The 114043-nt window shown below is 64.8% G+C and carries 102 protein-coding genes and 1 pseudogene (1 of these 103 cut by a window edge); 52 read left to right on the top strand and 51 right to left on the bottom strand.

Annotated elements, in window-relative coordinates; genetic code table 11:
* The 4 genes in view from DN388_RS05855 to DN388_RS05840 are tightly spaced (at most 29 nt apart) and all read left to right on the top strand, a layout consistent with a single transcriptional unit that may run on beyond the window.
* A protein-coding gene (locus tag DN388_RS05855) for a lyase family protein (protein ID WP_254997582.1) crosses the window boundary here: on the top strand, positions 1 to 828 show its 3' portion. It extends 549 nt beyond the left edge of the window; 828 of the gene's 1377 nt are visible here — the last part of the coding sequence; its start codon lies beyond the left edge, outside the window; its stop codon occupies positions 826 to 828.
* A 29-nt stretch (positions 829 to 857) separates the two neighbouring features.
* Positions 858 to 1319: a hypothetical protein gene (locus DN388_RS05850; RefSeq protein ID WP_043862465.1), complete on the top strand. Its 462-nt coding sequence runs from the start codon at positions 858 to 860 to the stop codon at positions 1317 to 1319.
* Position 1320: 1 nt separating this feature from the next.
* On the top strand, positions 1321 to 1932 hold the full coding sequence (locus DN388_RS05845; RefSeq protein WP_043862464.1) for a superoxide dismutase: 612 nt from the start codon (positions 1321 to 1323) through the stop codon (positions 1930 to 1932).
* 11 nt (positions 1933 to 1943) lie between these two features.
* On the top strand, positions 1944 to 2837 hold the full coding sequence (locus tag DN388_RS05840) for a ZIP family metal transporter (RefSeq protein ID WP_058541430.1): 894 nt from the start codon (positions 1944 to 1946) through the stop codon (positions 2835 to 2837).
* A gap of 15 nt (positions 2838 to 2852) precedes the next feature.
* Here the strand turns inward: DN388_RS05840 and DN388_RS05835 are convergent, their stop codons facing one another.
* The 10 genes from DN388_RS05835 to DN388_RS05790 form a co-directional block, all read right to left on the bottom strand.
* Positions 2853 to 3125, bottom strand: coding sequence for an HPr family phosphocarrier protein (locus tag DN388_RS05835; protein ID WP_043862462.1), 273 nt, complete (start codon positions 3123 to 3125; stop codon positions 2853 to 2855).
* A gap of 20 nt (positions 3126 to 3145) precedes the next feature.
* Positions 3146 to 4000 (bottom strand): RNase adapter RapZ, encoded by an 855-nt coding sequence (gene rapZ, locus DN388_RS05830; RefSeq protein ID WP_043862461.1) that lies wholly within the window; start codon positions 3998 to 4000, stop codon positions 3146 to 3148.
* Between the two features lie 2 nt (positions 4001 to 4002).
* Positions 4003 to 4467: a PTS IIA-like nitrogen regulatory protein PtsN gene (gene ptsN / locus DN388_RS05825; protein ID WP_043862460.1), complete on the bottom strand. Its 465-nt coding sequence runs from the start codon at positions 4465 to 4467 to the stop codon at positions 4003 to 4005.
* 12 nt (positions 4468 to 4479) lie between these two features.
* Positions 4480 to 4788, bottom strand: a complete 309-nt coding sequence (gene raiA / locus DN388_RS05820; RefSeq protein ID WP_043862459.1) for a ribosome-associated translation inhibitor RaiA — start codon at positions 4786 to 4788, stop codon at positions 4480 to 4482.
* An 82-nt stretch (positions 4789 to 4870) separates the two neighbouring features.
* Complete coding sequence (locus DN388_RS05815; protein WP_043862458.1) at positions 4871 to 6364, bottom strand: RNA polymerase factor sigma-54; 1494 nt, start codon at positions 6362 to 6364, stop codon at positions 4871 to 4873.
* A 188-nt stretch (positions 6365 to 6552) separates the two neighbouring features.
* Positions 6553 to 7278, bottom strand: coding sequence for an LPS export ABC transporter ATP-binding protein (lptB, locus tag DN388_RS05810; protein WP_043862457.1), 726 nt, complete (start codon positions 7276 to 7278; stop codon positions 6553 to 6555).
* The gene (lptA, locus tag DN388_RS05805; protein ID WP_054916380.1) at positions 7279 to 7803 is read right to left on the bottom strand and encodes a lipopolysaccharide transport periplasmic protein LptA; all 525 of its coding nucleotides are present in this window, start codon (positions 7801 to 7803) and stop codon (positions 7279 to 7281) included. It abuts the gene before it with no gap.
* Positions 7790 to 8362 carry an LPS export ABC transporter periplasmic protein LptC gene (lptC, locus tag DN388_RS05800; protein WP_043862455.1) on the bottom strand — a complete coding sequence of 191 codons (573 nt, stop codon included), beginning with the start codon at positions 8360 to 8362 and terminating at the stop codon, positions 7790 to 7792. Before lptC ends, lptA begins: the two co-directional genes overlap by 14 nt.
* A gap of 8 nt (positions 8363 to 8370) precedes the next feature.
* Positions 8371 to 8895, bottom strand: a complete 525-nt coding sequence (locus tag DN388_RS05795) for an HAD family hydrolase (protein WP_043862454.1) — start codon at positions 8893 to 8895, stop codon at positions 8371 to 8373.
* Positions 8896 to 9870 carry a KpsF/GutQ family sugar-phosphate isomerase gene (locus DN388_RS05790; protein ID WP_043862453.1) on the bottom strand — a complete coding sequence of 325 codons (975 nt, stop codon included), beginning with the start codon at positions 9868 to 9870 and terminating at the stop codon, positions 8896 to 8898.
* Between the two features lie 256 nt (positions 9871 to 10126).
* On the opposite strand from DN388_RS05790, the gene DN388_RS05785 reads away from it, so the two are divergent.
* The 14 genes from DN388_RS05785 to DN388_RS05720 all read left to right on the top strand — a co-directional run bounded on the left by DN388_RS05785 (position 10127) and on the right by DN388_RS05720 (position 21055).
* The gene (locus DN388_RS05785; protein WP_043862452.1) at positions 10127 to 10936 is read left to right on the top strand and encodes an ATP-binding cassette domain-containing protein; all 810 of its coding nucleotides are present in this window, start codon (positions 10127 to 10129) and stop codon (positions 10934 to 10936) included.
* Positions 10936 to 11733, top strand: coding sequence for a lipid asymmetry maintenance ABC transporter permease subunit MlaE (gene mlaE / locus DN388_RS05780; RefSeq protein WP_043862451.1), 798 nt, complete (start codon positions 10936 to 10938; stop codon positions 11731 to 11733). The genes DN388_RS05785 and mlaE overlap by 1 nt, the downstream gene beginning before the upstream one ends.
* Entirely contained in the window at positions 11733 to 12200 is a 468-nt protein-coding gene (gene mlaD, locus DN388_RS05775) for an outer membrane lipid asymmetry maintenance protein MlaD (RefSeq protein ID WP_043862450.1), read from the top strand. The genes mlaE and mlaD overlap by 1 nt, the downstream gene beginning before the upstream one ends.
* 9 nt (positions 12201 to 12209) lie before the next feature.
* A complete protein-coding gene (locus tag DN388_RS05770) occupies positions 12210 to 12860 on the top strand; it encodes a phospholipid-binding protein MlaC (RefSeq protein ID WP_043862449.1) in 651 nt (216 codons plus the stop codon).
* Positions 12857 to 13159 carry a lipid asymmetry maintenance protein MlaB gene (locus tag DN388_RS05765; protein WP_254997564.1) on the top strand — a complete coding sequence of 101 codons (303 nt, stop codon included), beginning with the start codon at positions 12857 to 12859 and terminating at the stop codon, positions 13157 to 13159. The genes DN388_RS05770 and DN388_RS05765 overlap by 4 nt, the downstream gene beginning before the upstream one ends.
* A 115-nt stretch (positions 13160 to 13274) precedes the next feature.
* On the top strand, positions 13275 to 13514 hold the full coding sequence (locus DN388_RS05760; protein WP_010223373.1) for a BolA family protein: 240 nt from the start codon (positions 13275 to 13277) through the stop codon (positions 13512 to 13514).
* Between the two features lie 23 nt (positions 13515 to 13537).
* The gene (gene murA, locus DN388_RS05755) at positions 13538 to 14803 is read left to right on the top strand and encodes a UDP-N-acetylglucosamine 1-carboxyvinyltransferase (protein ID WP_043862447.1); all 1266 of its coding nucleotides are present in this window, start codon (positions 13538 to 13540) and stop codon (positions 14801 to 14803) included.
* Between the two features lie 97 nt (positions 14804 to 14900).
* Positions 14901 to 15536, top strand: a complete 636-nt coding sequence (hisG, locus tag DN388_RS05750) for an ATP phosphoribosyltransferase (protein WP_043862446.1) — start codon at positions 14901 to 14903, stop codon at positions 15534 to 15536.
* Between the two features lie 126 nt (positions 15537 to 15662).
* Positions 15663 to 17003: a histidinol dehydrogenase gene (hisD, locus tag DN388_RS05745; protein ID WP_043862445.1), complete on the top strand. Its 1341-nt coding sequence runs from the start codon at positions 15663 to 15665 to the stop codon at positions 17001 to 17003.
* A gap of 2 nt (positions 17004 to 17005) precedes the next feature.
* Positions 17006 to 18052 (top strand): histidinol-phosphate transaminase, encoded by a 1047-nt coding sequence (gene hisC, locus DN388_RS05740; RefSeq protein ID WP_043862444.1) that lies wholly within the window; start codon positions 17006 to 17008, stop codon positions 18050 to 18052.
* Positions 18053 to 18183: 131 nt separating this feature from the next.
* Positions 18184 to 18831: a FadR/GntR family transcriptional regulator gene (locus tag DN388_RS05735; RefSeq protein ID WP_043862443.1), complete on the top strand. Its 648-nt coding sequence runs from the start codon at positions 18184 to 18186 to the stop codon at positions 18829 to 18831.
* Positions 18832 to 18844: 13 nt separating this feature from the next.
* Positions 18845 to 20098 (top strand): MFS transporter, encoded by a 1254-nt coding sequence (locus tag DN388_RS05730; protein ID WP_229589546.1) that lies wholly within the window; start codon positions 18845 to 18847, stop codon positions 20096 to 20098.
* Positions 20099 to 20250: 152 nt separating this feature from the next.
* Positions 20251 to 20721 (top strand): nuclear transport factor 2 family protein, encoded by a 471-nt coding sequence (locus DN388_RS05725; protein ID WP_254997558.1) that lies wholly within the window; start codon positions 20251 to 20253, stop codon positions 20719 to 20721.
* Positions 20722 to 20761: 40 nt separating this feature from the next.
* Entirely contained in the window at positions 20762 to 21055 is a 294-nt protein-coding gene (locus DN388_RS05720; protein ID WP_229589547.1) for a GIY-YIG nuclease family protein, read from the top strand.
* Here the strand turns inward: DN388_RS05720 and yejK are convergent.
* Complete coding sequence (yejK, locus tag DN388_RS05715) at positions 21036 to 22043, bottom strand: nucleoid-associated protein YejK (RefSeq protein WP_043862439.1); 1008 nt, start codon at positions 22041 to 22043, stop codon at positions 21036 to 21038. The two genes, DN388_RS05720 and yejK, sit on opposite strands and share 20 nt — an antisense overlap.
* Before the next feature lie 408 nt (positions 22044 to 22451).
* Between yejK and DN388_RS05710 the strand changes: the two genes are divergently transcribed.
* Positions 22452 to 22733, top strand: coding sequence for an HU family DNA-binding protein (locus tag DN388_RS05710; RefSeq protein WP_009398256.1), 282 nt, complete (start codon positions 22452 to 22454; stop codon positions 22731 to 22733).
* 72 nt (positions 22734 to 22805) lie between these two features.
* Here the strand turns inward: DN388_RS05710 and rlmF are convergent, their stop codons facing one another.
* The 5 genes from rlmF to DN388_RS05685 form a co-directional block, all read right to left on the bottom strand.
* Positions 22806 to 23768, bottom strand: coding sequence for a 23S rRNA (adenine(1618)-N(6))-methyltransferase RlmF (gene rlmF / locus DN388_RS05705; RefSeq protein WP_100633031.1), 963 nt, complete (start codon positions 23766 to 23768; stop codon positions 22806 to 22808).
* Between the two features lie 113 nt (positions 23769 to 23881).
* Positions 23882 to 26728 (bottom strand): valine--tRNA ligase, encoded by a 2847-nt coding sequence (locus DN388_RS05700; RefSeq protein WP_254997543.1) that lies wholly within the window; start codon positions 26726 to 26728, stop codon positions 23882 to 23884.
* 170 nt (positions 26729 to 26898) lie between these two features.
* Positions 26899 to 27264, bottom strand: coding sequence for a hypothetical protein (locus tag DN388_RS05695; protein WP_043862436.1), 366 nt, complete (start codon positions 27262 to 27264; stop codon positions 26899 to 26901).
* A gap of 2 nt (positions 27265 to 27266) precedes the next feature.
* Positions 27267 to 27695, bottom strand: a complete 429-nt coding sequence (locus tag DN388_RS05690) for a DNA polymerase III subunit chi (protein WP_043862523.1) — start codon at positions 27693 to 27695, stop codon at positions 27267 to 27269.
* Positions 27696 to 27746: 51 nt separating this feature from the next.
* Complete coding sequence (locus DN388_RS05685; RefSeq protein WP_054916377.1) at positions 27747 to 29240, bottom strand: leucyl aminopeptidase; 1494 nt, start codon at positions 29238 to 29240, stop codon at positions 27747 to 27749.
* Between the two features lie 287 nt (positions 29241 to 29527).
* Between DN388_RS05685 and lptF the strand changes: the two genes are divergently transcribed.
* Positions 29528 to 30643 carry an LPS export ABC transporter permease LptF gene (gene lptF / locus DN388_RS05680; protein ID WP_043862434.1) on the top strand — a complete coding sequence of 372 codons (1116 nt, stop codon included), beginning with the start codon at positions 29528 to 29530 and terminating at the stop codon, positions 30641 to 30643.
* The gene (lptG, locus tag DN388_RS05675; protein WP_254997537.1) at positions 30636 to 31697 is read left to right on the top strand and encodes an LPS export ABC transporter permease LptG; all 1062 of its coding nucleotides are present in this window, start codon (positions 30636 to 30638) and stop codon (positions 31695 to 31697) included. Before lptF ends, lptG begins: the two co-directional genes overlap by 8 nt.
* A gap of 83 nt (positions 31698 to 31780) precedes the next feature.
* Here lptG and DN388_RS05670 read toward each other — a convergent pair whose 3' ends face one another.
* The 12 genes from DN388_RS05670 to arcD (DN388_RS05615) form a co-directional block, all read right to left on the bottom strand.
* A complete protein-coding gene (locus DN388_RS05670) occupies positions 31781 to 32269 on the bottom strand; it encodes an RDD family protein (RefSeq protein WP_043862432.1) in 489 nt (162 codons plus the stop codon).
* 97 nt (positions 32270 to 32366) lie between these two features.
* Entirely contained in the window at positions 32367 to 32579 is a 213-nt protein-coding gene (locus DN388_RS05665) for a cold-shock protein (protein ID WP_003175786.1), read from the bottom strand.
* Between the two features lie 340 nt (positions 32580 to 32919).
* Positions 32920 to 34044 carry a glycine cleavage system aminomethyltransferase GcvT gene (gcvT, locus tag DN388_RS05660; RefSeq protein ID WP_058541434.1) on the bottom strand — a complete coding sequence of 375 codons (1125 nt, stop codon included), beginning with the start codon at positions 34042 to 34044 and terminating at the stop codon, positions 32920 to 32922.
* Between the two features lie 29 nt (positions 34045 to 34073).
* Positions 34074 to 35450 carry an L-serine ammonia-lyase gene (locus tag DN388_RS05655; RefSeq protein WP_078479978.1) on the bottom strand — a complete coding sequence of 459 codons (1377 nt, stop codon included), beginning with the start codon at positions 35448 to 35450 and terminating at the stop codon, positions 34074 to 34076.
* A 100-nt stretch (positions 35451 to 35550) separates the two neighbouring features.
* Entirely contained in the window at positions 35551 to 38406 is a 2856-nt protein-coding gene (gene gcvP / locus DN388_RS05650; protein ID WP_254997449.1) for an aminomethyl-transferring glycine dehydrogenase, read from the bottom strand.
* A 10-nt stretch (positions 38407 to 38416) separates the two neighbouring features.
* Complete coding sequence (gene gcvH, locus DN388_RS05645; RefSeq protein ID WP_043862428.1) at positions 38417 to 38800, bottom strand: glycine cleavage system protein GcvH; 384 nt, start codon at positions 38798 to 38800, stop codon at positions 38417 to 38419.
* Between the two features lie 254 nt (positions 38801 to 39054).
* Complete coding sequence (locus DN388_RS05640; RefSeq protein WP_043862427.1) at positions 39055 to 40572, bottom strand: sigma-54-dependent transcriptional regulator; 1518 nt, start codon at positions 40570 to 40572, stop codon at positions 39055 to 39057.
* A gap of 139 nt (positions 40573 to 40711) precedes the next feature.
* Positions 40712 to 41071 (bottom strand): DUF5064 family protein, encoded by a 360-nt coding sequence (locus tag DN388_RS05635; RefSeq protein WP_043862426.1) that lies wholly within the window; start codon positions 41069 to 41071, stop codon positions 40712 to 40714.
* A 54-nt stretch (positions 41072 to 41125) separates the two neighbouring features.
* A complete protein-coding gene (gene arcC, locus DN388_RS05630; RefSeq protein ID WP_043862425.1) occupies positions 41126 to 42055 on the bottom strand; it encodes a carbamate kinase in 930 nt (309 codons plus the stop codon).
* A 52-nt stretch (positions 42056 to 42107) separates the two neighbouring features.
* Positions 42108 to 43118: an ornithine carbamoyltransferase gene (locus tag DN388_RS05625; RefSeq protein ID WP_043862424.1), complete on the bottom strand. Its 1011-nt coding sequence runs from the start codon at positions 43116 to 43118 to the stop codon at positions 42108 to 42110.
* 82 nt (positions 43119 to 43200) lie between these two features.
* Entirely contained in the window at positions 43201 to 44457 is a 1257-nt protein-coding gene (gene arcA / locus DN388_RS05620; protein WP_043862423.1) for an arginine deiminase, read from the bottom strand.
* A gap of 33 nt (positions 44458 to 44490) precedes the next feature.
* Positions 44491 to 45918 (bottom strand): arginine-ornithine antiporter, encoded by a 1428-nt coding sequence (gene arcD, locus DN388_RS05615; protein WP_054915088.1) that lies wholly within the window; start codon positions 45916 to 45918, stop codon positions 44491 to 44493.
* Between the two features lie 441 nt (positions 45919 to 46359).
* Here arcD (DN388_RS05615) and arcD (DN388_RS05610) point away from each other — a divergent pair, with 441 nt between their 5' ends.
* Entirely contained in the window at positions 46360 to 47787 is a 1428-nt protein-coding gene (gene arcD, locus DN388_RS05610) for an arginine-ornithine antiporter (RefSeq protein WP_054915087.1), read from the top strand.
* 94 nt (positions 47788 to 47881) lie between these two features.
* On the opposite strand, the gene DN388_RS05605 is transcribed toward arcD (DN388_RS05610), so the two are convergent.
* The 7 genes from DN388_RS05605 to gap form a co-directional block, all read right to left on the bottom strand.
* The gene (locus tag DN388_RS05605) at positions 47882 to 49240 is read right to left on the bottom strand and encodes a CoA transferase (RefSeq protein WP_254997435.1); all 1359 of its coding nucleotides are present in this window, start codon (positions 49238 to 49240) and stop codon (positions 47882 to 47884) included.
* Between the two features lie 35 nt (positions 49241 to 49275).
* On the bottom strand, positions 49276 to 49689 hold the full coding sequence (locus tag DN388_RS05600) for a YbaN family protein (RefSeq protein WP_254997433.1): 414 nt from the start codon (positions 49687 to 49689) through the stop codon (positions 49276 to 49278).
* A gap of 62 nt (positions 49690 to 49751) precedes the next feature.
* Entirely contained in the window at positions 49752 to 50360 is a 609-nt protein-coding gene (locus DN388_RS05595) for a biliverdin-producing heme oxygenase (protein WP_254997430.1), read from the bottom strand.
* Between the two features lie 141 nt (positions 50361 to 50501).
* Positions 50502 to 53096 (bottom strand): TonB-dependent receptor, encoded by a 2595-nt coding sequence (locus DN388_RS05590; RefSeq protein ID WP_254997427.1) that lies wholly within the window; start codon positions 53094 to 53096, stop codon positions 50502 to 50504.
* Positions 53097 to 53215: 119 nt separating this feature from the next.
* On the bottom strand, positions 53216 to 54175 hold the full coding sequence (locus tag DN388_RS05585) for a FecR domain-containing protein (protein ID WP_254997423.1): 960 nt from the start codon (positions 54173 to 54175) through the stop codon (positions 53216 to 53218).
* A gap of 67 nt (positions 54176 to 54242) precedes the next feature.
* Positions 54243 to 54761: an RNA polymerase sigma factor gene (locus tag DN388_RS05580; protein ID WP_043860382.1), complete on the bottom strand. Its 519-nt coding sequence runs from the start codon at positions 54759 to 54761 to the stop codon at positions 54243 to 54245.
* A 156-nt stretch (positions 54762 to 54917) separates the two neighbouring features.
* On the bottom strand, positions 54918 to 55919 hold the full coding sequence (gene gap, locus DN388_RS05575; protein ID WP_054915083.1) for a type I glyceraldehyde-3-phosphate dehydrogenase: 1002 nt from the start codon (positions 55917 to 55919) through the stop codon (positions 54918 to 54920).
* Positions 55920 to 56171: 252 nt separating this feature from the next.
* On the opposite strand from gap, the gene edd reads away from it, so the two are divergent.
* The 10 genes from edd (at position 56172) to DN388_RS05525 (ending at position 68043) form a co-directional block, all read left to right on the top strand.
* On the top strand, positions 56172 to 57998 hold the full coding sequence (gene edd, locus DN388_RS05570) for a phosphogluconate dehydratase (RefSeq protein ID WP_043860384.1): 1827 nt from the start codon (positions 56172 to 56174) through the stop codon (positions 57996 to 57998).
* Positions 57995 to 58960, top strand: coding sequence for a glucokinase (locus DN388_RS05565; protein WP_088514582.1), 966 nt, complete (start codon positions 57995 to 57997; stop codon positions 58958 to 58960). The genes edd and DN388_RS05565 overlap by 4 nt, the downstream gene beginning before the upstream one ends.
* Before the next feature lie 88 nt (positions 58961 to 59048).
* Positions 59049 to 59804 (top strand): response regulator, encoded by a 756-nt coding sequence (locus tag DN388_RS05560; protein WP_054915080.1) that lies wholly within the window; start codon positions 59049 to 59051, stop codon positions 59802 to 59804.
* Between the two features lie 43 nt (positions 59805 to 59847).
* Positions 59848 to 61266 (top strand): ATP-binding protein, encoded by a 1419-nt coding sequence (locus DN388_RS05555; RefSeq protein ID WP_078479989.1) that lies wholly within the window; start codon positions 59848 to 59850, stop codon positions 61264 to 61266.
* A gap of 110 nt (positions 61267 to 61376) precedes the next feature.
* On the top strand, positions 61377 to 62639 hold the full coding sequence (locus tag DN388_RS05550) for an ABC transporter substrate-binding protein (protein WP_054915078.1): 1263 nt from the start codon (positions 61377 to 61379) through the stop codon (positions 62637 to 62639).
* Positions 62640 to 62766: 127 nt separating this feature from the next.
* Entirely contained in the window at positions 62767 to 63675 is a 909-nt protein-coding gene (locus tag DN388_RS05545; RefSeq protein WP_043860389.1) for a carbohydrate ABC transporter permease, read from the top strand.
* On the top strand, positions 63668 to 64513 hold the full coding sequence (locus tag DN388_RS05540) for a carbohydrate ABC transporter permease (protein ID WP_054915077.1): 846 nt from the start codon (positions 63668 to 63670) through the stop codon (positions 64511 to 64513). Before DN388_RS05545 ends, DN388_RS05540 begins: the two co-directional genes overlap by 8 nt.
* A gap of 3 nt (positions 64514 to 64516) precedes the next feature.
* On the top strand, positions 64517 to 65677 hold the full coding sequence (locus DN388_RS05535; protein WP_100633044.1) for an ABC transporter ATP-binding protein: 1161 nt from the start codon (positions 64517 to 64519) through the stop codon (positions 65675 to 65677).
* A 53-nt stretch (positions 65678 to 65730) separates the two neighbouring features.
* Positions 65731 to 67077, top strand: coding sequence for a carbohydrate porin (locus DN388_RS05530; RefSeq protein ID WP_043860392.1), 1347 nt, complete (start codon positions 65731 to 65733; stop codon positions 67075 to 67077).
* A gap of 111 nt (positions 67078 to 67188) precedes the next feature.
* Positions 67189 to 68043, top strand: coding sequence for a D-hexose-6-phosphate mutarotase (locus DN388_RS05525; RefSeq protein WP_254997409.1), 855 nt, complete (start codon positions 67189 to 67191; stop codon positions 68041 to 68043).
* Here the strand turns inward: DN388_RS05525 and hexR are convergent.
* Positions 68036 to 68896, bottom strand: coding sequence for a DNA-binding transcriptional regulator HexR (gene hexR / locus DN388_RS05520; protein WP_173925072.1), 861 nt, complete (start codon positions 68894 to 68896; stop codon positions 68036 to 68038). The two genes, DN388_RS05525 and hexR, sit on opposite strands and share 8 nt — an antisense overlap.
* Before the next feature lie 214 nt (positions 68897 to 69110).
* Here hexR and zwf point away from each other — a divergent pair, with 214 nt between their 5' ends.
* The 5 genes from zwf (at position 69111) to DN388_RS05495 (ending at position 73625) form a co-directional block, all read left to right on the top strand.
* Complete coding sequence (zwf, locus tag DN388_RS05515) at positions 69111 to 70577, top strand: glucose-6-phosphate dehydrogenase (protein ID WP_043860395.1); 1467 nt, start codon at positions 69111 to 69113, stop codon at positions 70575 to 70577.
* Positions 70564 to 71277 carry a 6-phosphogluconolactonase gene (gene pgl / locus DN388_RS05510; RefSeq protein WP_254997405.1) on the top strand — a complete coding sequence of 238 codons (714 nt, stop codon included), beginning with the start codon at positions 70564 to 70566 and terminating at the stop codon, positions 71275 to 71277. The genes zwf and pgl overlap by 14 nt, the downstream gene beginning before the upstream one ends.
* 17 nt (positions 71278 to 71294) lie before the next feature.
* Positions 71295 to 71969, top strand: a complete 675-nt coding sequence (locus DN388_RS05505; protein WP_043860397.1) for a bifunctional 4-hydroxy-2-oxoglutarate aldolase/2-dehydro-3-deoxy-phosphogluconate aldolase — start codon at positions 71295 to 71297, stop codon at positions 71967 to 71969.
* 176 nt (positions 71970 to 72145) lie between these two features.
* Positions 72146 to 72880 carry a monalysin family beta-barrel pore-forming toxin gene (locus DN388_RS05500; RefSeq protein ID WP_157811420.1) on the top strand — a complete coding sequence of 245 codons (735 nt, stop codon included), beginning with the start codon at positions 72146 to 72148 and terminating at the stop codon, positions 72878 to 72880.
* Positions 72881 to 72890: 10 nt separating this feature from the next.
* Positions 72891 to 73625, top strand: a complete 735-nt coding sequence (locus tag DN388_RS05495; RefSeq protein ID WP_043860399.1) for a monalysin family beta-barrel pore-forming toxin — start codon at positions 72891 to 72893, stop codon at positions 73623 to 73625.
* 42 nt (positions 73626 to 73667) lie between these two features.
* On the opposite strand, the gene DN388_RS05490 is transcribed toward DN388_RS05495, so the two are convergent.
* The 7 genes from DN388_RS05490 to DN388_RS05460 all read right to left on the bottom strand — a co-directional run bounded on the left by DN388_RS05490 (position 73668) and on the right by DN388_RS05460 (position 82950).
* The gene (locus DN388_RS05490; RefSeq protein ID WP_254997399.1) at positions 73668 to 75038 is read right to left on the bottom strand and encodes a hypothetical protein; all 1371 of its coding nucleotides are present in this window, start codon (positions 75036 to 75038) and stop codon (positions 73668 to 73670) included.
* Between the two features lie 4 nt (positions 75039 to 75042).
* On the bottom strand, positions 75043 to 76479 hold the full coding sequence (locus DN388_RS05485) for a DUF6384 family protein (protein ID WP_052504209.1): 1437 nt from the start codon (positions 76477 to 76479) through the stop codon (positions 75043 to 75045).
* Positions 76479 to 77618: a hypothetical protein gene (locus DN388_RS05480; protein ID WP_043860401.1), complete on the bottom strand. Its 1140-nt coding sequence runs from the start codon at positions 77616 to 77618 to the stop codon at positions 76479 to 76481. The genes DN388_RS05485 and DN388_RS05480 overlap by 1 nt, the downstream gene beginning before the upstream one ends.
* A gap of 146 nt (positions 77619 to 77764) precedes the next feature.
* The gene (gene leuA / locus DN388_RS05475; RefSeq protein ID WP_043860402.1) at positions 77765 to 79438 is read right to left on the bottom strand and encodes a 2-isopropylmalate synthase; all 1674 of its coding nucleotides are present in this window, start codon (positions 79436 to 79438) and stop codon (positions 77765 to 77767) included.
* Positions 79439 to 79747: 309 nt separating this feature from the next.
* The gene (locus DN388_RS05470) at positions 79748 to 80572 is read right to left on the bottom strand and encodes a M23 family metallopeptidase (protein ID WP_104571854.1); all 825 of its coding nucleotides are present in this window, start codon (positions 80570 to 80572) and stop codon (positions 79748 to 79750) included.
* Between the two features lie 3 nt (positions 80573 to 80575).
* On the bottom strand, positions 80576 to 81955 hold the full coding sequence (gene xseA, locus DN388_RS05465) for an exodeoxyribonuclease VII large subunit (RefSeq protein WP_123753032.1): 1380 nt from the start codon (positions 81953 to 81955) through the stop codon (positions 80576 to 80578).
* A 113-nt stretch (positions 81956 to 82068) separates the two neighbouring features.
* Positions 82069 to 82950 carry a LysR family transcriptional regulator gene (locus DN388_RS05460; protein WP_058541449.1) on the bottom strand — a complete coding sequence of 294 codons (882 nt, stop codon included), beginning with the start codon at positions 82948 to 82950 and terminating at the stop codon, positions 82069 to 82071.
* Between the two features lie 124 nt (positions 82951 to 83074).
* On the opposite strand from DN388_RS05460, the gene DN388_RS05455 reads away from it, so the two are divergent.
* From DN388_RS05455 to DN388_RS05435, 5 genes are all read left to right on the top strand, one after another.
* Positions 83075 to 83845, top strand: a complete 771-nt coding sequence (locus DN388_RS05455; RefSeq protein ID WP_043860657.1) for a sulfite exporter TauE/SafE family protein — start codon at positions 83075 to 83077, stop codon at positions 83843 to 83845.
* 17 nt (positions 83846 to 83862) lie between these two features.
* Positions 83863 to 84420: a hypothetical protein gene (locus DN388_RS05450; protein ID WP_054915068.1), complete on the top strand. Its 558-nt coding sequence runs from the start codon at positions 83863 to 83865 to the stop codon at positions 84418 to 84420.
* Positions 84421 to 84504: 84 nt separating this feature from the next.
* Positions 84505 to 85974 carry an IMP dehydrogenase gene (guaB, locus tag DN388_RS05445; protein WP_043860652.1) on the top strand — a complete coding sequence of 490 codons (1470 nt, stop codon included), beginning with the start codon at positions 84505 to 84507 and terminating at the stop codon, positions 85972 to 85974.
* Between the two features lie 79 nt (positions 85975 to 86053).
* A complete protein-coding gene (gene guaA / locus DN388_RS05440; protein WP_043860651.1) occupies positions 86054 to 87631 on the top strand; it encodes a glutamine-hydrolyzing GMP synthase in 1578 nt (525 codons plus the stop codon).
* Between the two features lie 99 nt (positions 87632 to 87730).
* Positions 87731 to 88084 (top strand): helix-turn-helix domain-containing protein, encoded by a 354-nt coding sequence (locus DN388_RS05435; RefSeq protein WP_043860650.1) that lies wholly within the window; start codon positions 87731 to 87733, stop codon positions 88082 to 88084.
* Between the two features lie 2 nt (positions 88085 to 88086).
* Here the strand turns inward: DN388_RS05435 and DN388_RS05430 are convergent, their stop codons facing one another.
* Positions 88087 to 88635, bottom strand: coding sequence for an NAD(P)H-dependent oxidoreductase (locus DN388_RS05430; protein WP_104571851.1), 549 nt, complete (start codon positions 88633 to 88635; stop codon positions 88087 to 88089).
* Positions 88636 to 88833: 198 nt separating this feature from the next.
* Between DN388_RS05430 and DN388_RS05425 the strand changes: the two genes are divergently transcribed.
* The 5 genes from DN388_RS05425 to DN388_RS05405 all read left to right on the top strand — a co-directional run bounded on the left by DN388_RS05425 (position 88834) and on the right by DN388_RS05405 (position 95556).
* Positions 88834 to 89748 carry a LysR family transcriptional regulator gene (locus DN388_RS05425; RefSeq protein WP_058541552.1) on the top strand — a complete coding sequence of 305 codons (915 nt, stop codon included), beginning with the start codon at positions 88834 to 88836 and terminating at the stop codon, positions 89746 to 89748.
* Between the two features lie 34 nt (positions 89749 to 89782).
* Positions 89783 to 91240, top strand: coding sequence for a gamma-aminobutyraldehyde dehydrogenase (locus tag DN388_RS05420; protein ID WP_043860648.1), 1458 nt, complete (start codon positions 89783 to 89785; stop codon positions 91238 to 91240).
* 269 nt (positions 91241 to 91509) lie between these two features.
* Positions 91510 to 92667 (top strand): iron-containing alcohol dehydrogenase, encoded by a 1158-nt coding sequence (locus tag DN388_RS05415; RefSeq protein ID WP_043860647.1) that lies wholly within the window; start codon positions 91510 to 91512, stop codon positions 92665 to 92667.
* 10 nt (positions 92668 to 92677) lie between these two features.
* The gene (locus DN388_RS05410) at positions 92678 to 94009 is read left to right on the top strand and encodes an APC family permease (protein WP_043860646.1); all 1332 of its coding nucleotides are present in this window, start codon (positions 92678 to 92680) and stop codon (positions 94007 to 94009) included.
* Between the two features lie 122 nt (positions 94010 to 94131).
* Positions 94132 to 95556 (top strand): gamma-aminobutyraldehyde dehydrogenase, encoded by a 1425-nt coding sequence (locus tag DN388_RS05405; protein WP_054915058.1) that lies wholly within the window; start codon positions 94132 to 94134, stop codon positions 95554 to 95556.
* Positions 95557 to 95651: 95 nt separating this feature from the next.
* Here DN388_RS05405 and DN388_RS05400 read toward each other — a convergent pair whose 3' ends face one another.
* Positions 95652 to 98582, bottom strand: coding sequence for a membrane-targeted effector domain-containing toxin (locus tag DN388_RS05400; protein WP_254997380.1), 2931 nt, complete (start codon positions 98580 to 98582; stop codon positions 95652 to 95654).
* Between the two features lie 131 nt (positions 98583 to 98713).
* Positions 98714 to 101614, bottom strand: coding sequence for a membrane-targeted effector domain-containing toxin (locus DN388_RS05395; RefSeq protein WP_254997378.1), 2901 nt, complete (start codon positions 101612 to 101614; stop codon positions 98714 to 98716).
* A 215-nt stretch (positions 101615 to 101829) separates the two neighbouring features.
* Here DN388_RS05395 and DN388_RS05390 point away from each other — a divergent pair, with 215 nt between their 5' ends.
* Positions 101830 to 103212 (top strand): multicopper oxidase family protein, encoded by a 1383-nt coding sequence (locus DN388_RS05390; RefSeq protein WP_054915055.1) that lies wholly within the window; start codon positions 101830 to 101832, stop codon positions 103210 to 103212.
* Entirely contained in the window at positions 103212 to 103694 is a 483-nt protein-coding gene (gene tadA / locus DN388_RS05385; protein ID WP_054915054.1) for a tRNA adenosine(34) deaminase TadA, read from the top strand. The genes DN388_RS05390 and tadA overlap by 1 nt, the downstream gene beginning before the upstream one ends.
* A gap of 84 nt (positions 103695 to 103778) precedes the next feature.
* Here the strand turns inward: tadA and mltF are convergent, their stop codons facing one another.
* Positions 103779 to 105239, bottom strand: coding sequence for a membrane-bound lytic murein transglycosylase MltF (mltF, locus tag DN388_RS05380; protein WP_043860640.1), 1461 nt, complete (start codon positions 105237 to 105239; stop codon positions 103779 to 103781).
* Between the two features lie 236 nt (positions 105240 to 105475).
* Here mltF and purL point away from each other — a divergent pair.
* Positions 105476 to 109373 (top strand): annotated as a pseudogene (gene purL / locus DN388_RS05375) (phosphoribosylformylglycinamidine synthase).
* 2 nt (positions 109374 to 109375) lie between these two features.
* Positions 109376 to 109687, top strand: coding sequence for a YqfO family protein (locus DN388_RS05370; protein ID WP_054915053.1), 312 nt, complete (start codon positions 109376 to 109378; stop codon positions 109685 to 109687).
* Positions 109688 to 109786: 99 nt separating this feature from the next.
* Here DN388_RS05370 and tatC read toward each other — a convergent pair whose 3' ends face one another.
* Genes tatC through tatA form a run of 3 tightly spaced genes read right to left on the bottom strand, consistent with a single transcriptional unit; the run spans position 109787 to position 111029 of the window.
* Entirely contained in the window at positions 109787 to 110533 is a 747-nt protein-coding gene (tatC, locus tag DN388_RS05365) for a twin-arginine translocase subunit TatC (RefSeq protein ID WP_054915052.1), read from the bottom strand.
* The gene (gene tatB, locus DN388_RS05360) at positions 110530 to 110817 is read right to left on the bottom strand and encodes a Sec-independent protein translocase protein TatB (protein WP_054915051.1); all 288 of its coding nucleotides are present in this window, start codon (positions 110815 to 110817) and stop codon (positions 110530 to 110532) included. The genes tatC and tatB overlap by 4 nt, the downstream gene beginning before the upstream one ends.
* Positions 110817 to 111029, bottom strand: a complete 213-nt coding sequence (gene tatA, locus DN388_RS05355) for a twin-arginine translocase TatA/TatE family subunit (protein WP_043860635.1) — start codon at positions 111027 to 111029, stop codon at positions 110817 to 110819. The genes tatB and tatA overlap by 1 nt, the downstream gene beginning before the upstream one ends.
* 141 nt (positions 111030 to 111170) lie before the next feature.
* On the opposite strand from tatA, the gene gspK reads away from it, so the two are divergent.
* Complete coding sequence (gene gspK / locus DN388_RS05350) at positions 111171 to 112136, top strand: type II secretion system minor pseudopilin GspK (RefSeq protein WP_054915050.1); 966 nt, start codon at positions 111171 to 111173, stop codon at positions 112134 to 112136.
* 21 nt (positions 112137 to 112157) lie between these two features.
* Here gspK and DN388_RS05345 read toward each other — a convergent pair.
* Positions 112158 to 114043 (bottom strand): PhoX family phosphatase (locus tag DN388_RS05345; RefSeq protein WP_254997344.1); only part of this gene is annotated, 1886 nt, incomplete at its 5' end.

Below are 114043 nucleotides of genomic sequence, written 5' to 3'. Positions count from 1 at the left end.
ATGGACGCCATGCCCGTGCGCATGAGCCAGGTGCTGGGCGGCTGGGCGGCACAGGTCAAGGCGGGCATCGGTCACCTGAACGACACCCTGCCAAGCCTGCAGGCCCTGGCCCAGGGCGGCACTGCGGTGGGCACCGGGATCAACGCCCACCCCGCGTTCGCCGCGCGCTTCAGCCAGCAACTGAGCGGCCTGACCGGGGTGCAGTTCGTGCCGGGGGAAAACCTGTTTGCCCTGATCGGCTCGCAAGACACCGCCGTGGCTGTTTCCGGCCAGCTCAAGGCCACCGCCGTGGCCCTGATGAAGATCGCCAACGACCTGCGCTGGATGAACTCCGGCCCGCTTGCCGGGCTGGGCGAGATCGAGCTTGAAGGGCTGCAGCCCGGCTCCTCGATCATGCCGGGTAAGGTCAACCCGGTGATTCCGGAAGCCACCGCCATGGTGGCCGCGCAGGTCATCGGCAACGATGCGGCCATCGCCGTGGCGGGCCAGTCGGGCAACTTCGAACTGAACGTGATGCTGCCGATAATTGCGCAGAACCTGCTGGGCAGCATCGAGCTGATGGCCAATGTGAGCCGTCTGCTGGCCGACAAGGCCATCGCCACCTTCAAGGTCAACGAACCCAAGCTCAAGGAAGCCCTGGCGCGCAACCCGATCCTGGTGACCGCGCTGAACCCGATCATCGGCTACCAGAAGGCTGCCGAAATCGCCAAGACCGCCTACAAGCAGGGGCGCCCGATCATCGAGGTTGCGCTGGAACACACCGACCTGCCGCGCAGCCAGCTGGAAGTCCTGCTCGACCCTGAAAAACTCACGGCCGGCGGTATCTGACACCGCCCACCGCTTCGGAGGTTTCTGTCATGCAGCATTGGAAACGCACCACTGAAATAGCCAACCGCCTGTTCCAACAGGGCGATCTGGTGGATGCCCGCGAGTTGTACTTGCAGGCCCTGGCCTTGGCCCAGGTGTTGTTCGAGCGCTGGCAGGACGCCGACGAGGCGGTGGCCGCCTGTGTGATTTCGCACCACAACCTGGCCGACCTGCATTTGCGCCTCAAGCAGCCGCAGGAGAGCGCCGAGTACCTGTGCGCCATCCACCAGCGCCTGTTGCAGGCCAGCCAGGATCAGCGCCTTTCGCCGTTGCTGCGCGATGCGGCGCTGCGCCAGAGCAGCAAGACCTACACCGAACTGCTCAATTTCATCAGCGAGTATGGCCAGTACCCCCGTACCGAACGCCTGCTCTACCGCCAGGGGGCGCAGCCGGCGCTGTTTGCCGGCCAGGAACAACTACAGCCCCCAGCCCTTCATTATGGAACCCACTGATATGCCGCATACCTTGCCTGCATTGCCGTACGCCTACGATGCGCTGGAACCGCACATCGACACCCAGACCATGCAGATTCACCACAGCAAGCACCACCAGACCTACATCAACAACCTCAATGCCGCCATCGAGGGCACCGAATACGCCGAGTGGCCGATCGAGCAGCTGGTCGCCAGCGTCAAGAGCCTGCCGCAGAATCTGCAGGCCGCAGTGATCAACCAGGGTGGCGGGCACGCCAACCACAGTCTGTTCTGGACGGTGATGGCGCCCGGCGGCGGCGGTCAGCCCCACGGCGCGGTGGGCGAGGCGATCGATGACCAGCTGGGCGGTTTCGAGGCATTCAAGGATGCGTTCACCAAGGCTGCGCTGACCCGCTTCGGCAGTGGCTGGGCGTGGCTGAGCGTAACGCCGCAGAAAACCCTGGTGGTAGAGAGCAGCGGCAACCAGGACAGCCCGCTGATGAATGGCAATACGCCCATTCTTGGCCTGGACGTGTGGGAGCATGCCTACTACCTGCTGTACCAGAACCGTCGCCCCGAATACATCGGCGCCTTCTACAACGTGATCAACTGGTCCGAAGTAGAGCGTCGCTACGTTGCTGCCCTGGTGTGAGTCCTAGCGGCATGCGCTCGGAGGTGATGGCCATTGGCGGTGTGCGCCTGTTCAGGTTGGCGCTGGGCACACTGCTGCTGTTGGTGGGGACGGCGTTGCTGCTGGTACAGGGCTTCGCCTGGCTGGACCTGGAACCGCGGATGTTGCGTGCGCTTGAGGGTGGGGCCATGTGTGCGCTGGGCACTGCCCTGGGCGCAGTGCCGGTGTTGGTGATTCGCAGCATGCCGGTGGCCGTGGCCGATACCCTGATGGGGTTCGGCGCAGGCGTGATGCTGGCCGCCACGGCGTTCTCGTTGATCATCCCGGGGCTGGACGCCGCACAGGCGGTCGGCTTCGGCAAATGGGGGGCAGGTGGCCTGATCAGCTTCGGCCTGCTGTTCGGTGCGTTCTGCATCTACCTGGTGGACCGCAGGGTCTCGGGCGCAACACCGGACGACCTGGTCGCCGTGCCCGGCAGGCCGGTGATTCCGGCGCGCATCTGGGTGTTCGTGATTGCCATCATTGCCCACAACATCCCCGAAGGCATGGCCATCGGGGTGTCGGCCGGTGGCGGCATGCCGGATGCCGACAGCCTGGCCATGGGTATCGCCCTGCAGGATGTGCCAGAGGGGCTGGTGATCGCGCTGGTGCTGGCTGGAGCGGGGATGGGCCGTTTCAAGGCGTTTCTGATCGGCGCGGCATCCGGGCTGGTGGAGCCACTGGCGGCGGTGCTGTGCGCGTGGGTGGTGAGCGTCGCCGAACTGATGCTGCCGCTGGGCCTGGCTTTCGCTGCCGGGGCCATGTTGCTGGTGGTGACCCAGGAGATCATTCCCGAGTCACGCAGCAACGGCAATCATCGCCTGGCCAGCCTGGGGCTGTGCATCGGCTTCTGCCTGATGATGGTGATGGATACCGCGTTGTCCTGAAGCGAGAAGGCGAGGTTACTCGCCTTCGTCGAAATAGTTGTTGATCAGTTCGACCAGGCCTTGCAGCGCTTCGGCTTCCTGTTCGCCTTCGGTCTTGAGGTGGATGCTCGTGCCCTTGCCGGCGGCGAGCATCATCACGGCCATGATGCTCTTGCCATCGACCATCGACTCCGGGGTACGGCCTACACGCACCGAACACGGGTACTTGCCCGCCACGCCAACGAACTTGGCCGCTGCCCGGGCGTGCAGCCCCAGCTTGTTGATAATCTCGATTTCAATTGCGGGCATCGCGGGCGGGATCCTGAGGGCTAGAGGTCGCGGTGGCGAACCTGGACGTTCTTCAATGTTTGTTGCAGCACCTGGCCCAGGCGTTCGGTGATGTACACCGAGCGATGATGACCGCCGGTGCAGCCGATGGCGATGGTGACATAGGCCCGGTTGCTGGCGGCGAACCGTGGCAGCCACTTGAGCAGGTACGACGAAATGTCCTGGAACATCTCCTCGACGTCCGGTTGCGCGGCCAGGTAGTCGATGACCGGTTGCTCCAACCCCGAATGATCCCGCAGCTCGGGCTTCCAATAGGGGTTGGGCAGGCAGCGCACATCGAACACCAGGTCGGCGTCGACCGGCATGCCACGCTTGAAGCCGAACGACTCCACCAGAAACGCCGTGCCCGGCTCGGGCTGGTTGAGCAGGCGCAGCTTGATCGAGTCGCGCAGCTGGTACAGGTTGAGGTTGGTGGTGTCGATCTTGAGGTCGGCCAGGTCGGCGATCGGCCCCAGCAGGTCGCTCTCTACCCGGATGGCTTCGGCCAGGGAGCGTTGCGTGTTGGTCAGCGGGTGGCGTCGGCGCGTCTCCGAGAAGCGCTTGAGCAGGGTTTCCTCGTCGGCGTCCAGGTACACCACATCGCAATGGATGTGCTTGCTGCGGGCATCCTCCAGCAGCTCGGGGAAGCGGCTCAGGTGGCTGGGCAGGTTGCGCGCGTCGATGGAAACGGCCACCAGCGGCTGCAGCAGCTCGGTATTGATCAGTGCGTTTTCGGCCAGTTGCGGCAACAGCCCGGCAGGCAGGTTGTCGATGCAGTAGTAGCCGTTGTCCTCAAGTACCGCGAGCGCGGTGCTCTTGCCGGAGCCGGAGCGACCGCTGACGATGATCAAGCGCATGTTCAGTGCCCGTTTTGCACGTCCAGTACGACCTGGTACAGGGATTGGCTATCGGTGGCCGCGCGCAGTTTGTCGCGCACGTCCTTGCGGTCGAGCATGCTGGCGATCTGGCGCAGCAGCTCAAGGTGCGCATCGGTGGCGGCTTCCGGGACCAGCAGCAGAAACAGCAGGTCGACGGGGGCGCCATCGATGGCGTCGAAGTCGATGGGAGCGTCCAGGTGCAGCAGGGCGCTTACCGGTTTTTCACAACCTTTCAGGCGGCAGTGCGGGATGGCGATACCATTGCCGAAGCCGGTCGAACCCAGTTTTTCACGGGCGATCAGGCTCTCGAACACGGTTTGGGTGTCCAGCTCGGGTACTTCCTTGCCGATCAGATTGGCAATCTGTTCGAGCGCACGCTTTTTACTGCCGCCCGGCACGTTCACGAGGGAACGGCCGGGGGTCAGGATATCTTCTAGTCGGATCATGGGTGGGGGGGATCAGCGGGCCGCTGCACCTTGCAGGAGGCTTTGCTGTTTTTCCTTGTGTTTTTTCAGTTGGCGGTCGAGCTTGTCGGTAAGGGCGTCGATCGCTGCATACATGTCTTGATGTTCGGCGTTGGCAACCACTTCGCCGCCCGGGATCTGCAAGGTAGCCTCAATTTTCTGCTGAAGCTTTTCGACCTTCATGATCACCGTCACGTTGGTGATCTTGTCGAAGTGACCCTCCAGTCGTTTCAGCTTCTGCTCGACATACTCGCGCAGTGGCGGAGTGACTTCTACATGCTGTCCACTGATATTGACTTGCATACAGCTTCTCCTTTTGTTGCCGGTGCATAAGAGGCAGGTGTTGCGCCTGCCACTGAATTGCGGTGGCACATCTCAGGGGATGTCACATCAATCGCTTGCGTTCGCTCGACGGTGCAATGCCAAGGGACTCGCGGTACTTGGCGACGGTGCGACGGGCTACCTGGATGCCTTGTGCCTCCAGTAAACCAGCGATCTTGCTGTCACTCAATGGCTTTTTCTGATTTTCAGCCGCGACCAGTTTCTTGATGATCGCGCGGATCGCCGTGGACGAGCATTCGCCGCCCTCGGAGGTGCTCACGTGGCTCGAGAAAAAGTATTTCAGTTCGTAGATGCCGCGCGGGGTGTGCATGTATTTCTGCGTGGTCACCCGCGAAATGGTCGACTCGTGCATGCCCACCGCCTCGGCGATATCGTGCAGTACCAGCGGTTTCATCGCTTCGTCGCCGTGGTCGAGAAAGCCGCGCTGGTGCTCGACGATCTGCGTGGCCACCTTCATCAGCGTCTCGTTGCGGCTCTGCAGGCTCTTGATGAACCAGCGCGCCTCCTGCAACTGGTTGCGCATGAAGGTGTTGTCGGCGCTGGTGTCGGCGCGACGCACGAAACCGGCGTATTGCGGGTTGACCCGCAGGCGCGGCACGGCTTCCTGGTTCAGCTCGACCAGCCAGCGGTCGGAATCCTTGCGCACGATGACATCGGGCACCACGTATTCGGCTTCGCTGGACTCGATCTGCGAGCCGGGGCGCGGGTTGAGGCTCTGTACCAGTTCGATGACCTGGCGCAGTTCGTCTTCCTTGAGCTTCATGCGACGCATCAGCTGGCTGTAGTCGCGGCTGCCGAGCAGGTCGATGTAGTCGCTGACCAGGCGCTGCGCCTCGGCCATCCACGGCGTACGCGGTGGCAGCTGGCGCAGTTGCAGCAGCAGGCATTCGCTGAGGTTGCGGGCACCGATGCCGGCGGGCTCGAACTGCTGGATGCGGTGCAGCACGGCCTCGACTTCGTCGAGTTCGATGTCCAGTTCCGGGTCGAACGACTCGCACACCTCTTCGAGGGTTTCCTCGAGATAGCCCTGGTTGTTGATGCAGTCGATCAGCGTCACGGCAATCAGCCGGTCGGTGTCGGACATCGGTGCCAGGTTGAGCTGCCACAGCAGGTGGCTCTGCAGGCTTTCGCCGGCGGAGGTGCGGGTGGTGAAGTCCCACTCGTCATCGTCATTGCTGGGCAGGCTGCTGGCGCTGGTCTGGTAGATGTCTTCCCAGGCCGTGTCGACCGGCAGTTCGTTGGGGATGCGCTCGTTCCATTCGCCTTCTTCGAGGTTGTCCACCGTGGGGGCGGACTCCTGGAAGCTGCTCTCCTGAGGTTCGGCAACCGGCTTGGTCTCGGCGTTGTCGGCCATCGGGTCGCTGTTGTCGAAATCCTCGCCTTCTTCCTGGCGTTCGAGCATCGGGTTGGACTCCAGCGCCTCCTGGATTTCCTGTTGCAGGTCCAGGGTGGAGAGCTGGAGCAGTCGGATAGCCTGTTGCAACTGAGGAGTCATCGTCAGTTGCTGGCCCATTCTTAGGACGAGCGATGGTTTCATGGCTGGGGCTTAACACCTTATTCGCCGGCGCACAGGCGCCATCTACTACAAGGGCGCGAGAGGCGCCAACTTTAAGCAAATTATATGCCTGAAATCAAAGCGTTTGCCTAGAGCGCTGGAACAATTAACCCCGGGTGGAGCCATTTGCCAGCGCCCAGGCAGCGCCATGTTCAGCCATGTGCCGCAGCTTACAGGCGGAACTCGTGGCCGAGGTACACCTCTTTCACCAGGTCGTTGGCCAGGATGGTCTGTGCATCGCCTTCGGCGATCAACTGGCCATCGTTGACGATGTAGGCGGTTTCGCAGATATCCAGGGTTTCACGGACGTTGTGGTCGGTGATCAGCACGCCGATGCCCTTGGCCTTGAGGTGGTGGATGATCTGCTTGATGTCGCCCACGGAGATCGGGTCGACACCGGCGAAAGGTTCGTCGAGCAGGATGAACTTGGGCGCGGTGGCCAGTGCCCGGGCAATCTCCACCCTGCGCCGCTCACCACCGGACAGGCTCATGCCCAGGTTGTCGCGGATGTGGCTGATGTGAAATTCCTGCAGCAGGCTTTCAAGCTCCTTGCGGCGACCATCGCGGTCGAGCTCCTTGCGGGTCTCGAGGATCGCCATGATGTTGTCGGCCACCGACAGCTTGCGAAAGATCGAGGCTTCCTGCGGCAGGTAGCCGATGCCGGCACGTGCGCGACCATGCATGGGCTGGTGGCTGACGTCCAGGTCATCGATCAGCACGCGGCCCTGGTCGGCCTGTACCAGGCCGACGATCATGTAGAAGCAGGTGGTCTTGCCGGCGCCGTTGGGGCCGAGCAGGCCGACGATCTGGCCGCTGTCGATGGACAGGCTGACATCACGCACGACTTGCCGGCTTTTGTAGGCCTTGGCCAGGTGCTGGGCTTTGAGGGTTGCCATCTACTCGGCCTTCTTCTTCGGCTGGATCACCATGTCGATGCGCGGACGCGACTCGGTGACTTTGCCACCGCGACCAGCGGTAGCGATCTGCTTCACCGTGTCGTAGACGATTTTCTCGCCTTCGGTGGTGTTGCCTTCATTGATGACCTTGGCGCGGTCAATCAGCACGATGCGGTTCTGTGGCGCATTGTACTGAATGGTCTTGCCGTAGCCCTGCATCTTGTCCGGCTTGGCTGCGCTCTGCTGCTGCTCGAAGTAGGCCAGGTTGCCCACCGAGGTCACGACGTCGATATCGCCGGAGGCAGTGCGGGTGATGGTCACGGTGTTGCCTTTGATCATCATCGAGCCCTGGGTGATGATCACGTCACCGGTATAGGTGGCAACGCCTTTCTTGTCATCCAGTTGAGCCTGGTCAGCCTGGATACGGATAGGCTGATCACGGTCGTTCGGCAGGGCCCAGGCGCTCGCGCTTCCCAGTGCTGCGCTCAGGCTGAGCAAAAAGGGGAGGGTTTTAACGAGCCTCATACTGTCCTCTTACGTTGGACAGCAGGTTCATCCTGCCGTCTTTCAGATACGCTTTCATTCCCTTGCCCGTAGTTGTGCCACCGGCGCCGTCGATTCTAACGGCTTGCTCGGTCTGCGCATATTGCTTCTGCGGGAAGACTGTCATGCGGGTGGTGGTAATGATGGTTTCGCGGTTCTGGTCGTCGGTGCGGGCAACCCGCACGTTGTCGATCAGTTCCACTTCGGTGCCGTCCGGGTTGACCTCGCCGCGGGTGCTCTGCACGTGCCACGGGTAGGCGGTACCGCGGTACATGTTGAGGTCCGGCGTGGTCAGCAGCGTCACTTCGCTGGCCTTGAGGTGTTCGACCTTGTCGGCGGTCATCTCGTACTGCAGCTTGCCATCGGGCAGAAACTGCACGCTGTGGGCGTTGATGGCGTAGTAGTCGATGGCGCTTTCGTCGACCTGCGCTGCGGGCTCGTCGAGGAACGTCTCGGGGCTGATGTTCCAGTAGCCGACCGCTGCAAACAAGGCAGCGATCACACTGAACAGCGCGATATTGCGGATCTTTTTACTGAACATGGATCGCTCTACAGGTAGTTGGCATTCGCCGCGTCCAGGTTGCCCTGGGCTTGCAGGATCAGTTCGCAGAACTCGCGGGCTGCGCCTTCGCCACCGCGTGCAAGGGTCACGCCATGGGCGTGCTGGCGCACGAACGGAGCGGCACTGGCTACGGCCATGCCCAGGCCGACCCGGCGAATCACCGGCAGGTCTGGCAGGTCGTCGCCCAGGTAGGCAACCTGTTCATAGCTTAGGCCCAGTTGACCAAGAAGGTCGTCGAGCACCACCAGTTTATCTTCGCGGCCCTGGTACAGGTGCGGGATGCCGAGGTTTTTCGCACGACGTTCGACCACCGGCGTCTTGCGCCCGCTGATGATCGCGGTGGTCACGCCCGAGTTCATGAGCATCTTGATGCCCTGGCCGTCGAGGGTGTTGAAGGTCTTGAATTCGCTGCCGTCCTCGAGAAAGTACAGGCGACCGTCGGTCAGCACGCCGTCCACATCGAATACCGCCAGCTTGATGGCCTTGCCGCGTTGCAGCAGATCGTCGTTCATTTACATCACTCCGGCGCGCAGCAGGTCGTGCATGTTCAGGGCGCCGACCGGCTGGTCTAGCGTGTCCACCACCACCAGCGCGCTGATCTTGTGGTCTTCCATGATCTTCAGGGCCTCGGCCGCGAGCATCTCGGCGCGGGCGGTCTTGCCGTGTACGGTCATCACTTCGTCGATCAGCGTGGTGTGCACGTCGATGTTGCGATCCAGGCTGCGGCGCAGGTCGCCGTCGGTGAACACCCCGGCCAGGCGGCCGTCGCTTTCGCGCACCACGGTCATGCCCAAACCTTTGCGAGACATTTCAAGCAGGGCGTCCTTGAGCAGCGTGCCGCGCTGAACCTGGGGCAACTCGTCACCGCCGTGCATCACGTTCTCGACCTTGAGCAGCAGGCGTCGGCCCAAGGCACCGCCCGGGTGCGAGAAGGCGAAGTCTTCGGCAGTGAAGCCGCGTGCCTCGAGCAGGGCGATGGCCAGGGCGTCGCCGAGTACCAGCGCAGCGGTGGTGGAGGACGTCGGGGCCAGGTTCAGCGGGCAGGCCTCCTGGCCCACGCGGGCGTCCAGGTTGACCTCGGCGGCCTTGGCCAGCGGCGAGTCGGGGTTGCCGGTGAGGCTGATGAGCTTGATGCCCAGGCGCTTGATCAGTGGCAGCAGGGTCACGATTTCGTTGGTGGTGCCCGAGTTGGACAGTGCCAGGATGATGTCGTCCCGGGTGATCATGCCCATGTCGCCGTGGCTGGCCTCGGCGGGGTGAACGAAGAACGACGTGGTGCCGGTGCTGGCCAGGGTGGCGGCAATCTTGTTGCCGATGTGCCCGGATTTGCCCATGCCCACCACCACGACCCGGCCCTTGCTGGCCAGGATCAGCTCGCAGGCCTTGACGAAATCGGCGTCGATATGGGCCAGCAGGCCCTCTACCGCTTCGATCTCGAGACGGATGGTGCGCTGTGCGGATTGGATCAGGTCGGTGGATTGGCTCATGTCGTAGATCGGATTGCCTGATGAAAAGGCGGGGATTATAGCGGTAATGCGCCAAAGCCTCACCTGTGATTGCAAGGATGCTCTGCCAGAAACCTTAAGTGAGCCTTAACTTGAGCTGAACAGCCTCGGTGATGGCCTTGGGGTGGCTCTATCAGCGGTGCTATAGTTCGCCGCCTGTTCGGCCCGCTCGGAGCGTGCGTGCCTCCATGAAGGAGGTTGGCGTCTGAGTGAAAAGGCTGCATCGCAAGGAGTTTAGATGAGCGTTGATAACGCCTACGCGGTCGAATTGAAGGGCGTGACCTTCAAGCGCGGCGCGCGCAGCATCTTCAATAATGTCGACATACGCATTCCCCGCGGCAAGGTTACCGGCATCATGGGGCCTTCCGGGTGCGGCAAGACCACGCTGCTGCGTCTGATGGGCGCGCAACTGCGCCCTGCCAGCGGTGAGGTGTGGGTGGCCGGGCAAAACCTGCCGACCCTGTCGCGCAGCGACCTGTTCGACGCGCGCAAGCACATGGGCGTGCTGTTCCAGAGCGGTGCACTGTTCACCGACCTCGACGTGTTCGAGAACGTCGCCTTCCCGCTGCGGGTGCATACCCAGCTGCCCGAGGAAATGATCCGCGACATCGTGCTGATGAAGCTGCAGGCCGTGGGCTTGCGCGGTGCCATCGAGCTGATGCCCGACGAACTGTCCGGCGGCATGAAGCGCCGTGTGGCGCTGGCCCGGGCGATTGCCCTGGACCCGCAGATCCTCATGTACGACGAACCTTTCGTCGGCCAGGACCCGATCGCCATGGGCGTGCTGGTACGCCTGATCCGCCTGCTCAACGATGCGCTGGGCATCACCAGCATCGTGGTTTCGCACGATCTTGCAGAAACCGCGAGCATTGCCGACTACCTGTATGTGGTGGGGGACGGCCAGGTACTGGGCCAGGGTACGCCGCAGGAGCTGATGGAGTCGGACAACCCGCGTATCCGCCAATTCATGAAAGGCGATCCGGATGGCCCGGTGCCCTTTCATTTTCCTGCGCCTGATTACCGCGCCGATCTGTTGGGGAAGCGTTGATGCGCAGAAAGTCATTGCTCGAACGTATTCGTCTGTTTGGTCGCTCCGCGATCGACGTAGTGGCCGTGCTGGGGCGCTCCTGCCTGTTCCTGCTGCATGCCCTGGTGGGGCGCGGCGGGATTGGCGGCGGGTTCCAGTTGCTGGTCAAGCAGCTGTACTCGGTCGGCGTGATGTCGCTGGCCATCATCGTCGTGTCCGGCGTGTTCATCGGCATGGTGCTGGCCCTGCAGGGCTTCAGCATCCTCACCAAGTACGGTTCGGAACAGGCGGTGGGGCAGATGGTTGCCCTGACCCTGCTGCGTGAACTGGGCCCGGTGGTGACCGCGCTGCTGTTCGCCGGGCGGGCCGGGTCGGCGCTGACCGCCGAAATCGGCAACATGAAATCCACCGAGCAGCTGTCGAGCCTGGAGATGATCGGCGTCGACCCGCTCAAGTACATCGTTGCACCGCGCCTGTGGGCCGGCTTCATCTCGCTGCCGCTGCTGGCGATGATCTTCAGCGTGGTCGGCATCTGGGGTGGGTCCTGGGTGGCGGTGGACTGGCTGGGAGTCTATGAAGGTTCCTTCTGGTCGAACATGCAGAACAGCGTTTCGTTCGTCGACGATGTACTCAACGGGGTGCTCAAGAGCCTCGTGTTTGCCTTCGTCGTCACCTGGATTGCCGTATTCCAAGGCTATGACTGTGAGCCCACTTCAGAGGGGATCAGCCGTGCCACTACCAAGACCGTGGTCTATGCCTCGCTGGCAGTCCTGGGTCTGGACTTTATTCTGACCGCCTTGATGTTTGGAGATTTCTGATGCAAAACCGCACCCTGGAAATCGGTGTCGGCCTGTTCCTCCTGGCCGGGATCCTGGCACTGCTTCTGCTGGCCCTGCGCGTCAGCGGCCTGTCCGCCAGCCCGAGCAGCGATACCTATAAACTTTACGCCTACTTCGACAATATCGCCGGTTTGACTGTCAGAGCTAAAGTGACCATGGCCGGTGTAACCATCGGCAAGGTCACGGCCATCGATCTGGACCGCGATACCTATACCGGTCGGGTGACGTTGCAGCTGGAAAAACGCGTCGACAACCTGCCGACCGATTCCACCGCCTCGATCCTGACCGCCGGGTTGCTCGGCGAGAAGTACATCGGCATCAGCGTGGGCGGTGAGGAAGCGGTGCTCAAGGAAGGTGGAACCATCCATGACACCCAGTCGGCGCTGGTACTGGAAGATCTGATTGGCAAGTTTTTGCTCAATACCGTTGGCAAAGAAGCTAAATAAGGAGTTTCCATGATTTCCATCCTGCGACGCGGCCTGTTGGTATTGCTGGCGAGCCTGCCGTTGATGGCCGTTGCGGCCACGCAATCGCCCAAAGAAGTGATCCAGACCACCACCACGCAACTGCTGTCCGACCTCAAGGCGAACAAGGAGCAGTACAAGGCCAACCCCAGCGCGTTCTACGATGCGCTCAACGCCAACCTGGGACCGGTGGTGGATGCCGATGGCATCTCCCGCAGCATCATGACGGTCAAGTACTCGCGCAAGGCTACCCCGGCCCAGATGCAGCGCTTCCAGGAAAACTTCAAGCGCAGCCTGATGCAGTTCTATGGCAACGCCCTGCTGGAATACAACAACCAGGGCATCACCGTGGGCGCCGAGAAGAAGGACGGCGACGACCGTGCCAGCGTCGACATGACGGTCAAGGGCAACAACGGCGCCGTCTACCCGGTTTCCTACACCCTGACCAAGCTCAATGGCGAGTGGAAGGTGCGTAACGTTATCGTCAACGGCATCAACATCGGCAAGCTGTTCCGTGACCAGTTCGCCGACGCCATGCAGCGCAACGGCAACGACCTGGACAAGACCATCGACGGCTGGGCCGGCGAAGTGGCCAAGGCCAAGGAAACCACCGAGCAAGCGGCCGAGAAGCAGGCCCAATGAGTGCGGCAGTCACCCTTGCCGCACCCGGCGTGCTGAGCCTGTCCGGTGTGCTGGATTACCGCACCGGCCCGGTGCTGCGCAAGCAGAGCAGGGCCCTGATTGCTGCCAGTCGCGAGCCTTCGCTGGTGCTGGACTGTTCGGCGGTGGAGCTTTCCAGCAGCGTGGGTCTGTCCCTGCTGCTGGCCTTCACCCGTGACGGGCAGGCGGCGGGCAAGACCATCGAGGTGCGCGGCATGCCCCATGGCATGCACGAAATCGCTCAGGTGTACGGGCTCGGCGAGCTGCTGGCCGGTCAATAAATACGGGTGCGCGACGGGCCCCTCTGTCAGAGTCCTCGTTTACGGGGTTCGCAGGCGAGGGGCTTTTTTGTATGATGGCCGACCCGCGCGCACAGGGCGCCGATTGAGGTTGAGCATGCAGGCCGTAGAAGTTAAGAACTTCCTTGAAGAAAAGTTGCCGGGAACCCGGGTCGAAGTTGAAGGCGAAGGCTGCAACTTCCAGCTGAACGTAATCAGTGACGAATTGGCGGCCCTGAGCCCGGTCAAGCGTCAGCAGCAGATCTATGCTCACCTGAACCCGTGGATCACCGATGGCAGCATCCATGCGGTAACCATGAAATTTTTCAGCAGCGCAGCCTGGGCTGAGCGCACCTGAGCCAACTTGGCGGCGAGATTCCAATGGACAAACTGATTATCACTGGCGGCGTTCGTCTCGATGGCGAAATCCGCATTTCCGGCGCAAAGAACGCAGCGCTGCCGATTCTGGCGGCCACCCTGCTGTGCGACGGCCCGGTCACCGTCGGCAACCTGCCGCACCTGCACGACATCACCACCATGATCGAGCTGTTCGGTCGCATGGGCATCGAGCCTGTGATCGACGAGAAGCTCGCGGTGGAGATCGACCCACGCACCATCAAGACCCTGGTCGCGCCGTATGAGCTGGTGAAGACCATGCGCGCCTCGATCCTGGTGCTGGGCCCCATGGTCGCCCGTTTCGGCGAGGCCGAAGTGGCCCTGCCTGGCGGTTGCGCCATTGGCTCGCGCCCGGTCGACCTGCACATCCGCGGCCTCGAGGCGATGGGCGCGAAGATCGAAGTCGAAGGCGGCTACATCAAGGCCAAGGCGCCTGAAGGCGGCCTGCGCGGTGCGCACTTCTTCTTCGACACCGTCAGCGTGACCGGTACCGAGAACATCATGATGGCCGCTGCCCTGGCCAAGGGCCGCAGCGTGCTGCAGAACGCCGCACGCGAGCCGGAAGTGGTCGACCTGGCCAACTTCCTCAACGCCATGGGCGCCAAGGTGCAGGGTGCCGGTACCGACACCATCACCATCGACGGCGTCGAGCGCCTGGGTTCGGCCGTATACCGCGTGATGCCCGACCGTATCGAGACCGGCACCTACCTGGTGGCCGCTGCCGTGACCGGCGGTCGCGTCAAGGTCAAGGACACCGATCCGACCATCCTCGAGGCGGTACTGGAGAAGCTCAAGGAAGCCGGTGCCGAAATCACCACCGGTGAAGACTGGATCGAGCTGGACATGCACGGCAAGCGGCCGAAAGCCGTGAACCTGCGCACCGCCCCGTACCCGGCGTTCCCTACCGACATGCAGGCGCAGTTCATCTCCCTCAACGCCATTGCCGAAGGCACCGGCGCGGTGATCGAGACGATCTTCGAAAACCGCTTCATGCACGTGTACGAGATGCACCGCATGGGCGCGCAGATCCAGGTCGAAGGCAACACCGCCATCGTCACCGGCACCAAGACCCTCAAGGGCGCTCCGGTCATGGCCACCGACCTGCGGGCTTCGGCCAGCCTGGTCATTTCGGCGCTGGTAGCCGAGGGCGACACCCTGATCGATCGCATCTACCACATAGACCGTGGCTACGAGTGCATCGAAGAGAAACTGCAGATGCTGGGCGCGAAGATCCGTCGCGTACCGGGCTAGCCCTGCACTCGGCGCAGGGACGCGCCACACGAATCGATTGCCGTCGGGCGCCTGCACGGGTCCGGCGGCTAAAGCCGCTTAAGGATTGACGTTTCCCATGTTGACCATCGCGCTGTCCAAGGGCCGCATTCTCGACGACACCCTGCCATTGCTGGCAGAGGCGGGCATCGTGCCTACCGAGAATCCGGACAAAAGCCGCAAGCTGATCATCCCGACCACCCAGGACGATGTACGCCTGCTGATCGTGCGTGCCACCGACGTGCCGACCTACGTCGAGCATGGCGCCGCCGACCTGGGCGTGGCCGGCAAGGACGTGCTGATGGAGTACGGCGGCCAGGGCCTGTACGAGCCGCTGGACCTGCAGATTGCCCAATGCAAGCTGATGACCGCCGGTGCCATCGGCGCTGCCGAACCCAAGGGGCGCCTGCGCGTGGCCACCAAGTTCGTCAACGTCGCCAAGCGCTACTACGCCGAGCAGGGCCGTCAGGTCGATATCATCAAGCTGTACGGCTCGATGGAGCTGGCACCGCTGATCAACCTGGCCGACAAGATCATCGACGTGGTCGACACCGGCAACACCCTGCGTGCCAACGGCCTGGAACCCCAGGAACTGATCGCCACCATCAGCTCCCGGCTGGTGGTCAACAAGGCCTCGATGAAGATGCAGCACGCACGCATCCAGAGCCTGATCGACGCCTTGCGTCTGGCCGTGGAATCGCGACACCGCGGCTGACTTCTGCGCGCGACCTTCGCTGTCGCGCCCGTCTATCCGCGTCATAGCCAATTTTCTCGGGTGCCCGCGCGGATGGACTGGTAGCTTAGGGCGCCTGAGCATCCGCCATTTACCGAGGCCTTAGCCATGACCACGTCCACTGCAATTCGCCGACTCAACGCTGCTGACCCGGATTTCGCCCGACATCTGGATCATCTGCTGAGCTGGGAAAGCGTGTCTGACGATGCGGTCAACCAGCGGGTGCTGGACATCATCAAGGCCGTGCGCGAGCGCGGCGACGCGGCGCTGGTGGAATTCACCCAGCGTTTCGACGGCGTCCAGGCCACCTCCATCGATGACCTGATCCTGGGGCGCGAGCGCCTGGAGCTGGCCCTGAGCCGCATTACTCCGGCGCAGCGCGAGGCGCTGGAAACCGCCGCCCGCCGGGTGCGCAGCTACCACGAAAGGCAGAAGCAGGACTCCTGGACCTACACCGAGGCCGACGGCACCGTGCTGGGCCAGAAGGTCACGCCGCTGGACCGCGCCGGGCTGTACGTACCGGGTGGCAAGGCGTCGTACCCCTCGTCGGTACTGATGAACGCGATTCCGGCCAAGGTTGCCGGGGTGTCCGAAGTGGTCATGGTGGTACCCACCCCGCGTGGTGAAATCAACGAGCTGGTGCTGGCTGCGGCGTGCATCGCCGGGGTCGACCGGGTGTTCACCATCGGTGGCGCCCAGGCGGTTGCCGCACTGGCCTACGGCACCGAGAGCGTGCCGCAGGTAGACAAGGTGGTCGGCCCGGGCAACATCTACGTGGCCACCGCCAAGCGCCATGTGTTTGGCCAGGTGGGCATCGACATGATTGCCGGCCCGTCGGAGATCCTTGTGGTGTGCGACGGCCAGACCGACCCGGACTGGATCGCCATGGACCTGTTCTCCCAGGCCGAGCATGACGAAGACGCCCAGGCGATTCTGGTCAGCCCCGATGCCGAGTTCCTCGACCGCGTGGCCGCAAGCATCGACAAGCTGCTGCCGGGCATGGACCGCGCCGAGATCATCCAGACCTCCATCAATGGCCGTGGCGCACTGATCCACGTGCGCGACATGCAGCAGGCCATCGAGGTGGCCAACCGCATCGCCCCCGAGCACCTGGAGTTGTCGGTGGCCGACCCGCAGGCCTGGTTGCCGCAGATCCGCCATGCCGGTGCGATCTTCATGGGCCGCCACACCAGCGAAGCGCTGGGCGACTACTGCGCTGGCCCCAACCACGTGCTGCCTACCTCCGGCACCGCACGGTTCTCCTCGCCGCTGGGGGTGTACGACTTCCAGAAGCGTTCCTCGATCATCTTCTGTTCCGAGCAGGGCGCTTCGGACCTGGGTCGCACCGCGTCGGTGCTGGCCCGTGGCGAATCCCTGAGCGCGCACGCACGCAGCGCCGAATACCGCATCCTTGGCGATCACACCCCTGTCGATAAAGAGGGCAACTGAGCATGAGCAAATTCTGGAGCCCCTTCGTCAAGGACCTGGTGCCTTACGTGCCGGGCGAGCAGCCCAAGCTGAGCAAGCTGGTCAAGCTCAACACCAACGAAAACCCCTATGGTCCTTCGCCAAAGGCGCTGGAGGCCATGCGCGGCGAGCTCAACGACAATCTGCGCCTGTACCCGGACCCCAATGGCGACCGGCTCAAGCAGGCGGTGGCCAGCTACTACGGCGTGCAGGCCAGCCAGGTGTTCCTGGGCAACGGTTCGGACGAAGTGCTCGCGCACATTTTCCACGGCCTGTTCCAGCACGATGCGCCGCTGCTGTTCCCCGACATCAGCTACAGCTTCTACCCGGTGTACTGCGGCCTGTACGGCATCCCGTATGAGGCGGTAGCGCTGGACGAGCAGTTCCAGATTCGTGTCGAGGATTACCAGCGCGCCAACGGCGGCATCATCTTCCCCAACCCGAACGCACCCACTGGCTGCCTGCTGGCGCTGGAGGCGGTCGAGCAGATGCTGCAGGCCAACCCCGATTCGGTGGTGGTGGTCGACGAAGCCTACATCGACTTCGGCGGCCAGACCGCCATCAGCCTGGTGGACCGCTACCCGAACCTGCTGGTGACGCAGACCTTGTCCAAGTCGCGTTCCCTGGCCGGCCTGCGGGTCGGGCTGGCGGTCGGCCACCCGGACCTGATCGAGGCGCTGGAGCGCATCAAGAACAGCTTCAACTCCTATCCGCTGGATCGCCTGGCCATCGTCGGCGCGGCGGCGGCGTTCGAGGACCAGGCGTATTTCGAACAGACCTGCCGTCAGGTGATCGACAGCCGGGAGCAGTTGGTGGCGCAGTTGACCGACCGCGGTTTCCAGGTGCTGCCGTCGGCGGCCAACTTCATCTTTGCCCGTCACCCCGAGCAGGATGCCGCTGCGCTGGCGGCCAAGTTGCGCGAGCAGGGCGTGATCGTGCGCCACTTCAAGCAGCAGCGCATCGCGCAGTTCCTGCGTATCAGCATCGGTACGCCCGAGCAGAACCAGGCGCTGCTTGACGCCTTGAACTGATAGCGCCTTGTCTTTCGCCAGCTAGGCGGGCTCCTGCGGGAGCCCGCCTAGCTGGCGATTGCATCGACGTGGCCCGACAGGCTATTCTCCGTTCCTCAGATTCGTCCGATGATTGGATGTAAGCACGTCAAATGACTCAACTCATCAAACGCTCCCTTGTCGAGCAGGCCGTCGAACAACTGCGCCAGCGCGTCGCCGATGGCGCCTGGGCCGTCGGCCAGCGCCTGCCCACCGAGCCCGAACTGGCCCTGGAACTAGGCATCAGCCGCAATACCGTGCGTGAAGCGATGCGCGTGCTCGCCTTTAGCGGCCTGGTCGAAGTGCGCCAGGGCGACGGCACCTACCTGCGCGCCAATGTCGACCCGCTGGCCACCGTGCAGGTGCTGTCGCGTTGCAGCCTCGAGCAGGCCCGCGAAACCCGGCACATCCTCGAAGCCGAGGCCATCGGGCTGGCGGCGCTGCGCCGCACCGACGACGACCTCAAGGGGCTGCATGAAGCCCTGCAGCACAGCGCCGAGCACTTTCACGACGACCTCGACAGCTACGTGGCCTGCGACCTGGTGTTTCACCAGCGCCTGGTGGACGCCGCACACAACCCGGCATTGAGCGAGCTGTACCGCTACTTCTCCGCCGTGGTGGCGTGCGCCGTGCACCACAACATGCGCGAATCGCGTTGCCAGGGCGTGTTCGACCTGCACCGCGACATTCTGCAGGCGGTCGAGCAACGCGACCCGGAACGGGCCAAGGCCCTGAGCAGAACCCTTATCAATGAAGCCTGACGCAGAGACAGCCATGCCCAAACCCAACCCGCCGCTCGAAGAACTCCTGATCGACGCCGAAGCCGACGACGCCCAACTGCAACCGCCCGCTGTGCTGCAGCGCCCGTGGCTGTTGCTGCTGGGGCTGGTACTGGTGGCACTGAACCTGCGCCCGGCGCTGTCGAGCATGGCGCCGTTGCTCGGGCAGGTGTCCGACAGCCTGGGGCTGAGTGCTTCGCAGGCCGGCCTGCTGACCACGCTGCCGGTACTGTGCCTGGGCCTGTTCGCGCCGCTGGCACCGATCCTGGCGCGTCGCTTCGGCAGCGAGCGGGTGGTGCTGGGCATTCTGCTCACGCTGGCGTGCGGCATCTTGCTGCGCAGCTCGCTGGGCAGTGTGGGGCTGTTTGCCGGCAGCATCCTGGCCGGGGCCAGCATCGGCGTGATTGGCGTGCTGCTGCCGGGCATCGTCAAGCGCGACTTCCCCAAGCATGCCGGCGCCCTGACCGGCGTGTACACCATGGCCCTGTGCCTGGGCGCGGCCCTGGCGGCCGGCGCCACCGTGCCGTTGAGCCAGCACTTCGACGACAGCTGGGCGCTGGGCCTGGGTGTCTGGCTGATTCCGGCGGTGGTGGCGGCGCTGTTCTGGCTGCCCCAGGCGCGCCACGGGCATGGCAAGCATGCGGTGGCTTATCGGGTGAGGGGGCTGCTGCGCGATCCGCTGGCCTGGCAGGTGACCCTGTACATGGGCCTGCAGTCGTCGCTGGCGTACATCGTGTTCGGCTGGCTGCCCTCGATTCTGATCGGCCGTGGCCTGAGCCCGACCGAGGCCGGGCTGGTGCTGTCCGGTTCGGTGATCGTGCAACTGGCCAGTGCCCTGACCGCGCCGTGGCTGGCCACCCGTGGCAAGGACCAGCGCCTGGCCATCGTGCTGGTGATGCTGCTGACCCTGGCCGGCCTGTTCGGCTGCCTGTATGCCCCGTTAGGCGGGCTGTGGGGCTGGGCGGTGGTACTGGGTATCGGGCAGGGCGGCACCTTTGCCCTGGCGCTGACCCTGATCGTGTTGCGGTCGAAGGACTCGCATGTGGCGGCCAACCTGTCGAGCATGGCCCAGGGCATCGGCTATACCCTGGCCTCGATGGGGCCGTTCGCGGTGGGCCTGGTGCATGACGTGACCGGTGGCTGGGACGCAGTGGGCTGGATCTTCGCGGTGCTGGGCGTGGGTGCGATCGGTTTCGGGCTCAAGGCCGGGCGGTCGTTGCAGGTGGGTGTGGTCAGCGAACGGGTCTGACTTGGCGTGGCTGCCATCGCGGGTCTGCACTGCACCTGTGGGAGCGGGCTTGACCTGCGATGGGGCACATCATTCGCACCGTAGATACCCGTAGCTTTCAGCCATCACTCGGCCTATCGTTCACGTCCGTTCCCCTGTAATGGACCGCGCCCATGAGCGACGCCAACATCGCGCTGATCACACGTTTCTACCAGGCTTTCCAGCGCCTCGACGCCGAGGCCATGGTCGCCTGCTACAGCCCCGAGGTGGTGTTCAGCGACCCGGCCTTCGGTACCTTGCGAGGCAAGGACGCCGCCGACATGTGGCGCATGCTCGCCAGTCGCGCCAAGGATTTCTCCCTGACCTTCGACAGCGTGCGCGCCGACGAGCGCAGCGCCACTGCGCACTGGGTGGCCACCTACCTGTTCAGCCAGACCGGTCGGGTGGTGGTCAACGACATTCAGGCACGTTTCGTGTTCCGCGACGGGTTGATCGTCGAGCATCACGATCATTTCGACCTGTGGCGCTGGGCCCGCCAGGCGCTGGGTACCAAGGGCCTGCTGCTGGGCTGGACACCGCTGGTACAGGGCAAGATTCGCCAACAGGCGGCAAAAGGCCTGCGCGCATTTCAGGCCGGGCGTTGACGGGGTAAGCTGTCGCCTTCACCCCTGTACGCAGATGCCCGTGACCGAAACCCCCACCTCTCGCAAACCCTGGTATGTCTATCTGGTACGCACCGCCAACGGTTCGTTGTACTGCGGCATCAGTGACAACCCCGAGCGCCGTTTCAATGCGCATCAGAGCGGCCGCGGTGCGCGTTACTTCAGCACCAGCCCGGCAGTGGCGCTGGTGTATGTGGAAGCCTGGCCGGACAAGGCCGAGGCGCTGCGCCAGGAACGCCTGGTGAAGAAGCTGCGCAAGTCGGCCAAGGAGGCACTGGTGGCCTCCTGGACGGGGCTCAGTCCTTGCGACGCTTGAGCTGATCGGTGAGCTGGGTGGGCAGGCCCTTGATGATCAGGGTGCCGGCCTCTTCGTCGTACTCGATCTTCGAGCCCAGCAGGTGTGCCTCGAAGCTGATCGACAGGCCCTCGGCGCGGCCGGTGAAGCGGCGGAACTGGTTCAGGGTGCGCTTGTCGGCCGGGATCTCCGGCGACAGGCCGTAGTCCTTGTTGCGGATATGGTCATAGAAGGCCCGTGGGCGGTCCTCGTCGATCAGTTCCGACAGCTCGCTCAGGGTCACTGGCTCGCCTGCCTTGGTCTGGCTGGTGGCGTACTCGACCAGGGTCTGGGTCTTTTCGCGGGCGGCTTCCTCGGGCAGGTCCTCGCTCTCGACGAAGTCGCTGAAGGCCTTGAGCAGGGTGCGGGTCTCTCCCGGGCCGTCGACGCCTTCCTGGCAGCCGATGAAGTCGCGGAAGTACTCCGAGACCTTCTTGCCGTTTTTGCCCTTGATGAACGAGATGTACTGCTTGGACTGCTTGTTGTTCTGCCACTCGGAGATGTTGATGCGAGCAGCCAGGTGCAGCTGGCCCAGGTCCAGGTGGCGCGAGGGGGTCACGTCCAGGTCGGCGTTCACCGCCACACCTTCGCTGTGGTGCAGCAGGGCGATGGCCAGGTAGTCGGTCATGCCTTGCTGGTAGTGGGCGAACAGTACGTGGCCACCGGTGGACAGGTTCGACTCTTCCATCAGCTTCTGCAGGTGCTCGACGGCCACGCGGCTGAAGGCGGTGAAGGTCTTGCCTTCATCCAGGTATTCCTTCAGCCAGCCGCTGAACGGATGGGCGCCGGACTCGGCGTGGAACAGGCCCCAGGCTTTGCCCTGTTTGGCGTTGTAGCTGTCGTTGAGGTCGGCCAGCAGGTTCTCGATGGCGGTCGACTCGGCCAGTTCCGAGTCGCGTGCGTGCAGCACGGCAGGGCTGCCATCGGGTTTCTTGTCGATCAGGTGGACGATGCAATGACGGATCGGCATGGGATTCTCGGCTGAAAATAGGGCGCGACATACGGCGCTGCAAAGCGGCCAAGTGTAACCCAGCCGGGGGCTTGAGCAGGGTATGGATGTGTGTCGACGCAAGGGTTGTTCATTTTTTGTGCGATTTTTTGCGAAATTTGCTGCAAACCCCCGAAAAACCAGAACATTTGGCCTGTGGGAGGCGGATATTTATCGCTTCGTGTGGTAGTTTTGCCCGGTCTTGCGCACCGCGTGTGGCGCATTGCTGGCAGACCGCTGATGTCACGTCGAACCAAACGCATTTTTGTGTATCTACATACGCGATTGGCAATGGATATACCCCGGACCGCCGAAGACTCGCGGGTCTGGGCCGATGGCTGACGCTGCACTCTGCAAACCAACTGAATTTGATAGGGAAGGAACACCACCATGGCATTGACCAAAGACCAACTGATCGCCGATATCGCCGAAGCTATCGACGCGCCGAAAACCACCGCGCGTAACGCTCTGGAGCAACTGGGCCAGATCGTTGCTGATCAACTGGAAAATGGCAGCGAAATCACCCTGCCGGGTATCGGCAAGCTGAAGATCACCGAGCGTCCTGCCCGTACCGGTCGTAACCCTTCGACTGGCGCCGCCATCGAAATCGCTGCCAAGAAAGTCGTCAAGTTCGTTCCAGCCAAAGTGCTGACCGACGCTGTAAACAAGTAATTGTAAACAGCTTCTGAAAACCGCGTCCGGTGCGAGCCAGGCGCGGTTTTTTTGTGGGTGCTGCGCATGCCCCTAGGGGGCGGGTTTCGTCCAGCGCAGCTGGCGCCACGCTGCGCGCGCCTGAGGTGTCTGGAAGGTCCAGGCCACCAGGCGGCTCTGCTTCTGCCCCTGGCCCATCTCTAGCACGCGGTGCTCTACTGCGCCGGCCTTGTTCAGGGCCGCCTCGATACCCGGCAGGTTCGATGCCTTCGACACCAGGCTGCTGAACCACAGCACCTGCTGGCCCAGGGCCACGCTTTCATTCACCAGCTGGCTGACAAAGCGGATTTCACCGCCTTCGCACCACAGCTCGTTGTTCTGCCCGCCAAAGTTCAGTACCGGCAGCTTGCGCTTGGGGTCGGCCTTGCCCAGCGCCCGCCATTTGCGCTGGCTGCCACGGGTGGCTTCGTCACGCGAGGCGTGGAAGGGCGGGTTGCACAGGGTGACGTCGAAGCGTTCGTCGCTCTTGAGCAGGCCGGCGAGGATCTGCCGCGCATTGCCCTGCTGGCGCAGGCTGATGACCTTGCCCAGGCCGTTGGCCTGCACGATGGCCTTGGCGGCGCCCAGGGCCACCGGGTCGATGTCCGAGCCCAGGAAGCGCCAGCGGTAGTCGACGTGACCCAGCAGCGGATAGATGCAGTTGGCCCCGACCCCCACATCCAGTGCCTGGATCATCGCCCCCCGCGGAATCTCGCCACCGTTGTCGGTGGCCAGCAGGTCGGCCAGGCCATGCAGGTAGTCGGCGCGGCCGGGTATGGGCGGGCACAGGTAGTCGGCCGGGATGCCCCAGTGCTGGATGCCGTACTGGGCCTTGAGCAGGGCGCGGTTAAACACGCGCACTGCCTCGGGGTCGGCGAAATCGATGCTCGGCTTGCCGTGGGGGTTGGTGATCATGAAGCGGCCCAGCTCGGGGCTGCTCTTGATCAGTTGCGGGAAGTCGTAGCGACCCTGGTGGCGGTTGCGCGGGTGCAGGGTGGGTTTGTTGGGTGTGGTCATGTTTGTGTCCGGTGAAAAGCATCGCGGGTCAAGCCCGCTCCCACAGGGGCTGCATGCACAGTTCCTTGTGGGAGCGGGCTTGACCCGCGATGGCGTCGCTGTGATCAGCGCTATTACAAGGCGGCAATCCGCGCATGCTGCTCGGTGAAGTTGGCCAGGGCCTGTTCGGCCTCGGCCAGCTTGGCGCGCTCCTTGTCGATCACCGCAGGCGGCGCCTTGTCGACGAACGCCGGGTTGGACAGCTTGCCGCCCACCCGCTGCACTTCGCCTTGCAGGCGCTGGATTTCCTTGTTCAGACGCGCCAGCTCGGCATCCTTGTCGATCAGCCCGGCCATCGGCACCAGCACCTGCAGGTCACCGACCAGGGCGGTGGCGCTCAGCGGCGCCTCGTCCTGCTCGCCCAGCACGGTGAAGGATTCGATCTTGGCCAGCTTCTTGAGCAGCGCCTCGTTTTCCTGCAGGCGACGCACGTCTTCGGCACTGGCGTTCTTGAGGAACAGCTGCAATGGCTTGCCCGGGCCGATGTTCATTTCGCCACGGATGTTGCGCACGCCCAGCATCAGTTCCTTGAGCCACTCGATATCGCCTTCGGCGGCTTCATCGATGCGGCTTTCGTTGGCCACTGGCCACGGCTGCAGCATGATGGTCTTGCCTTCGATACCGGCCAGCGGCGCCAGGCGCTGCCAGATTTCCTCGGTGATGAACGGCATGAACGGGTGCGCCAGGCGCAGCGCCACTTCCAGCACGCGGACCAGGGTGCGACGGGTGCCGCGCTGGCGTTCGACCGGTGCGTTCTCGTCCCACAGTACCGGCTTGGACAGCTCCAGGTACCAGTCGCAGTACTGGTTCCAGATGAACTCGTACAGCGCCTGGGCGGCCAGGTCGAAGCGGAACTGGTCCAGCTGGCGGGTCACTTCGGCTTCGGTGCGCTGCAGCTGCGAGATGATCCAGCGGTCGGCCAGCGACAGCTCGTAGGCCTCGCCGTTCTGGCCGCAGTCCTCGCCCTTGTCCAGCACGTAGCGCGCGGCGTTCCAGATCTTGTTGCAGAAGTTGCGATAGCCTTCGACGCGGCCCATGTCGAACTTGATGTCGCGACCGGTGGACGCCAGCGAGCAGAAGGTGAAGCGCAGGGCGTCGGTGCCGTAGCTGGCGATGCCTTCGGGGAACTCGGCCTTGGTCTGCTTGGCGATCTTGTCGGCCAGCTTGGGCTGCATCAGACCGCTGGTGCGTTTCTCCAGCAGCGCGTCCAGGGTGATGCCGTCGACGATGTCCAGCGGGTCGAGCACGTTGCCCTTGGACTTGGACATCTTCTGGCCCTGGCCATCACGAACCAGACCATGCACGTACACGGTCTTGAACGGCACTTGCGGGGTACCGTCCTCGTTCTTCACCAGGTGCATGGTCAACATGATCATCCGGGCAACCCAGAAGAAGATGATGTCGAAACCGGTCACCAGCACGTCGGTGGAGTGGAAGGTCTTGAGGAATTCGGTCTGCTGCGGCCAGCCCAGGGTGGAGAAAGTCCACAGGCCCGAGCTGAACCAGGTGTCGAGCACGTCGTTGTCCTGGTTCAGGACCACGTCGTCGCCCAGCTGGTGCTTGGCGCGCACTTCTTCTTCGCTGCGCCCCACATAGACCTTGCCCGACACGTCGTACCAGGCCGGAATGCGGTGGCCCCACCACAGCTGGCGGCTGATGCACCAGTCCTGGATGTCGCGCATCCAGGAGAAGTACATGTTCTCGTACTGCTTGGGCACGAACTGGATGCGGCCATCTTCGACGGCGGCGATCGCAGGCTCGGCCAGCGGCTTGGTCGACACGTACCACTGGTCGGTCAGCCATGGCTCGATGATGGTGCCGGAGCGGTCGCCCTTGGGCACTTTCAAGGCGTGGTCGTCGACGCTGACCAGCAGGCCTGCGGCATCCAGGTCGGCAACAATCTGCTTGCGCGCCACGAAGCGGTCGAGGCCGGCGTAGGCGGCAGGCAGGCTGGCGTCCAGGCTTTCGTCCAGGCTGCCGTCGAGGTTGAACACCTGGGCTGCCGGCAGCACCGCGGCGTTCTTGTCGAAGATGTTGAGCAGCGGCAGGTTGTGGCGCTTGCCGACTTCGTAGTCGTTGAAGTCGTGGGCCGGGGTGATCTTCACGCAGCCGGTGCCGAATTCGGGGTCGCAGTAGTCATCGGCGATGATCGGGATCAGGCGACCGACCAGCGGCAGCTTGACGAACTTGCCGATCAGCGCCTGGTAGCGCTCGTCGTTCGGGTTGACGGCCACGGCGGCGTCGCCGAGCAGGGTTTCCGGACGGGTGGTGGCGACCACCAGGTGGTCCTTGCCGTCGGCCGTGGTGGCACCGTCGGCCAGCGGGTAGCGCAGGTTCCACAGATGGCCTTTCTCGTCGTGGCTTTCCACTTCGAGGTCGGAGATCGCCGTGTGCAGCTTGGTGTCCCAGTTGACCAGGCGCTTGCCGCGGTAGATCAGGCCGTCTTCATGCAGGCGCACGAAGGCTTCCTTGACCGCTTCGGACAGGCCGTCGTCCATGGTGAAGCGCTCGCGGCTCCAGTCTACCGACGAGCCCAGGCGGCGGATCTGGCGGCTGATGTTGCCACCGGACTGATCCTTCCATTCCCAGACTTTCTCGAGGAATTTGTCGCGGCCCAGGTCGTGACGGTTCTGGCCCTTGGCCTCCAGTTGACGCTCCACCAGCATCTGCGTGGCGATGCCGGCGTGGTCGGTGCCTGGTTGCCACAGGGTGTTGCGACCCTGCATGCGGCGAAAACGGATCAGGGCGTCCATGATCGCGTTGTTGAAGCCGTGACCCATGTGCAGGCTGCCGGTCACGTTCGGCGGCGGGATCATGATGGTGTACGAATCGCCCGCGCCTTGCGGGGCGAAATAATTCTCTGACTCCCAGGTGTTGTACCAGGAAGTTTCAATGGCGTGCGGCTGGTAGGTCTTATCCATGCGCGGCGGGACCCTATGGCATTTATTCAGGAAAGCCGAGAAGTATAGCGGGGATAAGGGCCGGGGCGTAGCGTGAGGTGCGGGAGTGGGGCAAAAAACTGTGGGGAATTCTTCGCGTAGGAGCCGGCCTTGCCGGCGAAGCGAGCCAAAGGCTCGCCCCCCGTTTTTGATTACGAGCGTGAGTTCAACAACCGCTCCAGGCGGGCATCCAGGCGCCGCTTGATCTCGTTCTCGATATGCGGGGTAAAGTCCTTGATCACATCCTGCATGATCAACTGCGCCGCCGCGCGCAGTTCGCTGTCCAGGTGCAGCAGGGTGTCCTGGCGGCGCGCCTGCGGGTCGGGCTCGGCAGCCGGCTCGGCAGCCACCGGGGCCCGCGCTGCCGGTTCGGCCGGCTCGAGCAGCAACGGTATCTGCTCCTCGACGGTCTCGGTCAGCAGTGGCGGTTCCAGGGCATCGTCACCCAGCAACTGGCGAATCGACTCCAGATCGTCCAGCAAATGCGCAGGTTTTGGCATGGGGGCAGGTTTGTCCATCATCAGAGTCGCTGTAAACGGTGGTCTTGCAGAGCATAGCCCTGTTCACGGTAGAAACGGAAACTCTCCCGCGCCGCCGCACGAATGGCCGGCTCCTCCACCACGATCTCGGCAATGCGGGCAAAGCGTGCGGCAAAACCGGGTACCTTCAGGTCGAGATTGACCAGCAGGTCCTGATGATCGCCCGGGTCGTCACCGACCCCCAGCGCCACCGCGCCGTGCGGGTCGTCCTCGAGCGCGCTGTGGGGCACGAAGGCCTCGCCCTTGAACGCCCACAGCCGCGCATCCAGCTCGTCGCGCTGGGCCGCATCGCTGCAGTTGAGGTACACGCGGTGCCCAAGGCGCCAGGCCTTTTCGCACAGCTTGCAGGCGAAATCCAGCCGCGCGGCAGGCGCGGGGCTGGGCAGGATATAGAAGTCGACTTTGCTCATGGTGGGGTGGCCCACCGGCTACGCCTTGCAGTGCGGCCGGTGGACGGCGCCTCAGGCGTTGGCGCGGTCGAGCAGGTATTGGGTCAGCAGCGGTACCGGGCGGCCAGTGGCGCCCTTGTCCTTGCCGCCGCTGGTCCAGGCCGTGCCGGCGATGTCCAGGTGGGCCCAGTGGTAGGCCTTGGCAAAGCGCGACAGGAAGCAGCCGGCGGTAATGCTGCCCGCCTTCGGGCCGCCGATGTTGGCGATGTCGGCGAACGGGCTGTCGAGCTGCTCCTGGTATTCGTCGAACAGCGGCAGTTGCCAGGCGCGGTCGTCGGCACGCTTGCCGGCGTCCAGCAGTTGGCCGATCAGTTCGTCGTCGTTGCCCATCAGGCCCGAGGTATGGCTGCCCAGGGCGACGATGCAGGCGCCGGTCAAGGTGGCGATGTCGATCACCGCCTGCGGCTTGAAGCGCTCCACGTAGGTCAGTGCGTCGCACAGCACCAGGCGGCCTTCGGCGTCGGTGTTGAGGATTTCGACGGTCTGCCCGCTCATGGTGGTGACGATGTCGCCCGGACGGCTGGCGCCACCGCTGGGCATGTTCTCGGCACAGGCCAGTACACACACCAGGTTGATCGGCAGCTTGAGTTCGAGCACGGCACGCAGGGTGCCGAACACGCTGGCTGCACCGCCCATGTCGTACTTCATTTCATCCATGCCGGCACCGGGCTTGAGGCTGATGCCGCCGGTGTCGAAGGTAATGCCCTTGCCCACCAGTACGTAAGGCTTCTCGCTCTTCTTGGCGGCGCCCTGGTAGCTGAGCACGATCAGGCGTGGCGGCTGATCGCTGCCCTGGCCCACGGCGTAGAACGCGCCCATGCCCAGGTCCTTGATCTTCTTCTCGTCCAGCACCTCGACCTTGAGGCCCTTGAACTCCTTGCCCAGCGCCTTGGCCTGTTCGGCCAGATAGCTTGGGTGGCAGATGTTCGGCGGCAGGTTGCCCAGGTCGCGGGTGAAGCCCATGCCGTTGGCGATCGCGGTGGCGTGCTTGACGGCGCGCTCCACCTCGGCCAGGCCGGCCTTGTCGCTGAGCAGGGTGATCTTCTTCAGGGCGATCGGCTCGGCCTTCTTGCTCTTGTAATGATCGAATACATATTGACCATCGAGCAGGCTTTCGGCCAGCAGGCGTACCTTGCCGTAGTTGGCATCGCGGCCGGTCACGGCAACGTCGTCCAGTGCCAGCACCGCATCGCTGCCAGCCAGGCCCTTGAGCACGTTGAGCACGCTGCCTGCCAGCTTGCGCCAGGCGCGGTCGGCAAGGGCGTCCTTGCCGGTCCCCACCAGCAGCACGCGCTCGGCCTTGACCCCGGCCAGGCCTTGCAGCAGCAGGGTCTGGCCGACCTTGCCGGCCAGGTCGCCGCGCTTGAGCACTGCGCTCAGGGCGCCGTTGCTGGCGTCGTCCACGGCCTTGGCGGTAGCGCCCAGTGTGCGGCCTTCACCCACGCTCAGTACCAGGGTGGCGGTTTTCAAGGATGCTGCGGCTACGCTTTTTACAACCAATTCCATGTCAGGGTCCCCGAATGAACTGTCAGTGCGCGCTGGCGGTGCAGGCGCTCGAAGCGGCCTGGCGCGCCGTGGCGGGCCAGTCAGAAAGCGCCCAGTTTGAGCCTGCGGCGGGCGCGCTGACAACCCCGAGATGAAGCTTTGCACGGCGCCAAGTGACAGGCACGGCCATTCACAGGATAATGCGCGCACTTTTGTCCGGGTTCGCCTTTGGCGGGCGGGCGACTATCTTGGTTGCAACGTTTTCCCTTGTTCGGCTGTCCGAGCCTGACAACCCAGGAGTGTCTGGTTTGATCGTCTTCCGTTATCTGTCCCGCGAGGTCCTGGTGACCTTGAGTGCCGTCAGCGCTGTGCTGCTGGTCATCATCATGAGCGGGCGCTTCATCAAATACCTGGCCCAGGCGGCCCAGGGCATGCTCGATCCGGGCGTACTGTTCCTGATCATGGGCTACCGCCTGCCGGGCTTTCTGCAACTGATCCTGCCGCTGGGCCTGTTTCTGGGCATCCTGCTGGCCTACGGCCGGCTGTACCTGGAAAGCGAGATGACCGTGCTCTCGGCAACCGGCATGAGCCAGCAGCGCCTGCTGGGCATGACCCTGATGCCGGCGGCACTGATCGCGGTGCTGGTAGCCTGGCTGAGCCTGAGCCTGGCGCCCCAGGGCGTGACCCAGGTATCGCAGATCATCAACCAGCAGGATGCGCTGACCGAGTTCGACACCCTGGTGCCGGGCCGCTTCCAGAACCTGCGCGACGGTTCGCGGGTCACCTACACCGAGCAGCTGTCGGATGACCGTTCAAAGCTGGCCGGCGTGTTCATTTCCGAGAAGCGACTGTCCCAGGACAAGAGCAAGGACCGTGGTATCTCCGTGCTGGTGGCCGAAAAGGGCCGTCAGGAAGTGCAGGCCGACGGCAACCGCTACCTGATCCTTGAAAACGGCTACCGCTACGACGGCAACCCGGGCCAGGCCGATTACCGCGCCATCAAGTACGACACCTACGGTGTGCTGCTGCCCAAGCCGGAGGTCAGCCAGGAAGTCACCGAGCGCGAGGCCATTCCGACGTCCGAACTGATCGGCAGTACCGGGCTGCGCGAGCGTGCCGAACTGCAGTGGCGCCTGTCGCTGCCGCTGCTGGTGTTCATCGTGACCCTGATGGCGGTGCCGCTGTCGCGGGTCAACCCGCGCCAGGGCCGTTTCCTCAAGCTGCTGCCGGCGATCCTTCTGTATATGGCTTACCTGACGATTCTGATTGCCGCCCGCGGCGCCCTGGAGAAAGGCAAGTTGCCGATCGGCCTGGGCCTGTGGCCGGTGCATGGGCTGTTCCTGCTGATCGGCCTGGGCCTGATGTTCTGGGAACCGCTGCGCCTCAAGCGCGCCAGCCGTCGTGCGGAGGTGGCCCGTGGCTAAACTCGATCGCTACATCGGCCAGAGCGTGTTCATGGCCATCCTCGCCGTGCTGGGGATCATCCTCGGCCTGGCGTCGCTGTTCGCCTTCATCGACGAGATGGGCGACATCAGCGATACCTACACCTTGTGGGACGCGGGCAACTACGTGCTGCTGACCGCGCCACGGCGCCTGTACGACATGCTGCCGATGGCCGCGCTGATCGGCTGCCTGATCGGCCTGGGCAGCCTGGCCAGCAGCAGCGAACTGACCATCATGCGCGCTGCCGGCGTGTCCATCGGGCGCATCGTGTGGGCGGTCATGAAGCCGATGCTGGTACTGATGCTGATCGGCGTGCTGATGGGCGAGTACCTGGCACCCGTGACCGAGAACAAGGCCCAGGCCGACCGTTCGCTGGCGCAGGGTGGCGGTGAGGCGCAAAGCTCCAAGCGCGGCCTGTGGCACCGTCAGGGCGAAGAGTTCGTGCACATCAACACCGTGCAGCCCAATGGGCTGTTGCTGGGCGTGACGCGTTATCGCTTCGACAACGAGCGTCACATGCAGACCTCCAGCTTTGCGCGCAGGGCGCAATACACCCAGGGCCACTGGGAACTGACCGACGTGACCACCACGCACTTCCGTGGGGACCACACCGAAGTCATCCACAATGCCGAGGAGCGCTGGGACGTCGCGCTGACCCCCGAGCTGCTCAGCACCGTGGTACTGGCGCCCGAGTCGCTGTCGATCAGCGGGCTGTGGGACTACATTCACTACCTCTCCGACCAGGGCCTGAACAACGCGCGCTACTGGCTGGCGTTCTGGACCAAGGTGCTGCAACCGGTGGTTACGGCGGCGCTGGTCCTGATGGCGGTGTCGTTCATCTTCGGCCCGCTGCGTTCGGTGACGCTGGGCCAGCGGGTGTTCACCGGGGTGCTGGTGGGCTTCGTGTTCCGCATCGCCCAGGACCTGCTGGGCCCTTCGAGCCAGGTGTTCGGCTTCCCGCCGCTGCTGGCGGTGGTGATCCCGGGGGCAATCTGTGCGCTGGCGGGGGTGTGGTTGCTACGCAGGGCGGGGTAGCGATTACCCTGGCCAACAAAAAGCCGACCTCAGGGTCGGCTTTTTCATTGGTTGCCTGTGCCGGCGAACGGTGCGCTGCGGTTCTACTTCTTGCGCTTGGGAATCCGCACCAGCTGGGTTTCCGAGTACATGTCATGCCAGGCGCGTTTTTTCTTGTCCACCAGCGACCACAGAAACCCCAGGCCCAGGCACAGCCACGACGCAATCGACACCACAAAGCGCAGCAGTGCCTGCCACAGGCTGATGGCACTGCCGTCGGCATTCTGCACGCGGATGCCCCATACCTGCATGCCAAGGGTCTGGCCGCCGTGGGTCCAGAACTTGGCGAAGAAGCCGAACAGCATGAACAGCAGAACGGTCGACAGCAACGGATCGCCATCCAGCGCCCCCGCCTCGGTCAGGGCGCGCATGCGCGTCTCGCCGATGATCGCCATCTGCACCATCTTGTACACCAGCGTGGTCACCATCAGCAGGGCGGTGCACAACAGGAAGTCATAGAACATCGCGGCCAGGCGACGGCCCAGGCCGACCACGGGGAACTCGCCCTGTGGTTGAAGAAGTTGCTTGGGCATGCGCTCAGGCTCCGGGTGACAAAGCGCCCATTCTACGGAATTGCGCGCACAAAAAAGCCCCTGCTGTTGCCAGCAGGGGCTCTTTCGTTGATGAAGATCAGGCTTCGGCTTGAACTTCGTCGGCTTGCATGCCTTTTTGGCCCTGCACAGCAACGAAGGTCACTTTCTGGCCTTCTTTCAGGCTCTTGAAGCCGTTGCCCTGAATAGCGCGGAAGTGTACGAACAGATCCGGACCGCTTTCTGGAGTGATGAAACCAAAACCTTTCTCGTCGTTAAACCACTTGACGGTACCGCTCTGACGTTGGGACATTGTCTTATTTCCTTTGAAACTTAGAATTAGTAACAGTTTCTTTCATTGAAAGAGTACTGGGCTGGGTTGCAGGAAAGTAAGAGACGTCGAACGGGTTGTAGCAAAACTCGGCGCTACTGCCCAGGTCACGAACCATAGCGACCCATGCAAACACAGTGCAGTGAATCTACACTCATTTCGATTGCAAAAACAAGTCCCGCAGAGCGCCGCACCACGGGGCCTGGCGGGAAATTTCCGGGGCTGTTTGCGGGCCGCTGTCGGGCGTGTTCGAAAGTTGTAAAACGCGTTCGAAAACGAATATCCCGAACGCGCCATGACACCTTGTTTCAATTGCGCTGTTTCAGCCGCGATAGTAGCGCTGGGCAACGAACGGCATCTTGCTGACTTTCATCGCCACCCGTTTGCCGCGCACGATGGCCCACAGCGGTGTATCGAGCGCTGCATGGGCCTGGTCCACATATCCCATCGCCACTGGCGCGCCCAGCGTGGGCCCGAAGCCTCCGCTGCAGATGCTGCCGACCACCGTGCCGGCCTCATCCACGATCTCGGCCCCTTCGCGCACCGGGGTACGCTCCTGCGGCAGCAGGCCGACGCGCTTGCGCGCCACGCCGCTGTGCTGCTGGGCGAAGATCGCAGCAGCGCCGGGGAAGCCTCCCGCCCGCGAGCCATCGGCGCGGCGTACCTTGGAGATGGCCCACAGCAGGCTTGCCTCGATCGGCGTGGTGTCGGCATTCATGTCATGCCCGTACAGGCATAGGCCGGCTTCCAGGCGCAGCGAGTCGCGCGCGCCCAGGCCGATGGCGGCCACTTCCGGCTCGGCCAGCAGGTGACGGGCCAGGGCCTCGGCGCTGGCGCTGGGCACACTGATCTCGAAGCCGTCTTCGCCGGTGTAGCCCGATCGGCTCACGTAGCAGTCCACGCCCAGCAACACCACGGGCTTGAACTGCATGAAGGTCATGTCCGCCACCTCGGGGGCCAGGCGCTGCAGCACCTTGACCGCCGCCGGGCCCTGCAGGGCCAGCAGGGCGCGCTCTTCGAACAGCGGCTGCACCTGGCACAGCGTGCCGATGTGCTGGCGCAGGTGGGCCAGGTCCTGGTCCTTGCAGGCGGCGTTGACCACCAGGAACAGTTCGTCGTTGCCCAGGTTGGCCACCATCAGGTCATCGAGGATGCCGCCCTGTTCGTTGGTGAACATCGCGTAGCGCTGCATGCCCACCGGCAAATCGATGATGTCGACCGGCACCAGGGTTTCCAGGGCCTTGGCGGCATCGGCGCCCACCAGGCGGATCTGGCCCATGTGCGACACGTCGAACAGGCCGGCCTGTTCGCGGGTGTGCAGGTGCTCCTTGAGCACTCCCAGCGGGTACTGCACGGGCATGTCGTAGCCGGCGAACGGCACCATGCGCGCGCCCAGTTCCAGATGCAGGGCATGAAGCGGTGTTTGCAGCAGTGTGTCGGTGGACATTGATGACTCCTTCTAGAGGCTTGAGGTTGTCAGCACTCGATGATGTTGACGGCCAGACCGCCGCGGGCGGTCTCCTTGTATTTGCTTTTCATGTCGGCGCCGGTCTGGCGCATGGTGCGGATCACCTTGTCGAGCGAGACGAAGTGCTGCCCGTCGCCGCGCAAGGCCATGCGCACCGCGTTGATCGCCTTGACCGAGCCCATGGCATTGCGTTCGATGCAGGGCACCTGGACCAGCCCGCCAATCGGGTCGCAGGTCAGGCCCAGGTTGTGTTCCATGCCGATTTCGGCGGCGTTCTCGACCTGTTGCACGCTGCCGCCCAGCACCTCGCACAGGGCCCCGGCTGCCATCGAACAGGCCACCCCGACCTCACCCTGGCAGCCCACTTCGGCCCCCGAGATCGAGGCGTTTTCCTTGTACAGGATGCCGATGGCAGCGGCGGTGAGCAGAAAGCGCACCACGCCGTCTTCGCTGGCCCCCCCGATGAAGCGCATGTAGTAGTGCAGCACCGCCGGCACGATGCCGGCAGCGCCATTGGTGGGTGCGGTGACCACTCGACCGCCGGAGGCATTCTCTTCGTTGACCGCCAGGGCATAGAGGTTGACCCAGTCGAGTACCGACAGCGCATCGCGCAGGCTCGCCTCGGGGTTGGCGCACAGCTGGCGGTGCAGGGCCGCAGCGCGGCGCTTGACCTTGAGCCCGCCGGGCAGAATGCCCTCGTTGCGACAGCCGGCGGCCACGCAGTCCTGCATCACTTGCCAGATGTGCAGCAGGCCGCTGCGGGTCTCGGCCTCGGGGCGCCAGGCCGATTCGTTGGCCAGCATCACCTGGCTGATGCTCAGGTGATGCGTGGTGCAGTGGCCAAGCAGTTCCCGGGCCGTCTTGAACGGGTAGGGCAGTGTGGTGCTGTCCTCGACGATACGATCGGCCCCGGCGGCGCCTTCGTCGACCACGAAACCGCCGCCCACCGAGTAGTACTCGCGGCTGCGTACCTGCAGGCCGGCGGCGTCGAAGGCACGAAAGATCATGCCGTTGGGGTGAAAGGCCAGCGGCTTGCGGATCATCGCCAGGTGCTGTTTTTCGTTGAACTCGATGGCGTGCTCGCCCAGCAGGTAGAGCTGCCCGCTGCTGCGGATCGCCTGCAGGCGCGCTGCGATGGTGTCGGTGTCGACGCTGTCGGGGTGTTCGCCCTCAAGCCCCAGCAGCACCGCCTTGTCGCTGCCGTGGCCCTTGCCGGTGGCGCCGAGCGAGCCGTACAGCTCGACCTTGACGCTGGCGGTACTGGCCAGCAGGTCGTCGCGGCGCAGGCCCTCGGCAAAACGCGCGGCTGCGCGCATCGGCCCGACGGTATGGGAGCTGGAGGGGCCGATGCCGATCTTGAACAGGTCGAAGACGCTGAGTGACATGGTCGTACCCTCGTGCAGGTTGAAAAGCTTCGCCGGCAAGGCCGGCCCCTACAGATGCGCGCGGGCTCTGCAGGAGCCGGCCTTGCCGGCGAAGAGGCCCTCAGGCGTCCTGATAGCTTTCGATCGACGGGCAGGCGCAGATCAGGTTGCGGTCGCCGAACACGTTGTCGACACGCCCCACGGGTGGCCAGTACTTGGCCTCCACCAGCGATGGCAGCGGGTACACCGCCTGCTGGCGGCTATAGCCGTGGGGCCATTCGCCGGCCAGTTCGGCCGCGGTGTGCGGGGCGTTCTTCAGCGGGTTGTCGTCCTTGTCCAGGCTGCCGTTCTCCACTGCGCGAATCTCTTCGCGAATACAGATCATGGCGTTGCAGAAGCGGTCCAGTTCCTCCTTGGCCTCGCTCTCGGTCGGCTCGATCATCAACGTGCCGGCCACCGGGAACGACATGGTCGGGGCATGGAAGCCGAAGTCGATCAGGCGCTTGGCCACGTCGTCGACGCTGATGCCGCTGCTGTCCTTGAGCGGGCGCAGGTCCAGGATGCACTCGTGCGCCACCAGGCCATTGCCGCCGGTGTACAACACAGGATAGTGCTCTTCCAGGCGGCGGGCGATGTAGTTGGCATTCAGGATCGCCATCTGCGACGCACGCTTGAGCCCGGCGCCGCCCATCATGCGGATGTACATCCAGGTGATCGGCAGGATGCTGGCACTGCCGAACGGCGCCGCGCATACCGCGCCCTGGGGGTTGTGCAGGTGCGCATGGCCCGGCAGGAACGGCGCCAGGTGCGCCTTGACGCCGATCGGGCCGACGCCCGGGCCGCCACCGCCGTGGGGGATGCAGAAGGTCTTGTGCAGGTTCAGGTGGGACACGTCGCCGCCGAACTTGCCCGGGGCGCACAGGCCGACCATCGCGTTCATGTTGGCGCCGTCGATGTACACCTGGCCGCCGTTGTCGTGGATGATCGCGCAGATCTCGCCGATGGCCTCCTCGAACACACCGTGGGTGGACGGGTAGGTGATCATCAGCGCAGCCAACTGGTCGCGGTGCTCGATGGCCTTGGCGCGCAGGTCGTCGATGTCGACATTGCCACGGGCATCGCACGCAGTGACCACCACGCGCATGCCGGCCATGTGTGCGGTGGCCGGGTTGGTGCCGTGGGCCGATGAGGGAATCAGGCAGATATCGCGGCGGGCATCGCCCCGGCTCTGGTGGTAGGCGCGGATCGCCAGCAGGCCGGCGTACTCGCCCTGCGAACCGGCGTTGGGCTGCAGCGACACGGCGTCATAGCCAGTGGCGGCGCACAGCATGGCCTCCAGCTCGTCGGTCAGTTGCTGGTAGCCCTGGCTCTGCTCGGCGGGGGCAAAGGGGTGCAGGTTGCCGAACTCGGCCCAGGTCACCGGGATCATTTCGCTGGCGGCATTGAGCTTCATGGTGCACGAGCCCAGCGGGATCATGGTGCGGTCCAGCGCCAGGTCCTTGTCGGCCAGCTTGCGCAGGTAGCGCATCAGTTCGGTTTCGCTGTGGTAGCGGTTGAACACCGGGTGTTCGAGGATGGCCGACTGGCGCAGCAGGGCGGCCGGCAGTCGTGCTGGCGTGGCAGCGGCCAGCGCGGCGAAGTCCGGTACGGCCTGGCCATTGGCGAACAGCTGCCACAGGGCCTCGACATCGGCCTGGGTGCTGGTTTCATCCAGCGACAGGCCCAGGTGGTCGGCATCGATCTGGCGCAGGTTGAGCTGGCGGGCGCGCGCCTGTTCATGCAGCGCGGCAGTCGCGCCGCCGGTGGCCAGGGTCAGGGTGTCGAAGAACGCGGCGTTCTGCACGTTCACGCCCAGTGCCTTGAGGCCGCAGGCCAGGATCGCGGTCAGCTGGTGGGTGCGCTGGGCGATCTGCTTGAGGCCCTGCGGGCCGTGGTACACGGCGTACATGCTGGCGATGTTGGCCAGCAGTACCTGGGCGGTGCAGATGTTGCTGGTGGCCTTCTCGCGGCGGATGTGCTGCTCGCGGGTCTGCATGGCCAGGCGCAGGGCGGTCTTGCCGAAGCGGTCGATGGACACGCCGACCAGGCGCCCGGGCATGTCGCGCTTGAACGCATCGCGGGTGGAGAAGTACGCCGCATGCGGGCCGCCGAAGCCCAGCGGCACGCCGAAGCGCTGGGCGCTGCCGATGGCCACGTCGGCGCCGAACTCACCCGGCGGGGTCAGCAGGGTCAGCGCCAGCAGGTCGGCGGCTACCGCCACCAGCGCGTTGGCGGCGTGCAGGCGCTCCACCAGTTCGCGGTAGTCGAACACCTCGCCGTTGCTGGCCGGGTACTGCAGCAGGGCGCCGAAGAAGGCGCTCACGTCGCCCAGCTCGCGCTCGTCGCCCACCACCACCTTGATGCCCAGCGGCTCGGCACGGGTGCGCAGCACGTCGAGGGTCTGCGGGTGGCAATGCACCGAGGCGAAGAAGGCGTGGCTGCCCTTGTTCTTGCTCAGGCGCTTGCAGAAGGTCATGGCTTCGGCGGCGGCCGTGGCTTCGTCGAGCAGGGAGGCGTTGGCGATCGGCAAGCCGGTGAGGTCGCTGATCAGGGTCTGGAAGTTCAGCAGCGCTTCCAGGCGGCCCTGGGAAATCTCGGGCTGATAGGGGGTGTAGGCGGTGTACCAGGCCGGGTTTTCCAGCAGGTTGCGCAGGATCGGTGCCGGGGTGTGGGTGTTGTAGTAGCCCTGGCCGATGAAGCTTTTGAACAGCTGGTTCTTGCCGGCGATGGCCTTGAGCGAAGCCAGGGCATCGGCTTCGCTCTGCCCGTCACCGAGCTCGAGCACGCTGGTGCCCTTGATGCTGTCGGGGATCACGGCGGCGCTCATGGCCTCCAGCGAGTCGAAGCCCAGGGTGGCGAGCATGGCCTGCTCGTCGGTGTCGCGCGGGCCGATATGACGGGCGATGAACTGATTGGCGGTGCCGAGGTTGATGGTCATGGTGATTTCCTCAGGCGTCGGCGTTGGCTTTGATCAGACGGTCGTAGGCGTCCTGGTCGAGCAGTTGCGCGACGGCGCCGGCATCGGCCGGGATGAAGCGGAAGAACCAGCCTTCGCCCAGCGGATCTTCGTTGACCAGCTCGGGGCTGTCCTGCAGCTGTTCGTTGACTGCCACCACTTCACCGGTCAGCGGCATGTACACGCCGCTGGCGGCTTTGACCGATTCGACGGTGGAGGCTTCGGCCCCGGCTTCGTAGGTTTGCAGTTCCGGCAGTTGCACGTAGACCACGTCACCCAATGCGTTCTGGGCAAAGGCGGTGATCCCGACCGTGACGCTGCCGTCGGCTTCGGCGCGCAGCCATTCGTGATCTTCGGTAAAACGCAACTCGCTCATGGGAACTCCTCAGGGGTGCGGTAGGGCTCACCATCAGGCCAGCCCGGAACTGACATCTCCTTAGCAAGTTCGTGGCCATTTATTAAAAATGCCTACAAATCAAATAGTTATGTATTTTTCAGCGGTGCTCGTTATGCAGGTCGTAGCGAAATCGCTACACCTGTCGAGTATTGAAAAAGCGCAGAGGGATCAAAACCTTGCATTACAGTGGCAAACGGGCGATGTAGCGAAATCGATACGGTGTATCGAATTCGCTACGGAAGGGTTTCCTTTCCGGGAATGCCATACTTGCGCAGCCGATGCGCGATAGCCGTGTGCGAAGTCTGCAAGCGACTGGCCAACTGGCGGGTGGAGGGGTAGGTGGCGTAGAGCTTTTCCAGCAGGCCACGCTCGAAGTTCTCCACGGCCTGCTCCAGGCTGGCCACTTCACCATCGCTTTGGCGCGCCACCGAGGTGCCGGCAATGTCCAGGTCACCAATATCCACCAGGCTGCTCTCGCAGATGGCCGCAGCGCGAAAGATCACGTTCTGCAACTGGCGCACGTTGCCCGGCCAGCGGTTGCCCAGCAACGCCGGGTAGGTGCCCGGCGCCAGCCGGCACAGCGGACGCTGGATCTGCGTGCAGGCCTGGCGCATGAAGGCACGCGCCAGCATCAGGATGTCCTGGCCACGCTCGCGCAGCGGCGGCACTTCCAGGTTGAGCACGTTCAGGCGGTAGAACAGGTCTTCGCGAAAACTGCCTTCGGCAACCATCTTTTCCAGGTCGCGGTGGGTGGCGCTGAGGATGCGCACGTTGACCTTGACCTCGCGATCACCGCCCACGCGGCGAAAGCTGCCATCGCTCAGAAACCGCAGCAGCTTGGCCTGAAGGTAAGGCGACATCTCGCCGATTTCATCGAGAAACACCGTGCCCTGGTTGGCCAGCTCCATCAGCCCCGGCTTGCCGCCGCGTTGCGCGCCGGTGAAGGCACCGGGGGCGTAGCCGAACAGCTCGCTCTCGGCCAGGTTCTCCGGCAGCGCCGCACAGTTCAGTGCCAGGAAGGGTGCGTTGTGGCGGCTGCTGATGGCGTGGCAGGCACGGGCTACAAGTTCCTTGCCGGTGCCGGTCTCGCCGTGGATCAGCAGCGGCGCATCCAGCGCCGCCACACGCAGGGCGCGGGCCTTGAGGGTACGGATGGGCGGCGAGTCGCCGAGCAGCGCGTCGAAGCCTTCGGCATGGTCGTGGTGCAGGGCCGACAGGCGTTCGCCGATGCGGTTGGCCTGGTACAGCGTCAGCAGGGCGCCGGCGTTGGTGATCGGGGTGGCGTCGAGCAGCAGGGTCTGGCCGTTGAGGGTGACTTCGCGCAGGGGCAGGTGGAAACCCTGTTCGATCAGCGCATCGAGCAGTTGCGGGTCGCCGAACAGCTCACCCACCGAGCGGCCCTCCGGGTCCTGGCCGCACAGGGCAATCAGCGCCGGGTTGGCCAGCAGCACATGGCCGGCGCTGTCCAGGGCCAGGACCGGGTCGCTCATGGCGGCGAGCAGGGCATCGAGCTGCAGGTGGCGGCGCTGTCCGGGGAGGATGTCGACCACTTTCACGCTTTGCACGCCGTGCACGTTGAACAGCGCGTCATGCAGCTCTTCGAGCACGTCGGGGCTCAGGGTCGGGGCGTCGATGTAGACGTTGGGCGGCACCATCTCCACGGCGTCCAGGTTGAGGTGGCGGGCACCGAGCAGGGCCAGCACTTCCTGGGTGATGCCGACGCGGTCGATGAAGCTGACGTGGATACGCATGGGGGGATGTTCTGGCTTGCCGGGATGGCAAGTATGCCTTGGCGGGCGCGGTGCGGTCGAATCGCGGGTCAAGCCCGCTCCCACAGGCGCAGGTGATTTTTGTGGGAGCGGGCTTGACCCGCGATGAGGTCGTGGTGGGCTAGCCCAGGTGCTCGGGCTTGACCGGGTCGCCCGATTTCACATCGAGCTGTGCGCGCACATCCTCGAACATCATGTCGTAGATCTTGTGCAGCGAGCTGATGCTGGCGGTTTTGGGCATGCCGTACTTCTGCGCGATGATCGAGGCCTGCCGCGCGAAGTCGAAGGCCTGGTCCTTGGGCATGAAGAAGGTTTCGTCCATCGGCTTGTCCTCGATGGTGCCATGCATGCGAAAACTCATGCCTTTGCCTTCCTTGGGATCCTGCTCAACCTTGTAGTCGATGCACAGGTTGTAGCTGTAATCGGCCTTGTTCAGCGCATGGCGCTCGATGTGCAGATGACCGGGTTCGAATATGGCCATGGCGGCTCCTCTGGAAGGTTGAAACGGGCGGACCTGCAGATCCGCCCAACTGCATCAACGGTAGTCGATACCAGGCTTGGACGTACTCACCCGAGTGCCGGCAGTGCCCTTGACGATGTCTTCGATATCGGCCAGCGAGCCGATAACCGCTACTTTGCCGGTGTGCCGGGCAAAGTCGCAAGCGGCCTGCACCTTCGGCCCCATGGAGCCTGCGGCAAAGCCCAGGCGCTCCAGTTCGTCCGGGTGGGCCTGGGCGATGGCTTTCTGGGTCGGCTTGTTGAAGTCGACATACGCCGCGTTCACGTCCGTGGCAATCACCAGCAGGTCGGCGTCCAGCTGTTCGGCCAGCAGCGACGAGCACAGGTCCTTGTCGATCACCGCCTCGATGCCCTGCAGCTTGCCGTTCTCACCATACATGGTGGGGATGCCGCCACCCCCGGCACAGATCACGATACTGCTCTTTTCCAGCAGCCACTTGATCGGGCGGATCTCGAAGATGCGCTTGGGTTTGGGGCTGGCCACCACGCGGCGGAACTTGTCGCCGTCGGCCTTGACCACCCAGCCTTTTTCCTTGGCCAGGCGCTCGGCTTCTTCCTTGCCGTAGACCGGGCCGATGAACTTGGTCGGGTCCTTGAAGGCAGGGTCGTTGGCGTCCACTTCCACCTGGGTCAGCAGGGTGGCGAAGGGCACCTCGAAGTCCAGCAGGTTGCCCAGCTCCTGTTCGATGATGTAGCCGATCATGCCTTCGGTTTCGGCACCGAGCACGTCCAGCGGGTAGGCTTCGTCGGGTTTGTAGGATTGCGCCTGGAGCGACAGCAGGCCGACCTGCGGGCCGTTGCCATGGGCGATGACCAGTTCGTTGCCGGGGTGGATCTTGGCGATCTGTTCGGCGGCGATACGGATGTTGGCGCGCTGATTGTCGGCGGTCAGGGGCTCGCCGCGGCGCAGCAGGGCGTTGCCGCCCAATGCAACAACGATACGCATGATGATGTCCTTTCTAGGGTGCAGGAGCCGGCAGCGCCGGCTCCCGGCGGGGTTACAGGTCGGCCAGGGTCGACACCAGGATCGCCTTGATCGTGTGCATGCGGTTTTCCGCCTGCTCGAAGGCGATGCAGGCCGGCGACTCGAACACGTCATCGGTCACTTCGATGCCGTTGGCCAGGTGCGGGTACTGCTCGGCGATCTGCTTGCCGACCTTGGTGTCGGAGTTGTGGAACGCCGGCAGGCAGTGCATGAACTTGGTGCGTGGGTTGCCGGTGGCCTTCATCAGCTCGGCGTTGACCTGGTATGGCAGCAGTTGCTTGATGCGTTCGCCCCAGGCTTCGACCGGCTCGCCCATCGATACCCACACGTCGGTGTGGATGAAGTCCACGCCCTTGACCGCAGCTTTCGGGTCTTCGGTGAGGGTGATGCGGGCACCGCTTTCCTCTGCGTACTGTTTGCAGCGTGCCACCAGGTCGTCATGCGGCCACAGGGCCTTGGGCGCACAGATACGCACGTCCATGCCCAGCTTGGAGCCGACCAGCAGCAGCGAGTTGCCCATGTTGTTGCGCGCATCGCCCAGGTAGGCGTAGCTGATGTCGTGGATCGGCTTGTCGGCATGCTCGCGCATGGTCAGCACGTCGGCAATCATCTGGGTGGGGTGGTATTCGTCGGTGAGGCCGTTGAACACCGGTACGCCGGCGAACTTGGCCAGTTCCTCGACCACTTCCTGCTTGAAGCCACGGTACTCGATGGCATCGTACATGCGCCCGAGCACGCGGGCGGTGTCCTTCATGCTCTCCTTGTGGCCGATCTGCGAGGAGTTGGGGTCGATGTAGGTGACGTTGGCGCCCTGGTCATAGGCGGCCACTTCGAAGGCGCAACGGGTGCGGGTCGAGGTCTTCTCGAAAATCAGCGCAATGTTGTTGCCCTTGAGGTGCTGCTGCTCGGTGCCGGTGTATTTGGCACGCTTGAGGTCACGGGACAGGTCCAGCAGGTAGCGCAGCTCGCGCGGGGTGTGGTGTTCCAGGCTCAGCAGGCTGCGGTTGTGGATGTTGAACGCCATGATGTTGCTCCTGTTCTTTTAGAACGCAAAGGGCTGATCGGCCCGGCCGGCGCCTTGTGGGCGCGGCCGGACGATGGTCGTTTTAGTAGTCGATTGGGTCGCGCACGATCGGGCAGGTCATGCAGTGGCCGCCCCCACGTCCGCGGCCCAGTTCGCCGGCACTGATGGTGATGACCTCGACACCGGCCTTGCGCAGCAGGGTGTTGGTGTAGGTGTTGCGGTCGTAGCCGATGACCACGCCCGGCTCCACGGCCACCACGTTGTTGCCGTCGTCCCACTGCTCGCGTTCGGCGGCGAAGCTGTTGCCACCGGTTTCAACCACGCGCAGCTTGGGCAGCTTGAGGGCCTTGGCCACCACATCGAGGAAGCTGGCTTCTTCGCGGCGGATGTCGATGCCGCCCTGCTTGCTTTCGTCGGGTTGCAGGGTGAAGGCGACGATCTGGTTCACCACTTCGGGGAAGATCGTGACCAGGTCGCGGTCGCAGAAGCTGAACACGGTGTCCAGGTGCATCGCAGCGCGGGACTTCGGCAGCCCGGCCACGATCACGCGTTCCACGGCCTTGTTCTTGAACAGGTTCAGCGCCAGTTGGCCGATGGCCTGACGCGACGTGCGTTCGCCCATGCCGATCAGTACCACGCCGTTGCCGATAGGCATCACGTCGCCGCCTTCGAGGGTGGAGTTGCCGTGGTCCTTGTCCGGGTCGCCGTACCAGATTTCGAAATCGGCATTGGTGAACTGCGGGTGGAACTTGTAGATGGCGGTGGTCAGCAGGGTCTCCTGGCGACGCGCCGGCCAGTACATCGGGTTCAGCGTCACGCCGCCGTAGATCCAGCAGGTGGTGTCGCGGGTGAACTGGGTGTTGGGCAGCGGCGGCAGGATGAAGCTGGAGTGGCCCAGGAAGTCGCGGAACATCTGGATGGTCTTGCCACCGAAGCTGTCGGGCAGGTCATCGGCCGAGACGCCGCCGATCAGGTACTCGGCGATGTGTCGCGGCTCCAGGCTGCGCAGCCAGGATTTCACTTCGTTGATCAGGCCCAGGCCCACCGAGTCGGCGGTGACCTTGCGCTCCAGAATCCAGTCCAGTGCTTCGGGCATCGCGACGATGTCGGTCAGCAGGTTGTGCATTTCCAGCACTTCGATGCCGCGCTCGCGCATCTTGGTCACGAAGTCGAAGTGGTCGCGCTTGGCCTGGGCGACCCAGAGTACGTCGTCGAACAGCAGTTCGTCGCAGTTGTTCGGGGTCAGGCGCTGGTGAGCCAGGCCTGGGGAGCAAACCATCACTTTGCGCAGTTTGCCGGCTTCGGAATGTACGCCGTACTTAGCTTTTTCCGTGGACATGGTTCATTTCCTCCAAGTTGCGAATACGGGGGGTTACAGAGTCAGGAAGCCGTCGTACAGGCCATAGGCCGCCACTAGGGCGCCGATGACTACGGCGGCGAAGATCAGCTTCTCCACGTTGGTAAAGATCGGTTGGCCCACCTCGCGCTTGGCCTTGGCGAACAGCACCACGCCAGGGGCATACAGCAGGGCCGAGAGCAGCAGGTACTTGACGCCACCGGCGTACAGCAGCCAGATGGCATAGAGCAGTGCGATACCGCCGATGATCAGGTCTTTCTTGCGTTCGGCCAGGGCCTGTTCATAGGTTTCGCTGCGCAGTGCCAGCAGGAACGCATAGGCCGCCGACCACAGGTAGGGCACCAGGATCATCGAGGTGGCGAGGTAGATCAGCGACAGGTAGGTACTGGCCGAGAACAGCGTGATGACCAGGAAGATCTGCACCATGGCATTGGTCAGCCACAGGGCGTTGGCCGGCACGTGGTTGGCGTTCTCGCGGCGCAGGAACTCCGGCATGGTGTGGTCCTTGGCTGCGGCGAACATGATCTCGGCGCACAGCAGTACCCACGACAGCAGGGCCCCCAGCAGCGAGACGATCAGGCCGACGCTGATCAGCACCGCGCCCCAGTGACCGACCACGTGCTCCAGCACTGCGGCCATCGACGGGTTCTGCAGCTTGGCCAGTTCCGGTTGGGTCATGATGCCCAGCGACAGCACGTTCACCAGTACCAGGAACAGCAGCACGGTGATGAAGCCGATCACGGTGGCCTTGCCCACGTCGGAGCGTTTTTCGGCACGGGCCGAGAAGATGCTGGCGCCCTCGATGCCGATGAACACCCACACGGTGACCAGCATCATGTTGCGCACCTGGTTCATCACGCTGCCCAGGTCCGGGTTCATCGTGCCCCAGATGTCGGCGGTGAAGATGTCCAGCTTGAACGCGAACAGGGCAATCAGGATGAACAGCGCCAGTGGCACGACCTTGGCCACGGTGGTGACCAGGTTGATGAACGCTGCTTCCTTGATGCCGCGCAGCACCAGAAAGTGCACTGCCCACAGCAGGATCGAGGCACCGATGATCGCCGCCGGGGTGTTGCCTTCGCCGAAGATCGGGAAGAAGTAGCCCAGGGTGCTGAACAGCAGCACGAAGTAGCCCACGTTGCCCAGCCAGGCACTGATCCAGTAGCCCCAGGCGGACGAAAAGCCCATGTAGTCGCCAAAACCGGCCTTGGCGTAGGCGTATACGCCGCCGTCCAGGTCAGGTTTGCGATTGGCCAGGGTCTGGAACACGAAGGCCAGGGTCAGCATGCCGATGGCGGTGATGCCCCAGCCGATCAGCACGGCGCCGACATCGGCGCTGGCGGCCATGTTCTGCGGCAGCGAGAAGATGCCGCCGCCGATCATGGAACCCACTACAAGTGCGACTAACGCACCCAGTCGTAGTTTTCCGGGAGTGTCTGACATTGGATAACTCCATTCCAGGAGAAGAGAGATGCCAGAATAAATCCAGCAAGCGTGACGAGAGCTGATTCAGGTCAGTTCATTGATACATTCCATTGTTGTTGAAGGACTTGAAGCGCTGCAGCCGGCGCCTCGCCGACACCCCGCAAGCCTTGTGCAATGGCACCTCCAGCCTTTTTCTAGAGCATTCGCTCTGAATGGCTGCGAGATTTGAAGCTAGTCGCTTTTACGGGTTTAGCAAATTTTTGACGAGAAAAGATCTTGTTTGCTTGATGAAGTAGATGGGGTACGCAAAACTCACTGTTTAGTTCGCCTCGGCATAGACGTACTAGTTATGAAGGTTATAGTTTTGAAGACAATCCACTATAAACGTCAGGGCTGTGCTTATATTTAGGCCTAGTGTGTAACAGCGCCATGACAACGCGGGACGAAAAGGGGAACTGCATGTCCGAACCAGGACAGAAACTGCGCTTGGGTGCGCTCGTCGCGCTGGTGGTGGGCTCGATGATCGGTGGCGGTATCTTCTCGCTGCCGCAGAACATGGCCGCGCGGGCCGACGTCGGCGCCGTGCTGATCGGCTGGGGCATCACCGCCGTGGGCATGCTGGCGCTGGCGTTCGTGTTCCAGACCCTGGCCAATCGCAAGCCCGAGCTCGATTCGGGTGTATATGCCTATGCCAAGGCCGGGTTTGGCGAGTACATGGGCTTTTCGTCGGCCTGGGGTTACTGGATCAGCGCCTGGCTGGGCAACGTGGGCTACTTCGTGCTGCTGTTCAGCACCCTGGGCTTCTACTTTCCGGTGTTCGGGGAGGGCAACACGCCGATCGCCATCGCCTGCGCTTCGCTATTGCTGTGGGCAGTGCACTTTCTGGTACTGCGCGGCATCAAGGAGGCGGCGTTCATCAACCTGGTGACCACCGTGGCCAAGGTGGTGCCGCTGGTGATGTTCATCGTGATCGCGGCGGTGGCGTTTCGCGCCGATATCTTCACTCGCGACATCTGGGGGCTGAGCAACCCCAAGTTCGGCGGGGTGCTGGACCAGGTGCGCAACATGATGCTGGTGACCGTGTTCGTGTTCATCGGCATCGAGGGCGCCAGCGTGTATTCGGCCCGTGCCGAAAGGCGTTCGGACGTGGGCAAGGCCACGGTGATCGGCTTTCTCGGGGTGCTGGCGCTGCTGGTGCTGGTCAACGTGCTGTCGCTGGGGGTGATGACCCAGCCGGAGCTTGCCGGCTTGCAGAACCCGTCGCTGGCCTCGGTGATGGAGCATATCGTCGGGCCCTGGGGCGGGCTGCTGATCAGCCTGGGGCTGGCGGTGTCGCTGCTGGGGGCGCTGCTGTCGTGGGCGTTGCTGTGTGCCGAGATCCTGTTCGCCACCGCCCGCGACAAGACCATGCCGCGGTTTCTGACCCGCGAGAATGCCAACCATGTGCCGGTCAATGCGCTGTGGATGACCAACTGCATGATCCAGCTGTTCCTGCTGATCACGCTGTTCTCTGCGGGCACCTACACCAGCCTGATCTACCTGGCGTCATCGATGATCCTGGTGCCGTACCTGTGGTCGGCGGCCTATGCGTTTTTGCTGGCACTGCGCGGGGAAACCTATGAGCGCCACCCCGGGGCGCGGCGCAAGGACCTGCTGGTGGCCGGGGTGGCGCTGGTGTATGCGATCTGGCTGCTTTACGCCGGGGGGCTGAAGTACCTGCTGCTGTCGGCGCTGTTGTACGCGCCGGGGGTGATCCTGTTCTACCGCGCCAAGCACGAGCAGGGGCAGCCGCTGTTCACCGGGTGGGAGAAACTGATTTTCGCGGCGGTGCTGGTGGGGGCGGGGGTGGCGGCGTATGCGTTGTATGCGGGGTGGTTGACGCTTTAGAGCGGTGTCGAGGCGTTCGCCGGCAAGGCCGGCTCCTACAGGTTGGTGCGACCTTCTGTAGGAGCCGGCCTTGCCGGCGAAGAGCCTCTGGCGGTCACCAGCGAGGCTCGGCCGACCCCAGCTCGCAAGCCCCCCGCGCCCATGCCAGCGGCGCGCCTTGCACCTGCAACGGCGCCTGCAGGCGCCTGGCCGGCCCCCATGGCGTCTGCTCCACGGCCGGGGCCAGGTCTGCCTCGGTTTCGCCGGCCAACGGCAAGTCCTCGATCACCGTGCCCTGGTCCACCAGCAGCTTGGCCGTGCGCGCCAGCGACAGACGCGCCGAGCCGCCACAGCCGCTGCGCAGCCGCTCATCCAGTGCACGGATCGCGGCAGCCGCCATCAGGTAGCCGGTGGCATGGTCCAGGGCCTGCACCGGCAACGGCACCGGCCGCTCGCCCTGACGCCAGCGCATGCCCTCGCGAGCGATCCCGCTGCTCATCTGCACCAGGCTGTCGAAGCCGCGACGATGCTGCCACGGGCCGCTCCAGCCATAGGCATTGAGGCTGACATCGATCAGCCCGGGGTTGAGCCTGCGCCGTTGTTCGGCGCCATAGCCGAGGCGCTCCAGCGCGTCGGCGCGGTAGCCGTGCAGGAGGATATCGGCACCTGCCAGCAGGCCTTCGAACACGGCGCGGTCCTCTGCAGCATGCAGGTCCAGGCGCGCGCAGCGCTTGCCCAAGGTCACCTCGGCCACCACCGAGGGCTCCTCCCAGCCCGGCGGATCGATGCGCAACACGTCGGCACCGAACCCCGCCAGCAGGCGGCTGGCAACGGGCCCGGCAAGAATGCGCGTCAGGTCCAGCACGCGTACCCCCTTGAGCGGCTGCGCCGCGGTGCCGGTCCAGCCCTTGAGTTCGCCAGCCGGCCCAGCCTTGCGATCGATCAGCGGCTCGGCATTGACCGCCATGCCCTGCGGGTGCGCCGACCATTGCTGCCAGCTGCGCATCTGCGCGGCACATCCGCCCGCAGCCACCACGGCAGTTTCCAGCGCCTCTGCCTCCCACTCGACAACCCGCCGGGCCATCTGATCGCGGTCTTGTACCGCTCCCAGCACCCGTTCGGCAGCGGCGCGGTGATGCGCGGCATTGGTGTGCAGGCGGATCCAGCCATCGCGGGTCGGGTAATCGCCTGCCACGGCGTCCCACAGCGGCGGCAGGCTCCAGCCCTGGGGGCGAATGCTGGTGGCGAACCACAGGGAGCTCAGACGTCGGTCCACCTGCACCCCGGGGCGCGTGCCGGTCTGGCCGGCGAGCAGGTCGGCGATGGCCAGGCCCGTGGCGGCAATGCTGGCACTGGCCAGTTCGGTGACTTCGAAGGTCGATGGCAGGGCTCCTGCAGTGTGCAGGTGCAGGTGCTCAAGCGCATCCTGGGCTAGCCCCAGGGCGCTGACGATGCTGTTGAGAACATGACTCATGGTTGGCCCTCCCGTTGGTGGGCCATTGCAGACCATCAGGGCTGGTTGGTCAAATGCGGGGCGGCAGGCACGCGCTCGGGGCGCGACCAGATCCACAGGTTGCCCAGGGCCATGCCGCCGATGGCGAGCCCTACCGGCCAGCGCAGGCCGATGAACACCAGCATCAGGCAGGCGCACAGCAGCATGCTGAGCGTGGCGCTGACCTTGGCCCGGCGCTGAATCACCTTGCCGTTGCGCCAGTTGTGCAGGATCGGCCCGAACAACCGGTGGTTTTCCAGCCAGGCGCTCAGGCGCGGCGAGCTGCGCGTGGCAGCCCAGGCCGCGAGCAGGATGAACTCGGTGGTCGGCAGGCCGGGGATCACGATGGCCACCAGGCCGATGCCCAGGCTTACATAGGCAAGCAGGCCGAACAGCACGCGGGACAGCTTGGAGGTGGATGGGCGGGTCATGGGGTCCATTGACTGCACAGGTGAGGGCCGGCTGCCAACGCGGCTGGCCGGCCCGGCACGCATCAGGCCAGCTCGGCCTTGGGCGCGGTGGCGTAGGCGTGTTTGAGCAACTCGGTAAAACGTTCGAACGCAGCCACGGCGCCTTGTTCAGCGGCCGCTTCTTCTTCGGCGCTGAGCTCCAGACCGTCGAGGATGCGGGTGAACTGCTTCCAGCCCTCGGCGCGACCGCCGGCCGGCTCGCCCAGGTGACGGGCACCGAAGCTGTCCGACAGGCCCAGGCCGACGGCGCGCTTGATCAGGAACGCGGCGCCGAGTTTGGAGCCTTCGGAGACGAATATCCAGCCCATGGCGGCGCCCAGGCTCGGGTTGTGCACGGCGCCGGGGAAGGCGGCCGGTACTGCGGTGTCGAGGTCGGCGAGGTCGAGGCGGGCCTGTGCGGCGCGGCAGCGCTCGGCCAGGTCGGGCACGATGGCGATCAGTTGCGGGTCGTTGTACAGCGCCTGGAGTTCGGACTGGAACAGGTACTGGGCGACCACGAAACGGGCGAAGCTTTCGCGGGTGTCGAAGGGGGCATGGGACTTGACCAGCGCATCGAGCTCGCTGTGCGGCGCATGGGTGAGCTGGTTGAGGCGCTGCGAGCGCAGGGCAGGGCGTTCGGCGGTTGCGGTCATGGGGCATCCTTGGGAAATGGTGAGCGGGTGACTAGACGTTAGTAACTAGACGAATGAGGGGCGTGGAAATAGTAAAAAAGGTTGCGGGCCATTCGCCGGCAGGCCAGCTCCCTGTGGGAGCCGGCCTTGCCGGCGTAGCGTCTAGATATCCCACACCAGGTTGATGGCGAAGTTGCGCCCCGGCATGGTCAGGCGGTCCATGTTGGCCGGCTGGGTCACCGATGCCTCGCCGACACCGTCGTAGGCACGAACGTCATCCCACTGCCAGTATTTCTTGTCGGCCAGGTTGTAGATGCCTGCGTTGATCGTCACGTCGTTGCTCACCTTGTAGAAGCCGCTCAGGTCCAGAACGCCGTAGCCGGGGGTACGGAAGTGGCTGCTGGCACCATCGGGCGCCTTGAACTGGTTGTCGTCGACACGGGTCTTGCGCTTGACCAGTGTCCAGCTCAGCAGGCCGCCGTAGTTTTCCTGATCAACGCCCAGGCCAACCACGCCGGTCAGCGGGTTGATGCTGTTGAGCGGCTCGCCGGTGTCGTTGTTGCGCCCGTAGGTGTAGGCCACCGAGCCCTGGGTGTACAGGCCCTGCGGTGCACCGAAGTGGTCCAGGTTCAGGCGGCCCTTGAATTCGGCGCCCTTGATGGTGGCGTGCTTGATGTTCTCGGCACGGAAGTCCATCGCGTCCTTGCCGTTGACCAGGGCGTCTTCGTTGATGAAGTCGCGGTACTTGTTGTAGAACACCGCGACGGCGAAGTTGCCCGCGTCGAAGTTGCCGCGCAGGCCGGTCTCGTAGCCCTTGCTCTTCTCCGGCTCCAGGTCGGGGTTGGGCTCGACCACGTAGTTGCCGGCCAGGTTCTCGAAGCGCCCGTACAGTGCCTTGGCCGTCGGGGTGCGGAAGCCCTCGGCGTACTGGCCGTACCAGGTGTAGTTGTCGTTGAAGGCATAGGTCACGCCGAACTTGGGCGACACGCGGTGCCAGTTCTTCTGCTTGTCGTTGACGGTGGTGGTCGGCCCGGTAGGCAGGGTGGCCAGGAACTCGTCGGTCAGGTGCGGCTTGAGCTGGGTGTAGTCATAGCGCGCACCCGGCAGGAAGGTCCAGTCGTTCCAGCGGATCTCGTCCTGCGCGAACAGGCTGTAGGTATTGATGGTCGGGTCCGGGAAGTCGCTGACCTTGACCTGGGCGTCGCGCGGGCTGGCATCGCCGATGGCGCCGCAAGTGCCCCCGGCATTCAGGCAGGTGGCGGTGCCGCTGCGCGACCCGGTGACCTTCTGCTGCTTGAGTGTGGTGCCGTAGGTCAGCAGGTGCTCGGTGCTGCCCAGGGTGAAGGCCTTGTCGAACTGGGCGTCGAGTATCCATTGGCGGTCCTGGTAGAGTGTCTTGCGATCGCGCGCCACTTCGCGCCCACCGGCCACATACAGCTCGTCAGTGCGCTGATCGGTCTTGCCGACCTGATAGTTCAGGCTCCACTTCATGTTGTCGGCCAGCAGGCTGTCCAGGGCAAGCTCATGGTTGAGGCCGAAACGCTCGCGGCTGACGGTGTCGTTGCCGCTGCGTGCGCGATAGGAATTCATCGCGGGAAAACCTGGAATGAACGGCCCGCCAACGGCGCTCAGCACGTTGGTATCGCGATCATCCTTGTAGCGCTCGTAGGTCAGGCCCAGCCGCGCGTCGTCCGCGTAGTTCCAGCCCAGCTTGGCCAGCACGTTGGTGGTGCGCGCATCCTGCGGGTTGGCCTCGGTGCGCGCCAGGCCATCGCCGCTGTGGCTGCCGTAGGACTCGGTCTCGTGGCCGTTGCGCTGGCTCAGGTGCAGCAGGCCGTCGAAGTCGCCCTCGCGCCCGGCCACGGTGGCCGAGGTCAGCCAGCTCTCGTCGGCCGAGCTGTAGCCGGCCTTGAGGCGTGCGCCCACGTCCTTGCCCGGCTTGATGATGTCGTCCGGGTCGAGGGTGAAGTAGCTGACCGCGCCGCCGATGGCGTTGCTGCCGTACAGCACCGACGCCGGGCCGCGCAGGATCTCCACGCGCTTGACGATCTCGGGGTCGACGTAGTTGCGCTGGGTCTGGGCGTAGGGGCCGTAGAAGTAGCTGTCGGGGATCGACACGCCATCGATCTGGGTCAGTACGCGCTCGCCATCGATGCCGCGGATGTTGTAGCCGTTGAGGCCGCTGCGCTGGCCGACGCCGCTGACCGATACGCCTGGCTCGTAGCGCACCAGGTCCTTGATGGTGTTGACGTTGCTGCGGTCCAGCTGCTCGCGGGTCTGCACGCTCACCGTGCTTGGCACCTGGTTCACGTCCTGCGCGGTACGGGTGGCGCTGACGGTCACCTGCTGCAGGGTGATGGCGTTGGAGGCGGCGCGCTCGATCACCACATTGCCGGCACTGAGCTTGCGGTAGTTCAGCTGGGTGCCGGCGAGCATCTGGCGCAGGGCCTGCTCGGGCGGCATCGAGCCGCGTACGCCTGGCGAGGCGACACCTTCGGCCAGCTCGGCGGACAACCCCACCTGCCAGCCGGTGACGGCGGTAAACGCGTTGAGCGCCGACACCAGCGGCTGCTGGGCAATGGCGAAGCGGTAGTCACCCATGCGCGGGTTGGCTGCCTGGGCGGGCTCGGCGGCCAGCGCCGGCAGGCTGCAGACGCCGCCGGCCAGCATGGCCAGGGTCAGCAGCGACAGCGTGCAACGTTGCAGGCCCGCTGTGCGGGTGGAGACGGTAGACCGGCGAGTGAAACCTCTGGACATCGAAAGCGCTCCCTGTCGCGCGAATGTTATAGGTGCGGCCGATTCAAAAATAAGAATCAGTTGCATTGGCTATAACGAGACGTGTGACCACGGGGCATCGCGTAAAAAAAGATTCCGACTCAGTTCAGAATCACCAGTGCCGGGTACTCCTGCAGGCGTGCGGAGGTGATGTGGGCCAGCGATCGCACCGCTTCGAGGGGTTGGTCGAGGCGGTAGTTGCCGGTGACGGCGACGTTCTGCAGGCGCTCGCTGGTGTTGATGATCCAGCCCGGGTAATAGCGCCCCAGCTCGGCCAGCACCTGGCTCAGGGGGCAGTTCTCGAACACCAGCCGGCCTTCGATCCAGGCCAGGTCCTTTTGCCCGTCCAGGCGCTCGCGCTGGCCGAAGCCATTGGGGCCGAGGCTGATGCTGTCGCCGGCCGACAGGCGGATGCGCTGGTCGCTGTTGCCCAGCAGGTCGACGTCGCCGCGCTGCACCCGCACCTGTGCCTGGCCGTCGAGGTAGCGCACGGCGAAATCGGTGTCGCGCACGCTGGCGCGCAACGGCCCGGCGCGCAGCTCGAAGGGCTGCTGCCCGCCGGGGACCTGGAAGTAGGCTTCGCCCTGGTACAGCCGGGCGATGCGCTGGCGGTCGTTGATGTTGCTGGAGAACGCCGAATTGGTATTGAGCAGTACCTTGGAGCCGTCCTGCAGTTCCAGGCGCTGGCGCTCGCCGACCACGGTCAGGTGATCGGCCTGCAGGCGCATGGGCAGGTTGCCGACCGTGAACACACCCACCAGCAGCACCGCGGCGGTGGCCAGCGGCTTCCAGTGCGGGCGCAGGCGGGCCAGGCGTGAGGGGCGCTGGCGTTGCTGCAGCTGCAGCGCGGCGGCGCGCACGCTGTCGCCGTGCCACAGGGCTTCGGCCTGCACGTAGGCCGGGGCATTGGCCGGGTCGGCCTCGAGCCAGGCCTCGAAGGCCCGGGTGTCTTCGGGCGTGGCGCATTGCAGGCGTATCAGCCAGTCCAGCGCCTGGTCCATGGCGCTGTCGCAGGCAGCCGGGTCTGGCGGCGCAGGGCGGTCAGGGGCACTGTCGGTCACGGAGGGTCCTTGGCATGCTTGTGTATCAGGTAATGATCAAGTGTATCGGCATGTGAGGCAAGCAGGCTCAATCGCGATTGAGACGATCGGCTACGCCTACACAGATGGCCATGATCAGTTTCAGTTCCTTCTGAACCGTGCTGGCGGACACCTTCAGTTGTTCGGCGATTTCCAGATAGCTGGCGCCGTGCAATCGGCTGAGGATGAAGATGCGCTGCTGGCGGGCGCTGAGCTCGCCCAGCGAGGTGCTCAGGCGGCGCAGCAACTGCTCCGCGTGGGTGGCGTCCTCGGCGCTGCCGTGGCTGGCGGCCACGTTGTGCAGCACCGCCTCGGGCACATCGTCGAGCAGGGTGCGGGCTTGCACGCGGCGGGCGCGCAGGTGGTCCAGGGCGAGGTTGCGGGCGGTCTGGAACACGAAGGGTTCGAGGTGCTCGATGGGGCGTTCGCCCAGGGCGCGGGTGACGCGCAGGTAGGTTTCCTGAAGCAGGTCTTCGGCGGTGCTGGGGTTGTCGACCATGCGCTGCAGGGTGCGTAGCAGGGTGACCCGCTGGGCGAGGAAGACGGCGTTGAAGTGGGACTGACTCACAGCGATACCTGACCGGGATTTCAGCGAATGATAATGCTTATCATCAATGCTGTTGGTCAAGGGGGAAAAGCAGCGGCAAGCTTTCAGCGCCAGGCGGCAGGAGGAAAAGCAGGCTTACCCCCTGCCTGCCTGCCGCCTGAAGCTTGCGGGTTGAGACTATTGCGCCTCCCATAGCGCCAGGCAGTTGTCCAGCATGCGGTTGGAAAAGCCCCATTCGTTGTCGTACCAGGCCATCACCTTGAGCATCTTGCCGGCAACCTTGGTGTGATTGGCGTCGAAGATCGACGAAAGCGGGTTGTGGTTGAAGTCGCACGACACCAGCGGCAGGGTGTTGTAACCGAGGATCTTCGAGTGCTGGCTGGCCTCTTTCATCAGCGCATTGACCTCTTCCACGCTGGCCTCGCGTGTCACGTTCAGGGTCAGGTCCACCAGCGAAACGTTGATCACCGGCACCCGCACCGCCATGCCGGTCAGCTTGCCGGCCAGTTCCGGCAACACCAGGCCCACGGCCTCGGCTGCGCCGGTCTTGCTCGGGATCATCGACTGGGTGGCCGCCCGCGCCCGGTACGGGTCGCTGTGGTACACGTCGGTCAGGCTCTGGTCGTTGGTGTAGGCATGGATGGTGGTCATCAGGCCCTGTTCGATGCCCAGTTCGCGGTGCAGTACCTGCGCCACCGGCGCCAGGCAGTTGGTGGTGCACGAAGCACTGGAGATGATCTGGTGCGAGGGGCGCAGGATGTCGTGGTTGACCCCGTACACAACTGTTGCGTCCACGCCCTTGCCAGGGGCCGAGATGATGACTTTGCGTGCCCCGGCAGTAAGATGGGCCGCGGCCCGGGTGCGCTCGGTGAACAGGCCCGTGCATTCGAACACCACGTCCACACCCAGCGCCTGCCACGGCAGCTCGGCGGGGTTGCGAATCGCGCTGACGGCAATTCGGTCGCCGTTGACCGTGATGCTCTCGCCATCGCTGTGAACCTGTGCATCGAATGCCCCGTGCACGCTGTCGTACTTGAGCAGGTGCGCATTGATCGAGCTGTCGCCCAGGTCGTTGATGGCGACGACCTGCAGGTCCTGACGGTAGCCTTGGGTATACAGTGCGCGAAGAATGTTGCGGCCGATGCGGCCAAAACCATTGATTGCGATACGTAATGTCATGGAGCTACCTCTGGCAGACTGTCTGAGCCCCGGAAAGAGCCTGAATCTGATTTTGTTGTTGGAATTACAAGATTATTCGTAAAAAAATAGAAAACAAGCCTTTTTGCTGGCAGTATTTTGTTCAATCTACAACGAGTGACCGGCCAAGCCGTTACCCACCGACATTCGCGCCCCTGCCTTGAGCCTAGGTCGCAATCGTTTGTAAGGGAAACCGCCGCAGAGGTTGCTGCCCCTTAGCCTGGAGTCCAGTACATGCATCCGCGCATTCTTGAGGTCACCGAACGGCTGATCGCCCGTAGCCGTCCTACCCGCGAGCGCTACCTTCAGTTGATTCGCGGGGCGGCCAGCGACGGCCCGATGCGCGCCAAGCTGCAATGCGCCAACTTCGCCCATGGCGTGGCCGGCTGCGGCAGCGACGACAAGCACAGCCTGCGCATGATGAACGCGGCCAACGTCGCCATCGTCTCGGCCTACAACGACATGCTCTCGGCGCACCAGCCCTACGAGCACTTCCCCCAGCAGATCAAGCAGGCGCTGCGCGAAATCGGCTCGGTGGGCCAGTTTGCCGGCGGGGTGCCGGCCATGTGCGACGGCGTCACCCAGGGTGAACCGGGCATGGAGCTGGGCATCGCCAGCCGTGAAGTGATCGCCATGTCCACCGCGATTGCGCTGTCGCACAACATGTTCGACGCGGCGCTGCTGCTGGGTATCTGCGACAAGATCGTGCCGGGCCTGTTGATGGGGGCGCTGCGCTTTGGCCATCTACCCCAGCTGTTCGTGCCGGGCGGGCCGATGCCCTCGGGTATCTCCAACAAGGAAAAGGCCGACGTGCGCCAGCGCTACGCCGAGGGCAAGGCCAGTCGCGAAGAGCTGCTGGAGTCGGAAATGAAGTCCTACCACAGCCCCGGCACCTGCACCTTCTACGGCACGGCCAATACCAACCAGTTGCTGATGGAAGTGATGGGCCTGCACCTGCCCGGTGCCTCGTTCGTCAACCCGTACACGCCGCTGCGCGATGCGCTCACCGTCGAGGCCGCGCAGCAGGTCACGCGCCTGACCAGGGCCAGTGGCAACTTCATGCCGCTGGGCGAGATCGTCGACGAGAAGTCGCTGGTCAACTCCATCGTCGCGCTGCACGCCACCGGCGGCTCCACCAACCATACCCTGCACATGCCGGCGATTGCCCAGGCGGCCGGCATCCAGCTGACCTGGCAGGACATGGCCGACCTGTCCGAGGTGGTGCCAACGCTGTCGCACGTGTACCCCAACGGCAAGGCCGACATCAACCACTTCCAGGCGGCGGGCGGCATGGCCTTCCTGATCCGCGAGCTGCTCGATGCCGGGTTGCTGCACGAAGACGTGAACACCGTGGCCGGCCCCGGCCTGCGCCGTTATACCCAGGAGCCGTTCCTGGACAACGGCAGGCTGGTGTGGCGCGAAGGCCCCGAGGCCAGCCTTGACGAAAGCATCCTGCGTCCGGTGGCCAACCCGTTCTCCGCCGAGGGCGGCCTGCGGGTGATGCAAGGCAACCTTGGCCGTGGGGTGATGAAGGTGTCTGCGGTGGCGGCCGAGCACCAGGTGGTCGAAGCCCCGGCGCGGGTGTTCCACGATCAGCAGGAACTGGCCGATGCGTTCAAGGCCGGCGAGCTGGAGCGCGATTTCGTCGCCGTGGTGCGCTTCCAGGGCCCGCGCTGCAACGGCATGCCCGAACTGCACAAGATGACCCCGTTCCTGGGTGTGCTGCAGGACCGCGGCTTCAAGGTCGCGTTGGTGACCGACGGGCGCATGTCGGGGGCTTCGGGCAAGATTCCGGCGGCCATTCATGTGTGCCCGGAAGCGTTCGATGGCGGCCCGCTGGCGCGGGTGCGCGATGGCGACATCGTGCGCGTGGACGGCGTGGCCGGCACCTTGCAGGTGCGCGTCGAGCCGGCCGAACTGGCCGCTCGCGAGCTGCCGGCAGCGCCGCTGGGCAATGACCTGGGCTGCGGGCGCGAGCTGTTCGGCTTCCTGCGCGTGGCGCTGAGCTCGGCCGAGCAGGGCGCCAGCGCCTTCACCTCGGCCCTGGAGAACTTCAAATGAAGGTCGCACTGGTCGGTGATATAGGCGGCACCAATGCCCGCTTTGCGTTGTGGCGCGACAACGCGCTGCACGCGGTGCAGGTGTTCCCCACGGCTGACTACACCAGCCCCGAGCAGGCCATCGGCGTGTACCTGGCCGCGCAGGGCCTGGCCAAGGGCGAGGTGGCGGCGGTGTGCCTGGCGGTGGCCGGGCCGGTCAGCGGCGATGAATTTCGTTTCACCAACAGCCATTGGCGCCTGAGCCGCAAGGCATTCTGCGCCAACCTGCAGGTCGAGCACCTGCTGCTGATCAACGACTTCACCGCCATGGCACTGGGCATGACCCGCCTGCAGCCGGATGAAGTGCGCAATGTGTGCGCCGGCACCCCGGACACCACCCGTCCGGCGGTGGTGATCGGGCCGGGTACCGGCCTGGGTGTCGGGACCTTGCTTGGCCTGGGCGAGCAGCGCTGGCTGGCACTGCCGGGTGAGGGCGGGCATGTCGACCTGCCGGTGGGCAGTGCGCGCGAGGCGGCGATTCGCCAGGCGATCGCGCTGGACACCGGCCACGTCAGCGCCGAAACCGTGCTCAGCGGCGGCGGGCTGCTGCGCCTGTACCACGCCATCTGTGCACTGGACGGGCATGCCCCCACGCTGGGCACGCCGGCCCAGATCACCGATGCGGCGTTGCACGACGACCCGGTGGCGCTGGAGGTGATCGAGCAGTTCTGCCGCTTTCTGGGGCGGGTGGCCGGCAACAATGTGCTGACCCTGGGCGGGCGTGGCGGGGTGTTCATCGTGGGCGGGGTGATTCCGCGCTTTGCCGAGCTGTTCCTGCGCAGCGGCTTTGCCGCGAGTTTTGCCGACAAGGGCTGCATGAGCGCCTACCTTGAAGGGGTGCCGGTGTGGCTGGTGACGGCGGAGTATTCCGGGTTGGAAGGGGCGGGAGTGGCGTTGCAGCAGGCACTGGCCCAGCACGCCTGAGTTGGAGTGACTGGCCGGTCCCTGTCGGGGGTCAAGCCCGCTCCCACCAGGTTCGATGCCGTACCTGTGGGAGCGGGCTTGACCCGCGATGGGGCCGCCAAGGAATGCACTGACAAGGACAACAACCGTGACCAAGTCGATTCTGCTGGTCGATGACGACCAGGACATCCGTGAACTGCTGCAGGCCTACCTGAGCAAATGCGGCTTCCAGGTGCAGGCCCAGGCCGATGGCCAGGGTTTTCGCCAGGCCCTGGACACACACGGCGCCGACCTGGTGATCCTCGACGTGATGCTGCCCGACGAAGACGGTTTCAGCCTGTGCCGCTGGGTGCGACAGCACCCGCGTCAGGCCCGTGTGCCGATCATCATGCTCACCGCCAGTTCCGACGAAACCGATCGCGTCATCGGCCTGGAACTGGGCGCCGACGATTACCTGGGCAAACCCTTCAGCCCCCGCGAGCTGCAAGCCCGCATCAAGGCCCTGCTGCGCCGCGCCGGCTTCATGCATGAACGCCCCGGCGGTGACGTGCTGACCTTCGACGAGTGGCGCCTGGATACGGTCAGCCACCGCCTGTTCCACCGCGACGGCGAAGAGGTGATCCTGTCTGGCGCCGATTTCGCCCTGCTCAAGCTGTTCCTCGACCACCCGCAACAGATCCTCGACCGCGACACCATCGGCAATGCCACCCGTGGTCGCGAGCCGATGCCGCTGGACCGTATCGTCGACATGGCGGTCAGCCGCCTGCGCCAGCGTCTGCGCGATACCGAAAAACCTCCGCGACTGATCCGCACCGTACGCGGCAGCGGCTACCTGCTGGCGGCCAGTGTTGCGCCCGCGCACTGAGCGGCGCTGGCGCCTGCCGCTGCCACGCTCGCTGCTGGGGCGCATGCTGCTGCTGACCCTGCTGGTGGTGACGGCGGCCCAGGGGTTGTCCAGCGTGATCTGGGTGTCGCAGTTGCGTGCCAGCCAGCTCGAAGGGCTGCTGGCCAGCGCGCGCAGCCTGGCGCATTCGATGACCGCCAGTGTCAGTTACTTTCGTTCGCTGCCGCTGGCCTACCGGCCGCTGGTGCTGGACCAGCTGCGCAGCATGGGGGGCACGCGCTTCGTGGTGTCGCTCAACGACCGGCCGCTGGACATGCAGGTGCTGCCGGTGACCCCGCGCAAGCAGGCGGTGATCGAGGCGTTCGAGCAGGTACTGCACGAGCGCCTGGGCGAGCAGATGGAAATCTCGGTGGAGTTCGTCGGCCCCGAGCAACTGCGTCTGTTCAACAGCGGGCTCAAGCTCGATGAACTGCCGCGCTCCTGGGCGCACTACTCGCTGACCCTGGAGCCGGTCAACCCGCCGGTGCTGGTGACCCAGATCCGCCTGGGCGAGGGTGAATGGCTGTACATCGCCTCGCTGCTGCCCGAGCCCTACACCAGTCTCGAGGCCGAGGGCCTGCCGCGCCAGCAGGTGGGGTTCATCGCACTGACCAGTTTCTTTCTGCTGCTGTTCATCGGCCTGCTGGTGCATTGGCAGACCCGTCCGCTCAAGCGCCTGGCACGCGCGGCGCGGGAGCTGTCGCTGGGCGCCGACGCGCCGCCGGAGGTAGAGGGCGGCGGCAGCGAAGTGGTGGAGGTGGGGCGCGCCTTCAATGCCATGCGCGAACGCATCAGCCGCTACCTGACCGAGCGCAGCCAACTGTTCAGCGCGATCTCCCACGACCTGCGCACGCCGATCACGCGCCTGCGCCTGCGCGTCGAGCTGCTGGAGGATGAACAGCTGCAACACAAGTTCGGCCGTGACCTGGACGAGCTGGAGCTGCTGGTCAAGGGCGCCCTGCAGTGCGTGAAGGACACCGACATCCACGAGAACATCGAACCCATCGACCTCAACCAGGTGCTCGACTGCCTGGTGGAACCCTACCTGGCCAGTGCGCGCGTCACCGTGCAGGGCAGGGCGCTGGCGGCGTATCCGGGCAAGCCGCTGGCGCTCAAGCGCTGCATCGGCAACCTGATCGACAACGCGCTCAAGTACGGCGAGCGTGCGCACCTGCGCATCATCGACAGTGCCACCGGCTTCGTGCTGCAGGTGGACGACGAGGGCCCCGGCGTGCCGGAGCAGCGTCAGGAACAGGTGTTCGAGCCACATGTGCGCCTGGCCGGCCAGCAGCAGGGCTACGGGCTGGGGCTGGGCATCGCGCGCAACATCGCCCACAGCCACGGCGGCGAGGTGAGCCTGCGCAACCTGCGCGAAGGCGGCCTGCGGGTCACCCTGAGCCTGCCGCGCAGTGCGGGCCAGCGGGTGAATGTCACAGGTCGGTGACATTCGCGCATCCCTTCGTTACTTCTGCCGCCCCAGGGGGTGGCTAGACTTCGATTCACGCGCAAGCAGCATGACTTGCACCGGCATAACAACAAGAAAGGTTTCCCTTGATGAATGCGATCAATCGCCTCGCCGCCGTTGTTTCCCTTGCTTCCCTGTTGCCATTGAGCGCCCTGGCTGCCGAACCCGGCACGGTCGAGGTGACCCACTGGTGGACGTCCGGTGGCGAGAAGGCGGCCGTGGACACGCTGCGCAAGCAGATCGAACAGGACGGCTTTGTGTGGAAGGACAACGCCGTGGCCGGGGGCGGCGGCGCGGCCGCCATGACCGTGCTCAAGAGCCGCGCGGTGGCCGGCAACCCGCCAGCCGCTGCCCAGGTCAAGGGCCCGGACATCCAGGACTGGGGCGCGCTGGGCCTGCTGACCAACCTGGACGATGTGGCCAAGGCCAACGACTGGGACGCGCTGCTGCCCAGAAAGGTTGCCGACATCATGAAGTACGACGGTCATTACGTGGCCGTGCCGGTGAACATCCATCGGGTCAACTGGCTGTGGATCAACCCGCAGGTGTTCGCCAAGGCCGGGGCCAAGGTGCCGACCACCCTGGACGAACTGTTCGCCGCCGCCGACAAGCTCAAGGCTGCCGGCTTCGTGCCCCTGGCCCACGGCGGCCAGCCGTGGCAGGACAGTACCGTGTTCGAGGACGTGGTGCTGAGCATTCTCGGGCCCAAGGGCTACCACGCCGCCTTTGTCGAGCTGGATGAAAAGACCCTGACCGGTGCGCAGATGATCGAGGCGTTCAGCACCTTGCAGCGCCTGGGCACCTACATGGACCCCAACCGTGCCGGGCGTGACTGGAACGTTGCGGCCGCCGAGGTCATCAACGGCAAGGCCGGCATGCAGATCATGGGCGACTGGGCCAAGAGCGAATGGACCGCTGCGGGCAAGATCGCCGGCAAGGACTACGAGTGCGTGGCGTTTCCCGGTACCCAGGGCAGCTTTGCCTACAACATCGACTCGCTGGTGATGTTCAGGCTCAAGGACGAGAACGACATCAAGGCCCAGAACGACCTGGCCAAGGTGGCGCTGGAGCCGGCGTTCCAGACCGTGTTCAACCAGAACAAGGGGTCGCTGCCGGTACGCCAGGACATGGACATGGGCCCGTTCGATGCCTGCACGCAAAAGTCCGCTGCGGACTTCAAGGCGGCCGAGCAGGGCGATGGCCTGCAACCGAGCATGGCGCACAACATGGCCACCAGCCTGGCGGTGCAGGGCGCCATCTTCGATGTGGTGACCAACTTCCTCAACGACCCGAAGGCCGACCCGGCCAAGGCGGTCAAGCAGCTGGATTCGGCGATCAAGTCGGCTAAATGATCCGCTGAATCTTTCGGGCCTCATCGCGGGTCAAGCCCGCTCCCACAGGTACTGCGATGACTTTGTGGGAGCGGGCTTGACCCGCGATGCGGCGCAACGCGCCGCCTTTCCAACCGAGAACCTTCCGATGAGCACTATCGCCGTCCTCAACAAGGCCTCACCCCTCGATGCATTGCAACGCTGGCTGCCCCGACTGGTACTGGCGCCGAGCATGCTGATCGTGCTGGTGGGCTTCTACGGCTATATCCTGTGGACCTTCGTCCTGTCGTTCACCAATTCAAGCTTCATGCCCAGCTACAAGTGGGTGGGCCTGGCCCAGTACGCCCGCCTGATGGACAACGACCGCTGGTGGGTCGCCAGCAAGAACCTGCTGTTGTTCGGCGGCATGTTCATCGGCATCAGCCTGGTGGTCGGCGTGCTGCTGGCGGTGCTGCTTGACCAGCGTATCCGCCGCGAAGGCTTTATCCGCACCGTCTACCTGTACCCCATGGCGCTGTCGATGATCGTCACCGGCACCGCCTGGAAATGGCTGCTCAACCCCGGTCTTGGCCTGGACAAGATGCTGCGCGACTGGGGCTGGGAAGGCTTTCGCCTGGACTGGCTGGTCGACCCCGATCGCGTGGTGTACTGCCTGGTGATTGCTGCCGTGTGGCAGGCCTCGGGGTTCGTCATGGCGCTGTTTCTGGCCGGGCTGCGCGGGGTCGACCCGTCGATCATCCGCGCCGCCCAGGTCGATGGCGCGAGCCTGCCGACCATCTACCTGCGCATCGTGCTGCCCAGCCTGCGCCCGGTGTTCTTCAGTGCATTGATGATCCTGGCGCACATCGCGATCAAGAGCTTCGACCTGGTGGCGGCAATGACCGCCGGTGGCCCGGGCTACGCTTCGGACCTGCCGGCGATGTTCATGTATTCGTTCACCTTCAGCCGCGGCCAGATGGGCATGGGCTCGGCCAGCGCGATCCTGATGCTGGGTGCGATCCTGGCGATCCTGGTGCCGTACCTGTATTCGGAACTCAGGAGCAAGCGCCATGAGTAATTCACTTGCTGCTCGTCGACCGAGCCTGAGCCGCCTGGCGGTCTACGCCACCCTGATCGCGGCCTGCCTGGTGTACCTGGTGCCGCTGATCGTGATGCTGCTGACCAGCTTCAAGAGCCCCGACGACATCCGCACCGGCAACCTGCTGAGCTGGCCCGAGGTGATCACCGGCATCGGCTGGGTGAAGGCCTGGGACGCGGTGGGCGGTTATTTCTGGAACTCGGTGAAGATCACCGTGCCGGCGGTGCTGATCTCCACCCTGGTGGGAGCGCTCAACGGCTACGTGCTGTCGATGTGGCGCTTTCGCGGCTCGCAGCTGTTCTTCGGGCTGCTGCTGTTCGGCTGCTTCCTGCCGTTCCAGACGGTGCTGCTGCCGGCCTCGTTCACCCTCGGCAAGCTGGGCCTGGCCAGTACCACCACCGGCCTGGTGCTGGTGCACATCGTGTACGGCCTGGCCTTCACCACGCTGTTTTTCCGCAACTACTACACCAGCGTGCCCCAGGCCCTGGTGCAGGCGGCGCGGCTGGATGGCGCGGGGTTCTTCACCATCTTCGGGCGCATCCTGCTGCCCATGTCGATCCCGATCATCATGGTGTGCCTGATCTGGCAGTTCACCCAGATCTGGAACGACTTTCTGTTCGGCGTGGTGTTCGCCAGTGGCGACGCGCAACCGATCACCGTGGCCCTCAACAACCTGGTCAACACCAGCACCGGGGCCAAGGAATACAACGTCGACATGGCGGCGGCGATGATCGCCGGGTTACCGACCCTGTTGGTCTATGTGCTGGCTGGCAAGTATTTCCTGCGTGGGCTCACCGCCGGCGCGGTCAAGGGGTAGAACATGGCAACGCTTGAATTGCGCAACGTCAACAAGACCTACGGCAGCGGCCTGCCGGACACGCTGAAGAACATCGAACTGAAGATCGGCTCGGGCGAGTTCCTGATCCTGGTGGGCCCTTCGGGCTGCGGCAAATCCACCCTCATGAACTGCATCGCGGGGCTGGAGCAGATCAGCGGCGGGGCGATTCTGGTGGACGACGCCGACATCAGTGGCATGAGCCCCAAGGATCGCGACATCGCCATGGTGTTCCAGTCGTATGCGCTGTACCCGACCATGAACGTGCGCGACAACATCGCCTTCGGCCTGAAGATTCGCAAGATGACCCCGGCGGCCATCGACGAAGAGGTGGCGCGAGTGGCCAAGCTGCTGCAGATCGAGCACCTGCTGGGGCGCAAGCCCGGCCAGCTGTCCGGTGGGCAGCAGCAGCGCGTGGCCATGGGCCGGGCGCTGGCGCGTCGGCCCAGGATCTACCTGTTCGACGAACCGCTGTCCAACCTCGACGCCAAGCTGCGGGTGGAGATGCGCACCGAGATCAAGCTGATGCACCAGCGCCTGAAGACCACCACGGTGTACGTGACCCACGACCAGATCGAGGCCATGACCCTGGGCGACAAGGTGGCGGTGATGAAGGATGGGCTGATCCAGCAGTTCGGCACCCCGCAGCAGATCTACAACGACCCGGCCAACCTGTTCGTGGCGAGTTTCATCGGCTCGCCGCCGATGAACTTCATACCCTTGCGCCTGCAACGCCAGGAGGGTCGCCTGCTGGCCCTGCTCGACAGCGGCCAGGGGCGCTGCGAGCTACCACTGGGCATCGGCGAGGCGGGGCTGGAGGCGCGCGAGGTGATCCTGGGCATTCGCCCGGAGCAGATCAGCCTGGCGGCGGTCGAAGGCAATGGCCTGCCGAGCATTCGCGCCCAGGTGCAGGTCACCGAGCCGACCGGGCCGGACACCCTGGTGTTCGTGACCCTCAACCAGACCAAGGTGTGCTGCCGACTGGCACCGGAGTTCGCGCCGCAGGTCGGTGAAAGCCTGAGCTTGCAGTTCGATCCTGCGCGGGTGCTGCTGTTCGATGCAGAAACGGGCGAACGGCTGGGGCGCGGGCGGGCACCGGTCGATACGGTCGGCACCGACAACATTGCCCAATTCAGGGGCCGCTGAATTCGTTGTAAAGCATGGACACCATCGAAAACAATAAGACGAGGACACAGGGGATGGATCATTTCAAACGTGTTTTGCCGCGGGGCTGCATGACCCTGCTGGCGGCCTTCGGGGTCAGTTGCGGGGCGCACGCTGCCGGCGCCTTCGACCCGGAGTCGAAGTGGATGAGCGGCGACTGGGGCGGCACACGCACCGAGTTGCTGGACAAGGGCTACGATTTTTCGCTGGATTACGTGGGCGAGGTTGCCGGCAACCTGAAGGGTGGCTACAACAACGACAAGACGGCGCGCTACAGCGACCAGTTCGCCCTGGGCGTGAAGATGGACCTGGAGAAGATCCTGGGTTGGCACGACGCCGAGTTCAAGCTGGCGATCACCGAGCGCAGCGGGCGCAACCTGTCCAACGACCGCATCAGCGACCCTCGGGCCGGGCAGTTCAGCTCGGTGCAGGAGGTGTGGGGCCGCGGGCAGACCTGGCGCCTGACCCAGATGTGGGTCAAGCAGACCTACTTCGACGGCAAGCTCGACCTCAAGGCGGGGCGCTTCGGCCCGGGCGAGGAGTTCAACAGCTTCCCCTGCGATTTCCAGAACCTGGCTTTCTGCGGCTCGCAGGTGGGCAACTGGGTGGGCAGCATCTGGTACAACTGGCCGGTCAGCCAGTGGGCGTTGCGCGCCAAATACAACCTCACGCCGGAGTTCTTCGCCCAGGTCGGGGTGTTCGAGCAGAACCCTTCGAACCTTGAGACGGGCAATGGCTTCAAGCTCAGCGGCAGCGGCACCAAGGGCATGATCCTGCCGGTGGAGCTGGTGTGGGCCCCCAGGGTCAACGGCCTGCCCGGCGAGTACCGCCTGGGTTACTACTACAGCACTGCCAAGGCCGATGACATCTACGAGGACGTCAATGGCCAACCCCAGGGCCTGACTGGCGCAGACCCCAAGTCGCATTCGAGCAAGCATGGCTGGTGGGTGGTGGCGCAGCAGCAGGTTACTGCGCACAACGGCGATGCCAATCGCGGCCTGAGCCTGTTCGCCAACTTTACCGTGCACGACAAGGCCACCAACGTGGTCGACAACTACCAGCAGGTGGGCATGGTGTACAAGGGCGCCTTCGATTCGCGGCCCAAGGACGACATCGGCTTCGGCGTGGCGCGCATTCATGTCAACGATGACGTGAAGAAGCGTGCGCAGCAGCTCAATGGGGTCAGCGGTATCGATGACTACAACGACATGGGCTTCGTGCCGATCCAGCGTACCGAGTACAACGCCGAGCTGTACTACGGCGTGCACGTGACCAACTGGCTGACCGTGCGCCCCAACCTTCAGTACATCCGTCACCCGGGCGGGGTGAGCGAGGTGGACAATGCGGTCGTCGCCGGGCTGAAGATTCAGTCGTCGTTCTGAGGGGATATGTTGTAAATTTACGCCAATTCGGCGTTTCGCCGGCAAGGTCGACTTCTGTAGGAGCCGGCGTTGCCGGCGAACAGGCCCCCCTAACAACAAGAGTCCCGAAACATGTCCGAGCACCCGCTTCAACGCTTCTTCACCTCGCAGCGGCCGCGACCGACCTTCGAGTGGGAGCGTTACCAGCAGCGCGACGTGCTGATCATCGATCACCCCCAGTGCCAGGCGGTGTTCAGTCGCCAGGGCGCGCAACTGCTGCACTTCCAGCCCCGTGGCGAACGCCCGTGGCTGTGGTGCGCGGCGCAGTGGCCGCAGGTCGGCGCCATTCGTGGCGGTGTGCCGGTGTGCTGGCCCTGGTACGGCCGTCACCCCAGTGAAGACATGTGGCCGGCCCACGGCTGGGCGCGCCTGCTCGACTGGAAACTGATCGACAGCAGCGAAAGCGACGAAGGTGTGACCCTCATGTGGCGCCTGCAACTGTGCGACTGGCAGGTCGACCTGGTAGCCAACCTGGGCCAGCGCATGCAGTTGCAACTGAGCACCGAGCACCAGGACAGCCTGCCGTGCCAGTTGAGTCATGCTCTGCTGGCCTACTGGCGTATTAGTGACGTTTCTGAGATAGCGCTATCTGGGCTAGAGAATGCGAGGGGGTACGATCATCTGAGGCGTCAGGCATGCCAGCAGAAGGGCGCCTTGAAAGTGCAGGGCGGCTGTCAGCGGGTGTTCCAGAATGCTGCGACCCTGCAGGTCAACGACCCGGCCTGGCAGCGTCAGCTGTGCATCGATACCGGCGACAGCGACGACACCGTGGTGTGGCATCCGGGCAGCCGGCCGCTGATGGGCGTGAGCGGCAGCGAGACCCAGGGCTTCATCTGCGTCGAGGCCGCCAGTGGCAGCAGCGACAGCCTCAGCCTGGCGCCGGGGGAGCGGGCGCACCTGCAGTTGCAGGCGCATTCGCTCAATTGAGTTCGTCGTCGATCGGGTAGCGGCTGGCGTTGAGGCTTTCCTTGATCTTGCGCAGGTGCGGCTGGAAGTCCACGCCACGGCGCAGGGTCATGCCGGTGGCCAGCACGTCGAGCACGGTCAGCTGGATGATGCGCGAGGTCATCGGCATGTAGATGTCGGTGTCTTCGGGCAGCGGGATATTCAGGCTCAGGCTGCTGGCCTTGGCCAGTGGCGAGTCGGCAGCGGTGAGGCCGAGCACCGAGGCGCCGTTTTCCCGTGCCAGGCGTGCCACTTCGACCAGTTCGCGGGTGCGCCCGGTGTAGGAGATGATCACGAACAGCTCGCCGGTATGGGCCACCGAGGCCAGCATGCGCTGCATCAGCACGTCGGCATGCGCCGACACGGCGAGGTTGAAGCGGAAGAACTTGTGCTGTGCGTCCAGTGCCACCGGGGCCGAGGCGCCCAGGCCGAAGAAGTGGATCTGGCGCGCCTGGATCAGCATGTCGACGGCGCGGCTGACCAGTTGCGGGTCGAGCTGCTGGCAGGCACTGTCGAGCGAGGCGATGGCGCTGCCGAAGATCTTCTGGGTATAGGATGCAGGGTCGTCGTCGGCTTCTACCGCACGGCTGACATAGGCGGCGCCGCTGGCCAGGCTCTGCGCCAGTTGCAGCTTGAGCTCGGGGTAGCCGCTGACGCCGAACGAACGGCAGAAGCGGTTGACGGTGGGTTCGCTGACCTTGGCTGCCTGGGCCAGCGCCGCGATGCTGAAGCGCGTGGCTTGCTGCGGGTTGGCCAGGATGACTTCGGCGACTTTGCGCTCAGCCTTGTTCAGCTCGTCGAGGCGGCCCTGGATCTGCTCCAGGAGGTTTCGCACGCGGTCCATGGGGGTATGTCCTTGGGTCGGGGAGGCCGCCGGCTGCCACGGGCAGACGGCTTTTGACGCGGTGGCCTATCGTACTGATGGCACGGTTGGCGCACCACTTGATTCTGTATACACGGCAATATGTTGTTAGTTTTACTACATTAGCCCTTGAAAACTGCGATTGAAACCGGTATTTCTACGTCAACTTGATAAAAGAACCAACATCATGGCTTCGATCACCGTTGAACCCTGCACCTTTGCCCTGTTCGGCGCCCTGGGCGACCTGGCGTTGCGCAAGCTGTTCCCGGCGCTGTACCAGCTCGATCGCGCGGGCCTGCTGAATGAGCAGACCCGCGTGCTGGCACTGGCCCGCGAAGCCGGCAGCCCGCAGGAGCACCTGGCGACGATCGAGGCGCACCTGCACAAGCACGTGGGCAGCGATATCGAGGCCCTGGCCCTGCAGCGCTTCATGGCGCGCCTGAGCTACCTGCATGTGGATTTTCTTCAGGCTCAGGACTACCCGGCGCTGCTCGAACAGGTACAACCCGACGCGCCACTGATCGCCTATTTCGCCACCGCCGCGGCGGTGTACGGCGGCATCTGCGAGAACCTCGACAAGGTCGGCCTGAGCGAGCGCACCCGCGTGGTGCTGGAAAAGCCCATCGGCCATGACCTGGAGTCGTCGCGCAGGGTCAATGACGCGGTGGCGCAGTACTTCCCCGAAAACCGCGTGTATCGCATCGACCATTACCTGGGCAAGGAGACGGTGCAGAACCTCATTGCCCTGCGCTTTGCCAACAGCCTGTTCGAAACCCAGTGGAACCAGAACTCCATCTCCCACGTGGAAATCACCGTGGCTGAGAAGGTCGGCATCGAGGGCCGCTGGGGCTACTTCGACAAGGCCGGGCAACTGCGCGACATGATCCAGAACCACCTGCTGCAGTTGCTGTGCCTGATCGCCATGGACCCGCCCAGCGACCTCTCGGCCGACAGCATTCGCGACGAGAAGGTCAAGGTGCTCAAGGCACTGGCACCGATCAGCGGCGAGGGCCTGAGCACCCAGGTGGTGCGTGGCCAGTACATAGCGGGCTACAGCGAGGGGCGGGCTGTGCCCGGCTACCTCGAGGAAGACAACTCCAATACCCAGAGCGACACCGAAACCTTCGTCGCGCTGCGGGCCGATATCCGCAACTGGCGCTGGGCCGGGGTGCCGTTCTACCTGCGCACCGGCAAGCGCATGCCGCAGAAACTGTCGCAGATCGTCATCCATTTCAAGGAGCCGCAGCACTACATCTTCGCGGCGGAACAACGTTTGCAGATCGGCAACAAGCTGATCATCCGCCTGCAGCCGGACGAAGGCATTTCGTTGCGGGTGATGACCAAGGAGCAGGGCCTGGACAAGGGCATGCAACTGCGCAGCGGCCCGTTGCAGCTGAATTTTTCCGATACCTGGCACAGCGCACGCATTCCGGATGCCTACGAGCGCCTGCTGCTGGAAGTGATGCGCGGCAACCAGAACCTGTTTGTACGCAAGGACGAAATCGAATATGCGTGGAAATGGTGCGACCAGTTGATCGCCGGCTGGAAACACGCCGGTGATGCGCCCAAGCCGTATGCGGCGGGCACCTGGGGGCCGATGAGCTCGATAGCACTGATTACCCGCGATGGGAGGGCATGGTATGGCGATATCTGAACTGCAGCTGCCGGCGAGCGTGACGGCACATGAGTTTGCCGATGCGGCGCACCTGGCCGAGGGCCTGGCTGTGGATGTGGCGCAGCGGTTGCGCACGGCGATGGACGAAAACGGCCAGGCCACCCTGGTGGTGTCGGGCGGGCGCAGCCCGGTGGCGTTCTTCCAGCGCCTGGCCAGGCAGCCGCTGGACTGGTCCAGGGTGGTGGTCAGCCTGGCGGACGAGCGCTGGGTGCCGGTGGAACATGCCGACAGCAATGCCGGCCTGGTGGCGCAGCACCTGTTGCAGGGCGAGGCGGCCAAGGCGCGGTTGGTCGGCCTGTACCGTCCCGCCGCGAGCCTCGAAGCCGCTGCCGAGCAGGCGGACCAGGCGCTTGCCCAACTGCCGCCGATCGATGTGCTGGTGCTGGGCATGGGCGATGACGGTCACACCGCCTCGCTGTTTCCGGGCAGCCCCAACCTGGCCGAGGGCCTGCAGGCCCAGAGCCAGCGCCGGGTACTGCCGATGCTGGCGCCGAGCGTGCCGCATCAGCGCCTGACCCTGACCCGGCGTGTGCTGGCCGGTGCAGGTGCGACACTGTTGTCGGTGCAAGGGCCAGGCAAACTCGCTACCCTGCGCGCCGCGCTGGGCGGTGACGACCCGGCGCAGATGCCGATTCGCGCCTTTCTTCAAGACCCCCTGGAAATCTACTGGTGCCCATGAACCAAGGACACGCCGTTATGACAACCCTTGAACCTTCACAGCCGGGCATTTCCATGGCCGACAAGATTGCCCTGATCGACCGCATCTGCGGCCAGGCGCGCATTCTGCCGGTGATCACCATCGCCCGCGAGCAGGACATCCTGCCGCTGGCCGATGCGCTGGCGGCCGGGGGGCTGAAGACGCTCGAGGTGACGCTGCGTTCCGAACACGGCCTGACCGCCATCCGCCTGCTGCGCGAACAGCGCCCGGAGTTGTGCGTCGGAGCCGGTACGGTGCTCGACCGCAGCATGCTGGCGGCGGTGGAACAGGCCGGTGCGCAGTTCGTGGTCACGCCGGGGTGCACCCAGGACATCCTGGAGGCGGGGGTCGAGAGCCCGTTGCCACTGTTGCCGGGCATCAGCAGCGCCTCGGAGATCATGATGGGCTACGCGCTGGGCTATCGGCGCTTCAAGCTGTTCCCGGCCGAGATCAGCGGCGGGGCGGCGGCGATCAAGGCATTCGGCGGGCCGTTCGGCGAGGTGCGTTTCTGCCCCACCGGCGGGGTCAACCCGGGCAACGTCAAGCAGTACATGGCCCTGGCCAATGTGATGTGCGTGGGCGGAACCTGGATGCTCGACAGCAGCTGGATCAAGAACGGCGAGTGGGCACGCGTGCAGGCGTGCAGTGCCCAGGCGCTGGCGTTGCTGGACTAGAGAATTCGTTGTGTGCTGTACGGCTTTGAGGTGCGCTTGGTCGGCGCACCTTTTTTTTTGCCGGCGCCATTGACCGGCAAGGCCGCTGCCCATCCAGGAAGCACGTCCCGCTGCCGAGCCTGTCGCGGCCTCCCTAGTATCGAAAACTCATGGGTTTTCTGCAGGGAGTGCATACCTTGGACGACGAAATCGAACACGCTACAAATCCGCGACTCAGCGGCTACGCGGTCAAGACCGGGTCCTATTCGCTCGAGCGCCACCTGATCGGCGGCAAGCGCCTGGCACCCGGCTGCTGGGTCAACGGCAAGACCGTCTACGGCGATATCCGCATTGGCTCCAGTGCCTGGGCCACCTACACCCGACCGGTGTTCGCCTACCTGTCAGCGGTGGATACCCTGCGGCTCAACGGCCTGAGTAACCAGCGCCATGCCATCACCTTTGCCCAGGGCCACAGCAAGCAGTTCATCCGTGAAGTGGACGCGCCCTATTCGGTGTCGTCGGCCATCGAGCGGGTCAATATCCTCTCCAGCCTGCACACCGGCTTTGTCGACGACATCGCCTGGGGGGCGCCGAACGACAACCGTCTGACGCTGCTGCTGCCCGGCAGCGGAGTGTTCGCCATCTACCAGATGAACCTGGTGTATGCCCATTGCGCGACCTCGGCCGGACAGCTGAGCAAGGCGTTTCGCACCAGCAAGACGCTGGCCACGCAGGGGCGTACCGACCTGTACTTCCTGTCGGCCATCAGCACGGCCGTGTATGTGGCGGTGGCCGATGCCGCGGCCACCCCTCCGATTGCCTGGGATGCCCTGCAGCGCAAGGTGCTGACCGAAGGTTACGAGGTTGAATGCAATGCCGGCGCCTGGTCGTTCGATTTTTCCGCAAGCCAGAAGATTCACTACAAGTACTGAGGGAACCGTCATGAGTGAAGACAACGTGTTTGGCGCCGACTCCCCCGCACAGCGCGGGAGCTACCACATCGACAAGTACCTCTTTGGCGGTGACAAGGTACGCCAGGCCTGCTGGATAAAGGATGCCACCGAGTTCGGCCAGATGTTCGACGGCAAGCGGTGGTGGGACATGTATTCGGTGCCGGTTGCCGCTTACGTGGAGCATGTCGGCACCGTCCAGGTGCCGAGCAACGGCGAGGATGAACGCACCTTCGAGGTCACCCATGGCTTTACCCGAAGCTTCAGCCGTACCACCGAAGTGTCTGGTGGCGTGCAGCTGGAATTCAAGGGCGTGGGAGTGAGTTCAGAGGTCCGGGTATCGTTCCAGGCTGCGCAAAGCTGGAACGACTCCACCACCCAGAAGCACACCCGCAAGCTGGTCGGCCCCGGGGTGTTCTATGCCTATCAGGTGCACATCCTGTATGCACACTGTGTGATGGGCGCGTCGGAGATCGATTACTACTTCGAGCACAACAAGGTGCTGCCGATTCTCGATGCCAACGCGCAGGTGATGCGCGAAGACCTGATCTACCTGTCGTCGGTTGCCACAGACACGCTGGTCACGGTGCTGGAGGAGGCCTCGGTGGACCCGCTCGGCTGGGACGAACTGCAGAAAAAGGTGTTGTTCGAGCACTACAGTTCCCGGAAAAACGCGGGCTGCTGGCGCTTCGATTTCAGCGTGAACGAGCGCTACCCGCGCGGGTGATGCGCCGCGCTGGCCTGCGTCGGCAGGCCAGCGGGCATGCCATCAGAAGCTGTCCGAGGTCCTGAAGCCGCCGCCCCCGCTGCTGTCGGAGCTGGAGAAGCCGCCACTGCTGCTGGAACTGCTGCTCGAATTGCTGGAACTGGAGCTGCTCCAGCTCGACCCCGAGCTGCTACTGCTGTACGAGCTGCGCTCGACGGCGACGCGCGGCACCAGCTCGCGGTGTTCGCGGATGGTCCCGACCAGATAGCCCAGAGTGACATCGCGGGTCATGTAGTCCGACAGCAGACGTTCGATGCCCAGCGTTGCCTTGTACTGATAGCCGTCGTCACGGAAGAAGTCGGTGCGCAGCGCGCGCTCCAGCTCCTTGGCCCGGTCATAGGACTGCTGGGCCAGGCCATGGGTCTGGCGCGCCTCGGCCAGTGCCCGTTCCACGCCGTCGACCTGCGGGTACAGCCGCTGCAGCTGCAAGGCGATCTGGTCGTCTGCGGTATCGGGGGTCTTCTTCACCTGCTCGAGCAGTTGCTCGATGCTCTTGGCCTGCAACTGGTCGGTGAGCCACTGGCGGGCACGCAGGTAGTGCGGGTCCTGGTTGTGGGTGAATGCGGTCAGTTGCGCGTGAATGTCGTTGGCCTGCTGCTTGCTGGCCACGGTCTGCTTGTACAACGCCTTGTGCGCTTCGCGCAGCGGCTCCATGCCTGCCTGCTGCTGGGCGTCGGCCAGTTGCTGGCCGGTGCTTTGCTCCAGCGCGGCAATGTGCGCGTCGCGCTCGAGCTGCAGTGCCTCGTTGCGCTGCTGCATGTTGAGCAGGTTCAGCTCGTTGCTGCGGTTGCCGCTGTAGTCGACCTGCCTGGCCAGCCAGCCATCGAGCCAGCGGCTGATGCGGCCCAACCGATACTGTTCGGTGCCGAAATCGCGATCACGCAGGAAGTGGTAGATCGGGTTGCGGCCGAACATCGGCAGCTTGTCGGCACACTCCTGGCGAATGTCGGCATACCCGGTGACGGTTTCGAGGTTGGCGGCGATGGCCTGTTCCAGCTGGTGCATCTGCGCCGTGTAGGTCGGGTCCTGGGCCAGTTGGTCGCGGGCCTGGCGGTCGAGGTCGTCGAGGCGCTCCTGTACCTGCGCGGTCGCCTCCAGCGACTGGGCGATCTGCTGCTCGACCTCCAGCAGTTGCTGGCGCAACTGCCCCTGGGCCAGCTGGCGTTCGTGCAGGGCCTGAACCACCTCGTCCTGCAGCGACGGGGCGTGCTCCAGCTGCAGGGTCGCGATGCTGCGCAGGCGGGTCAGGATGTCCTGTTCGAGCGCCATCTGGCGCTCGGTGGCACTGGCCAGTTGTTGTTCTGCGTCGCGCAGCACGTGCTCGAAACTGCGTGCATTGTCGGCGACGATACCGATGAGCTTGCTGGGTCTCATGTCATCACCAGTCCAGGATCATGTCGGGTTTGGCGACACGTTGGTTGAATTTCAGGCTCAGCATGTTGGCAGGCTTGCTGCCCATGGCGAGGTCGTCGATGTGGCCGTCGCTGAGTTTGTCTTCCTTGACCTTGAGGTACTCGGCCTGGCTGACCCGCACACCAAAGTAGGACGCCCAGCGCGATTCGCCGGTTTCCGAACTGGTGACCGGCACGCTGATCGGGTTGCCGGCGGCGTCCACGGCCTCGACCACCAGGTACCAGCTCTTGCCCTGCAGGGAGTCACCGCCCTGGTTGCACAGCGCCTGGTCATAGCAGCGCTCGACCCCCGACTTGACGCCGTAGCGGTCCACCACCCGCAGCTCCAGTGCCTGACGGGCGAACACCAGCAGGCTGTCAAGCGTCGACAGGTGGTCGCTGGCCTGGCGTGCCTGCAGGGCGTCGATGGCCTTGTCGACCTGGGCGGCCTGGGCACGCACCACCCGCAGGTCGTTCGGCGGCAGGCGCAGGGCGGGCAACTGCTGCTCGATTTCGTCCAGGCGCCGGATCAGCGGCTGGACTTGCTGAATGCGATCGAGCTGGCTTTCGAGCTCACCGACTTCACGGTCGACCACCTCGATGCCCTGGGTGTCGGCGTTGCCGATGGCCTGGTCGGCCACCCGGGCCTGCTGCGCCATCACCCCGAAACGCTTGGCGCCTGCGGTGAACGCCGGGTTGTGCAGTACGGCCTGCAGGCGGCTGCGGGCATCGATAATGGCCTGGACGTCGTTCAGGCCCTTGTCGGCCTGCCTCAGTTGCGCGCGCGCCGACTGGGTGTTGCGTTCGTAGGTATCGAGGTCCTGCTGCACGCTGTCGCGGTTGTCGCTGTCGATCAGTTGCGGCCACGGTCGGTGCGTCAGCAGTGTCTGAACCTGCGTCAGCCGCTCGGCAAGCGGCCCCAGCAGGCGCGTGGCCGCGGGCTCGGGCTGTTGCGCGACGGCTTGCTGCAACGCATCGAGGCGCGACTGGTGCTGCGCAAGGTCGGCGCTCAGATCGCTGCTGCGATACTCGGCCGTACGGACGTTGTCCTGCACCTTGGAGGTCTTGGCGGTGTCGTTCACCACCCGGGTGCACTGTACGGCCAGCAGCGCGACGACGATCAGTTGCAGGATGCGCATGAGCTTCCTGCGGTTGAGCAGCAGGCGCGTGGTCAGGCGTTGCAGTGCGGTCTGTTCGGGCGCCTCGAAGGCCAGGCGCCGGGCGAAGAACGCCCGCACACCCTGTTCGATCAGTGCATCGTCATAGGCGATGCCCTGGGCCTGGTAGTAGGTGCGGATACGCTCGGCGACTTCAGCGCGGCGCTGCGGCAGGTTCAGGTGCTCCTGCACCTGCATCTGCTGATGGCGCAGCTGGTCGACCACCGCCATCGCGCCCAGCTGTTCGGACAGAGGAACACTGCTCATCAGGCGGCCTTGGTCAGCAGGGCGGCGAACTTGCGCTTGGCCTCTTCGACAGCTTCGGCGATATCCCGGGCGGCGTTGCTCGACTCTGCGCGGTAGGTGTCGGCCATCTGCTTCATGTCGGTCTGGAACGACAGCGTGGCGTCAGCCAGGGCGCGCACCGAGTCGACCTTGATGGTCGAGCCGTAGCTGGCCTTGACCGCGGCTTCGAGCTGCTGGTTGCCGGTGCTGCCCAGCGACTCCAGGCCCTGGCTGATGCCGTCGGTGGTGGCATTGAGGGTGTGGGTGGCTTCGGCCAGGCCGCTGTTGGCGGTGAACGACACGGCAAGCCCGGTGAGTACCACTTCGTTGGTGGAAAAGAACGACACCATGCGCTGGTATTGACGCTCCTTGATCACGTGCACCTGATTGATGCGTGCAAAGACCATTTCGGCGGTGTTGTAGCCGACCTTCAGGTCATCGGCGATGTCCTTGATGATCTGGTAGCGCTTGTCTTCGTCCTGCAGGGCGCGCACGGCTTCATCGCGGCCCAGTTCCAGCGCGGCGCGTGCGGCGGGCTCGGCGCTTTCGGCGTCGGCGACCCGGGCGTTGGCCTCGTTCAGGGCCAGGGTGCGCTGCTGCAGGGCCTCGCCAGCGATGGCCAGCACCTGCTGGGCTTCCACCTCGGCGGCTTTCATGGCCATGCGAAAGTCCATGTACGACTCCAGGATCACGCTCTCGCGGGCGATCTGGTCGTTGGCCGACTTGCACACCTTCAGGTAGTTTTCGCGGATATCGGCAAAGCGGCTGGGGATGGAGCCGCGACGCACGTTCATCCAGGTCAGCTTGATCTTTTCCATCGCGTCCAGGCGCCCGTCATCCATCCAGCCGGCCATGGCGGCGGCGTCCTCGCGGATGGAGGTGAAGCTCTGCGTGATGTCCATGAAGCGCGTGGAGATGTCCATGCCTTCGATCTGCTCGCGCACCATGCTGTTGAAGCTGGTGGCCTGCTGCAACACGGTGGCGATGGAGGTGACCTTGGTGGTGTCGTAGTGGGCCACGCGGTCCAGCAGTACCAGAACCGGGGCATCCTGAACGGGCTGGATGAAGTTGATGCCGATGGTGCGCAGGCTGGTGAGTGCCCGTTCCAGGTAGTGGCTCATTGAGTGTCCTTACAGGTGTGGCAAAAATAATGAGGCCGGCAGTATACCGAGCACGCCAGCGCCCCGCAGGCTTTCGCACAACCAAAAAAAATGCCCGTCTCCGTATCAGAGGCGGGCATTGCATGCAGCAGCGTGTCAGTTGGCGTTTACGCCGCCTTAGCAGCCTGCTGGCTCAGCGAGCGGTTCAGTGCGCTGAACAGCGCCTTGAAGCTGGCGGTGGTGATGTTTTCATCGATACCCACGCCGTGCACCGGACGACCACCAGCCACGCGCAGTTCGATGTAGGCCGCCGCCTTGGCGTGGGTACCGGCACCGATGGCGTGCTCGTTGTAGTCCATGATTTCCACGGCTACCGGCAGGCCGGCCACCAGGGCCTCGAGGGCGCCGTTGCCCTTGCCACGCCAGTGCAGGGTGGTTTCGCCTTCACCGGCCACTTCCACTTCCACGGCGCTGTGGCCGTTCTCTTCCTGCAGGCGATGGCTGACCAGCGCGTACGGGGCGTTGGCTTGCAGGTACTCGCTCTGCAACAGCTTGTAGATCTGCTGGGCGGTCATTTCCAGGCCCAGGCGGTCGGTCTCGCCCTGTACCACCTGGCTGAACTCGATCTGCATGCGACGCGGCAGGCTGATGCCGTATTCCTGTTCGAGCAGGTAGGTGATGCCACCCTTGCCCGACTGGCTGTTGACGCGGATCACCGCCTCGTAGCTGCGGCCGATGTCGGCCGGGTCGATCGGCAGGTACGGTACTTCCCACAGGGTGTCTTCTTTCTGCTGGGTGAAGCCCTTGCGGATCGCATCCTGGTGCGAGCCGGAGAACGCGGTGTGCACCAGGTCGCCTACATACGGGTGACGCGGGTGCACCGGGATCTGGTTGCACTCTTCGACCACCTTGCGCACGCCGTCGATGTCGGAGAAGTCCAGCTCCGGGTCCACGCCCTGGGTGTAGAGGTTCAGGGCCAGGGTCACCAGGTCGACGTTGCCGGTACGCTCGCCGTTGCCGAACAGGCAGCCTTCGACACGGTCGGCGCCGGCCATCAGGCCCAGCTCGGTGGCAGCCACGCCAGTGCCACGGTCGTTGTGGGTGTGCAGGCTGATGATCACGCTGTCACGGCGCGACACGTTGCGCCCGAACCACTCGATCTGGTCGGCATAGATGTTCGGGGTGGAAACTTCCACGGTGGCTGGCAGGTTGAGGATCACCTTGTGTTCGGGGGTCGGGTTCCACACCTCGATCACCGCGTCGCAGACTTCCTTGGCGAACTCCAGTTCGGTAGCGCTGAAGGTCTCTGGCGAGTACTGGAACGTCCAGTGGGTTTCCGGCTGCTGGGCGGCGTACTTGACGAACAGCTTGGCCGCGTTCACCGCGATGTCCTTGACGCCCTGCTTGTCCTGGTTGAAGACAATGCGGCGGAATGCCGGGCAGGTGGCGTTGTACAGGTGCACGATGGCCTTCTTGGCCCCGCGCAGCGATTCGAAGGTACGTGCGATCAGGTCTTCACGGGCCTGGGTCAGCACCTGGATGGTGGTGTCGTCCGGGATGTGGCCGTCTTCGATCAGGGTGCGCACGAAGTCGAAGTCGGTTTGCGAGGCCGATGGAAAGGAGGCCTCGATTTCTTTCACGCCCACGCTGACCAGGGTCTTCCAGAAGCGCAGCTTCTTGACCGCATCCATCGGCTCGATCAGCGACTGGTTGCCGTCGCGAAGGTCCGAGCTGCACCAGATCGGCGCGGCCGTGATGGTCTTCGAGGGCCAGGTGCGGTCAGGCAGGTTTACCTGAGCGAAGGCACGGTATTTTTTCGAAGGGTCTTTGAGCATGGTCATGAAGGCAATCCTTATTGTGCGGCCTTGAAAGGGGCCCGCCGAACGTACAAGTGATGAATGGGCGAGGCGACGCGATTCAGCTTGGTAGTCGGGCACTGACCAGGCAAAGGCTGCGATGTTGGCGAAGCAGGATGAGGGTGTGCGTGGTTTTCATGGGTCAACCCTAACCAGTGGGGTGAACGATGGCAAGCACTGCAAAAAAATTGAGAGGAATGCTTAAAAACTGAAGATTGTCGTGATTTTATAGCGCCGACCAATCAAAAAGACCGCGCCAGTTGCGCGGTCTTTTTGATTGGCGCAAGACGCTGATCAGGGCTGGAAGGCCCCGATGAAGATCGCCGGATCGACCCGTGCGTCGTTCAGGCTGACGTTCCAGTGCATGTGCGGCCCGGTGGCGCGGCCGGTGGAGCCCACCCGTCCGACGATGGCGCCACGGCTCAGTTGCTGGCCGGGTTTCACGTCGATCTTCGACATATGGCAGAACATGCTGATGAAGCCCTGGCCGTGGTCGACGAACACGGTGTTGCCGTTGAAGAAGTAGTTGCCGATCAGGATCACCTTGCCGTTGGCCGGGGTCTTGATCGGGGTGCCGGCGGGCACGGCGAAGTCCAGGCCGGCATGCGGGTTGCGTTCCTCGCCGTTGAAGAAGCGGCGCACGCCGAACTTGCTCGACAGCGGGCCGTTGACCGGCTTGTCGAGGAGCAGGTTGCTCGGCAGGTTGGGGCTGAAGCTGCGGTAGGCCTTGAGCTGCTCGGCCAGCTCGGCGTCGATGCGCTTGAGGTCGGCCGGGTTGGGGTTGACCTGGCGCTGGTTCTTAAGGGTGATGCGCTGCTCGGGGTACTTCTTGCTGGCGACCGTGAAGCTCAGGGTGCGCTCGCCCTGGGTCAGGCTGGCGGTGCCGGGCTTCTGGGTCAGCGGCAGGCCGACAATGGCCAGCCAGGTGTCCTGCTCGCGTACCACCAGCACCGGCTTGCCGTCGAAGCGTGCCTGAGGGGCCTGGGCGGCGGGGCCGAGGTCGACCACCGCGACGCCGCCGGGCACCGGCTTGTTCAACTGGCGGGTGATGTAGCTGGCCTGGGCGGTGCCGGCGAAGGCCAGGCAGAGGGCGAGCAGCGGGGCAAACAGTCGGGGCATGAGTCAGTCCAGTAGAGAGAGCGTGACCGGGGTCAGGTGGTTGTCTTCGACCCGCACCTGCAGCTCGCCTTCGCCCAGGCGGGCGGTCAGGCGCTGGCCGTTGCGGGTCTGCGCGGCGCTGCGGATGGCCTGGCCGCGCTCGTCGAGCAGGATGCTGTAGCCACGGCTGAGGGTGGCCAGCGGGCTGACCACCTGCAGTGTCTGCACCTGCACCTGCAGGTGCTGGCGGCGGGTGGCGAGGGTCTGGCGCATGGCTCGCGGCAGGCGCTCGGCGAGGTTGTCCAGGCGTTGCTTGAGCAGCGCCAGGGCACGCCCGGGGTGCTGCGCGGCCAAGCGGGTATCCAGGCGTGCCAGGCGTTCGCGGCGCTGGTTCAGGCGCTGCTCGAAGGCGCGGCGCAGGCGCATGTCCAGGTCGTCGAGGCGCTGGGCCTGCTGGCGCAGGCGTTCGCCGGGGTGGCGCAGACGCCGCGCCAGGCTGTCCAGGCGCAGCCGGTCATGGGCCAGGCGGTTCTGGATGCGCAGCAGCAGGCGGCGTTGCAGGCTTTCCAGGCGTCGGCCCAGGTCGCTGCTGTCGGGGGCCAGCAGTTCGGCGGCGGCCGAAGGGGTGGGGGCGCGCACGTCGGCGACGAAGTCGCTGATCGACACGTCGGTTTCATGCCCCACGGCGCTGACGATGGGCGTGACGCAGGCGGCGATGGCACGGGCCACGGCTTCTTCGTTGAAGCACCAGAGGTCTTCCAGCGAGCCGCCGCCACGGGCCAGGATCAGCGCGTCGAAGCCTTGCGCATCGGCGCGTTGCAGGGCCCGCACGATCTGGTTGATGGCTTCGCGGCCCTGCACGGCGGTGGGTATCAGGGTCAGCTCCACCTGCGGGGCGCGGCGGCGGAACACGCTGATGATGTCGCGGATCACCGCGCCGGTGGGCGAGCTGACGATGCCGATACGCTGCGGGTGGGCGGGCAGGGCGCGCTTGCGTTCACTGCTGAACAGGCCCTCGTTGCCGAGCTTTTCCTTGAGCGCGTCGAAGGCCAGGCGCAGGGCGCCGTCACCGGCCGGTTCGACGGTGTCGAGGATCAGCTGATAGTCGCCGCGCCCCTCGAACAGCGAGACCTTGCCACGCACCTTGACCGCCAGGCCGTCGCGCAATGCCTGGCGCACGCGGGCGGCGTTGTTGCGAAACAGTGCACAGCGCACCTGGGCGCCGCTGTCCTTGAGGGTGAAGTAGACGTGGCCGGAGGCGGGCCGGGCGAGGTTGGAGATTTCGCCCTCGACCCAGATGTTGCTGAACACGTCCTCGAGCAGCACGCGGGCGCGGCCGTTGAGCTGGCTGACGGTAAGGACCTCGCGGTCCAGGCCGAGTCTTTCGAAAGGGTCTCTGATCATGCGGGGCATCATAAAGGGAATCGTGCGGTCTTTGCAGTCCCGGCAGGTGGCGGCGCTGCTTGCCGGCTCCTACAGGTCATGCGCGGTCTCTTGCAGGAGCCGACGTTGCCGGCTCAGCCCTGCATGTGCTCCACAAACTGATGCACCAACGGCCCGGCATCGCGTCGATAGGCCAGCGCCACCGTACTCACGCACCCCGCGTCGGCCAGCGGCACGAAGCGCAGCGCCGCCGGCGCGATATCGCGCATGCACCGTGGCAGCAAGGCCACCCCGAACCCGGCCTGGATCAACTGCAACTGCGTGGTCTTGCGCGACACCACCCGCGCAGCCCGAGGGAAGAACCCTTCACGCATGCACAGCTCGGCCGACAGGTAGCTCAAGCCACCGCGCTGGCGGTGGGGGATGGAAATGAACGCCTCGTCGCGTAACTGCGCCAGGTACACGCTGGGCTCATCGGCCAGCGGGTGGTCTGCGGCCACCGCCAGCAGCAGCGGTTCGTCGAACAGCGGCTGCACGCACAGCCCTTCGTGCTGGCGCAGCACCGGCAGGCGCAGCAGGCCGAACTCCAGGCGACCTTCGGCCAGTTCCTCCAGTTGCGCCTCGGAAGATAGCTGCGCGATGTCCATCGACACGCCGGGGTTGTGCTGCAGGTAGCCCGTGAGCCGATCCAGCAGCGCGCCGGTCAGCGGCACCGTGCTCGAATGGCTCAGGCGCAGGCTGCCGCGCAGGCCCTGACCGATTTCGGTGGCCAGGCGGCAGGCCTTTTCCAGCTCGCCCAGCAGGTTGCGGGCCCGCGGCAGAAACGCCAGGCCCGCTGCGGTCAGGCGCGGCTGGCGGGCGGTGCGTTCGAACAGCGGGGTGGCCAGCTGACTCTCCAGCTCCTTTATCTGCCGGCTCAGCGCCGACTGCGCGACGAACAGGCGCTCGGCGGCGGCACTGAAACTGCCGGACTCGGCAATCTCGACGAAGTAGCGTAACTGTCGGGTGGAGATCATGAGGGATGCCTTTTCGAGATGGCTGATGGCGCAATTGCATATTAGTCGGCATGGCTGGCCAATGGCTAAAGTTCGTCTGAACGCTGCCTCACTCACGACTCAGGCATACACCATGCTCTCCACACTGCTCGACTCGCTCCCTTTCACTGCGCTCCAATGGCTGCCGATACTGCTTGGCATCGGCGTCGCCTACATCGTGTTCGGCATCGCCGGCTTCGGCACCGCACTGGTCGCCGGGCCGGTCCTGATCAACTTCATGCCGCTGTCGCGCATCATCCCGTTGCTGGTGCTGCTGGACTTCGTCGCTGCCTTCGGCAACTGGCTGCCGGCGCGCAAGGCCGTGGTGCGCGGCGAACTGCTGCGCCTGCTGCCGTGCATGGCCATCGGCTGCACCCTGGGCGTGGTGTTCCTGCTCAACCTCAAGTCCGACCTGCTGCTGTTGCTGATGGGCCTGTTCATCAGCGCCTATGCGCTCTACAGCCTGGCGGTGAAGGTCAAGCCGGCGCGCCTGAATGCCGGCTGGTCGGTGCCGATGGGTATCACCGGCGGCCTGTTCGGTGCGCTGTTCGGCAGCGGCGGCTTCCTCTATGCCATCTACCTCAATGCCCGGCTCGACGCCAAGGAGCAGGTGCGCGCGACCCAGAGCGCGCTGATCAGTTGCAGCACCGTGGTGCGCCTGAGCCTGTTCCTGATTGCCGGGGTATACGCCGACCTGCCGTTGCTGCTGCTTGCCCTGTGCCTGCTGCCGATGATGTTCGCCGGCCTGTGGGTGGGGCGCCGGCTGACCCTGAAGATGTCCCGAGAAACCTTCGTGCGGCTGGTCACCTGGCTGGTGCTGGCCAGCGGCATCGCGCTGATCGCGCGCTACCTGAGTGAGGTAAACTGGCACCTTTAACCTGTTCGGCCGCCTTCATGACATTCCAGAGCATCATCGTCCCCAAGATCTCCACCGTGCCGGTGCACGAGCCGCGCGCCCGCGCGATCCTGCGCTGGCTGGTACGCGAAAAGGTGATCGAGGAACAGCTCAGCACCTGCGGGCGCACCGGCAACCGCATGGGCTATGCCATCGCCGAGGGTGCGCGCAAGGTGGTCGAGCGGCCGCAGCTGCTACCGTACGGCCAGCCCGTCAATGGCCTGGAAGTCATCTACAAGCGCTGCATCTATACACCTACCGAAGGCTTTCTCGAAGAAGCCGGCTGCGCCGAGTGCCGCCGGGAAGTGGGGGTGGAACTGTTCGCCAGCCTGGAAGAGTGGATGCCCGGCATCAGCGACAACTTCACCTGCCCGCGCTGCGGCCATGAAGACGACATCAACGGCTTCCTTTACCTGCAGCCCTGTGCCTTTTCCAACCTGGGGTTCATCTTCAACAACTGGGGCGAGGCCGGTTTCAAGCCGTCTTTCATCGATGCCTTTGCCGACTGGCTCGACCAGCCGGTGGCAGTGGTGCAGGTAAAGCTGCAAGACAACTGACCGAAGGCCCATCTTTACATTGAGTCACACGGCGCGCATGAGTATAATGGCGCGCTTCCATTTTCCCGCCCGGGAGCCCCCGCGATGCTGCGTATCAGCCAAGAAGCCCTGACCTTCGACGACATTCTCCTAGTACCCGGTTACTCCGAGGTGCTACCTAACGAAGTCAGTCTCAAGACCCGTTTGACCCGTGGCATCGAGCTGAATATTCCACTGGTTTCCGCCGCCATGGACACCGTGACCGAAGCCCGTCTGGCCATTGCCATGGCCCAGGAAGGCGGCATCGGCATCATCCACAAGAACATGACCATCGAGCAGCAGGCTGCCGAAGTGCGCAAGGTCAAGAAGTTCGAGGCCGGCGTGGTCAAGGACCCGATCACCATCGAGGCCGACGCCACCGTACGCGACCTGTTCGAACTGACCCGCCTGCACAACATCTCCGGCGTGCCGGTGCTGCACAACGGCGACCTGGTCGGCATCGTCACCTCCCGTGACGTGCGCTTCGAAAACCGCCTCGACGCCACCGTGCGTGAAGTGATGACGCCCAAAGAGCGTCTGGTCACGGTCAGCGAAGGCGCCGACAAGAACGAGGCCCGCGAGCTGCTGCACAAGCACCGCATCGAGCGCGTACTGATCGTCGACGACAAGTTCGCCCTCAAGGGCATGATGACCGTCAACGACATCGAGAAAGCCAAGGCCTACCCGCTCGCCAGCAAGGACGACCAGGGTCGCCTGCGCGTCGGTGCTGCAGTGGGTACCGGCAAGGACACCGGCGACCGCGTGACCGCACTGGTTGCTGCCGGCGTCGACGTGGTGGTGGTCGACACCGCCCACGGCCACTCCAAGGGCGTTATCGACCGCGTGCGCTGGGTCAAGCAGAACTTCCCCGACGTGCAGGTGATCGGCGGCAACATCGCCACCGGCGCAGCCGCCAAGGCCCTGGCCGAAGCCGGCGCCGACGCGGTCAAGGTCGGTATCGGCCCTGGCTCGATCTGCACCACCCGTATCGTCGCTGGCGTCGGCGTGCCGCAGATCAGCGCCATCGCCAATGTGGCTGCCGCGCTGGAAGGCACCGGCGTACCGCTGATCGCCGACGGTGGCATCCGCTTCTCCGGTGACCTGTCCAAGGCCATCGTCGCCGGCGCCAGCGCCGTGATGATGGGTTCGATGTTCGCCGGTACCGAAGAGGCCCCGGGCGAGATCGAGCTGTTCCAGGGTCGTTCCTACAAGGCCTACCGCGGCATGGGTTCGCTGGGTGCGATGTCCCAGGCCCAGGGTTCCTCGGACCGCTACTTCCAGGACTCCTCGGCCGGTGCCGAGAAGCTGGTACCGGAAGGTATCGAAGGCCGCGTGCCGTACAAGGGCACCCTGACCGCGATCATCCACCAGCTGATGGGCGGCCTGCGTTCCTCGATGGGTTACACCGGCAGCGCCAACATCGAAGAAATGCGTACCAAGCCCGAGTTCGTGCGCATCACCGGTGCCGGCATGGCCGAGTCCCACGTGCATGACGTGCAGATCACCAAGGAAGCGCCAAACTACCGCGTAGGTTGATGCTCCTGGCAATACCTGTAAGCGGGGCTGTTCACGACAGCCCCGCGTCGTTTCCGATTACCACTGACGAGATTGAGTCATGGCCCTCGACATTCACGCTCACCGTATCCTGATCCTCGACTTCGGTTCCCAGTACACCCAGCTGATCGCCCGCCGCGTGCGCGAAATCGGCGTGTACTGCGAACTGCACCCGTTCGACATGGACGACGAGGCGATTCGCGAATTCGCCCCCCGCGGGATCATCCTCGCCGGCGGCCCCGAGTCGGTGCACGAAGCCGACAGCCCGCGCGCGCCACAGGCCGTATGGGACCTGGGCGTACCGGTATTCGGTATCTGCTACGGCATGCAGACCATGGCCGAGCAACTGGGCGGCAAGGTTGAAGGTTCCGAGCTGCGCGAGTTCGGCTACGCCCGTGTCGATGTGGTCGGCAAGAGCCGCCTGCTCGACGGCATCGAAGACCACGTCGACGCTGACGGCGTATTCGGCCTGGACGTGTGGATGAGCCACGGTGACAAGGTCACCCGCATCCCGGAAGACTTCCACATCCTGGCCAGCACCCCAAGCTGCCCGATCGCCGGCATGTTCAACGATGATCGCGGCTACTACGGCGTGCAGTTCCACCCGGAAGTGACCCACACCAAGCAGGGCGGTCGCATCCTGTCGCGCTTCATCCTCGACATCTGCGGCTGCGAAGCACTGTGGACCCCGTCGAAGATCGCCGAAGACGCAATCGCCCAGGTGCGCGCCCAGGTCGGCACCGACAACGTGCTGCTGGGCCTGTCCGGCGGCGTGGACTCCTCTGTGGTTGCGGCGCTGCTGCACAAGGCCATCGGTGACCAGCTGACCTGCGTGTTCGTCGACAACGGCCTGCTGCGCCTGCACGAAGGCGAGCAGGTGATGGCCATGTTCGCCGAGAACATGGGCGTCAAGGTGATCCGTGCCAACGCCGAGGACCAGTTCCTGAACAACCTGGCCGGCGAAGCGGACCCCGAGAAGAAGCGCAAGATCATTGGTCGCACTTTCATCGACGTGTTCGATGCCGAGTCGAACAAGCTGCACAACATCAAGTACCTGGCCCAGGGCACCATCTACCCCGACGTGATCGAGTCGGCCGGTGCCAAGAGCGGCAAGGCCCACGTGATCAAGTCGCACCACAACGTCGGTGGCCTGCCGGAGGAAATGAACCTCAAGCTGGTCGAGCCGCTGCGCGAACTGTTCAAGGACGAAGTCCGTCGTCTGGGCCTGGAGCTGGGCCTGCCGTACGACATGGTCTACCGTCACCCGTTCCCGGGCCCGGGCCTGGGTGTGCGCATCCTGGGTGAAGTGAAGAAGGAATACGCCGACCTGCTGCGTCGTGCCGACCACATCTTCATCGAAGAGCTGCGCAAGGCCGACTGGTACCACAAGGTCAGCCAGGCCTTCGTGGTATTCCAGCCGGTGAAATCGGTGGGCGTGGTCGGTGACGGCCGTCGTTACGCCTGGGTGGTGGCGCTGCGTGCGGTCGAGACCATCGACTTCATGACCGCGCGTTGGGCGCACCTGCCATACGAACTGCTGGAAACCGTCAGCGGCCGCATCATCAACGAGATCGAAGGCATCTCGCGCGTCACCTACGACGTATCGAGCAAGCCGCCTGCGACGATCGAGTGGGAATGATCGGGCGTCCGGCATCCGCCGGAACCCGCTAGCGACCTACAGCCGAAAGCCCGCGTAATTGCGGGCTTTTTGCTACGCGCCTTTTGTCAGGAGAAGTACATGGTCAACCGCGTGTTCAACTTTCCCATCGACGCTACCATCGAGGCCATCGGCGGGCGCTGGAAGTGCTCCATCCTGTGCCACCTGATGGAAGGCCCCAAGCGCACAGGCGAGCTGCTGCGCCTGATGCGCCCCTTGTCGTCGAAGGTGCTCACCGAGCAACTCAAGGAGTTGCAGGGCGATCTGCTGGTCGAGCGCGAAGCCTTCCCTGGCAAGGTGCCCAAGGTGCTGTATCGGGTGACCGAGCACGGCCGCACCTTGCAGCCGATCATCGATGCGATGTGCCAGTGGGGTGCCCTGCATTCAGGTAATGCGCTGGCCACCGAGACACCGCCGGCGCCCGCCGAAGGCTGAACTCAGGCTGCCTGGGCAAATTGGCGCAGGTAATCCAGGTAACCTTCGGCGTTGGCCTCCAGCTCCGCCGGGTCGATGGCGTACTCGGCACCATAGAACACCCACGGGCGTACCGGCAGTGCTTCGATGTAGCGGAGGGTGACTTCCAGCGGGCGCAGCAGTTCGTCCAGGCTGTAGCTGTAACGCCCGCCGGCCCTGTAATCGTCTTGCCTGATGCCGGCAGAAATCGCCATGCCAACACGTTTGCCCGCCAGCTGGCGCTGCCCTTCGCCGTGGCCGTAGGCAAAGTCGTGGGTGAGCACTTCGTCCTGCCATTGCTTGAGCAGCGGCGGGGTGCTGAACCAGTAGAACGGGAACTGCCACACGATGCTGTCATGGGCGCGAACCAGTGCCTGCTCGGCTTCCACGTCCAGCGCGCCGCCCAGGGGATACACCTCGTACAGGCGGTGCAGGGTGACGTTCATGTCGCTGGCTTCAAGGGCTTTCAACCAGGCCTGGTTGACCACGGATTTTTCCAGGTTGGGGTGGGCGAGAATGATCAGGGTGCGCATGGCTCGGGACTCCAGTGATTGAGGCGGGCAATCTAGGGCGGGCGCCAGATCCCCACAAGTACGCACCTTTTTGTAACCACCCGGGGCCGCCCACGCGGTTTGACGTTGAACCGCAGGCGCGGCGGTTTTCACCAAGCCATCGATAAAAAAGATATACACTCGCCTGCATCTATAAAAACAACGTACCGGGTAATGCCCATGATGACTCTGCGTCAGATCCGCCACTTCATTGCCGTGGCCGAGACCGGTTCGATCTCGGCTGCGGCCCAGGCGGTGTACATCTCCCAGTCCACCCTGACCCTGGCCATCCAGCAGCTGGAACAGGAAATCGGCGTGAGCCTGTTCAATCGCCACGCCAAGGGCATGCACCTGACCCACCAGGGCCATCAGTTCCTGCGCCAGGCGCACCTGATCCTGGCCACGGTGGACAACGCCAAGCGCAGCCTGCAGCAGAGCACCGACCAGGTCGCCGGCCAGCTGGTGGTGGGTGTGACCAGCCTGGTGGCGGGTTACTACCTGGCCGACCTGCTCACGCGCTTCCAGCGTGCCTACCCCAACGTCGAAATCCGCGTGATGGAAGACGAGCGACCGTACATCGAGCACCTGCTGGTCAGCGGCGAAATCGATGTGGGCGTGCTGATACTCTCCAACCTCGAAGACCGTCACGCCCTGCAATCGGAGGTGCTGACCCACTCGCCCTACCGGCTGTGGCTGCCGGCCCAGCACCCGTTGCTCGAACACGACAGCATCAACCTGGGCGACGTGGCCCGGGAGTCGCTGATCCAGCTGAACGTCGACGAGATGGACCACACCGCCCAGCGCCAGTGGGCGCAGGCCGGGCTGCAGCCGCGCATCACCCTGCGCACGGCCTCCACCGAGGCGGTGCGCAGCCTGGTGGCAGCGGGCCTGGGGGTGTCGATACAGCCTGACATGACCTACCGCCCGTGGTCGCTGGAAGGCGACATCATCGAGGCCCGCCCGATTGCCGACCTGACCCAGACCCTCGACGTGGGCCTGGCCTGGCGCCGCGGCACGGCGCGCCCGGCGCTGGTCGACCCGTTTCTGACGGTCGCCCGCGAGCAGCCCCACGGCGGGCGCAAGTCATCCCTTTAGCCGCATGGCCACACCACAAGAAGGAACCCTGCACATGCCAGTCGCGCAGACCCCGTTGTCCACCGCACTCCTGATCGATGGCGAACTAGTCGCAGGCGAGGGCGTCGTCGAGCCGATCCTCAACCCGGCCACCGGCCAGGTGCTGACCCCTATCGCCGAAGCCAGCGCCGAGCAGACCGAGGCCGCGATCCTGGCCGCCCACCGCGCGTTCGCCGGTTGGGCCCGCACCACGCCGCAGCAGCGCTCCAACCTGCTGCTGGAGATCGCCAGTACCATCGAGCAGCACGCCGACGCCTTCGCCCGGCTCGAAGCGCTGAACTGCGGCAAGCCGCTGCACCTGGCGCGCAAGGATGATCTGAGCGCCACCGTCGATGTGTTCCGCTTCTTCGCCGGCGCGGTGCGCTGCCAGACCGGTCAGCTCAGTGGCGAATACGTACCCGGCTACACCAGCATGGTGCGCCGCGACCCGATCGGGGTGGTGGCATCGATCGCGCCGTGGAACTACCCGATCATGATGGCCGCCTGGAAGATCGCGCCGGCCCTGGCCGCAGGCAACACCCTGGTGTTCAAGCCGTCCGAGCACACCCCGCTGTCGATCCTGGCCCTGGCGCCGGCGCTGGCGCGGATCCTGCCGCGCGGGGTGATCAACATCATCTGCGGCGGTGGCGAGAACGTCGGCGCTCACCTGGTCGGCCACCCCAAGGTCCGCATGGTCTCGCTGACCGGCGATATCGTCACCGGGCAGAAGATCCTCTCCACAGCGGCCAAAACCCTCAAGCGCACCCACCTGGAACTGGGCGGCAAGGCCCCGGTGATCGTCTGCGACGATGCCGACCTGCAGGCGGTGGTCGAGGGCGTGCGTGCCTATGGCTACTATAACGCCGGGCAGGACTGTACCTCGGCGTGCCGGGTCTACGCCCAGGCCGGTATCCACGACCGGCTGGTGGCCGAACTCGGGGCTGCGGTCAGCAGCATTCGCTATGCCGGCGCGCACGATGCCGACAACGAGATCGGCCCGCTGATCAGCACGCGCCAGCGCGACCGGGTGTCCAGCTTCGTCGAGCGCGCCCTCAGCCAGCCGCACGTGGAGTGCGTCACCGGTGCGGCGATGCATGCCGGGCCCGGGTTCTACTACCAGCCGACGCTGCTGGCAGGCTGCCGGCAAACCGACGAGATCGTCCAGCGCGAGGTGTTCGGCCCGGTCGTCACCGTGACCCGTTTCGACGAGCTGGCCCAGGCCGTGGACTGGGCCAACGACTCCGAGTATGGCCTGGCCTCGTCGGTGTGGACCCAGAACCTGGACAAGGCCATGCAGGTGGCGGCGCGCCTGCAGTACGGCTGCACCTGGATCAACAGCCATTTCATGCTGGTCAGCGAAATGCCCCACGGCGGGCTCAAGCGCTCGGGCTACGGCAAGGACCTGTCCAGCGACTCGCTGCAGGACTACAGCGTGGTGCGGCACATCATGGCGCGCCACGGGCAGCACCTGTAGGCCGCTACCCCCGGTGCACGGGGAGCATTCGATTTAATCGAATGCTCCCTTGAGTTTTTAGTAATTGTCGATCCGCTACCCGTGTCTTAGTGTCTGGCCCCATACCGGCCTGTGCCCACCGTGCAGCGCCTGGACAAGCGGTCCATCGGCTTCGGCGATCGGCTACCGCCACAACAATAACCAGACACCCACCGCCCAGGCGGCCCCTCTGACTCGTCTGCCATAACTACAACATTGCAAGTGCGCCCCAGTGCGAGAGGAACCTACCGATGCAATTCCAGTTTCTGTTACCTACCAAGATCGTCATGGAACCTGGCCTGCGCCAGCGTACCGGCGAGCACCTGACCGACCTGGGCCTGCGCCACGTGCTGCTGGTCACCGACCCGGGCGTGAAGAACGCCGGCCTGCTCGACAGCATCTATACCAGCCTGGACAAGGCCGGCGTGCGTTATGACGAGATCGTCGACGTCAAGCCCAACCCGCGCAGCGAAGACGTCAACCGCGCCGCCGAGCTGTATCGCGGCAAGGGCATCGACGGCGTGCTGGCAGTGGGTGGCGGCAGTGCGATGGACGCGGCCAAGGCGATCAGCGTACTGCTGACCCACGACGGCAAGGTCGAGGACTACGAAGGTGCCTTCACCCTCAAGGGCCCGGTGCTGCCAATCGTGGCGATCCCGACCACCGCAGGCACCGGCAGCGAGGTCACGTTCTTCTCGGTGATCACCGACACCCGCCGCCAGTTCAAGATGAGCATCCTGGACTACCGCATCGGCCCGGTTCTGGCGCTGCTCGACTCGGACATCACCGCCACGCTGCCGCCGCACATCGCCGCCGCCACCGGCATGGACGCGCTGACCCACGCCATCGAGGCCTACACCGGCAAGCCGGCCAACCCGATCAGCGACGGCCTGGCCCTGCATGCCATTCGCCTGATCGCGCAGTACCTCAAGCCCGCCGTGCAGGAGCCGGACAACCGCGAGGCCCGCGAACAGATGCTGATCGCCAGCCTGATTGCCGGCATGGCCTTCGGCAATGCCGACATCGCCAGCGTGCACTGCATCTCCGAAGCCATCGGCGGCATGTACGACACCCCGCACGGGGTGGGCAACGCGATCTTCCTGCCGTTCGTGTTCAGCCATAACCGCGACGCCGACCTGCGCCGCCATGCCGATGTCGCCTATGCCCTGGGCATCGACCCCAATCTTGGCGCCAGCGCTGCCGCCGAAGCGGGCGTGGAGCAGTTGTTCCGCATGAACCGCGAGCTGGGTATTCCGCGTTTCGCCGATGTGGCCGGGGTGCGCGAGGAGGACTTCCTGGCCATCGCAGAGAAGTCCAAGAGCAACATTTCCGATGCGAGCAACGCCAAGGAGATGTCAGTCGAGAGCTACCTCGACGTGATCCGCGCCGCCTACACCTACGCAGCCTGAGGCCCTAACCATGAGCGCATCGACTTCCTCCGCGCACCTGCGCCGGACCCTCGGGCCGGTGTCCGTGCTGTTGTTCGGCCTGGCCTTCATCGCCCCGCTGATCGTGTTCGGCACCTATGGCGTGATCGCCCAGGCCAGCCAGAACACCGTGGCGCTGTCCTATGTGGTGGCCTCCATCGGCGTGATCTTCACCGCCCTGAGCTACGGGCGCCTGGTGCGGATCTTCCCGGCGGCCGGTTCCGCCTACACCTACACCCGCAAGGTGTTCAACCCTGGCATCGGCTTCATGGTCGGCTGGGCCGCGCTGCTGGACTACTTCTTCATCCCGATGCTGATCTGGCTGCTGGGGGCCAGCTACCTGAGCCTGGCGTTCCCGGATGTACCGCAGTGGTGCTGGATCACCGGCTTCATCGTTTCCACCACCTTGCTCAACATCCTGGGCATCCAGGTCGCCAACCGCTTCAACATCATCCTGATGCTGATCCAGCTGACCATCATCGCGGTGTTCATCGCGCTGTGCTGGCACTACGTGTCGGCCATCAACGGCCCGGGCGGTCTGCTCTCGGTCAAGCCGTTCTTCAATGCCGACGTGCCGTTCTCGGCCACCATGGCCGGGGCCGCGATCGCCGCCTATTCGTTCCTGGGCTTCGACGCGCTGTCGACCCTGAGCGAAGAAACCGTCGAGCCCGAGCGCACCATCCCGCGTGCCATCCTGCTGGTGGCCCTGATCGGCGGCAGCCTGTACGTGGGCTCTTCGTACTTCATGTACCTGGCGCACCCGGCGGGCCTGTTCGAGAACATCGACGGCGCGGCCTTCGAAATCGCCAAGACCATCGGTGGCGACCTGTTCTTCGGCGTGGTGCTCACCGGCATCATCATTGCCCACTTCGCCGCCGGCCTGTCGTTCCAGGCCAGCGTGGGGCGTCTGCTGTATGCCCTGGGCCGCGACAACCAGCTGCCGCAGAAGCTGTTCGGCGTGCTGCACCCGCGCTACAGGACTCCGGTATTCAACATCGCCCTGTGCGGGGCCTTCGGTTTCGTCGGGTTCGGCCTGACCATCGCCACGGCTACTTCGCTGGTCAACTTCGGCGCCTTCCTGGCCTTCACCTCGGTCAACCTGTGCGCACTGAAACTGACCTTCGACCGCAGCATCGGCGACAAGGCCGGCGTGGTCCGCGGGGTGATCTTCCCCCTGGCCGGCGCCTTCACCTCGGGCTGGATGTTGATCAGCCTGGATGCCGACGCGCTGATTCTCGGCTGTTGCTGGGTGCTGCTGGGGCTGGTGTACCTGGCCTGGCGCACCCGGCTGTTCAGCACGGCAGTGCCTGAAGCCGCACTCTGAACCTGCGGGCGCCCGGCGCCTGCCCCCCCTGTAATGCTCCCCCTGTGCGCAGCCCGGCTGCGGGCACGGGGCGCTTGCGACTTTTTTATGGCGGCGGCCAACCTCGCCGCACAGGAGAACCCATGCAAACCTGCCTGCTGATCAATGGACAACTCATCGCCGGTGAAGGCGAAACCCTGGCGGTGCTCAACCCGTCCCTGGGGGCCACGCTGGTGGAGATCCCCGAGGCCAGCCTGGCCCAGGTCGATGCCGCGGTGTGCGCTGCGGATGCGGCGTTCGACAGCTGGTCGCAGACCACCCCCAAGGACCGTTCGCTGCTGCTGCTCAAACTGGCCGATGCGATCGACGCCCACGCCCCGGAGCTGGCGCGCCTGGAAGCGGACAACTGCGGCAAGCCCTACGCGGCGGCGCTCAACGACGAGCTGCCGGGCGTGGCCGACGTGTTCCGCTTCTTTGCCGGTGCCAGCCGCTGCCTGCAAGGCAGCGCCGCCGGCGAGTACCTGGAAGGGCACACCTCGATGATCCGCCGCGACCCGGTGGGCGTGGTGGCCTCCATCGCACCGTGGAACTACCCGCTGATGATGGCCGCCTGGAAGCTCGGGCCGGCCCTGGCCGCAGGCAATACCGTGGTGCTCAAGCCGTCCGAGCAGACGCCGCTGACCACCCTCAAGCTGGCGCAACTGATGGCGGAGATTTTCCCGGCAGGCGTGGTGAACGTGGTCTTCGGCCGCGGCCCGAGTGTCGGCAAGCCCCTGACCGGGCACCCCAAGGTACGCATGGTGTCGTTGACCGGCTCGGTGGCCACGGGCAGCCGCATCATCGCCGGCACCGCCGACAGCGTGAAACGCATGCACATGGAGCTGGGCGGCAAGGCCCCGGTGATCGTGTTCGATGATGCCGATATCGATGCCGTGGTCGAAGGCGTGCGTAGCTTCGGCTTCTACAATGCCGGCCAGGACTGCACCGCCGCCTGCCGCCTGTATGTGCAGAAGGGCGTGTACGCGGCGTTCGTGAAGAAGCTCGGCGAGGCGGTGGCCAGCATCCGCTACGGCCTGCAGGACGACCCTGACACCGAGCTCGGGCCGCTGATCACCCAGCAGCATCTGGAGCGCGTGGAAGGCTTTGTGCAGCGCGCCCGCGAGCAGTCGCACATCGAGGTGGTGACCGGTGGCCAGCGTGTCGCCGGGCCAGGGTTCTTCTTCGAGCCGACCGTACTTGCCGGCGCCCGGCAGGACGACGAGGTGGTGCGCCATGAGATCTTCGGCCCGGTAGTCACGGTCACCGCCTTCGACGACGAGGCCCAGGCCCTGGCGTGGGCCAACGATTCGGACTACGGCCTGGCCTCCTCGGTTTGGACCCGCGACGTGGGCCGCGCCCACCGTTTGGCCGCACGCCTGCAATACGGCTGCACCTGGGTCAACACGCACTTCATGCTGGTCAGCGAAATGCCCCACGGCGGCGCCAAGCTCTCCGGCTATGGCAAGGACATGTCGATGTATGGCCTGGAGGACTACACCACCGTGCGCCATGTGATGTTCAAGCACTAGTTGACGCACCAGGCCTAGCGGCCCGGTTGCCGCGAGGCGAAAGCAAGGGCAAGGCCAGGCGGCCTTGCCCTTTTTTCATCGCCGCCTGCCTGGCGTCACAGCGGCACGTACTTCAAGCCGTACCGGGACAGCTGGAAGGCCATTTCCGACAGGTCCGGCAGGCGTCGCTTGTCCAGCCATGGCCAGCTGGCGCGTTCGATATAGATGAACTCACCGTCCCTTGCGATGGGCGTGTAGTGCAGCGCCAGGTCCTTGCTGCGGTGTATCAGGGTCATCTTGCCGTCGATGTCCTTGAAGCCGAACGCCCCCGGTTTGGCCAGCCGGCTTTCCAGCGTGCCCGAGGCCGAGGGCGGCTGGGCAATCGGCACCTGCAGGCGCAGGTCGCCCTGCACGCGGGTTTCGCGGATACCGTCGTCCACTGCGTAAAGCCCCGGGTCGCGGCCCACGCTTGCGCTGCTGCCGATTTCGATGTCCTCGACGCGCACACCGATCACACCTTGCAGTTCGCTGACCCCGGGCACGCTCTCGAAGGTGTTGGCGTGGGTGTTGCCCATCAGTGCAACCCATTTGCCGGCGCCATGGGCAGCCTGGTCGGCAGCGATCACGCGGTGGGCGAAGAAGTTCATCATCTTCTGGCGAATCGCGGGTGGTCGGGGGCCCATCCATGCCTGGCGGTAACTGGCCATGCAATCGATGGCCTGTATCCGGATGCCCTGTTTCTGCGCGCTCCTGAGCACCTGCATGAAGGTGTAGCGCTGGGCGGGGTCGGTGTGCCAGCCGCGGTCCAGATCGGTCACGTAGGTCTTGAGTGCCTGGGGCATCTGCCCGGTCTGGTTGAACAGGTCCAGGTCGGCCTGCTGGAAGTCGGTCATCAGGTGCTCCATGTACAGCACCCGCACCTTCTGCTGCTTGAGCAGGGCCATGTTCTCGATCAGAAACTGCTTGCTGCCCAGTTGTGAATGGGCTTCGCCGACCACCAGGCCCTCGCTGTTTTCGTACACGCTGCGAATGATCTGCCTGGCGCTGGCATCGGCAGCCAATGTTGGCAGCGGTGGCCGCTGCGGCAGGCTTGCGGTGCTGAAAAACGCTTCGGCGTCGTCGACCAGCAGGTCGCGCAAGGTGCGAAATTGCGCGTAGGCCTGTTCGCGGGCGGGGTTGTTGGGGGAGAACGTGCGCCCGCTCAGGTTCGACTCCTCGCCACCGTTGGAGGCCTTGAGCAATTCGGGCTGCAGCGCCTTGTCGACTTCATAGGGGGTGGGCACGCGTTCCGGGCCGGGCGCGGGTACCTGGGCCTGGCCCCAGAGCTTGAGGCGAAAGCGTGGCGCCCCGCCTTTCAGACCCTGCTCCAGCGGTTGCCATACGCCTTCGTCGTTCAGGCCAATGGGCACGTTGCGGTAGAACGAGTAGGGGTTCTGCGGGTCGACCACCGCCCATGAGCGCAGCTCGCCGATGTAGCGCACGTGATAGGGGAACCCGTCTATCTGGGCATAGAAGCCATCGTCCAGGGTGTAGATACCCTGGAATTTGCCGCTGCCGGTGGCGTGCCCGTCCAGCAGCACGTTGGTTTCGAACGGGGCCAGCAGTTGCGAGCGCTCGGCCGGTATCAGCGGCGCAGGTGCCCACTCGGCGAGTTCCGCCGGGGTGGCCATTGGCGTGTGTTCGGGCTCGACGGGTGCAGTCTGCGTGCCCGCGTCCAGGCTGGGTTCGATCTCGGCGATTTCACCGGTGACGGCCGGGCCTGCGAGCAGGGTGGCATTGAACAGCGTGTTGATGGCCGCCAGCACGGCGCCGATCACGCCGGCCTTGCGTTGGGCAGTGGTGTGCCCGTTGACCGCCTGATCGATGTTCAGGCCGGTTTCGGCCAGCCCGGCGCCCACGGCAGCCAGCGCTACCGGCCAGTCGACCGCGGCCATGGCACTGGCGAACGTGCCGAAGGCCTTGAGGTAGCCGATCCACAGTTGCTTGCGCAGGTCGGCGTTGGAGCGCAGCGAGAAGTGCGCATCGTCGATCATGCGCTGACGCGCTGCATCGCGCAGGTGGGTGAACCCGTCGCCATGCACGGTCGTGTTCGACTGGTTGAGTGCGTCGTGACCGTTGCCGCCCCAGTTGTTGAACAGCACGTCGATCAGGTGCTCGAGCCCCACCGCGCTGGCTTTTTCGCCGTGGTCCGCAAGGGCGAAGTGGGTCATGAAGCGTGCGCGGTTCTGCGCCGCATTGGTGTTGTGCAGCACCCACCAGTACAGCTCGCTGTGGTTGGCGAACAGGTGCAGGGCGTCGACCTCGCCCGGGATGTAGAGCAACTGGTAACCGTCGTCGAGTTCTACCCGCAGGATATCGGTGGCCACATGGCCGCCGATGTCGAAGGTGCACAGGCGCACCCCCGCCACCGGCCTGGCCTGTTGTTGCAACTGGCTCAGCGAGGGCGGCCAGCTGGCGTCACCGGCCAGGGCAGTGGCCACCCGCCGCAAGCGTGCCAGGCGGGCGGGGTCGGTCTGGTGTGCGCAGGTTTCGAGCACCTTGCTCAGGAAGTTGGCCTTGGCCAGGGTGCGGAAGTTGTCCGAATGACGGGCCCAGAAGCGGGTCAGGTCCTGGTGGAAGGCGCTGCAGAAGTCGACCTTCCACAGCTCGTCGAGTACCTCGCGCGGGGCCATCGGCACTTCATCGCGCTCATCGAACAGGCCTGTACCCGGCCCGCGGCTGTAGAAGCCGGTGCGGTAGCCGAGCAGGTCGGCGTTGTCCTGGTCGTTGACATCGAACCGCTGCATCACCAGTTGCGGCAGTGTCAGCGATTCGCTGGGCGGGCCGAGGTGTTCCCAGCCGCTGAAGGTGCGCGGGCTGCTATGCGCGGTGTTGAACCGGTGCAGGTACACCGCGTCCGGGTCCAGCGTGCTGCGGGTGTGCTTCTTCAGGATATGGCTGGCGATGTCGCGGGCCATCTGGCGCATGTCGGGGCAATGCTTGACCAGTTGTCGGGCCAGGTTCTGCAGCTGTTCGTGGTCGTGGGTCTGTTGGGCGGTCAGGGGCATGGCGGTACTTCCGTGTCAGGGGCGAGGGGCCAGCTTGGCCGGGGGCGGCGAGCAGCGTGCGGTAAGTAAGTAGTGCGGGCCGCCCAGCCAGCCCGGGCCGTCCAGGCAGCAAGCAAAGCTGGGCGGCGCCGTTACAGTGGCACGAAGGTCAGCCCGTTGGATGTCACCAGGGTCGACAGTTGCGCCAGGCTTGGCATGCGGCGCTTGTCCACGCGTGGCCAGCTCGCCCGATCGATGTAGTAGAACGTGCCGTCCCGTTGGATGGGGGTGTAGTGCAGCGTCAGGTCCTTGCTGCGGTGGATCATCTGCAAGGTCCCCTCCACCTGGGTGAAACTGAAGGAGCCGACAGCGCGCAGCTTTTCTTCCAGGGTGCGTGCCACGCCGTGTGCGGGAGCAATGGGCACCTGCAGCAGCAGATCGCATTTGACCGCCGCCAGGTTGGCCGCCTGGTCGGGTTGGATACCGGGGTCCACGCCGAATCGCACAGGCAGCCCGCACTCGATGTCTTCGATGCGCAGGCCGATGGCGCCCTGCAGCTCGGCAAGCCCTGGCACGCCGTCAAACGTATTGGTGTGGGTGTTGCCCACGAAGGCGATCCACCTGCTGGGGTGCAGGGCCTGGTCTGCTGCAATGACCCGATGGGCAAAGAAGTTCATCATCTGTTGGCGGATCGGGCCCGGCGGGGTGGCCAGCCAGGCCTGACGATAGCTGGCCATGCAGTCGATGGCCTGGAGGCGGACCTGGTTGGCCTGTGCGGTGAGCATCACCTGCTGGAAGGTATAGCGTCCGCTGCTGTCGGTGGCCTGGCTTCGGTCCAGTTCGGCCACATAGTCGCGCAGGTGCTGGCTCATGTTGCCTGTGCGGTTGAACGCATCGAGGTCGGCCTGATGAAAGTCCGTCAGCAGATGCTCCAGGTACAGCACCTTGACCTTCTGCTTGCGCAGTTGCGCCATGTTGTCGATCAGAAAGCGTTTGCTGCCCAGGTGTGCGTGGCATTCGCCGATCACCACGCCGTCGCAGCGGGAGTAGCAACCACACAAGATCTGCTTGGGCGCCGGGTTGCTTTCGAACAGCGGCAGTTGCGGGCGTGGCGGCAGCTCCACCGTGCTCAGGTACTCCCTGGCGTCGTTCAGCAGCTTGCTGCGCAGCTTGCGAAACAGGTCGCAGGCTTCTTCCAGGTGTGGCTGATTGGCCCGGTAGGTAATGCCGCTGAGCTGTTCGTCATCCACTGAACGCAGCTGTGCCTGCTGGCGCGGGAGCAGCTCGTAGGGCGTGGGGATACGTTCGGCAGGGGGTGGCGCGTAGTCGCTGCGGCCCCACAGTTTGAGGCGAAAGCGCGGTGTACCCCCCAGAAGGCGGCCCTGCGCGACGGGCTCCCACTGCTGTTGCGCAGTGAGCCGGATGGGCACGTTGCGGTAGAACGAAAAGGGCGCGTTCGGGTCGATCACCACCCAGCTCTTGAGCTCGCCCACGTACCGCACCTGGTAGGCGAAATCGCCGATCGCTACATAGAAACCGTCGGCCAGCGAGTAGATGCCCTGCATCTTGCCAACCCCGGGTTTTTCGCCATCGAGCAGGGCATTGGTCTCGAAGGTGGCCAGGCGCTGGGAAGCCGGTGTCGGTCGCAGGGGGGCGGGCACCTGGGCGTCAATATCCTCGGCAGTGGCAAGGGGTTCGTCCTCGGCCTCCACATAGGGCTCGGCGACGGCGGGCACCTCGCCGTCGACCCGTATCGCTTCACCGGTCTCCTCGCCGAGCAGCGTCGCGTTGAACAGCGTGTCGATGGAGGCCAGTACGGCGCCGATGACGCCCGCCTGGCGCTCGGCAGTGGTGTGGCCGTTGATCGCCTCGTCGATGGACAGGCCGGTCTCGCCAAGCCCTGCGCCCACGGCAGCCAGTGCAACCGGCCAGTCGAAGGCGGCCATTGCCCCGGCGAACCGGGTAAAGGCATGCAGGTCCGCCACCCACATCTGTTTGCGCAGGTCGGCGTTGGAGCGCAGGGCGAAGTGCGCGTCGTCGCTCATGCGCTGTCGCGCCGCATCGCGCAGGTAGCTGAATGCATCCTGCTCGACCGGCTTGTCCAGCAGGTTGATGGCATCGTGTGCGCTGCCGGCCCAGTTGGAGAACAGCAGGTCGATCAGATGCTCGAGCCCGACCCCGGCGGGGTTTTCGGCATGGCTGGACAACGCGAAGTGGGCCATCAGGCGCGCGCGGTTATCTGCGGCATTGGTGTTCTGCAGCACCCACCAGTAAAGCTGCGCAGGGTTGGCAAACAGGTGCAGGGCCGTGACCTCGCCGGGCATGTACAGCACCTGGTAGCCATCGGGCAGCACGGCACGCAGCATGTCGCTGGCGACGTAGCCGCCGATGTCGAAGGCATGCAGGCGCACCCCCTGGTCGGGAACATGCGTTTGCTGCAGTTGTTCGAGGGTGGGCGGCCAGTCGGTGACGCCGGCCAGTGCCCGGGCCAGCAGGCGGTAGCGTTTGCGCTGTTCGGGCAGGTCTGCGTGTTCGCAGGCTTCCACCACCTTGCTCAGGAAGTTGGCCTTGGCCATGCTGCGAAACGCCTCTGCACTGTCGGCCCAGAACGCCTGCATCTTCTGTTTGAAGACCGAGCTGAAGTCGATCTGCCAGAAGTAGCGCAGCACATCGGCCGGTGCCATGGGGACTTCGTTGCGTTCATCGAACACCCCGGCATGCGCGCCTTCGCGGTAGAAGCCGGTGCGGTAGCCGAGCAGGTCGGCGTTGTCCTGGTCGTTGGCGTCGAAGCGCTGCATCACCAGTTGCGGCAACGTCAGCGACTGGTAGGGCAGCTCACGGTGCTCCCAGCCGCTGAAGCTTCTGGGGTTGGACTGGGCCGCCTTGAAACGGTGCAGGTACACGGTGTCCGGATCGAGGCTGCTGCGGGCGAACTTCTTCAGGGCGTCGACGGCCACCTCACGGGCCATCTGGCGCATGTCCGGGCAGTTGACGACGAGCTGGCGCGCAATGTCCTGAAGCTGCGCGCGTTGTGGGTTGGGGGGCTGGGGCATGGCGATCCTTCCTTGGTCTGGGCCATGGCAGGATGGGCTGGCTCCAGCGGGCAGGTGCGGTAGATAGTGCTGCGCGGGTGGGTGCGGCATCGTGTGCCGCTGCCGGGGCAACTCTTCACTTAAAGTTTCGCAAATGCAGGTGTATCGTATTCGCCCTTACCGCCAGCCCGGTCATGGCTGGCAGGCTGTTTTCGCGATACGAGGTGCCTGTTCCGATGTCCTTTACCCGTCGACAAATGCTCAAGGGGCTGACTGGCCTGGTGGTGGTTGGCCTGGGCGCCGGGGGCGCCGCACGTTACTGGATGGGCAAGGTCGAGGACGAGCAGGCCGGGCATGACTATGAACTGATCGCCGCGCCGCTGGACGTCGAGCTGGTGGCCGGGCACACCACCCAGGCCTGGGCGTTCGGCCCGTCCGCGCCGGGCACCGAGCTACGGGTGCGCCAGGGGCAGTGGCTGCGGGTGCGGTTCATCAACCACCTGCCGGTGGCCACCACCATCCACTGGCACGGTATCCGCCTGCCGCTGGAAATGGACGGCGTGCCCTACGTGTCGCAGCTGCCAGTGCTGCCGGGCGAGTACTTCGACTACAGGTTCCGCGTGCCGGATGCCGGCAGCTTCTGGTACCACCCCCACGTCAACAGCAGCGAAGAGCTGGGCCGCGGCCTGGTCGGCCCGCTGATCGTGGAGGAGCGCGAGCCCACCGGTTTCAAGCACGAGCGCACCCTGAGCCTGAAGAACTGGCACGTGGACGAGCAGGGCAACTTCGTCGAGTTCAGCGTGCCGCGCGAAGCGGCCCGTGGCGGCACCGCAGGGCGCCTGATCACCATCAACGGGCAGCCCGACGCGGTGGTGGAAATGCCCGCCGGGCAGATCGTGCGGGTGCGCCTGCTGAACCTGGACAACACCCTGACCTACCGCATCAATCTCAAGGGCGACTTCGAGGCGCGTATCTATGCGCTGGATGGCAACCCGATCACCCCGCGCCCATTGGGCAAGGACTACTGGCTGGGCCCCGGCATGCGCATCTGCCTGGCCATCCGCATGCCGGCAGCCGGTGAGGAGCTGTCGCTGCGCGACGGCTCGGTGCGCCTGGGCACCCTGCGTTCGGTGGCCAGCAGCGAGGCACCGGGCGACTGGCCACCGGCGCTGCCGGCCAACCCCATCGCCGAGCCGGACCTGGCCAACGCCGAGAAGATCAACTTCAATTTCGAGTGGGTAGGCTCGGTGTCGGTCAATACCGAGAACGGCAAGCCGCCAAGCCTGTGGCAGATCAACGGGCAGGCCTGGGACATCACCGACAAGACCTGTTCCGACCGGCCGATTGCCACCTTGAAGAAGGGCAAGAGCTACATCTTCGAGCTCAAGAACATGACCCAGTACCAGCACCCGATCCACCTGCACGGCATGAGTTTCAAGGTGCTCAGCTCCAATCGCCACAAGATCCCGGAGCAGTACTTCACCGACACCTACCTGCTGGGCAAGAACGAGCGGGCGCAGGTGGCGCTGGTGGCGGATAACCCCGGCACCTGGATGTTCCATTGCCACGTGATCGATCACATGGAAACCGGCCTGATGGCCGCCATCGAGGTGGCGTGATGCGTCAGCCGCAGATCATCGACCGCAGCCGCGACCAGCACTTCATGCGCCTGGCGCTGGAGCTGGCGGCGCAGGGGGCTGCATTGGGCGAGGTGCCGGTGGGCGCGGTGCTGGTGCAGCACGGCGAGGTGATCGGGCAGGGCTTCAACTGCCCGATCAGCGGCAGCGACCCCAGTGCGCACGCCGAAATGGTGGCCATTCGCGCGGCGGCGCAGGCGGCCAGCAACTACCGGCTGCCGGGCAGCACGCTGTATGTGACGCTGGAGCCGTGCAGCATGTGCGCCGGGCTGATCGTGCATTCGCGGGTCAACCGCGTGGTGTTCGGGGCCCTGGAACCCAAGGCCGGGATCGTGCAGAGCCAGGGGCAATTCTTTACCCAGGGGTTTCTGAACCACCGGGTGCTGTTCGAGGGCGGGGTGCTGGCCGAGGAGTGCGGGGCGATTCTGACCGAGTTCTTCAGGGCTCGGCGGGCCAAGGCCTGATAACCGTGGTGTGACCATCGCGGGTCAAGCCCGCTCCCCCGTTGTTGCGGGAGCGGGCTGGGCCCGCGATACAGGCGCTGCAAACTAGAGCGGCGGCGAAGCGTCGGCCGGTTTGGTCTTGTTGACCCCCGGCACATGCAGGTTGCCTTCGGCCACCTGGCTCCCCTCCAGCTGCGGCTGGGTCACCCAGGTCAGGATGTCGTAGTAGCGCCGGATGTTGGCCACGAAATGCACCGGCTCGCCGCCACGGGCATAGCCGTAGCGGGTCTTGCTGTACCACTGCTTCTGCGACAGGCGCGGCAGCATCTTCTTCACGTCCAGCCACTTGTTCGGGTTCAGCCCCTCGCGCTTGGCCAGCTTGCGTGCATCGTCCAGGTGGCCGCTGCCCACGTTGTAGGCGGCCAGGGCAAACCAGGTGCGGTCCGGCTCCTCGATGTCGTCATCGAGCTCCTTCTTCACATGCATGAAATACTTGGCCCCGCCCTCGATGCTCTGGCGCGGGTCGAGCCGGTTGGACACGCCCATGGCCTGGGCGGTGCGCTGGGTCAGCATCATCAGCCCGCGCACGCCGGTCTTGGAGGTGACCTCGGCCTGCCACATCGACTCCTGGTAACCGATCGCCGCCAGCAGGCGCCAGTCCACCTGTTCCTTCTTGGCCGAGGTCTTGAAGTGGTTCTCGTAGCGCGGCAGGCGCTGCTGCAGGTGCTGGGCGAAGGTGTAGGCGCCGACATAGCCGAGCACGTCCACGTGGCCGTAGTAGCGGTCCTTGAGCCGTTGCAGGGTGCCGTTCTTGTGCACCTTGTCGATGAATTCGTTGATTTCGTTGAGCAGGCTGTTGTCTTCGCCGGCCGCCACCGCCCAGCGCTGGTCGCGCCCGTCGCCCAGGTCGAAGGCGACCCGCACGTTGGGGAAGTACACCTGGTTCATCGCCACTTCGTTGGAGTCGACCAGGGTCAGGTCGATCTGGCCCTCGTCGACCATGCGCAGCAGGTCGACCACCTCGACCTGGTCGGACTCTTCATATTGCAGGGCCGGGTACTGTTTTTTCAGCTCTGCCAGCTGTTCGGCATGGCTGCTGCCCTTGAGTACCAGAATGCGCTTGCCGACCAGGTCGCCGGCGTCGGTGGGGCGGGGCTTGCCGTTGCGGTAGATGATCTGCGGGGTGACTTCGAGATACGGGTGGGAAAAACGTACCTGCTGCTTGCGCTGCTCGCTGCTTACCAGGCCCGCTGCCGCCAGCACCGGGCCGTTCGGCTGGCCGAGCTGGTTGAACAGGTCGTCGAGGTTGTCGGCGGTCTCGATCTGCAGCTTCACGCCCAGGTCGTCGGCAAAGCGCTGGACCAGCTCGTACTCGAAGCCGGTTTCGCCGTTGCGGTCCTGGAAGTAGGTGGCCGGGCTGTTGCGGGTGATCACGCGCAGCACGCCGTCCTCCTTGACACGCTCCAGGGTGCTGGGTTTTTCAACACAGGCACCGAGCATCAGGAAGAGTCCGGTTGCGATGAGCCATTTGGCACAACGCTGGCGCAAAGCAGTCTGGGCAAACATAGGGTGCAGTATACGCAAAGGACCTGCCGCGCCATATCTCGACAACATCCGGCTTGTCTGCTAGCACAGCCCGATAAAACCGCGTCGGGACGGGTTTTTGTCATCTCGTGAAGCACTCTTGTCGGCTTGCCGACATTCGGCCTGTCGCCGATGCAGCGTTTCGGGTGCCGTCGGCGGCGGTTTAGGCTAGAATGCACGGCCTCTAAGCACACCCCCTTCCTGAGGCTGTCCCGACGATGTTGATCCTGCGCGGCGCTCCTGCCCTTTCTGCCTTTCGCCACGGTAAATTACTCGAGCAACTGAGCCAGAAAGTCCCCGCTGTTAGTGGTTTGTACGCTGAATTCGCCCATTTCGCCGAGGTTGACGGCGAGCTGAGTGCCGACCAACAGCATGTGCTCGCGCGCCTGCTCAAGTACGGCCCGAGCGTGCCGGTACAGGAGCCCAGCGGTCGCCTGTTCCTGGTCATGCCGCGTTTCGGCACCATCTCGCCCTGGTCGAGCAAGGCCAGCGACATCGCCCACAACTGCGGCCTGGAGAACGTCAAGCGCCTGGAGCGTGGTACTGCCTTCTATGTCGGCGGTGAACTGAGCGAGGCCGATGTGGCCGCCGTCGCCGAGCTGCTGCACGACCGCATGACCCAGATCGTGCTGGGCAGGCTCGAAGAGGCCGCCGGCCTGTTCAGCCATGCCGAACCCAAGCCGCTGACCGCCGTCGACATCCTCGGCGGTGGCCGCGCCGCGCTGGAAAAAGCCAACGTCGAGCTGGGCCTGGCCCTGGCCGAAGACGAGATCGACTACCTGGTCACCAGCTTCCAGGGCCTCAAGCGCAACCCGCACGACATCGAACTGATGATGTTCGCCCAGGCCAACTCCGAGCACTGCCGCCACAAGATCTTCAACGCCAGTTGGGATATCGACGGCCAGAGCCAGGAAAAAAGCCTGTTCGGCATGATCAAGAACACCTACCAGATGCACAGCGAAGGCGTGCTGTCCGCTTACAAGGACAACGCCTCGGTGATCGTCGGTTCCACCGCCGGGCGCTTCTTCCCGAACCCTGAAACCCGCCAGTACGGCGCGGTGCAGGAGCCGGTGCACATCCTGATGAAGGTCGAGACCCACAACCACCCGACCGCCATCGCGCCGTTCCCGGGGGCCTCCACCGGTTCCGGCGGCGAGATCCGCGACGAAGGTGCCACCGGTCGCGGCGCCAAGCCCAAGGCCGGCCTCACCGGCTTCACCGTGTCCAACCTGCAGATCCCGGGCTTCGAACAGCCTTGGGAAAAGCCCTACGGCAAGCCGGAGCGCATCGTCACCGCGCTGGACATCATGATCGAAGGCCCGCTGGGCGGCGCGGCGTTCAACAATGAATTCGGGCGCCCGGCACTGACCGGTTACTTCCGTACCTTCGAGCAGTCGATCAACACCCCCCACGGCGAAGAAGTGCGCGGCTACCACAAGCCGATCATGCTCGCCGGCGGCATGGGCAACATCCGCGAAGGCCATGTGCAGAAGGGCGAGATCACCGTCGGCGCCAAGCTGATCGTGCTCGGCGGCCCGGCCATGCTGATCGGCCTGGGTGGCGGTGCTGCCTCGTCGATGGCCACCGGCGCCAGCTCTGCCGACCTCGATTTCGCCTCGGTACAGCGCGAAAACCCGGAAATGGAACGCCGCTGCCAGGAGGTCATCGACCGCTGCTGGCAGCTGGGCGATGCCAACCCCATCGCGTTCATCCATGACGTCGGCGCGGGCGGCCTGTCCAACGCCTTCCCCGAGCTGGTCAACGACGGCGGCCGTGGCGGTCGTTTCGAGCTGCGCAACGTGCCCAACGACGAGCCGGGCATGGCGCCGCTGGAAATCTGGAGCAACGAGTCCCAGGAACGCTATGTGCTGGCGGTCGACGCCAAGGACCTGGAGCGTTTCACCGCCATCTGCGAACGCGAGCGCTGCCCGTTCGCGGTGGTCGGCGAAGCCACTGCCGAACCGCAACTGACCGTCACCGACAGCCACTTCGGCAACAGCCCGGTGGACATGCCGCTGGAAGTGCTGCTGGGCAAGGCCCCGCGCATGCACCGTTCGGTCAGCCGCGAAGCCGAGCTGGGCGACGATTTCGACCCGAGCACCCTGGACCTCGCCGACTCGGTACAGCGCGTGCTGCGCCACCCGGCCGTGGCCAGCAAGAACTTCCTGATCACCATCGGTGACCGCACCATCACCGGCCTGGTCGCCCGCGACCAGATGGTCGGTCCATGGCAGGTCCCGGTGGCCGACGTGGCCGTCACCGCCACCAGCTTCGACGTGTACACCGGCGAAGCCATGGCCATGGGCGAGCGCACCCCGCTGGCCCTGCTCGACGCCCAGGCGTCCGGGCGCATGGCGATCGGCGAGACCCTGACCAACATGGCGGCCTCGCGCATCGGCAAGCTGTCCGACATCAAGCTGTCGGCCAACTGGATGTCGGCTGCCGGCCACCCCGGTGAAGACGCGCGCCTGTACGACGCGGTCAAGGCCGTGGGCATGGAACTGTGCCCCGAGCTGGGCCTGACCATTCCGGTGGGCAAGGACTCGATGTCCATGAAGACCCGCTGGGAAGATGAAGGTCGCGAGAAGACCGTGACCTCGCCGATGTCGCTGATCGTGACCGGCTTTGCCCCGGTTACCGACATCCGCAAGACCCTGACCCCGCAACTGCGCATGGACAAGGGCGAAACCGACCTGATCCTGATCGACCTGGGTCGCGGCCAGAACCGCATGGGCGCCTCGATCCTGGCCCAGACCCACGGCAAGCTCGCCAGCCAGGCACCGGACGTCGACGACGCCGAAGACCTCAAGGCGTTCTTCGCGGATCCAGGGCCTGAACGCCGACGGTCACCTGCTGGCCTACCACGACCGCTCCGACGGCGGCCTGCTGGCCACCGCGCTGGAAATGGCCTTCGCCGGCCATTGCGGGCTGAACCTGGAACTGGACACCCTGACCGGCAAGCGCGAGAAAGTCGCGGCCATCCTCTTCAACGAAGAGCTGGGTGCGGTGATCCAGGTGCGCCAGGACGCCACCCCGGACGTGCTGGCCCAGTTCAGCGCCGCCGGCCTTGGCGAAGACTGCGTGGCGGTGATCGGCAAGCCGGTCAATTGTGCCGACGTGGCCATCAGCCTGAACGGCGAAGTGCTGTTCACCGGCGACCGCCGCCTGCTGCAGCGCCAGTGGGCCGAGACCAGCTACCAGATCCAGCGCCTGCGCGACAACGCCGACTGCGCCGACCAGGAGTTCGACGGCCTGCTCGAGGAAGACAACCCGGGCCTGAGCGTCAAGCTGGGCTTCGACGTCAACCACGACATCGCGGCGCCTTACATCAAGAAGGGCATTCGCCCACAGGTGGCGGTACTGCGCGAGCAGGGCGTCAACGGTCAGGTGGAAATGGCTGCGGCGTTCGACCGTGCCGGCTTCAACGCCATCGACGTGCACATGAGCGATATCCTCGCCGGTCGCGTCGACCTGAACGAGTTCAAGGGCATGGTTGCCTGCGGCGGCTTCTCCTACGGTGACGTGCTGGGTGCCGGTGAAGGCTGGGCCAAGTCGGCGTTGTTCAACAGCCGCGCCCGCGACGCCTTCCAGGGCTTCTTCGAGCGTAGCGACAGCTTCACCCTGGGTGTGTGCAACGGTTGCCAGATGATGTCCAACCTGCACGAGCTGATCCCGGGCAGCGAGTTCTGGCCGCACTTCGTGCGCAACCGCTCCGAGCAGTTCGAGGCGCGCGTGGCGATGGTCCAGGTGCAGGAGTCCAACTCGATCTTCCTGCAGGGCATGGCCGGTTCGCGCATGCCGATCGCCATTGCGCACGGTGAAGGGCATGCCGAGTTCGCCAGCGAAGAGGCACTGCTGGAAGCCGACCTGTCCGGTTGCGTGGCCCTGCGTTTCGTCGACAACCACGGCAAGGTCACCGAGACCTACCCGGCCAACCCGAACGGTTCGCCGCGCGGGATCACCGGCCTGACCAGCCGCGACGGGCGCGTCACCATCATGATGCCGCACCCTGAGCGGGTATTCCGTGCGGTGCAGAACTCGTGGCGCCCGGATGACTGGAACGAAGACGCCGCCTGGATGCGCATGTTCCGCAACGCGCGGGCCTGGGTGAACTGAGGGTGTTCAAACTCGCCTTCTTCGTGCCGCCCAGCCATGTGGAGCAGGTCAAGGCCGCTGTGTTCGCCGCCGGTGGCGGACGCATCGGCGCCTACGACAGCTGTGCGTGGCAGGTGCTGGGCCAGGGCCAGTTCCGTCCGTTGAGCGGCAGCCAGCCGTTCATCGGGCAGAGCGGGGTGGTCGAGCAGGTCGAGGAGTGGCGGGTCGAGCTGGTGGTGGACGATGCGCTGGTGGGGCCGGTAGTCGCGGCCCTGAAGGCGAGCCACCCCTACGAGACCCCGGCCTACGAGGTCTGGCAGCTCGCTGATTTCTGATTGGCAGGTCTGCCTCTTCGCCGGCAAGGCTCGCTCATACAGGGTTCATGTGCGACGCAACACCCTGTAGGCGCCGGCCTTGCCGGCGAAGAGGTCCGATCAGGCAACCTCCATCGTCTGCTCCTGCTTGCGCTGCACCCCCGCACACGCCAGCAACCCCACTTCAAACAGTATCCACATCGGCACCGCCAGCAAGGTCTGTGAAAACACGTCCGGCGGGGTCAGCAGCATGCCCACCACAAAGCATCCGACGATCACGTAAGGCCGGCTCTTGCGCAGTGTCGCCACATCCGTCACCCCCGCCCACACCACGATGAAGGTGGCCACCGGTATCTCGAACGCCAGCCCGAACGCCAGAAACAGCGCCAGGATGAAGTCCAGGTACAGGCTGATGTCGGTCATCATCGACACCCCGGCCGGGGTCACGCTGGCGAAAAAACCGAACATCATCGGAAACACCACGAAGAACGCGAAGGCCATGCCGGCATAGAACAGCACGATGCTCGATACCAGCAATGGCAAGGCGATGCGCCGTTCCTTGCGGTACATCCCCGGTGCCACGAACCCCCACACCTGGTGCAGCAGCACCGGCATGGCGACGAACAGCGCAGCCATAAGGGTCAGCTTGAAGGGCGCCAGGAACGGCGACGTCACGCTGGTCGCGATCATGCTCGCGCCTTCGGGCAGGTAACGGCGCAAGGGTTCGGACACGGCGGTATAGAGGGTCTGGGCGAACGGGAACAAACCCAGGAACACCAGCGTGACGGCCAGCAGGCAGCGCACCAGGCGCCGCCGCAGTTCGGTCAGGTGGGCAGTCAGGGGCATGCCCGCTTGGGTATCAGTCATGGGCAGGGTCCATTGGTCGAAGTCGGGGTCGGCTGCGCCTGCAGGCTCACGCCCTGGCGCAGTTCCTGTTCCAGACGCCGCAGTGGCTCGGCATCCAGCTCCTGGGTCAGTGCCTGGGTGTCGAGCTCACGCTCCACCTGTGCACGCAGCGCCCCCATGGCACGCCTGGCCTGGCCCACGCCACGCCCCACGGTGCGCATCGCCACCGGCAGGCGTTCGGGGCCCAGCACCAGCAGCGCCACCACGCCCACCAGCAGCAGCTCGGTAAAGCCGATCTCGAACATCAGCTGCGTTGTTCCGGTTGCCCCTGCTGTACCTGCTGCACCGGGGCAGGGGCGTCCGGGGTGTCGGCCTGCGGGCCGTTGCCCATGGATTTGCGAAAGCCCTGGATCGCCTCGCCCACGTCCGCGCCCAGGCCCTTGAGGCGCTTGGTGCCGAACAGCATGAACACGATCATCAACACGATAACCAGTTGCCAGATCCCGATACCGCCCATGTGAAGCACTCCAAGGTCATGAAAAAGAAGGGTTTATCCTGCCTGCGCTTTATGACGCAAAGGTGACGGGCAACGCCTTTGCCATGTGCCTGAAACATCCGCCGTGTTGACTGGCCGCTCTTTGGCAGAGGTAGCGTGACGATGGGTGGCAAGCGACAGCAGGGCGCGGCATTGCTGATGGTGCTGGTGGTGCTGGCGATGATCGCCGGTGGCCTGGCATGGCTGGTACAGGAGGGGCGCGCCCAGGTCGATGCGGTGCGCCTGGTGCAGCAGCGCGTGCAGGCGCGCGGGCTGGAGCGGGCCGGGCTGGCCTTTGCCGAGCAGGCCCTGCAAGACCCCAGTTGGCGTGCCAGCCCGCTGTTCTGGCAGGCGCTGCGTGGCCAGGCGCTGCCGTATGCGTTCGACGGCGGTTCGGCGACCCTGCGCATCCGCGACCTGCACACCTGTTTCAACGTCAACAGCCTGGTGGGCGAGGATGCCGAGCGTGCCGAACGCCAACTGCAGTACCTGCTGGGCGGCGACATGGCCGCCGCCCAGCTGGCCCAGGCCCTGGCCGACTGGATCGACAGCGATCACCAGGCGCGTCGCGAGGGCGCCGAGAACGATCATTACCTGCGCCAGTCGCCGCCGCGCCTGGCGGCCAATCAGCTGATGCTGGACATGAGCGAGTTGAACCTGCTGCTGGGCCCCGACCCGCAACGCCAGGCACGTTACCCGCAGCTGTGTGCGTTGCCCGAAACCACGCACTGGCGGCTCAATGCGAATGCGCTGAGCCTTGAACAGTTGCCGTTGCTGGAGGCGCTGTATGAGGGAAGGATGAGCCGCTCACTGCTGAGCCGGGTGGTCACTGCACGCCCGGCCACCGGCTACCGGGATGCCGGCGCCTTGCGCCAGGCACTCGGTGCGCTGGACGATGCGACCTTCGAACGCTTGAGTGAGGGGTTGTTGCTCAACAGCGGGGACTTTCTGTTGCAGCTGGAGATCGAGCAGGACGCTCACGTGCTGCGCAGCCAGTACCAGGTACATGCCCGTGGCGTGGTGCAGTGGCATGCCCTGGTGCCGGTGCAGCAGGTGCGGGTAACCCGGCGCGAACCGCTGCCCTGGTAAGGGCAGCGGTGCCGGTCGGGTCTAGACGCCGATTTCACCGCCATCGTTGCGCTGGATCACCACTGTCGAGGCGCGTGGGCGCACGGTGGTGCCGGCGGGGGTGACGGAGGTTGCGACGTCGGTCGACGGCCAGTTCTCCGGGTGCTGGATGTTGACGAAGATCGACTTGTTGTCCGGCGTGAAGGCGATGCCAGTCACCTCGCAGCCGTTGGGGCCGACGAAGAAGCGGCGCAGGTCGACCTGGTTCTGGGCATTGATCGGCACCTGCTTGCCGCTGGCATCGACCAGGTCGGTGGGGATCACCGCCAGCATCTGGTCGTTGGTGTAGTCGGTCAGGGTCGATTCGCCGTTGTCGGTCTGGAACCACAGGATGCCGCGGCTATCGAAGCTCATCCCGTCGGGGCTGGCGAACTGGTTGAGTTCGGTCAGCCCCGAGCGGTTGATGTCGGCGCTGCCGGCGGCGTTGGCGCCGAACACGAAGATGTCCCAGGTAAAGGTCAGGTGGTCGTCGCTGTCGTGCCAGCGGATGATGTGGCCATGCTTGTTCGGCCCGCGCGGGTTGGCGTTGTCGACAGTGGCCGGGGTGCGCTTGCTGTTGTTGGTCAGGGTCAGGTACACGTCGCCGTTGAGCGGGTTGACCGTGGTCCACTCCGGACGGTCCATAGGCGTTGCGCCCAGGGCATCGGCGGCGCCACGGGTGTTGAGGATGATGCCCGGCAGGTCGGTGTACAGCGCGCCCAGGGTGGTGCCGGCCTTGGTGGTGGTGGCGACGTCCAGCAACAGCCAGTGGCCGCTGCCGTCGGCGTCGAAGCGCGCCACGTACAGTTTGCCGTCGTCCATGTACTTGGCACCGGTAGCCAGGCGGTTGCTCGGGTTGGCGTCGGCGGTGTCCCACAGGGCGGTGGAGACGAACTTGTAGAGGTACTCGTTGTTGGAGTCGTCGCCCATGTAGAACACCACCGGCTTGCCGGCTACCGGCAGCGCCGGGCAGCAGCCTTCATGGCGGAAACGCCCCAGGGCGGTGCGCTTGACCGCACGGGTGCTGGCGTCATAGGGGTCGATCTCGACGATGTAGCCGTAGGTGCTGGCTTCGTTGCGGTAGTCGTCGGTGGCCGTCGCGCCGGTGGGGTCAAGAATGAACCGGGTGAACTCGCCGTCCACTTCGCTGGCATCGCCGGCAGCACTTTCCCAGGCGTAGTTGCCCTTGCTGGTGCTCACCCCGATGCGGCGCTGATCGTCCGGCACGGCGCCGCTGGTGTTGACGAAAATTCCTGGCCAGTTCTCTTCGCAGGTGAGGTAGGTGCCCCACGGGGTGAAGCCATTGCCACAGTTGTTGTTGGTGCCGCGGGCTTGGGTACCGGTGTTGGAGAACACGGTCTTGACGTGGTCGCTGCCGCGCAGCGGGCCGGCCAGGTCCATCAGCGTGGCGGTGGTGAATCGGCGGTTGAGCGGGTCGTTGTCGACCACTTGCCAGCGTCCGTTGACCTTGCTCAGGCGCACCACGCCGGCGCCGTGGGCGTTGATTTCCTTGCGCACTTCCTCGGCCGGGCGCTTGCCGCTGCCGTCCACGGTCGGGCCGGCCGGGTGCAGGGCGTCGGCATCGATGTACTCGAAGTTGATCGCCAGCAGGCCGTCGTCGGAGCTGCCGTTGATGGGGAAGAAATGCATGCCGTCATGGTGCATGCCCATGGCGTTGGCCTGGTCGGCGGCAGTGTTGGTGCCGTCGCTTTTCCACGGGTTGCCCGCACTGTTCAGCGGTGTACCCCAGGGTGCCAGCACGTAGGCGCTGTAGCCGTCGGCGACCACGCAGGCGTCGGTGCGCGAACCGGCGATGGAGTTGAAGCCCAGCTTGAGTTTCGGTTTCTCGGGTTCCACCGGAGGGGTCGGCTTGTGGCTCGAGCCCCCGC

The sequence above is a fragment of the Pseudomonas sp. S12(2018) genome (assembly GCF_024355235.1).
Classification (GTDB): Bacteria; Pseudomonadota; Gammaproteobacteria; order Pseudomonadales; family Pseudomonadaceae; genus Aquipseudomonas; species Aquipseudomonas palmensis.
This window is presented reverse-complemented; position numbering and strand designations above follow the sequence as displayed.

Excerpts from the sequence above, each read along its gene's own strand:
- DN388_RS05850 (WP_043862465.1), top strand. The coding sequence starts at position 858 with ATGCAGCATTGGAAACGCACCACTGAAATAGCCAACCGCCTGTTCCAA.
- DN388_RS05845 (WP_043862464.1), top strand. The coding sequence starts at position 1,321 with ATGCCGCATACCTTGCCTGCATTGCCGTACGCCTACGATGCGCTGGAA.
- DN388_RS05840 (WP_058541430.1), top strand. The coding sequence starts at position 1,944 with ATGCGCTCGGAGGTGATGGCCATTGGCGGTGTGCGCCTGTTCAGGTTG.
- DN388_RS05835 (WP_043862462.1), bottom strand. The coding sequence starts at position 3,125 with ATGCCCGCAATTGAAATCGAGATTATCAACAAGCTGGGGCTGCACGCC.
- rapZ (WP_043862461.1), bottom strand. The coding sequence starts at position 4,000 with ATGCGCTTGATCATCGTCAGCGGTCGCTCCGGCTCCGGCAAGAGCACC.
- ptsN (WP_043862460.1), bottom strand. The coding sequence starts at position 4,467 with ATGATCCGACTAGAAGATATCCTGACCCCCGGCCGTTCCCTCGTGAAC.
- raiA (WP_043862459.1), bottom strand. The coding sequence starts at position 4,788 with ATGCAAGTCAATATCAGTGGACAGCATGTAGAAGTCACTCCGCCACTG.
- DN388_RS05815 (WP_043862458.1), bottom strand. The coding sequence starts at position 6,364 with ATGAAACCATCGCTCGTCCTAAGAATGGGCCAGCAACTGACGATGACT.
- lptB (WP_043862457.1), bottom strand. The coding sequence starts at position 7,278 with ATGGCAACCCTCAAAGCCCAGCACCTGGCCAAGGCCTACAAAAGCCGG.
- lptA (WP_054916380.1), bottom strand. The coding sequence starts at position 7,803 with ATGAGGCTCGTTAAAACCCTCCCCTTTTTGCTCAGCCTGAGCGCAGCA.
- lptC (WP_043862455.1), bottom strand. The coding sequence starts at position 8,362 with ATGTTCAGTAAAAAGATCCGCAATATCGCGCTGTTCAGTGTGATCGCT.
- DN388_RS05795 (WP_043862454.1), bottom strand. The coding sequence starts at position 8,895 with ATGAACGACGATCTGCTGCAACGCGGCAAGGCCATCAAGCTGGCGGTA.
- DN388_RS05790 (WP_043862453.1), bottom strand. The coding sequence starts at position 9,870 with ATGAGCCAATCCACCGACCTGATCCAATCCGCACAGCGCACCATCCGT.
- DN388_RS05785 (WP_043862452.1), top strand. The coding sequence starts at position 10,127 with ATGAGCGTTGATAACGCCTACGCGGTCGAATTGAAGGGCGTGACCTTC.
- mlaE (WP_043862451.1), top strand. The coding sequence starts at position 10,936 with ATGCGCAGAAAGTCATTGCTCGAACGTATTCGTCTGTTTGGTCGCTCC.
- mlaD (WP_043862450.1), top strand. The coding sequence starts at position 11,733 with ATGCAAAACCGCACCCTGGAAATCGGTGTCGGCCTGTTCCTCCTGGCC.
- DN388_RS05770 (WP_043862449.1), top strand. The coding sequence starts at position 12,210 with ATGATTTCCATCCTGCGACGCGGCCTGTTGGTATTGCTGGCGAGCCTG.
- DN388_RS05765 (WP_254997564.1), top strand. The coding sequence starts at position 12,857 with ATGAGTGCGGCAGTCACCCTTGCCGCACCCGGCGTGCTGAGCCTGTCC.
- DN388_RS05760 (WP_010223373.1), top strand. The coding sequence starts at position 13,275 with ATGCAGGCCGTAGAAGTTAAGAACTTCCTTGAAGAAAAGTTGCCGGGA.
- murA (WP_043862447.1), top strand. The coding sequence starts at position 13,538 with ATGGACAAACTGATTATCACTGGCGGCGTTCGTCTCGATGGCGAAATC.
- hisG (WP_043862446.1), top strand. The coding sequence starts at position 14,901 with ATGTTGACCATCGCGCTGTCCAAGGGCCGCATTCTCGACGACACCCTG.
- hisD (WP_043862445.1), top strand. The coding sequence starts at position 15,663 with ATGACCACGTCCACTGCAATTCGCCGACTCAACGCTGCTGACCCGGAT.
- hisC (WP_043862444.1), top strand. The coding sequence starts at position 17,006 with ATGAGCAAATTCTGGAGCCCCTTCGTCAAGGACCTGGTGCCTTACGTG.
- DN388_RS05735 (WP_043862443.1), top strand. The coding sequence starts at position 18,184 with ATGACTCAACTCATCAAACGCTCCCTTGTCGAGCAGGCCGTCGAACAA.
- DN388_RS05730 (WP_229589546.1), top strand. The coding sequence starts at position 18,845 with ATGCCCAAACCCAACCCGCCGCTCGAAGAACTCCTGATCGACGCCGAA.
- DN388_RS05725 (WP_254997558.1), top strand. The coding sequence starts at position 20,251 with ATGAGCGACGCCAACATCGCGCTGATCACACGTTTCTACCAGGCTTTC.
- yejK (WP_043862439.1), bottom strand. The coding sequence starts at position 22,043 with ATGCCGATCCGTCATTGCATCGTCCACCTGATCGACAAGAAACCCGAT.
- DN388_RS05710 (WP_009398256.1), top strand. The coding sequence starts at position 22,452 with ATGGCATTGACCAAAGACCAACTGATCGCCGATATCGCCGAAGCTATC.
- rlmF (WP_100633031.1), bottom strand. The coding sequence starts at position 23,768 with ATGACCACACCCAACAAACCCACCCTGCACCCGCGCAACCGCCACCAG.
- DN388_RS05700 (WP_254997543.1), bottom strand. The coding sequence starts at position 26,728 with ATGGATAAGACCTACCAGCCGCACGCCATTGAAACTTCCTGGTACAAC.
- DN388_RS05695 (WP_043862436.1), bottom strand. The coding sequence starts at position 27,264 with ATGGACAAACCTGCCCCCATGCCAAAACCTGCGCATTTGCTGGACGAT.
- DN388_RS05690 (WP_043862523.1), bottom strand. The coding sequence starts at position 27,695 with ATGAGCAAAGTCGACTTCTATATCCTGCCCAGCCCCGCGCCTGCCGCG.
- DN388_RS05685 (WP_054916377.1), bottom strand. The coding sequence starts at position 29,240 with ATGGAATTGGTTGTAAAAAGCGTAGCCGCAGCATCCTTGAAAACCGCC.
- DN388_RS05670 (WP_043862432.1), bottom strand. The coding sequence starts at position 32,269 with ATGCCCAAGCAACTTCTTCAACCACAGGGCGAGTTCCCCGTGGTCGGC.
- DN388_RS05665 (WP_003175786.1), bottom strand. The coding sequence starts at position 32,579 with ATGTCCCAACGTCAGAGCGGTACCGTCAAGTGGTTTAACGACGAGAAA.
- gcvT (WP_058541434.1), bottom strand. The coding sequence starts at position 34,044 with ATGTCCACCGACACACTGCTGCAAACACCGCTTCATGCCCTGCATCTG.
- DN388_RS05655 (WP_078479978.1), bottom strand. The coding sequence starts at position 35,450 with ATGTCACTCAGCGTCTTCGACCTGTTCAAGATCGGCATCGGCCCCTCC.
- gcvP (WP_254997449.1), bottom strand. The coding sequence starts at position 38,406 with ATGACCATCAACCTCGGCACCGCCAATCAGTTCATCGCCCGTCATATC.
- gcvH (WP_043862428.1), bottom strand. The coding sequence starts at position 38,800 with ATGAGCGAGTTGCGTTTTACCGAAGATCACGAATGGCTGCGCGCCGAA.
- DN388_RS05640 (WP_043862427.1), bottom strand. The coding sequence starts at position 40,572 with ATGCGTATCCACGTCAGCTTCATCGACCGCGTCGGCATCACCCAGGAA.
- DN388_RS05635 (WP_043862426.1), bottom strand. The coding sequence starts at position 41,071 with ATGGCCATATTCGAACCCGGTCATCTGCACATCGAGCGCCATGCGCTG.
- arcC (WP_043862425.1), bottom strand. The coding sequence starts at position 42,055 with ATGCGTATCGTTGTTGCATTGGGCGGCAACGCCCTGCTGCGCCGCGGC.
- DN388_RS05625 (WP_043862424.1), bottom strand. The coding sequence starts at position 43,118 with ATGGCGTTCAACATCCACAACCGCAGCCTGCTGAGCCTGGAACACCAC.
- arcA (WP_043862423.1), bottom strand. The coding sequence starts at position 44,457 with ATGTCCACGGAAAAAGCTAAGTACGGCGTACATTCCGAAGCCGGCAAA.
- arcD (WP_054915088.1), bottom strand. The coding sequence starts at position 45,918 with ATGTCAGACACTCCCGGAAAACTACGACTGGGTGCGTTAGTCGCACTT.
- arcD (WP_054915087.1), top strand. The coding sequence starts at position 46,360 with ATGTCCGAACCAGGACAGAAACTGCGCTTGGGTGCGCTCGTCGCGCTG.
- DN388_RS05605 (WP_254997435.1), bottom strand. The coding sequence starts at position 49,240 with ATGAGTCATGTTCTCAACAGCATCGTCAGCGCCCTGGGGCTAGCCCAG.
- DN388_RS05600 (WP_254997433.1), bottom strand. The coding sequence starts at position 49,689 with ATGACCCGCCCATCCACCTCCAAGCTGTCCCGCGTGCTGTTCGGCCTG.
- DN388_RS05595 (WP_254997430.1), bottom strand. The coding sequence starts at position 50,360 with ATGACCGCAACCGCCGAACGCCCTGCCCTGCGCTCGCAGCGCCTCAAC.
- DN388_RS05590 (WP_254997427.1), bottom strand. The coding sequence starts at position 53,096 with ATGTCCAGAGGTTTCACTCGCCGGTCTACCGTCTCCACCCGCACAGCG.
- gap (WP_054915083.1), bottom strand. The coding sequence starts at position 55,919 with ATGACATTACGTATCGCAATCAATGGTTTTGGCCGCATCGGCCGCAAC.
- edd (WP_043860384.1), top strand. The coding sequence starts at position 56,172 with ATGCATCCGCGCATTCTTGAGGTCACCGAACGGCTGATCGCCCGTAGC.
- DN388_RS05565 (WP_088514582.1), top strand. The coding sequence starts at position 57,995 with ATGAAGGTCGCACTGGTCGGTGATATAGGCGGCACCAATGCCCGCTTT.
- DN388_RS05560 (WP_054915080.1), top strand. The coding sequence starts at position 59,049 with ATGGGGCCGCCAAGGAATGCACTGACAAGGACAACAACCGTGACCAAG.
- DN388_RS05555 (WP_078479989.1), top strand. The coding sequence starts at position 59,848 with ATGCTGCTGCTGACCCTGCTGGTGGTGACGGCGGCCCAGGGGTTGTCC.
- DN388_RS05550 (WP_054915078.1), top strand. The coding sequence starts at position 61,377 with ATGAATGCGATCAATCGCCTCGCCGCCGTTGTTTCCCTTGCTTCCCTG.
- DN388_RS05545 (WP_043860389.1), top strand. The coding sequence starts at position 62,767 with ATGAGCACTATCGCCGTCCTCAACAAGGCCTCACCCCTCGATGCATTG.
- DN388_RS05540 (WP_054915077.1), top strand. The coding sequence starts at position 63,668 with ATGAGTAATTCACTTGCTGCTCGTCGACCGAGCCTGAGCCGCCTGGCG.
- DN388_RS05535 (WP_100633044.1), top strand. The coding sequence starts at position 64,517 with ATGGCAACGCTTGAATTGCGCAACGTCAACAAGACCTACGGCAGCGGC.
- DN388_RS05530 (WP_043860392.1), top strand. The coding sequence starts at position 65,731 with ATGGATCATTTCAAACGTGTTTTGCCGCGGGGCTGCATGACCCTGCTG.
- DN388_RS05525 (WP_254997409.1), top strand. The coding sequence starts at position 67,189 with ATGTCCGAGCACCCGCTTCAACGCTTCTTCACCTCGCAGCGGCCGCGA.
- zwf (WP_043860395.1), top strand. The coding sequence starts at position 69,111 with ATGGCTTCGATCACCGTTGAACCCTGCACCTTTGCCCTGTTCGGCGCC.
- pgl (WP_254997405.1), top strand. The coding sequence starts at position 70,564 with ATGGCGATATCTGAACTGCAGCTGCCGGCGAGCGTGACGGCACATGAG.
- DN388_RS05505 (WP_043860397.1), top strand. The coding sequence starts at position 71,295 with ATGACAACCCTTGAACCTTCACAGCCGGGCATTTCCATGGCCGACAAG.
- DN388_RS05495 (WP_043860399.1), top strand. The coding sequence starts at position 72,891 with ATGAGTGAAGACAACGTGTTTGGCGCCGACTCCCCCGCACAGCGCGGG.
- DN388_RS05490 (WP_254997399.1), bottom strand. The coding sequence starts at position 75,038 with ATGAGACCCAGCAAGCTCATCGGTATCGTCGCCGACAATGCACGCAGT.
- DN388_RS05485 (WP_052504209.1), bottom strand. The coding sequence starts at position 76,479 with ATGAGCAGTGTTCCTCTGTCCGAACAGCTGGGCGCGATGGCGGTGGTC.
- DN388_RS05480 (WP_043860401.1), bottom strand. The coding sequence starts at position 77,618 with ATGAGCCACTACCTGGAACGGGCACTCACCAGCCTGCGCACCATCGGC.
- leuA (WP_043860402.1), bottom strand. The coding sequence starts at position 79,438 with ATGACCATGCTCAAAGACCCTTCGAAAAAATACCGTGCCTTCGCTCAG.
- DN388_RS05470 (WP_104571854.1), bottom strand. The coding sequence starts at position 80,572 with ATGCCCCGACTGTTTGCCCCGCTGCTCGCCCTCTGCCTGGCCTTCGCC.
- xseA (WP_123753032.1), bottom strand. The coding sequence starts at position 81,955 with ATGATCAGAGACCCTTTCGAAAGACTCGGCCTGGACCGCGAGGTCCTT.
- DN388_RS05460 (WP_058541449.1), bottom strand. The coding sequence starts at position 82,950 with ATGATCTCCACCCGACAGTTACGCTACTTCGTCGAGATTGCCGAGTCC.
- DN388_RS05450 (WP_054915068.1), top strand. The coding sequence starts at position 83,863 with ATGACATTCCAGAGCATCATCGTCCCCAAGATCTCCACCGTGCCGGTG.
- guaB (WP_043860652.1), top strand. The coding sequence starts at position 84,505 with ATGCTGCGTATCAGCCAAGAAGCCCTGACCTTCGACGACATTCTCCTA.
- guaA (WP_043860651.1), top strand. The coding sequence starts at position 86,054 with ATGGCCCTCGACATTCACGCTCACCGTATCCTGATCCTCGACTTCGGT.
- DN388_RS05435 (WP_043860650.1), top strand. The coding sequence starts at position 87,731 with ATGGTCAACCGCGTGTTCAACTTTCCCATCGACGCTACCATCGAGGCC.
- DN388_RS05430 (WP_104571851.1), bottom strand. The coding sequence starts at position 88,635 with ATGCGCACCCTGATCATTCTCGCCCACCCCAACCTGGAAAAATCCGTG.
- DN388_RS05425 (WP_058541552.1), top strand. The coding sequence starts at position 88,834 with ATGATGACTCTGCGTCAGATCCGCCACTTCATTGCCGTGGCCGAGACC.
- DN388_RS05420 (WP_043860648.1), top strand. The coding sequence starts at position 89,783 with ATGCCAGTCGCGCAGACCCCGTTGTCCACCGCACTCCTGATCGATGGC.
- DN388_RS05415 (WP_043860647.1), top strand. The coding sequence starts at position 91,510 with ATGCAATTCCAGTTTCTGTTACCTACCAAGATCGTCATGGAACCTGGC.
- DN388_RS05410 (WP_043860646.1), top strand. The coding sequence starts at position 92,678 with ATGAGCGCATCGACTTCCTCCGCGCACCTGCGCCGGACCCTCGGGCCG.
- DN388_RS05405 (WP_054915058.1), top strand. The coding sequence starts at position 94,132 with ATGCAAACCTGCCTGCTGATCAATGGACAACTCATCGCCGGTGAAGGC.
- DN388_RS05400 (WP_254997380.1), bottom strand. The coding sequence starts at position 98,582 with ATGCCCCTGACCGCCCAACAGACCCACGACCACGAACAGCTGCAGAAC.
- DN388_RS05395 (WP_254997378.1), bottom strand. The coding sequence starts at position 101,614 with ATGCCCCAGCCCCCCAACCCACAACGCGCGCAGCTTCAGGACATTGCG.
- DN388_RS05390 (WP_054915055.1), top strand. The coding sequence starts at position 101,830 with ATGTCCTTTACCCGTCGACAAATGCTCAAGGGGCTGACTGGCCTGGTG.
- tadA (WP_054915054.1), top strand. The coding sequence starts at position 103,212 with ATGCGTCAGCCGCAGATCATCGACCGCAGCCGCGACCAGCACTTCATG.
- mltF (WP_043860640.1), bottom strand. The coding sequence starts at position 105,239 with ATGTTTGCCCAGACTGCTTTGCGCCAGCGTTGTGCCAAATGGCTCATC.
- tatC (WP_054915052.1), bottom strand. The coding sequence starts at position 110,533 with ATGACTGATACCCAAGCGGGCATGCCCCTGACTGCCCACCTGACCGAA.
- tatB (WP_054915051.1), bottom strand. The coding sequence starts at position 110,817 with ATGTTCGAGATCGGCTTTACCGAGCTGCTGCTGGTGGGCGTGGTGGCG.
- tatA (WP_043860635.1), bottom strand. The coding sequence starts at position 111,029 with ATGGGCGGTATCGGGATCTGGCAACTGGTTATCGTGTTGATGATCGTG.
- gspK (WP_054915050.1), top strand. The coding sequence starts at position 111,171 with ATGGGTGGCAAGCGACAGCAGGGCGCGGCATTGCTGATGGTGCTGGTG.